This is a genomic window from Dyadobacter sp. HNCC25DJ186 (assembly GCF_056895235.1).
In genome coordinates this window covers 461371-576713 of record NZ_JBXHAS010000001.1, presented here as the reverse complement: position 1 = coordinate 576713, position 115343 = coordinate 461371, and the positions used below count along the sequence as shown (strand labels likewise).

Here is a 115343-nt window from a genome sequence, read left to right as displayed (position 1 = left end):
TCGTATTGACGATACATTTTTAGACCCGGAAGCATTTAATCTTGATTCATTGATTGGTATTCCCGGAATTTTTGAGGTTTATAAAAAAGGTCGCGTGGCTTTGGCAAATGCGCCTGGAACAGGTGTTGCGGACGACAAAGTTGTTTATGCTTACGTGCCGCGTATCATTGAATATTACCTGAAAGAGGAAGCCATCATTCCAAACGTAAAAACGTATATCTGTCGGGAGCCGGAAGATTTTGAATATGTGCTTGCAAACATTCATGAGCTTGTAGTAAAAGAAGCGAACGAGGCAGGTGGTTACGGTATGATGATCGGGCCAAAAGCAACGGAGGAAGAACACGAAATTTTTAGACAAAAAATTCGGGACAATCCTCGGAATTATGTTGCCCAGCCTACGATTTCTTTATCAAGGGTTCCTTGTATGGTTGACGGGCATGCAGAAGGACGCCATGTCGACCTTCGTCCGTATATTTTATATGGTGATGATATCAGTGTTATTCCGGGTGGTCTGACGCGCGTGGCGTTACGTAAAGGCTCACTGGTTGTCAATTCTTCGCAGGGTGGCGGTGGTAAAGATACCTGGGTTTTGTACTAACTTGAGAAATAAAAGTTTTAAGTAAAGAATTTAGGAGAAATTAATGCCAGTCTCGGTTTTCCGGGCACTGGCATTAATTTTTTAACGTTGGCAACATAACAGAACTTGTTTCTAAACACTCTATCAACTTAAACGGAAACGAAATGCAACGTGAAGTAACCAGCTGGTATAGTCCGTCTCTGAATAAACAAATGGATATTGCCGTTTATGGCCATTATGGATTTGCTTTATTGTTAATTCCCACAGCAGCGTCGGATTACCTTGAATATGAGCAGAATGGATTGATAGAAAGTATCGCCCCGTATATTGACTCAGGCAAGGTTAAGGTGTATTGCATTAACAGTATCAATGGTGAAAGCTGGTTAAATCCACACATGCACGGTTATGATAAAGCAATTCGTCATCAGCATTTTAATGACTATGTAATCAGAGAAGTTATTCCCTACATTAAAGATACCACAAGTCAGAAAAATGAGATTATTACGGCCGGAGCATCACTCGGAGCTTTTCATGCTGCCAATTTATTTTTTCGCTATCCTGATTTTATTCATGGTGTCATAGGTATGAGCGGGTGTTACGATCTGAGTTTGTATACGAGCGGTTATTATGACGACAATGTTTATTTTAATTCTCCGATTCATTATCTCTCACAGCTGAAAGCCGAATGGCAATTATCACTCTACCGTGAAAGTCGACATATTCATTTTGTGACTGGATCCGGAGCTTACGAATATCCTGAATGCTCCCGTCAGATCTCTGCTATTTTAAATTCTAAAAATGTTCCCCATGAGCTTGATGTCTGGGGTGAAGACATTCCACACGAATGGTCCACCTGGAAAAAAATGTTGCCCTATTATCTTGGGTCCCGTTTCTAAAAAATAATTCCGATTTTCGTGCTGCCCGTTTAACCGGTTTCACCACTATAAAATCGGAATTATTTGTCTGAAAAGATCTATTACAAGTATCAAGCCCCTTCAAATTGTCTTAAAAAGCGGACATCGTTCTCAGTGAATAATCTTAAATCACTGATTCCGTAACGCAACATTGTGATCCGTTCTATTCCCATACCGAAAGCAAATCCTGTAAATTCTTCACTATCAATTCCTGCATTTTCAAGAACTGCCGGATCCACCATACCAGAACCTGCGATTTCTACCCAACCGGTATGTTTACAAATATTACAGCCTACTCCTTTGCAAATAAAACAGGTTACGTCAATTTCTGCACTTGGTTCGGTGAACGGGAAGTATGATGGACGAAGACGGATCTGAGAATCCTTTCCAAACATTTCCTTTGAAAAGTGAAGAAGCGTGTCTTTAAGATCTTTAAAACTTACGTTTCTGTCAATATACAATCCCTCAACCTGATGAAATACGCAATGTGCGCGCGCAGAAATTGCTTCGTTACGAAATACGCGACCCGGCATAATGGAACGGATCGGCGGTTTTTGTCTTTCCATCAAACGAATCTGTACGTTAGATGTATGTGTTCTTAACAATACATCATCTTTCACGGCACCTTCTCCTTTCGAAATAAAGAAAGTGTCCTGCATTTCACGCGCAGGGTGATTATCTGCAAAATTCAATGCGCCGAAATTATACCAGTCTGTTTCAATTTCCGGTCCGTAGGAAACATTAAATCCCATACGTTCGAAAATTTCAATAATCCGACGACGAACAATGGTTAATGGATGGATACTTCCCTGAAGATTTGGCGCAACAGGAAGTGTCAGGTCTATCTGGCTTCCTTCGTTATTTTCAGTTGCAGCTTCTAAAGTAGCAGTAAAATCCTGAAAACGACTTTGAGCCAGATTCTTTAATATATTTAATTCCTGACCAACGGCACGGCGGTCTTCTTGTGGAATATTTTTGAGGCCATCAAACAATTCGGTAACAACACCTTTTTTGCTTATATACCGTAAACGAAATGCTTCAAGTTGTTCTTTATTTTCAACCTGGCATATTTCAATTTCTTGGAGTAATTCCTTTACCCGATCAGTAATCATAAATTTTTATTGGTTGTAAAGAAACGTAATCGGAATCCAGATTGCTGGCTGCCAACTGCCGTATTCCAGTATTTCTATTTATTCAAAACCGGCTGCCAGGCCGGTTGGTTCCTGTGTGAAATCTTCTGCAAAGATAGATAAAGTTACGAGGCGCAGCAGGACATTTTTGTGTCCAAAAAAAATTATCCATTAAAAGAGCCCGAAATAGCCCTTTCGGGTACTAAGTAAAATTACGTGTTTTGATAAGTTCAGTTACGTCATTTGATGAAGAGGTGTTTGTGTAACTACCTGTTTAACAGAAAATTACATAAAAATACCCATTTGTGGGTACTTTACTTGTCCAAATTTTCCAATTAAATTTGATTCATAAACAACGTCGAAAAACCAGCCCATCATTATGAAAACATTTGGAACTTTTACTCACCAAACATTATCGGACAATGCCTCGGCCGATAGGACAGTTAACATTTCCGTTCAGTCAATGGGAAGAACGATTTTTCTCACTCCTGACATTATCACATTTCTGGAAGGGGAGGGGAATTATACGTTTATCTACACCAATGCAGGTAAGAGATATCTGGTTTCCAAAACATTAAAATCCCTTGCTGAAATTCTGGCCAACAATTTTATCAGGGTTCACAAATCGTACCTGGTTAATTCAGATTTCGTTGTAGAGCGTTTGGAAGATGATCGCATGTTGAAGATGTCATGCGGTAAAGAGGTAATTGTTTCGAGGAGAAAAATCAAAGAGATCAGCAATATACTTAATCATGCCAACCACCGCATTAGCGCCTAATCAAATATTATATCGATAAAAAAATTTACTCTATAAATTAGTGGGTTATTCAAAAGGACAGCAGCCATCGCCTGATCGATGGCTGCATGTTTTGTTATGATGCGAATTATAACAACTTGAGGCCAAGCGTAACTTGCCACGAAGTTATTTTTTGCCGAACCGTTGCGTTACTTCCTTCAATTGGCTTGCCATCTAGTTTGAAAGTGGCAAGGTCCGTAAACGTTCCTTCCTTTCTAACATCCAGACTAAAACTTCCTAAATCAAGACCTGCACCAAACTGATATCCCACCACCGCATTGGATAAAGACTTATCCCGGTTTGAAGAATACTGTTTGAAGGCATCACTCAGTTTCTGATTGTCTCCAACGCGGAAGGAGAATAATGGACCCGCCAAAATACGGATCGGGCCGCCTTTTAAGCCAATCAGAATCGGTACATCGATATTACTGTATTTTATTTTAACATTTTGCACCGTTGCTGAGCCGTCTGGGATAATCTGGAATGATCCTCCTTTTGTAGAAACCAACACCTCGGGTTGTACAAAAAATGTTTTCCCAAAACGCATATAGACCCCGCCAACCCAGCCGGTTTTTGTATCAAAACTTTGTTTGATATTGTCCTTAACCTCGGAACCGTCATATTTCAAAAATGCATTCCCATTATCGTCGTAACGGGTTGTGAAAACATTACCCATTGTCAGCCGCGACAAATTTACTCCTCCCTTCAAACCTATAACAAATCCTTTTGACTGCGCCTGAGCAGAAACTACGGCCGCCAGGAATAAAAGGCTGGTATAAATTGTTGTCTTAATAACGTTCATATTTAAAATTTGTTGATGACTAAAACCGATTGATAACGTCAGGAAATAAAATTCGGTACGTAAACCTACTGTTTTTTGATTTAACGGAAAAAAGGTTTGCATATTTGGCAAATTTTAAGGTGATTTTGTAACCAATTATACGACAACAAACTAAGAAAGAATCCCTATGGCCAAAGCCAAAACAGCATATTTTTGTCAGGAATGCGGATATAATTCTCCTAAGTGGGTGGGCAGGTGTCCTTCCTGCGGAGAGTGGAATACGATGGTGCAGGAAGTGATTGAGAAAGAAGATAAAAAAGCTACGGTCACCTGGAAGTCGGTAAATCTTGCCAGTAAACCCAAGGCGATTGCGGAAATCGAATATGCCAATGAACCGCGAATTGTAACAGACGATGGTGAATTAAATCGGGTTCTTGGTGGAGGGATTGTAAAAGGTTCGCTGGTTTTGATCGGTGGAGAGCCCGGAATTGGCAAGTCAACATTGATGCTCCAGATCGCATTGACATTAACCAAGAAAAAGGTGTTATACGTTTCAGGGGAAGAATCAGAGCAGCAGATTAAGATGCGGGCGGAGAGAATGTCTTCTAAAAGCGATAACTGTTTCATTCTTACAGAAACACATACTGCCAATATTTTCAGGCAAATTGAAGACTTTCAACCTGAGATATTGATTATCGATTCGATTCAAACGATGCACTCGGCGTATATTGAATCTGGTGCGGGAAGTGTTTCACAGGTGCGGGAATGTACGGCTGAATTTATGAAGTATGCGAAGGAAACCGGGGTTCCCGTTTTCTTGATTGGGCATATTACCAAAGATGGTTCGCTGGCTGGTCCGAAGGTTTTGGAACACATGGTAGATACGGTCTTGCAATTTGAAGGAGACCGCCATACCACATACCGGATTTTAAGAACTGTGAAAAACCGTTTTGGAAGCACCTCTGAACTTGGTATTTATGAAATGCACGCTGCCGGTTTGAGGCAGGTAAGTAACCCTTCTGAAATCCTGATCTCCCAGCGCGACGAGCCGATCAGCGGAATTTCTATTGGTTCGATGATGGAGGGGAATCGTCCTCTTTTGATCGAAATTCAATCTTTGGTTAGTGTTTCAACTTATGGAACTCCGCAGCGAAGCGGAACAGGATTTGATGCCAAAAGATTACAAATGCTTCTGGCTGTTTTAGAAAAACGTGGAGGTTTCCGGTTAGGTGTTCAGGATGTCTTCCTCAATGTTGCCGGCGGGTTGCGCGTTGAAGATCCTGCGATCGATCTTTCAGTGGTTGCTTCTATTGTATCCTCTTATGAAGACTCATTTATAGCACCTTCTGTATGTTTTGCTGCGGAAGTTGGTTTGGGAGGGGAAGTGAGGGCTGTTAACAGAATCGAAAGCCGGATTTCGGAAGCGGCGAAGTTGGGTTTTAAGAAAATTTATATTTCAAAATATAATGGAAAGGGTTTGGATTTTAAAGATGCGAACATCGAGGTTGTAACAGTAGCGCATCTGGATCAGCTTTTTATGGAGTTGTTTTTGAATAAGTAAATAGAATTTTATCCATACCCGATTCGACCTTCAAGGGTCCTCCTGAGCATCCTGTTTATAGAAAACCAACGATAAAGCGAGTACCCTAACTCCATCGGAGTTTCCTTAAATTTTTCAGGAGCCTGTGATGGAGTTAGCGATTGTAAGGTCAGATCATAATTTATAAAAAGAGCGCTGCCAGTGAGCCAGGAATTATTGGATTCGAATTATTTTAAAACCGGACTTTCCTGCGGAAATGTAATACCGGTATCTGACTTCTTGCTAAATCTAATATTTCGCGTAATAACTCTGCAGCCTATCCGTCAACCGATCAAAAATCGGTTTACTGAATTCAACAAAAAGTTGCTGGGGGTCAGGAGGTAATAACTCCTGGCTTTTACACATCCTTAATTGTGCAGAAGAGAGTGCGCGTTCATCTCCATTAAAATTTGCCCACTCGCAAACCCAGTTATACTCTCCTCCAAATTTTTCCTGATCAATTTGCTGTTTAGTATTAAAATCTACCACGCGCATATCAAGTAGTCCACTGGAATGAACTGTTTTCCGGTTTTTTGTAAGTTTTGCTGTCACTGTATCGTAAAACTCAATCTTTTTCCTGTTCACGACTTTTTCGCCAATTTTTACACTGTCTTTACTGACCACCGTTTCCGTATTTTTTTCAATCAACGTTTGTCCCACAACAAAATCGTCGAATTGAAGGGTAATAACATGATCCGGTTTTAGTTTGTTATTTGTGGCTTCGTCAGGTGTATAAAACCGGACAAATTTGTTTAGTTTATGGTTATTTTTTAAAAAGTCATTGATGCGATCCTGAAAATATGCATTGCTTAACTGGTAAATTCTGGAAGTTACCGCAACCTGTTCCACAACCACTTTGAAAGAGGCTATGTTATATGAAGTTTCGAGCTGTTGTTCAATATCGCTGTAATTTGGATTCAGTACTTCTACTCTTTCAAAATGCTCATAAGCAATTCTGGCAGCAGCCCGATCATTCTGAGCTAAAGACTTTACCCCTTCAGAATAATGTGCATCAACAGCTTTTTGGCGGGAATTTCTTTCTTCCTCAGCATAATTTTTTGCGCTCACTAAACTGGTGCAGGTAGCACACGAATTTATTGCATCATATAATTTATTCAGCTTTTGATAGGAGGACAATAATAACTCCCATTTAGGTAATTCCGGTGCCGAAGCATTTTTCGAAATGTCATCCAAATGCTGAGCTACTGCGCTTGGAAAAGCCTGTTTAAGTATTTCCATAGAAGCGCTGTGTGCGGGATTACTTTTTAATTTATCAGCAGCCCGAAATACGGAATCGTCATAATCACCCCGTTTTAGCGACTTTTTCGCAGAATGACATCCGCTCATAACAATAAAAAAAACAAAAAGCAGACTTAGAGAGGAAAGTTTATTCATAAAAAGTTGTACAAATTGGCTATAAAATTTGCACAACAAATTTCTGCAAAAATTATCTCATTTTCGAGTGCTTTACCAAATAGGCCATCAAAACGGGATCAAATCCTTTGGCGATATCGGCTTCTATAAAATCAATTTTATACTGCCCGCATTTCAGCTTTAATTTTTGATAGAAATCACCGACAAATTTTTGGTATGATTCTCTGACCTGATCAGGTTGTACTTTTATTTTTTCCCCAGATTCCAGATCGATAAATTCATACGGGCGATTTTCGAATTCAAATGATTCTTCGGTTTTTTTATCAGTCACATGAAAAAGAAGTACCTCGTGTAGATTGTGCCTCAAATGCTGTAAGGCCGAAAATATCAAATCAGCTTCTTCAATGTTGTCAAACATATCGCTGAAAATGACGACGAGAGACCGCTTATGAATTTTTTCTGCTAATTGATGAAGGACAGTAGCGACAGAAGTTTTTTGTAATGGTCTTGTTTTTTGTAAAAGCGCATTCAATTCCTGCATGATCTTATGCACATGCGAAGGAGTTGACTTCACTGCTGTTTGTATTTCAATGGCATCTGAAAATGTACACAGGCTTACGGCGTCTTTTTGTCTTTGTAGCAGGTAGGTCAAACTAGCGGCGGCCATCAGGCTGAAAGTCATTTTGCCGTAGTTCTCTTCCGGATAATACATGGAAGAGGAAGTATCCAGCAGGATATGGCAGCGAAGATTTGTTTCTTCTTCGTAACGTTTCACATATAACCGGTCAGATTTTGCAAATACTTTCCAGTCAATATTTCTGGTTGATTCACCGGTATTATACAACTGGTGTTCAGCAAATTCCACAGAAAATCCGTGGAAGGGAGATTTGTGAAGTCCGGTAATGAAACCTTCAACCAGCTGTTTGGCCAGAAATTCCAGATTACCAAATTCTCTTATTTTTGCTAAATCCAGTTGCCTGTTGTTCATACAATAAATACCGTATTAATCTTTTGTACGCATGGAGATAATCTTACCTGCCTTGTGATCAACTTCTTCATTGGAATCAAGCATAACCATTCCTTCCATACCAACGATACGCATGGAAACACTGGCAACACCACTGGAAAGAATTCCAATTAAGCGGGCAGCTTCTTTACTGATATCAACCATCCTGTTTTTGGAATAAGGGCCGCGATCGTTTACTCGTACTATAACTTTTTTATTTGTTGCCGGATTTGTGATTTCCAACATGGTGTTAATTGGCAGTGTGCGGTGCGCAGCGGAAAGTTCGGTACTATTGTGAATCTCTCCTGATGAGGTTTTTCGCCCGTGAAAGCGTGATGAATAGAATGAAGCGCGACCAACTTCTGTTTTGCCAAGGCTTATCTGTGCTTCTGCATCAGGGAGTGCCGCCAGGGACAAAAATAATAGAATCAGAATCCGATGATAAGTCATATCTGAGCGTTTAGGTGGAACATAAACAAGGGTTTAAAAGCCTTATCTTTTACCATAATAGCGAGGCAGCATTAAGCCGCATGCCTGCATATTATTCAAATGTAACGGAATAACCGTAGAAAAGCTTGTGTTGTGTTGATAAAGTGCAACAGAAATCCCAAAAGTTTTTATTTTTCATGGCAAGGTTATTGCTAATATGTGCCCGTTTTTTTGTTCGCAGCAATAAACTTTCTATTTTAGCGTTTGCAAACCTATTAAAAACTAAACATAGTGGAAGACAGAGAGCAAATCTACTCCAAAAGGGTCAGGGCAGGAAAACGGACTTACTTCTTCGATGTTCGCTCTACGCGATCCAACGACTATTACCTAACCATTACCGAAAGTCGCCGTCATCCACAAGGAGAAGGCTTTACGTATGAGAAACATAAAATGTTTTTGTACAAAGAGGACTTTGATAAGTTTGTAGAGGCTTTGAAAGACGCGGTAGATCATGTGAAAACGGAATTGATGCCGGAAGTTGATTTTTCTCAGTATGAAGCCAAAGCGGACGAAGTTGACGCAATCGGCGAGTCAGATCTGAAGTGGGAATAAAAAACTTTACTTTTTAGAAGAGCCTTCGCAAATCATTGACGAAGGCTTTTAGTTTTTCTGTCCGGTAATTGGTAATTTTGCATGAAATTATCAGGGCTTGCTATTTAGGTACGGCCATTTACCATTTTAATATGATGAGCATAAAGGCTTAAAGGCCTTCTCATTTCATTTGTCTTAGTTTTTATGAGCCTTCAATGTGGAATTGTTGGATTACCGAACGTTGGGAAATCCACTTTATTTAATGCTATTTCTACCGGAAAAGCCGAAGCAGCCAACTATCCTTTTTGTACCATCGAACCAAATGTCGGCGTTGTAACGGTGCCGGATGAACGAATTGATGTATTGATCGGTTTGGTTAAACCTCAGAAAGTGATACCAACGATCATGGAATTTGTTGATATTGCAGGATTGGTAAAAGGCGCAAGTCAGGGAGCTGGTTTGGGAAATAAATTTCTTGCCAATATTCGTGAGGTAGATGCGATCGTTCACGTAGTTCGTTGTTTTCAGGATGAAAACGTTGTGCACGTTGAAGGAAAGGTGGATCCTGTTTTTGATAAAGAAATTATCGATATCGAATTGCAGTTGAAAGATCTTGAATCTATCGAGAAAAAAATTCAGAAAACTGAAAAAGGTGCAAGAGCGGGTGACGCAAAGGCAAAAGCAGAGCTTGAACTTTTGAAAAAATATAAAGAAACGCTGGAAGCCGGTAAAAATGCGCGCAGTCTTGTGGTTTCTGATGCAGATTTGAAAGAAGCTGCGGTTGGTGATTTAAAATTGCTTACAGACAAGCCTGTGCTTTATGTAGCAAATGTGGATGAAGATTCCATGCTTTCGGGAAATGAGTATTCCGAAAAATTGAGAGAAGCCGTTGCGCATGAAGGTGCGGATGTGATCATTCTCTGTGCTGCTATTGAATCTCAAATCTCGGAAATCGAGGACGAAGAGGAACATGAAATGTTCCTTGGAGAATATGGCCTGAAAGAATCAGGACTGAGTAAATTGATCAAAGCATCTTACGCGCTTCTAAATCTGATTACCTATTTTACCGCTGGTGTGAAAGAAGTTCGCGCCTGGACGATCGTGAAGGGCTGGAAAGCACCGCAGGCGGCCGGAGTAATTCACAGTGATTTTGAAAAAGGATTTATTCGTGCCGAGGTTATTAAACTGGCTGATTTTGAATTGTATAAATCAGAAGCCGGGGTGAAGGAAGTTGGCAAAATGGCAGTGGAAGGAAAGGAATATGTTGTTGCGGACGGTGATATTATGCACTTCCGATTCAATGTTTAATTGATGCTGTGAAATAAAAATATCGGCCAGCATTTCCATAAAATACTGGCCGATATTTTTGTAAACAAGGCTAATTTTATTCGAAAATATTTGATTCATCTTTGTGAATCATAGCGCGAAATGTATTGGACATATAAATGATATTATCAATCTGATTTTGTGCTTTGCTAAGAATGTGGATACTTAATCCGTCATTTATCAGTTTTCCAAAAAGCTGATAAAGAATGATCAAATCTTCTACGTTAACTGAAAAATCTCTCACTACATACATTTGAAAACCTTTATCTTCCTTCTCAGAAAAATAGAGAACTAAGTGGAAATCCTGGTCATTATAGAATGATATCACATGGTTTTCCTCAAATTTGGCAGGCATTTCCCGATGGTCAACCAGGCAGTCAATTATCTCAACCTCATTTTTTGTTAGAAATAGATTAGGGGTTAATGCCCAATCTGACGTAAATTCTTTCATACGTTCAGTCTTAGTTTAGTTATCTGGCTGGATTTCTGATTCAATATAAAACTATTTCTACAAAAATCGCGCCAGTTATCTTCTTCTATTCCATTCTATAGTTTTATAGCCTACCAAAAGATCTGACCGGCTTGTTGGCGGGCGGTGATAAATGAGGATATCATAGTCATTTTCGGTTGTTCCATAATTCCCTTCAACGTAGCCATCGTCGACCTTTGGGGGATTCCCTCTAACCACTGTATACTCATAGTTAACCACACCTTGTTTGATCAAAATATCTGCCTGGTATGCCTGGGTATCCTGATTGTATTCCATCCGATTCCTGTCATTGAGCTGCCATAAATTGAAAGCACCGTTGACATATATAGTGGCATCGGTATTTTCGGCGATCTTTAATGTAAAAAGTACAGGTGTATAATCCGCCTCGACACTTCCACGCCCTGACTCTTTTTGATCAACAATATACTGGCCATTTAAATCCTCGATTTGAATGTAACCGTTATCAGCCCGCGATCTGTCTGGTGTGATCGTTAAGCTGGTATTTTCACCGGAACGCTCCAAGGCATAAACGCCATAACCTCGTCCTGATAAAGTTCGGCTGTCAAAATATCGAAATTCATTTCCACCCGGAAAAGTATTTTCCAGATCGAAAAATGTGTATTCTAATATCGAATCAAATGGCCGTACATTGGTTGGTTTAAAACCTGATTTGGCCTGGTCGAAACGGAAGTTTTTACGGAGAACTACTTTAAGATCCTGCTGGGGTGCAATTAGATTGTAACCCTTATAATCTATACTGAAATCAATTTGCTGATCCGTAAATTGTTGCGTAATTCCCTGTGAAAATCGCGCTTCGGCTGTGATAGCAACCTTTGCTTCGTAAATCATAAACCTTCTGGTCAGCAACGTTTTTCGCCCTCTGTCCGTTGAAATGACTAAGACATAATTGCCGGATAGTTTTAATTTGGGTACTTCGAAACGGTAGTGTGTATAGGCAACCTTGGTACTGAATGATTGCTCATAATTCGTGAGTGGGTAATCGTTATACTCGTAAGTAAATTCTATGTCGTTGAGGTTTGATTTGGACCAATCGGCATTGCAATGAATTATTTTAGCACGAAGCCCGATCATGTTGGTGGTCATATCGTCAAATTCCAGGACCAACGGAAAGCTATTTTGGATTGGGATAATAGGAGGTGATATCAACCGGGTTGGGTTTTCTTTATCCTCAGTCCCCGGATAGAGTAATACTGTTTTAATGTCATCTGTGTAGATATAATCTTCCAGACGAACATCAGAATTCTGAGCCTGAGTTAGTAAAAATGAAAAACTGAAAAGTGCAAAAAGTATATAGCGCATAAATAGGATTGAGACAAAAATGTAACTTCTAAACAGAAACAACGTATTAAGGACAACGATGTTTTTTAACATAATTAACTATTTTTGTTGTAGAACCGAAACAATATGACAGCACAACCTCAAAAATATTATTCAGAAGAGGAATATTTGGATATAGAACGTGACGCCGATTATAAAAGTGAATATTATAAGGGCGAAATTTTTGCTATGGCCGGAGCTGGTCATAATCATAACCGGATTGTAGAAAACTTAACGGGTGAATGTTACATTGCCTTTAAAGGAAAAGAATGTCGCACTTATTCAAGCGACCAACGCATTCATATTCCTGAAACAGGGCTATACACTTATCCGGATTTGCTTATCGTTTGTGATAAAAATCAATACCTGGATGATAAAAAAGACACGATACTAAATCCCACGGTTATTATTGAAGTGCTTTCTGAAAGTACCGAAGCTTATGATCGCGGGCAGAAATTTCATTTTTATCGGAGCATAACTTCTTTGCAGGAATACGTTCTGATCAATTCCCGGTCTTTTGCAGCAGAGGTTTTCCGTAAAAATGAAGAAGGACTTTGGGTTTTGGCATCGGAAGCATATCAATTGAAGCACCAGTTGGAGTTGGCTAGCGTTGGTCTCACACTTTCGATGGAAGATATTTATGCGCAGACAGAAGATTTATTAAAGTCAGCTTAAAATTAAAAGGTCATTTTCGAGCGAAGCTGAAAATGACCTTTTAATTTTATTAAAGCGAAATTAATTATCCTAATTCTTCAACTTCCATCATGGCATTTTCCCAGGATTCGGTTGCTTCATCAAGCTTTTTCTTGACGTCAGCGTAAAACTTGTTCAATTCTGCCAGCTTAGCAGAATCGTTATAAATCGAAGGCTGAGCCAATTTTGTTTCAGTTTCAGACTTTTTAGTTTCTAGATTGCTAATCGTGGCTTCCAGCTCTTCAACCTGTTTCTTCGCCTTTTTTAGCTTTTGCACATCTTCCGGAGAAGTTGATTTATTGTTATTCGGTTTCTGGGTATTTCCATTAGCCGCCTGATTGCTCTTCACTTGTGGTGGAGCACTACTTACTACTGCTTTTTCACTTGCAGCAGATTGTAATCCACGCTCTTCAATCCATCTTTCATATTCCACATAGGTACCTGGATATTCCTTGATCTGGTGATCTTCGATATACCAGATTTTATTGGCAATCGATTCAACGAAATATCTATCGTGAGAAACTACGATGTAACTTCCTTCATATTGCTGCAAAGCCTGGATCAAAATGTTCACCGACTGCATGTCTAAGTGATTGGTAGGCTCATCGAGCAGCAGGAAATTCGCTTGTGAAAGCAAAACTTTTGCTAAGGCAACACGGGATTTTTCACCTCCGGAAAGTACCTTGATCTTTTTAAATACATCGTCTCCCGAAAAAAGGAAACAGCCTAAAACCGTACGTAATTCCGTTTCTGTTTTGGTTGAATTCGCGTATTTAAGTTCTTCTAAAAGATTGTGGTTAATGTTCAGGGATTCCAGCTGATGCTGTGCGTAGAACGTAAACATAACGTTATGCCCTAATCTTCTTTTTCCATCAATCGGCTCTGTACCTGCAACAACTCGCAAAGCCGTAGACTTACCACGTCCGTTCGCTCCGATCAAAGCAATCTTGTCACCACGTTCCATGGTAATACTGGTATGGTCCAGAATCACTTTGTCGCCATACGCTTTTGAAGCATCTTCCAGCTGGAAAACGTGACGGCCTGGTTGGGTAGTGAACTGGAAACGGAAATGAACTTTTGCATTTTCGTCAACAACCGCATCCACAACATCCATTCTGTCAAGTGCCTTAACACGGCTCTGTACCTGCTTCGACTTTGTTGCTTTGGCTTTAAAACGTTCAATGAAACGTTCTGTCTGCTTTATTTTTGCCTGCTGGTTTTCAAAAGCTCCGCGTTGAATATCATTACGTAATGCTTTTTCTTCCAGATAGTATGAATAATTTCCGGAATACAAATTCAATTTCCCTCCCGAAACCTCAACAATCGTATCAACCGTATTGTCAAGAAATGCCCGGTCGTGAGAAACCACGATCACAGCACCTTCATAACTCTGAACATATTTTTCAACCCACTGAATAGACGGTAAGTCCAAGTGGTTGGTAGGTTCATCGAGCATCAAAAGAGACGGTTTTTGCAAAAGCAATTTTGCCAGCATTACCCGCATTCTCCATCCCCCTGAGAATAATCTTAATGGTCTGTGCAGATCATCCGTTACAAAACCAAGTCCTTCAAGGATTGCTTCTGCTTTGGATTGAATTGTATAACCGTCCAACGCATCAAACTCGTCCTGAACTTTTGCAAGTTTATCCACGAGTTCGTCGCGGTAATTATGCTCCATTTCATGCAGAATTTTATCAATCTGCACCTGAAGCTGGTTTTGGCGCTCAAATGCCTGCATGGCAACAGCCAAAATTGACTCATCACTTTGGTATGAAAGCAAATCCTGGTTCAGGAAACCAATCGTGCAGTCTCCTGATTTGGAGATACGCCCTTCATCCGGCTGGTATTCCCCATCGATCATCCGAAGCAGGGTAGATTTCCCCGTTCCGTTCAAACCGATAAGGCCAATTTTCATTTTTGGCTTAATATGAAGCGACGCGCCATCGTAAAGTGCACGGTCGCCAAGAAAATAACTGAGGTTCGTAATCGCGATCATGCCGCAAAGGTACGGATAAGATAGAGATTGTAAAAATTCAACATGTTGGAATAGTTATAAAGTCAAATAGTTAATCCGAAATATGACATTAATCTTGTAAATTTGTGTTGTGGGTAACACAGAGTTTCACAGGGGTTAGGAAGAGGAGCACAGAGTTTTCATTTAACAAAAATTATTCTTTATATCAAAAGATTCTTCTGTCTTCTATTGAGCCTTGGATGTTAATTTATCAAAATATTTTTAGACATGAGCTATACATACAAGTTGAGGCTGGTGCCAGAACCTGAGGGAGGATATACGGTTTTCGTTCCGGCTCTTCCAGGATGCATTACCTATGGTGAAAGTATCGACGAAGCATTGGAAATGGCGAAGGAGGCTATTTCCTTATATGTTGAAGAGTTAACAGAGCGAGGGGAGCCAGTTCCCGATGATAGTAATACTTTAGAATACTCTCTTAGTCTTGTTGCTTGAACTTATCACCGAAATATTTGATAAAACTTTTAGAGTCTAACGGTTTTATTTTTAAAAGGTCGAAGGGATCGCATCAGGTTTTTTACAACGAGGATTCCAACAAGACGGTCATAGTGCCTTTTCATGGAGGAAAGGATCTAAAAAAGGAACATTTCTAGCTATTATTAAACAAGCTGGAATAGATATCAACAAATAATAATCCAGATTTTGAATAACTTATTCCCCATATTCCTGAAACTTGAAAATCTTCATACACTTATCGTTGGCGGTGGATATGTTGGTTTGGAAAAAATTACTGCGGTTTTGGATAACTCGCCTGAAGCGACGGTTACTTTGGTTTCTCCTGAAATAAGGCAGGAGATTCGTGAGATCGCTGTTAATAACGAAAGGATTTCTTTGATTGAAAGAAAGTTCGAAGATGGTGATTTAGCGGAAAAAGATCTGGTCATTGTGGCGACGAATGACAAGGAAGAAAATAAAAGAATTAAATCCGTCGCCCGGGCTAGACATATGCTTTGCAACGTCGCCGATACTCCTTCACTTTGTGATTTTTATCTTTCTTCCGTGGTAAGAAAAGGTAATTTGAAAGTTGCGATTTCAACCAATGGTATGTCCCCAACGCTGGCAAAAAGGCTTAAAGAAGTGTTAACTGAGGCACTACCGGATAATCTTGAAACGGCCATGGAGCAATTGAAAGCAGTCAGGGATATGTTGAAAGGTGATTTTGCTTACAAGGTTGATGAGTTGAACCGGATTACTTCAGTATTGATGGAAAAGTCTGAAGTTAAGGAGTGATACGACTTAACACATTATCCCAAACTCCCGCATCGCCCTCGGAAAATTTTTCCCTTCATGCCCGGATCTGCTTAATTTTACCAGGGCAAATCTTTGCAGGGTATCAAGTTCAATCCACTGCCTTTGTGTCAATAGTGGACACTTCCAATCCATCGCTTTCGTCTGTACTTCTTCCGAAACTTCGTTTAGAATGTTCCAGCTATCATCCACGGAAGCTAATAAGCTTGCTTCGTGATCTGTATATTTCCAAACCAGCTTAGTTACAAAATCGTGATACTGGTCAATTTCTGCATCGAGATAACAAGGCAAAAATGCGAGCTGAGTTTTTTCTTCAACACTTATCTTTACCCATTCCGGAAGTTTTAATTTAATGCCGCAGGTATCGAGTTTGTATCGGACAATCATGGGGATACAACGCAGCGATTCAACAAAATCACTTTCAAATTCAAAGAAAAGCGGAGTGATGATTTCAGTTTTCATTTTAATTTCAGATTAAATTAGTGGCTGGTAGCTCTGATTCAACGAATTCATTTTTTTCGGTGCAACATGTCGGGCAGGAATATTCCTCGGGTAAAGATTTAAAGGAGGTATATGGCAAAATCTTGTTAAGCTCGTCGCCATAAGCGGGATGATAAATCGTCAAACAATTCGGACATTGATGAACCAAAACCGTCGCCGATAATTCATCTTTTATTTCATCTTCAATATGAATTATTTCAGCATTTTCGAAGGTCCGGCGATTATTGAATTGACGGCACAATCGTTCGAGTTGCCATGGCAGGTGGATTTTGAACAATCCTTTTTGGAACAAGATATGTTTTCTACTGTTGGGATTGAAATTTTCAGTGTGATAAATATCGTAAACACTTAGTAAAGAGAGCTGTGCAAAGCTGATCACTGATCTTTTTCGTACCAGAACAGAGCCAAAAACCTCAGATTTTTTTCGTGTCTGAATTCCAAAACAAAGACCAAAAGTTCTCGTGTCATTTTTTTCAATGTAACGGATCAGATAATCTTTAAGCTTGGTTCCATCTGCGGTGTGATCTTCTGTTTGCCATGCTAATTCATTAGCCGCATGGCGGACATTGATATTATGTTTACCAAGAATATTGCTCCAGGAAGCACGGTGAGAATCCTCAATACCTTTGATAATCAACGATCTCCAAGGTGTTACGCATATTTCTCCGACACGTGTTTTCAGGCATAACAAACAAAGATCAATCAGGAACTCAACCGGAAATAGTTCATCGCGACGGTATAATCCCAGCCAGGTTCTTGACTCATACCGGTTAAATCCTTCGTAGTATGGCAGTGAAAACGATGGTAATTCCAGTTCTTGTGTCGCTGGAATGGATATGTATGTTGTTTCATTTCTTACTGTTTCATACAGACTTTCAAGAGTCAGGCATTCTTGATGGAGCATGCAGTTTTCCAGAATTTTTGAAATCCTGCCGATTTCATTGGTATATATTAATTCCGGCCAGCGGAATAGATTGTTGCTTTGTTTTAATCTGATGTATAGATACCAGTATTGTGGCTCTGGCGATGAAATAAAGTTTAGATTTCCGGTGAAAAAGGGTGTGAAGCTCTGGTTTGAGTCGGAAATATTGATTTTTAATTCAGGCTGGTAATCAAAACTATCCAGAACTGAATGATATTCATTGTTACCCAGCCATTGTCCGGTTCTGAAAACCTCTTCACCACAATAGGAGCTGATGATATTTGGGTGTTTCTCAGTATTGAGTTCGTAGCTGATATTTAATTTTTGCAGGTTCTTTTCAATAAAACGCACCACTTCGTAATGGACGGTCAATAACAATTGCTGACGCGCTCCAAATCTGACATTGCGAATGCCGGATGACCATGCGACGGTTAGAATATCTTGAAGATATCCCGGCGATACGATACCTCCGGGGAGGTTGATTTTTATGGTGTAATAATCGCGCATGGTTGTTTTGATAATGTATTGATAATCATTTGATTTTCGAATTGGGTGATGGGGCTGCGACGCGATTACCGGGCGTGGTTCCACCTCACGATAGGGCGTTGCCCCATCCTAAGATATCTCGCCCTTTCAGGGCTAGGCCATCATCACTGCCCTGAAAGGGCGCCATATTTTAGCGTTGGGCAACGCCCATCGGATTTGGGCGGTCGCCCATCGGATTTGGGCGGTCGCAACATCGGATATGGGCGGTCGCAACATCGGATATGGGCGGTCGCAACATCGGGTTTGGATTATTGCGTTATTGGATATTGGCCACTATATCACCACATTTAGTCATTAGATCGTCACCATCTCAATTCGTTCCAAGATCGCCCGAACCTCCGGCCGGCATGAGCCGCAACCCGTTCCTGCACCCGTTTTCTGGCAAAGTTTTTGGAAATCATCACATCCATCCCGAATTGCTTTTTCCAGATTTCCCTGTCCGACACTGTTACAAGAGCAAACCAATTTTCCTTCCATAGGATCCACACGCTGGCTGGCTCTTAACAATTGAAGCCGTTTTTCAGAAAGTTCTGTTCCCTTTGCGATCAAATCCCGAAATTCCAGAAATTCATTTTTGTCACCAATCAAAATAGCACCAACCAGCCTGTCCTGATGAACAATACACTTTTTATAATACCTTTTTGATTTATCTATAAAAACAATCTCTTCGTAAGTCGGGTCGTTGGGAGGTACTTCCGTCATACCAATACTGCTCATGTGCAAGCCTTCCATTTTTAGGATATTCATGGAAACGCTTCCCTGATAAGGCTTGGAAATATCACCTGCTATGAAATGAGCAGCGACTTCTGCCTGCTGTTCCGCTGCCAGCGTTATTCCCCACATTTGTCCCCGCCACTCAGCAATTTCTCCGGCCGTAAAAATGGATTCGTCCGAGGTTTGCATGTAGTCGTTGACGAGGATTCCCCGTTTATTTTCGATTCCTGCGTCCAGTGCAAGTTCAATGGCCGGTACCGTTCCAATGGCCAGCACAACCACCTGACACGCTATTTTTCTTCCTGATTTTAATAGTATTCCTTCAACTTTTGTAGTTCCGTTATAGATTGAAACTTCATCGTTAAAGAAGATTTCAATACCCCGATCCGTCAAATCCTGGTATAATAATTCACTTGCCAGAGGGTCCAGCTGCCTTTCCATCAGCCTTCCGCTTCTCTGGATAACCGTTACGCGAATATTCATTTTGCGGAAAGAAGCAGCGAGTTCCAATCCTAAAATCCCGCCACCGACAATCACTGCATGAGCGTCCGTCTGGTTTACAAAAGGTAAAAGTTTGTCTGCATCCATTCTTGAACGCATATTAAAAATGCCAGGAAGTTCGGGGACGCCCTTAGGTTTGAAAGATCTGCTTCCCATCCCCAGAATCAGTTTGTCATAGGTATGTTCATTGCCTTCACTATCGGTCAGGATTTTATTTTTCCGGTCAATGTGAACAATACTGATTCCTTTGTGAACAACAATATTGGCATCTGTAAACTCATCTTCCCGAAGCTTCACAAGCTGCTCCCAGCTTTGTTCGCCGCTGATATAATCCGGTAGCAAAACACGGTTATAAAACGGATATATTTCTTTTGAAAAGACATGGATTTCGTCGTCCTGATTGAGTGTCCGGTAGGTATTTACAAAACCCAGACCGGCAGAACCGGCGCCTATAATGACTATTTTTTCAAAAGGTTTTTTGTACAATAAAACTTCGACAGCTGAAAATTTAAAATCCGGCTCTTTCGAACGAGGATCAACCAGTGAATTTGTAAGATTATTGGCCCGCCCTAAATTACTTCCCAGAATTTTCCCCCAATGCATAGGCAAAAAACATAATCCCCGTCGTACGTCCTCGGTTAATTGTGCTTTCACGCGAACATCTCCGCGACGGCCCTTTACCACGACAAGTTTTCCTTCCGTTATATTTCTCAATTCTGCATCTTTCGGATGAATCTGCAAAAATGGTTGTGGGATATGTTGTTTAAGTTTTGTGACCCGACCGGTTTTCGTCATCGTATGCCATTGGTCGCGGATACGGCCGGTGGTTAGTACCAATGGAAAATTCTCATCTAATGGTTCGGAGGTATTTTCGTCCGTTATGGCGAAAATTTGAGCTCTTTTGTTAGGAGTGTAAAATATGTGGTCCGTAAAAAGTCGTTTCGTTCCGATTGCTGGCGAATCGGTTATTTCGGGAGTTGTTGCCGTCTTGTTATCAGTTGATTTTATTGCAGCCAAAGGCCATTGAATACTGCGTTGACTTTTCAGTAAATCATAACTTACCCCCGAAACGTCAACATTTGTATTGGCGGTAATTTTGACATATTCGTCATAAACCTCCGAGGTGTTTTTGTAGTTAAAAGCCTCCGAGAAACCCATTTTTTGTGCAAATTTCCAGATGATTTCAGCGTCTGGTAAAGCCTCTCCTGGTGCTTCAAGTGCTTTTGGCAGAAAAGTAATCCGCCTTTCCGCATTGGTCATCGTTCCTTCTTTTTCCAGCCATGCTGCCGCAGGTAAAACCACATCAGCAAAGTGAACGGTATCAGCCAGGTTTGAAACATCCTGAACAACCACAAAACGTGAATTTTTCAACGCTTTTTCTGCCATATTAAGATCCGGCATACTTACGAGCGGATTGGTGTTGATAATCCATATCGCCTTCAACCGATCGTCGGCCAAAGCTTCAAACATTTCAGTGGCAGTGAAGCCAGGTTTATGCGCAATTTTAACCGGACTATCCCAAAATGCCTCCATTTCTTCCCGGTGTATGACATTGGTCACATCACGATGTGCAGGAAGAATATTGGCCAGTCCGCCAGTTTCCCGGCCACCCATGGCGTTTGGTTGTCCGGTAAGAGAAAATGGACCGTTGCCGGGAGAACCGATTTTACCTGTTATCAAATGCAGATTGATCAGCGAAAGATTTTTGTTTACGCCAATCACTGACTGATTTAAACCCATCGTCCACAGAGAAAGAAAACCCTTCGACTCACCAATCCATTCAGCAGCCTGATAAATATCTTTTGCATCAATTCCGCAGATTTCGGCAGCTTCCTCAATTGTTCTTTCAAAAACTTTTTCCTGAAAATTTGAAAATCCGTCGGTATGATTTTCTATAAAATCCTGGTTGATATATTTTTTTTCAATCAGGATCCGTCCGATGGCATTGTTCAAAACAATATCGGTTCCCGGAATTATGCCCAAATGAAGATCTGACGAGCGGGCTGTATCTGTTTTACGCGGATCAACACAGATAATTTTTACATTCGGATTAGCTGCTTTATGTGCTTCAATTCTTCGCCATAAAATCGGATGGCACCAGGCCGGATTTGCACCCGTTACATAAAAAACATCCGCTTCTTCAATGTCGTCATAACAAACTGGCACACAATCTTCGCCGAGTGAAAGTTTGTAACCAACCACCGCAGAACTCATGCATAGCCGGGAATTGGTATCAATATTATTGGATCCAATAAATCCTTTAATCAGCTTATTAACCAGATAATATTCTTCCGTCAGACATTGTCCGGACACATAAAAAGCAACGGAATCCGGGCCGAATTTTTTGATCAGTGTTTTAAAAACAGCAGCAGTTCGGTCCAGCGCTTCGTCCCAGGTAACCCGTTGCAGAGGCATCGAACGGTTTAGCCGCATTTGTGGATACAGCAATCGGTCCGATTGATCCATCACCGTGTAATGCAAATTCATTCCTTTTGAACAAAGCATACCTTTGCTGGAGGGATGTTCTTTATCTCCCTCCAGGCTCAGTTGGCCGTTAGCTTCCTTTGTCACAACTACGCCGCAACCCACGCCGCAATAGCAACAGGTAGATTTGAAGGTATCAGAGGAATTCTTCATAACAGCCGGTTTATTTTTTTTGTAGTAATTAAGAATTCGCAGTTTCCAGAGTACTGGCTTCGGGTACGGCCATTCTTATTTTATCAAAATTGACCAAAGCGACAATCGCTGCCACGCAGGCAATCGCAACACCGATATAGACAAAAGCCTGAGAGTAAGAAATTGAGCTTGATTTGAAAAGAAAACCTGCTAATACAGCGCCCACATTTCCACCGGCTCCTACAATTCCGCTTACTGAGCCGATTGCTTTTTGATTAACAAAAGGAACAATGGCATAAGTAACGCCATTCGCCATTTTCAAAAACATGGCAAAACATAACATGCTGATTACGGCGATTGTCAGGGTAGAGCTTTGTGCGAAAAGCGCGATGCCAATTCCTTCCAAAGCGAGCAAAAGTGCTAATAAACGGCCTTTGCCAAGCATACCGTATTTCAAACCCACTTTGTCCGCTACAATTCCACCTAAAGCTCTGGCGAATAAATTCATGAAACCAAAGGTTCCGGCAAGGATTCCGGCAACTGCCAGTGTTGCGTTGAAATTTTCAAAAAAGTATAAAGCTGCGATATTATCAAACGTAATTTCAATACCAAAACAAGCCCCGTATGCAAGGAAAAGTGCCCAGGTACGAGGGTCTTTCATCGCCATCGTCATAGTACCTTTTACTTTGACTGTTGAGTTTTGTGTCGATTCAGGAAGCTCGTCAAAATTTCCCGCTGGGGTATCTTTGGTGTAGAAGTAATAAACAAAAGCAAAAATAAATAAAGCGACACCTGGTACGATCATCGCCAAACGCCATGCCGATTCAGGTAAATAACCTGCGCCGATAAACCCTGCGAAAATCAAAGGCATCACCATATTCGTAACACCGCCACCAAGATTTCCCCAGCCCCCTGCCACCGCATTGGCCGTTCCAACAATTTTCTTGTCAAACATCACCGATGTATGATATTGTGTGACTACAAACGAGGCACCGATTACTCCAATCGCTAATCTGAAAAGTAAAAATCCTTCATAGGAGTGAACCAGGCCGACAGTCATAACCGGTATGGAACAGATTCCTAAAAGTGCTGTATACGTTTTTCTTGGTCCCCAGGAATCACAAAGTTTCCCAACAGCGATGCGGGCAATGACGGTTGCGGCTACGGAAGCAATGATGATATTTCCGATCTGTCCTTTTGTTAAGCCTAAATCTGTTTTAACAACGGTCATCAACGGAGCCAATCCAAACCAGCCGAAAAAGCAAAGGAAAAAAGCCATCCAGGTCAGGTGGAAAGTGCGCATTTGTACGCCTTTCGCGCTGAAAATATTTAATTTCTCTAACGGTTTATTCGACATTTCCATAGTTCAGTACGTTTTAAACTTTTGATAATAAGCGTGATGCAGAATTTGAAATCTATATGATGAGCGATTATTTCAGGAAGTCTGGTTTGATACTGATCATCAGATATGCCCAGTTGGCCATTTTCTTTGGATCTGTTACTCCCTTTACCTGGGCCAGTGAATTTGTTGGTAAAAAGGTGCAGTATCCGCCCTGAAAACTGATCGTTTTGGTTAAATTATAGGTGGCGATAATATCCAGTTCTTCCCCAAAATTACTGCTTAGTTTTTCATCTTTGGAGTTGGTTATCTGTGCTGCACTTGAAAACTGGTGCAAATCAGCCTGGATAGAGAGCTTTGGAGATGCTTTAATTAAACTTGTTAGGTATAGGTCTGAAAGTCCGCCTTTTCCGAATCCGTTTGCGGTGTAGAAATAATCCATTTGTCCCCAAAACTTATGTGGTGTGCCGTAAAGCGGGTCGAAACTTCTGTTTTTGGTACTGCCTGAACCACTGCCGGAAGTATAATCAAATCCTGGGCCGAGGCTGATAAACTTGTTCACGTCGTAAATAGCTTTTACAGAGTACATATAAGATGATAGCCGGACGCCATCTTTATCTTTTCCTTGCTGCAAATAACCGCTGGCGGCAAAATTCCAGTTTTTCCCCAATTTCGTCTGAATAAAAGGTCCCAATGTTACCCGGCTGTTCACGCCTCTTTCAAGCGTTTTTGTGCCTGTTGCAGTCAAAGTATATTTCTGAAAATCGTCTTTTAATACCAAAAATGAGACATTCCCCTGACTTAGCTTTTTACTTAAATAAGCAAACTGCATCGATTTATACATCGAACCAATTCCATTCGTTCCGGCGGGATACCCGTTGGGTACGCCATTATACAAAGTGCCTGTTTTTAACTCACTGTTCTGGTTATACGCAAAGCCCAAATGCGCGGTAAAACCTTTGTTGTTATACTTGATTATAGCCGCATCATGACGTCTAGCTTGTTGCAACCAGTCAAGATTTCCAAGCAAACGGCTGTCGTCATAAAGTAATTCCTGGCGCCCGATTTTAATAGAAAGTTCTTTGCCCAGTTTGGTATTGTTGGTGTCCAGTAAACTGATTTCGCCCCAGGCTTCGTGCAACATAAAACCATTTAAATTTGCATTTACGACACGGTTGTTGGTAGAAGCGTCCTGTCCCCAAACTCTTACATCCTGCGCTGAAATGTAAAAATTTGTGCGGTAACCTTTGTATCCAACATTCAACCGCGTGCGCTGCGAAGTGAAAAATGCGGGTTTGTTTCCTTTGGAAAGAGGCGAACCTTGTCCATCCAAAAGTTCAGAACGTGTACGAAGCTGGCCGGAAATACTTAACTGCGCCTTTGATTGTGACGGTAGCAGAAAAGACATAAGTAGTGCAGCCCCTGTAATCAGGAGGTAGATTTTTGTTTTCATTTGAATCTGTGATAAAATGAAAAAAGTAACTGTTGCCATGATGATGGCAGAATTCGTTCATAGAGGCAACCCTTTGCGCTCCGGATACACAGGAATTTGTTTTATGTTATTTTTTCCATTTTATTTGGTGCGTTTGTGTGATACATGAACAACATCCCGAGGTTTGAATAGCCCAGTTGGGATAACACATAAGCCGATTTTGGTGTCCCCACACCGGATCGGCTTTTATTTTAAGAGGCCAGATTCGCGCTCTGCAAATACTCCATCGCATAGGATGGGTGCAATCCTACAACCTCTCCAAGCACAATGATTGCCGGTGTGCCCAGTTTATTTTCTTTCACTAATCGTGGCATTTCCCAAACCTGCCCAATCACACTTTTTTCCTCCGGTCGCGTACCATTCTGGATCACCGCCATAGGCAAATGTCCGCGGCCAAAATATTTATATAAATCACAAATTTCATCAAGTTTATTCATGCCCATCAAAACCACGATGGTTGCTTTGGATTGAGCCGCCAACCGCATATCATCCGACAGCTCCCCATTTCTGGTCGTTCCGGTAATGACCCAGAAACTTTCACTTACCCCGCGTCTGGTAACCGGAATTTCCAGGGAAGCCGGAACGGCGATACAGCTTGAAACACCAGGAATTACTTCGCAGATAATGTCATGATCACGTGCATATTCCATTTCTTCATGACCACGTCCGAATACGAAGGAGTCACCGCCTTTCAAACGAACAACATGGCCTCGTTTCCGGGCAAGCTTCACGATCAGTCCGTTGATTTCATCCTGAGAAAAAGAGGCTTCACCCACTTTTTTTCCAACATATATTTTCATAGCTGCTTCCGGTGCAAAATCAAGAATCTCGGTGCTGACCAACTCGTCGTATAAAACGACATCGGCTGTTTTTAAAACTTTGATTCCTTTTAAAGTAATCAGCTCTCCGTTTCCCGGACCTGCTCCCACGAGTGTAAGTTTCGGCTCCATCTCTTTTATATATGTTCTGGTGAATATTAGAAATGTACTATGAATAGTAAATAGTAACTATTGTTGTTTGTTGGTTCAAAATTAGCATCAATATTTTACAAAACAACACTTTTGCCAAAAATTAAGTATCTTTTTAAACTTAAATTAGAATTAAAAGTTAGGATTTATGAAAAACACACTTTAATTTTGACATGTACTATTAGATAGTTGAAATACTTAATTATATAAAAAGTACAATAAAACAACAGGGTTATTCAAAATTAATAGTTACTTATAACTATGAAAGCAAACACAAACACGCATATTGTTATCATTGGTAATGGTATGGTTGGCTACAAATTCTGCGAGAAATTGCTGGCCAAGAAAAAAAATGATCAGGAATTCATGCTGACGGTTTTTGGGGAAGAACCTCGTGTGGCTTATGATCGCGTGCATTTGAGTGAATATTTTGCTGGTAAATCTGCGGACGATCTTACAATGGCGAGTAAAGAATGGTATGATGAAAATAACATCAGACTATTTCTCTCAGATCCTGTTGTGGATATCGACAGAGAAGAAAAATTGGTAAGATCTCATCATGGACATGTAGTACATTACGACTATCTGATCATGGCAACTGGCTCAGGCGCGTTTGTTCCGTCTATTCCCGGTGTGGAAAAGGATGGTGTTTTTGTTTACCGTACTATTGAAGATCTGGAGCTTATTCAGGCCTATGCCCGCAAGGCAAAAAGAGGTGCCGTTTTGGGTGGTGGTTTGCTTGGTCTGGAAGCGGCCAAAGCGTTACTGGATTTGGGGTTGGAAGAAGCCCATGTGGTGGAATTTGCCTCCCGCTTAATGCCAAGGCAAATTGATGATGCAGGTTCGAGGATACTGCAAAGTCAGCTGGAATCGCTTGGTTTGAATATTCATCTGGCCAAAAGTACACAGGAAATCGTTGGAGACGATTGTATCAAAGGGATGCAGTTTGTCGATAATACTTTCCTGGACGTGGATATGCTGGTTATTTCTGCCGGTATTCGTCCGCGTGATGAACTGGCAAAAATAGCGGGACTGGAAACACATCCTCGCGGCGGGATCATTGTAGATAACGGATTAAGAACTTCTGATCCTTATATTTTTGCCATAGGTGAATGTGCGCTGGCGCATCACATGATCTACGGATTGATCGCTCCCGGTTATGAAATGGCTGATGTGGTAGCCAATGCTTTAACAGGTATTGATAAGGAATTTTTGCCTTACGATATGTCGACAAAACTAAAACTGATCGGAACCGATGTAGCCAGTTTCGGTGACCCGTTTATAGAGGAACCGGCTTGCAGAACAATACGATACGAGAACAAAGCAAAAGGAATTTATAAAAGAATCAATGTTTCGCCGGATGGCAAAGAATTACTGGGTGGGATTCTGGTAGGCGATGCGGAGCAATATAATATGCTTCTGCAAACCTGTAAGAATAAAACAATTTTGCCTCCTGATTCCGAGGATCTTATTTTAGGGTCAAGAGGCGGGGAAGAAGCTGGACTTGGTGTGATGAGTTTGCCAGACGATGCTCTGATTTGTTCCTGCGAAGCGATTACAAAAGGAATGCTTTGTCATGAAATTGGCGAAAAAGGCAATAATACGATGGATCTGCTTAAAAAATCCTGCAAAGCCGGTACTGGCTGCGGTGGTTGTGTGCCGCTGGTAAAAGATATTATCCAGGGTGTGATGAAGCAAAATGGGCAGTATATCAAAACGGTTATTTGTGAACATTTTAACCATTCCCGCCAGGAATTATTGGATCTGGTGAAAATGAACGGGTTGAAAACGTATGGGGAAGTGCTGAATGAATTTGGACATGGAGACGGTTGCGAAGTTTGTAAACCGCTTGTTGCGTCGGTATTGGCCAGTCTTTGGAATGAAAATGTTTTGACAAAAGACCGCGCGCCTATCCAGGATTCTAACGACCGGTATCTCGCAAACATACAAAAAGGTGGTACCTATTCAGTGGTTCCAAGAATTCCGGGCGGGGAAATTACCCCGGATAAACTGATTGTGATCGGACAGGTTGCCAAAAAATATAATCTGTATACTAAAATTACAGGCGGACAAAGGATTGATCTTTTTGGTGCGCATGTCAATGACCTGCCTTTGATCTGGGAAGAACTGATAGATGCCGGTTTTGAAAGCGGTCATGCGTATGGAAAAGCATTACGTACTGTAAAAAGCTGTGTTGGATCAACCTGGTGCCGATTTGGGGTGCAGGATTCTGTTTCTTTCGCTATTGAAATTGAAGATAGATATAAAGGAATTCGTGCCCCACATAAATTCAAATCGGCGGTTTCTGGATGTATCCGCGAATGTGCGGAGGCGCAAAGTAAGGATTTTGGTATCATTGCTACCGAAAAAGGATGGAATTTATATGTCTGCGGCAATGGTGGTTCGAAACCTCAACATGCGCATTTGCTGGCCTCTGATGTTGATAAGGAAACCTGTATAAAACTGATCGACAGATTCCTCATGTTTTATATCAAAACGGCTGATCCATTAACAAGAACCGCCACCTGGCTGAATAAAATGGAAGGCGGTATGTCATATCTGAAAGCGGTTGTTGTTGACGATTTGTTAGGATTAGCCTCCGCATTTGAAGAAGAAATGCAAACGTTGATCAACAACTACAAATGTGAATGGAAAGAAGTTGTGGACAGTCCGGAATTAAGAAAACGCTACAATCATTTCGTAAACGTCCCTGAAAAAGATCCGACCATAACATTCGAAGAAATGAGGACCCAAAAACGAGCCAAAGAATGGGTCTAGCCAAAGAGGCCTGAAAGGCCGACATATCTTAGCATCGGGCACCGCCTGATGGCTCCGGGATATCGATGTCGGATACCGCCCGATGGCACCGGGATATCGTCGTCGGGGCACCGGCCGATGGCCCCGGGATATCGTCGTCGGGATACCGCCGGATCGCTCCGGAATATCGTCGTCGGGATACCGCCCAATGGCCCCGGGATATCGACGTCGGGGCACCGGCCGATGGCCCCGGCATGTTGACAACACCAACGATTCATTCCAATAAAAAATCATCATGGAACCAACACATAACACAAAAGACAGAATAACCTGGCACCTCGCCTGCAACGTCAACGACATCCCGGAAGACGGCGGAGGCTGCGCCTTAATCGAAGGAAAACAAATCGCTATCTTTAACTTTACCCGAAGAGGCGAGTGGTATGCTACTGACAACCAGTGCCCACACCGCCAGCAAATGGCCATAGGCCGCGGAATGATCGGAAGTCAGGGAGAGGAACCTAAGGTGGCCTGCCCGTTTCACAAAAAAACTTTCTCCTTAAAAAGCGGGCAATGCCTGACCGATGACGAATATAAAATCAATACCTTTCCTGTGATCGTCAGGGAAAATCAGGTTTATATTGGTTTGTAGTAAAAATGGAAAAACTCGAAAGTCAGGTTGCGGATCGTTTGACAAGATATTATATCGTCGCGCTGACTTTGGTCGCCGTGCTGACGGTCAGCGGACTTTTCTTAATCAGAAGGACGATTAATAATCTAAATCACGACAGTCGGGTAGTAAACGTTGCCGGTCGTCAACGCATGTTAAGTCAGCGTTTGACAAAGCTTGCTATTTTACAAACTGAAAAAATTCCAACAACTGATCCGGGCAAAATCGATTCGCTGCTTCAAGTCTGGAAAGTGAGCCATGAACAGTTGCTTCGCGGCAGAATCAAGATGGAAAGTGAATTTGTGGTTTTAAAAAGTGATTCGATAAAAAACATGTACGAAGATCTGGAACCGGTTTTCCAGACAATGTATAAAAATTTTCTGATCGTCGACAGTCAGGCAGTTTCGGAAGAAGAAAAGAAAATGGCACTTCAAACGATTCTTTCAACCGAGCCTGTATTTCTCAGTCAAATGGAAGCTATTGTTTTTCAGTTTGATAAAGAAAGTTACGGAAGGATCAGGATTTTGGAGCAGATCGAATGGATTCTTGACATTCTTACATTATTAGTCCTTCTGGCAGAAGGGATTTTGATTTTCCGGCCCGTCGTAAACACCACACGACGGGTCGTTCGTTTGCTGGCAGCATCCGAAGATGCTGTGCGCGTGGCAAATAAAAAGTTGAAAGTGGTTAACAGTCAGCTTATTCGGGCGCAGGACGACCTGGTAAGAAGCGAGGAAGAAAAGTATCAGCTGCAACTGGCAGAAGACCGCGTCAGAGCAGCGGCCATTATCGAAGGGCAGGAAGAAGAGCGAAAACGTTTTGCACTGGAATTGCACGACGGTATCGGACAGATGTTAACCGGACTGAAACTTCAGGCCGAAAAACTAAAACAAATGCAGTTTGATGATGAAAAACAGCGGCTTCGTTTTGATAGGTTGGTCACGTTAATTCAGGATACTATCCAGACAACCCGCCAGGTTTCTTATAATCTTATGCCTTCCGTTCTGAGTGATTTTGGTTTAAGTGCAGCGTTAAATTTGCTTTGCGCGCAAACCTCAGAAATATCAGGAATCAAAATAAAATATGAGGGTGTAAAGGGCCGTATCGTACTGGCCCGACCTGTGGAAATCGGGCTCTACAGAATTGCGCAGGAAGCTTTGAATAATGCGGTCAAACATGCTGAATCGGATAATATAAAGATAAAATTAGAACAAACAGAGAATCAGATAGTTTTGGAGATTGAGGATGATGGGAAAGGATTTTTAATTAGTAATTTGAAAAATAAAACCGAATCTTTTTTGACACAAAACGGAATTGAAAATATTCGAACGCGTACGCAATTGCTCAACGGTAAAATGGAAATTATATCAAAAGTGGACTCTGGTACCAAACTGGTAATTAATCTTCATGTGTAAATCATAACCCTGGCGAGATGGCAATACGTATACTGGTCGTTGATGATCATTCAGTGGTAAGGCAAGGCATTATCACCTTGTTAGAGGACGAGGAAGATATCCTGATAGTCGGCGAAGCTTCCGATGGAGATGAGGTGCTGGATCGTGTGCAGGCTTTGAGTCCAGATGTCATTCTGCTGGATCTTACAATGCCCAGAATGTCAGGAATTGAAGCCATCAAAGCGCTTGTTCCAGTTTATCCGGAAGTAAAAGTCCTGGTTTTTAGCATGCATAACAATCCTGATTATATCTTGTCGGCTGTTAAAAGTGGTGCCGCTGGCTACTTATTAAAAGATACTGGCCGTGATGAAATCCTTAAAGCGGTACGCAGTGTGGCGGCCGGTGAATTGTATTACCCTCCCAATGCGTCCTCCATCATTATCCGGAATCTTATCACTTCACAAAGAGAACCGGAGGAAGAACCTGAAATTAAACCTACCACCGGCGGCCATTCGGTCTGGAACAAAATGACGCCCCGTGAACAGCAGATTTTACAATGTCTGACAGAAGGCATGAGCAGCAAAGATATCGCAGAGCATTTTGCAATCAGTTCAAACACTGTGGCGAATCAGCGCGCGAGTATTATGCGTAAAGCGAATGTTAAAAATACTGCTGAGTTAATTGGCATGGCTTTAAGAGACCGCCAAAAAGTATAAGTCACTGAAATAAATTAAGTATGGATTTATTGTGAGTATTTATTTTTTTAGTAAATTTAAACATTACCACCCCTACATATGCTGAATTTGTTTGAGTAAGTCCTTTATTTAGTACAAATTTGGTATTTTGATCGATAAGAAAAATTTTATTGGTCAAAATTATATTATCAGTTTGAAGATACTCCGCCGAAAAAAATCTCGTTTATTATTTTGTTTAGTTGTATTATTGGATTCATTAAAGTCAAGACCTATTTAATAAAGAACTTTACTTTCATTCACGTATGAGGATTTTTTATCGGATCAATGGCTTCCGGCCATTCTTTGCGTTCTTATTAAGTACCTTTTTTTGTGCAGTTTTTACCATCATCTCAACGCAGGTCTCAGCTGCAAATATTGAAGTACGTGGGGTAGTGAAGAGTAAATCCGGAGAACTCCTTATCGGTGCTACGATTCGGGTTAAGGGCGTGGCAAAAGGTACTGTAAGTAACGAACGAGGTGAATTTGTGCTGCCCGATGTCAACGAAACCGCGACGCTGGTCGTGACCATGATCGGCTTTCTTCCAGCAGAAGTACCAGCTGCCAGATCTGTCAGCATAGAACTTTCTGAGGATGCGGTAGGCCTTCAGGATGTCGTTATCACTGGTTTTCAGCAAATTGACAAAGATAAGTTTACGGGTTCTGCCGTAACTTTAAAAACGGATGATATTCGAATCGACGGACTGCCGGATGTAAGCCGTATGCTTGAAGGACGTGCTGCCGGGGTTTCTATCCAAAACGTTTCCGGAACATTCGGTGCTGCGCCGAAAATCCGTATCCGAGGTGCTACTTCTTTAAATGGTGATAATAAGCCACTCTGGGTAGTTGACGGAGTTGTTTTGGAAGATATTGTTAATATTTCCAACGATCAGCTTTCCAGTGGTGACCCCACAACCTTGCTGGGTTCTGCTGTTGCCGGACTTAACCCAAATGATATTGAATCTTTTGATATCCTGAAAGATGCCGCAGCCGCAGCGTTGTACGGAGCACGTGCAATGAACGGCGTTATCGTGATCACCACGAAAAAGGGAAAGTCGGGGAAACCGGTTATCAGTTATTCAGGCAATTTCAGTACCCAGCTGAAACCTTCTTACCGGAATTTCAATATTATGAATTCTGCTGAACAGATGTCTGTTTTAGGAGAATTGGAAAGAAAGGGATATTTGAACTCCAATGTTCTGGATAATCCCGATTATGGCGTTTATGGGAAATATTACAGTTTATTAAATGCAACCGACGACGGTTCTTTTGGAATACCCAATACTCCGCAGGCAAAAAGAGATTACCTGCTGCGTTATGCAGGGGCCAATACGGACTGGTTTGATGTATTATTCAAAAATAATTTTGTGCAGGAACATTCGCTGAGTGTATCCTTCGGAACAGATAAATCTCAATCTTATTTTTCCACAAGTTTCTTGAATGATAACGGCTGGACTGTCGTTGACAAAGTGAAACGTTACACACTGAATTTCAGAAATACCTACAATTTATCAGACAAACTCACCCTCGGATTTTCAACATTGTCGTCGGTCCGTAATCAGCGCGCCCCGGGTTCTCTGACCCGTCAGGCCAATCCGGTGGATGGGACTTATGGACGAGACTTTGATATTAATCCTTTCAGTTATGCGCTAAATACCAGCCGTACACTGACTGCGTTTGACGAAAATGGCAACCGCGAGTTTTTTAGAAGAAACTTTGCACCGTTTAATATACTTTCAGAACTTGAAAATAACTACATCGACCTGGATCTGGTTGATATCCGGTTACAGGCTGATCTGGGTTACAAAATCACGCCTCATATTTCTTATGATTTTGTGGGCGCGCTCCGTTATATCAAGACTGGTCAGGAGCATCAGATCACCGAGAATTCCAACATGGCCAACGCTTACCGCGCAGCAGGAAATTCTACGATTGCCCTTAAAAATAAATTTTTATACAGTGACCCGGACGATCCTGATGCTTATCCGGTGGTGGTTTTGCCCAGAGGTGGTTTTTATAACCGCAATGAGGATGAAATGAGTTTTTACAACGTAAGGAATAACCTGCGCTACAACAAAACTTTTTCTGAAAGACATGCCATCAGTGCGCTGGTCGGTCAGGAAATTAAATTTACCAACAGACAAAACGCAAACAATACTGGTTATGGCTATCAATATGACCAGGGCGGAACTCCATTTGTTGACTACCGGATTTTAAAACAAACCATTGAAAGTAATTTCCAATACTTTGAAATGGAAAAAAGCTTCGACCGTTTTGCGGCATTTTATGCAAGTTTGGGTTATACGCTGGATGATAAATACAACTTCACTGCCTATGCGCGTTACGATGGCTCCAATCGTTTTGGTAAATCTGCCATTGGTCGCTGGTTACCGACGTGGACAGTTGCCGGTTCCTGGAACCTTGACCGCGAAGAATTTATCAAAAATCTGACATGGGTCAGTTATGCAAAACTTCGGGGAAGTTATGGACTAACGGCCAGTACAGGCCCTGCAACCAATTCAGCCGTGTTGCTTAAAAGTTTGGTTACCAATCGTCCTTATACAGATGAAAAGGAATCTGCCATTGACCTGGCTTCTCTGGCCAATCTTGAACTTACCTGGGAAAAATTATACAGTGGAAATATAGGTCTTGATCTTGGACTTTTAAGGAATCGATTCAACATTACTGCCGACGTCTATCTGCGAAACAGTTTTGATCTGATTGACAGAATTAAAACTTCCGGGATCGGTGGGCAGACGTATAAAATTGCCAACTACGCCGACATGCAGTCAAAGGGAATTGACCTTTCACTGGAAGCTGTGATTTCTAAAACAAAGTACTGGTCGTGGCGGTCGCGTTTTACAGCGGGGTATGCGCATACAAAAATCACCAGCGTAGATAACCTGCCAACCATTTTTGATATGGTAAAAGCAGAGGGTGCCAATATTCAGGGTTATCCGGTCAGAGGTTTGTTCTCCGTAGATTATCGCGGTCTGAACCCTAAAACAGGCGTTCCAACATTTTTGAATGAAGAAGGAGAGGTTAGCTCTGATGTATATCTTCAGGATTTAAATACAGCTAATCTAAAATATGAAGGACCCGTGGATCCTCCGCTAACGGGTGGTTTGAATAATGCGTTTACTTACCGCGAGTTTACGTTGAACGTATTTTTAACAGGACAGGCAGGGAATAAAATCCGTCTTAATCCGCTATACAAAGGGACAGATAATTCACGGCCATCTTTCAGTGATCTTGATGCTTCTCCGAAAGAATTTAACGATCGGTGGCAAATGCCTGGTGACGAAAAAATTACTAATATTCCATCTATTCCTGATATTTTGCAAAATCAATATCTGGCTGGTATTTATCCTTATACAACCTACAATTATTCCAGTCAGCGTGTTGCCAGCGGAAATTTTGTTCGGTTAAAATCGGTATCACTTGCTTACCGTTTTCCTTTGACCGCAATTCAGAAATTAGGTATGACAGCGGCTTCTATCCAGATTTCGTCCATTAATCCCTGGCTTATTTATGCTGACAAAAAGCTGAAAGGGCAGGATCCGGAATTCTTTAATACCGGTGGTGTGGCGCAGCCTATTCAAAAGCAATTTACGGTAGCGCTTAAATTTACTTTATAACAGAAGAGATCAGATATGAAAACGAAATATATAAATCGAATTTTCTTATTGACACCGTTGCTTGCCCTGCTTGGGTGTAATGATTTTTTATCAACAGAACCAGATAGTACCCGAGCCACGCTTAAAACCCCTGAACAGGTTTCTCAATTGTTGACCACAGCCTATCCTCAGGGCGGTTATGTGGTTTTTAGTGAAGCCATGAGCGATAACTCTGATGATAAAGGAGTAGGAGAGGACGACCGAGTCAACCGTGGCTCTTATCTTTTTGAAGTAGTTGACGCTCCTGTAGATATTCCGGATTCCCCTGACATGTATTGGGCGAGAGCCTATAAAGCCATTGCAGCGGCGAACCTTGCGTTGCAGGTAATCAGTGAAGCACCCGACCCTTCGATTTTTTCAGCGCAAAAGGGAGAGGCGTTGGTCGCGAGAGCCTATGCGCATTTTATGCTGGTGAGCTTTTTTTCGAAATTTTATGATCCTGAAACAGCTTCAACCGATCCGGGAATACCCTATGTGACAGTTCCGGAAGACGTCGTAGTCAAACAATATGAAAGGAGAACGGTGGCTTATGTTTACGAAATGATCGAGAAGGATTTGGTGGAAGGGTTGCCCTTGATCAAGGATGTCTCCTACACAGTTCCTAAATATCATTTTAATATTGCCGCAGCTAACGCTTTTGCTTCTCGTTTTTACCTGGTTAAACGTGATTACGCCAAGACACTTTCGTATGCGAACAGCGTATTTCCATCAGGAGATATTGCTGCAAATTTAAGGCCCTGGAATACCGATTATTTATCGTTAACGCCTGATGGTTTATTCAAGAGATATACCAGAGCCAGCGAACAGGCTAATCTGCTACTTGTTGAAACAAGCTCGTTGTTTGGTCGTTTCGTTGCCCGATATCGCTATGGCCTGACTAATTCAAAGTGGAACGAGATCAGCCAAGTCTCCGGACTAACAGGCACTAATGCGAGCTGGGCATATCCTGTTTATACGCAGGGAGAGGGCAATTTATTGATTCCAAAATTTACAGAATATTTCGTTAAACAATCTGTCAACGCCGAAATCGGTGATCCCTATGTGATGGTGCCTTTGTTTACAGCCGAGGAAGTTCTATTCAATCGTGCTGAGGCTAACTTGTATCTGGGAAATGGTACAGCCGCATTGGCAGATATCAATTTATTTATGAGCAAACGTTTGAGAAATTATGATGCGGGTACTCAGACCGTAACGCTCCCAAAAATTCGTAGTTATTACGGGTTAAGTAATTCCACGCAAAACAATTCACTTGGATTATTAATATCCATTGCTGATCTGCGGCGAATTGAATTTACACAGGAAGGTATGCGTTGGTTTGATATGCTTCGTTATGGAATTGGTGTTACACATGCAACCCGCAACGGCCAGGTTATTACAGTAGACATCGATGATCCCAAAAGATTGTTGCAATTGCCACAGTCTGTGGTTCAGTCAGGTATACAGTTAAATCCAAGATAGATATTAATCAAAATGTTCAAATTCGCCAGGCTTTTGAACTTGATCTAAATTGAAGAAAAAATGAAGATAAAAATTACATTCAGACCTTTTCTTGCGGCCATGGCATTGACCTTGCTGTTTGGTTCATGCAAAGAAGACAAGCTTGAAAATGTGGAAGAAATTTCTGGCCTGGGCGGAGAGGTGATCCCGCCAACTGCCATTGATAAATACATTTCGGATAGCCTGACGACCCCGTATAACATCATCATGAAATACAGATGGGATCAGTTTGAATTCGGAGATGTCACCAAAACACTCGTCCCTCCGAAGGAGGAGCAGATTATTCCGGTTACGAGGGCTGTTTTAAGCACCTGGATCAACCCGTACATTGCCCAGGCAGGACGCGTTTTTTTTAACAAATACTCGCCAAAAACATTTATTATGTCGGGTAGCGTACAGTATCAGTCAGACGGATCGGTGATTTTAGGGCAAGCGGAAGGTGGAAGGAAAATCGTGCTGTTCGATGTTAATAATTTCCGGGTAAGAGGCATGAGCGGTTACATAGCAGCACGGGATTCTGCCAATGTAAAACAATCAACGCATACTTTACAGCACGAGTTCGCTCACATTTTACACCAAACGATCCTATACCCGGTTGAATTTAAGGAAATTGGCAGAGGACTGTACCAGGGTCAAAACTGGATCAATGTTTCTGATGCAGAGGCTCGCCGGGATGGTTTTATTACGTCCTATGCAAGTTCCGCCTTTGACGAAGATTTTGTGGAGACAGTGGCGACGATGCTTGTTGAAGGCAGGTCCGGATGGGATAAGCTGATCAATTCTATTCCGGCCGGTTTTAGTGTGAACGGAACAAGCCAGGCAGACGCTCAGGCAAAATTGCGGCGTAAGGAAGCTATTGTCGTAAATTATTACAAAACGGCGTGGAATATTGATTTTTATGCATTACAAAAGAAAACCCGCGCTGCGCTGGTTCCCTTGTTATAATCACTGTTCGTTCAAAGAAAATCACGATGAAAAATAAATATCTTTCCTATCTGTTATTGGTTTTCATTGCAGGGCTTTGGTCTTGCAGCGAAGATAATGATGTTTTTGAACAGACGGTAGACCAGCGCATTAATGAAACGGTTACGGCGTATCAGCAGGAGTTAATAGCAGCGCAATATGGCTGGAAGGCGATCATCTATCCGGCTGGCGGAGGCGTATACAGTTTTTATTTCAAATTCAATGATCAGAACCGGGTAGTGATGTACTCTGACTTCGCTTCTGAATCTGCGGTTACGTCCAAGGAAAGCAGTTACAGGCTAAAAGCGATGCAGACGCCTTCGCTGATATTTGATACCTACTCTTACCTGCATGTATTGGCCGATCCTGACGGCAGTGTAAATGGTGGATCTTATGGCGACGGATTAAGGTCCGATTATGAATTTTCGTTCAACACCGATTCCTTAAATACCGAAAATATCACTTTAACCGGAACAAAAAACCAGAGCAAACTGATTCTGATAAAAGCGACGCAGGAAGAAGCCGCTGCTTACGGAAATGGTGGACTAGCCAAGAGCCTTTTATTTTCCAATATTTCGAAGTATTTGACCTACTTCAAACGAGTTACCATTGGAGGTGTTGTTTATGAAATTGCAGTGAATCAGTCGGCAAGGACCGTTACTTTGAACTGGCTTGTCGGTACTACTGTCAATACATTCACCACCGATTATTATTACAGTTCAACCGGCGTTTCCTTCATCACCCCATTTGTGAACGGTTCACAGACTATTACCGGATTTACGGATTTGACCTGGGATGAGTCAAGGTTATCCCTCGGAATGACCGCTGCCGGGAATAAGGTAACGGTTGTTGAAGCCGCAAAACCTTTAAAAGTGGATGTTGCAGCGGCTAGGAGATGGTGGAATTTTGCTGCGGAAAAAGGTTCGTATTGGATTTCCTTGACAGGATTTACCTCGGAAGGGAAGGAGGATTTCTTTGGCGTTACATCAATACCTAATTTTGACTATTTACTCTTTTTTCCAGCCATTGCGTCATCTTCCGGCACGACGTACGACGCTTTTGCGGCTTATGACGGAAATGATTTAATGGGGCCTGCTGTTGTACCATCTTTTAAAACGGATGGAAGGGTTACCTTTTCAGTTCTAGGTCAATACGGGACAAATGAACTTATGAATACAAAAGTTGAGCCACAGGTCGAGGAAGTGAATGGTTATTATTTGATCCAAACATCAGGGATAACTTACGATATGGTAAGTGCAAAAGATGGCAGAACCTGGATTACATGGTTATATCCGTGGGAATAACATATACTTATAGTTTTTGAAATAGTATAACAGCTGCCAGACCTTGATTATCAAGATACGATAATTTCAAATTTTTAATTAAAACAGGAAAGATCTTTTGGGCTTCAAGAGATCTTTCCTGTTTTATGTGACTTTTTGACGAATTGGGCGTATACGAGGTAATTCACATAAAATAAATCTCGCTACATGACAATACGAAATAAGCTTGTCTTTTATGGATTGATCTTTCTCCCACTTGCTGCAATAATCTCAGCTGCAAAATTCGGCTTTGTCACTTCTGATATCTTCGTTGTGTCTCTCGCTGTTTACGTATTTCTTTATCATCCTTGTATAAGCGGACTGCGACTTATTTACTTGGATAAACTGACGAGGAAGAATTTTTGGAAGATGTTTATTCCATTTTGGGGAACAAGGTATTTTAAAGCCTCATTTCTGGATTCAAAAAAATAGCATATAAGTTGAAAATTCGATCGATAAAATAAACTATAAAACTAAGGCGGCCAGCTCGTTTTAAGCTTAATACTTGGAGCTAATAACGATTCATATGAAATCTGTAAACAAGTTCTTTCAGTATTTAATTTTTATTTCAATTATCGTTAAAACGGTGATAGGCTTTTGCGATATTGATCAGGACATAAGTAATTTGATAAATTTCTATTACCGTTTTTGGCTTATCGGGCTCGGGATATCTTTTATAATATGGAATATCTATTTGTGGAAGGTTAAAAAGTAAACAATTTGAATATTATCATTTCCTACCAATATTTTCCATTCTTCCTTGCAAACCAAAATCCACGCCAGAAAATAATTCCATGATTCCAAAGTGAAGGAATCAGGCCAAAATGCTTTTTCAAAACATTATACCGATCTAATAAAGACCGACGGTGATTTTGTATTGACAGCCCGCCCATTAAATATCTACAAAGAATAAAATCCAGATACTGTATCTTTTTTGAGTTTTTTAAACAGGAGATTTCCCAGTCAATATCAGCACTTAGATTGGTGTGATCGTAAGCTGGGGCAATTGCTTTTTTTGCAATAAAAGATTGATGACAAACTTTCATCCCCAGCGCAAAATCTTTCCAGGTAAGATTTTTGGGTAAATCGTGAGGGGTAAATTTGCTTCTCAATCCAACTTCGGTGCCGTCTTCACGTACGAGTAACGCATCGCTGTAATAGACATCAGCGTTACTTTTAAAAGCAGAAATTAATTGACTTAAAATATGCTCATCCTGAACTTCATCCCCGGCATTTAAAAACCATAAATATTTACCTGTAGCGAGATTTAAACCTTTATTCATCGCATCATACAGTCCGCGATCCGGTTCAGAAACTAATTTTGAAATAAAATCGAATTGACTGGCAATGTGTAAGGTCTCGTCTTTAGAGCCGCCGTCAATAATCAAATATTCAGCTACGGTTTTATCCGCCAGTTTTGCCAATGCTTTCTCAACACTTTTCAGCGTTCTGGGCAGGTAGCGTTCCGCGTTGTAGGTAATGGTGACGATTGTTAGTAAAGGCATCCGCTTATGTTTTTGAATGAGTCCGAATCATTCGTCTTTTATGATTTCCCAGTAACCACCTTTATCTGGCCTGATCCGGTTTATTATTTTTTGTTCTTTTAGCTTTTGTATCTGCCATTCAATACCTCGTCTGCTTAATCCGGTAATTTGTTGAATCGCTTTTGCGGTGATGCGGGAATCGGATTTAATCAAATTAAGAATGATTTTATCGGTTTTCTCCACAGTCTTCTCCACAGTTTCCTCCACAGTTTTCTCCACAGTTTTCTCCACAGTTTTCAGCACAGTTTGTGTAGAAACAATAACTCTAAAACCGTGCTGAAAATTTTCAAAAACGGGAGCTTCCAAACCATAACTCAGAAAGGCATTTTGAATTCTTTTAATACCTGAACCATATTTTTCAATAACACCAGCTTCTTTGAAAATCGAAGATACCTTTTTATTTCTTGCCTGCGAAGTGTAATCGCCATTGAGTAATTGTTCAATGGAAATAGATTGTGGCAATGCGCCTGGATTAAAAAATTCGATATGATGATCAAAAACTTTAACAGAGGAATCACCATAATGCATGTAGTCGCGGTGGACGATCATGTTAATAATGATCTCCCGAATTGCATTCAGAGGATATTCCCAACGTTCCTCGCGTTGAGGATTACCGGTTATGATATACTCTTTGTTTATATGTTTTTTGACGAAAGTTAATACATCTTCGATTTGAGAAAATAAATCGCTGCGTAGCGTTAAGCCATCTTTTATTAAGGTTTGAGCAGAGAATCTTCCCAATTCAATCGTGGCCAGAAACACATCATTTTTCGCAAATAAGAGATGACAGGCGTTGGCTATTTTTGACTCTTTGATCAGTTCAAATTTGTTCAAAACCGTTAACGGATCATCCTGCAACGGACTTTCTTTAAGTATGTTAGACTTTTCTATAAACGAACTTACTTTTTCCAGCGAAATATCGTCGAGTTTGTAGTCGTTCGTTGCATAGCTATCCCAACTTGTGTTGAAAGTTTTAAGATGCATATCCGAAATCTCGCTCAAATTTAATTGATGATTTGAGTTTTGGACGCGTTTGAAATAACGTCCGCGAAAGGCTACCGGTTTGATTGGGAATTCTTTAATCGAGAGTGAAATAATTTCTTTTCCTTCGACTTCAATTAGTTCAGAATCCGGAATAACCGAAGGCTGTGTTTTGTGTTTAATTTCATTAAGCCATTGCTGAACAGTTTCTTCCCGGATGACGAAATTTTTGACGGGTTCACCGTCATCATTCAAACCAATAAAAATTTGTCCGCCCTTGGTGTTGGCAAAGGCTACCAACGTTTCAATCACAGCGTCACTGAAACTGCTTTTATATTCGGTATTTGAGTTTTCAGACATAGGTAAAAGATATGAAAACTGCCTTGTCATTTGTTTTTTAACAATGATTTGTACAGTGTTTCATATTGAGACGCGACAATATTTTCCGCGTAACTTCCCAAAACTTTTCCCCGTGCTTTTTTAGAAATTTCTCCGTCCTTATTGTTTTCCAAAACCCACTGAATTCCTGTCGCAAGCGACTCAACAGATTTGTATTCTGAAAGATATCCGTTCTGCTGATGATCAATCATTTCCGGAATTCCACCTATGCTGAACCCAACAGCCGGCGTTCCGCAAGCGAAGGATTCCATAATGGTATTCGGTAAATTTTCTTCCAGCGAAGGCGTTACAAAAACCGAGGCAGCATTGTAAGCCAAACCGATTTGTTTTATATCGGACAAATGTCCGAGTTTGTGTGTCTTAAATGATAATTGATTTAACACTTCGTCTTCCGCCTGACCGAAAACCAGGAGCTCAATATTTTCGGAAAGCTCTGTGGATTGATTTTTAAGTTGAGATAATGCCTCCTGAAAATAGGAAAATCCTTTCATCAGCGCGTTAATACGCATGGCTGCGAAAAGGATTAAATGTTTGTCTGTTGGTAAATTTAATTGCTGTCTCGCTTCCGTTTTTGAGATCGGCGAAAATACGCTGATGTCAATTGGATTAGGAATCGATTCAATCTTAAATCCATTAAGCAGACTACTGTTTCGGGCTCTTTTTGTCAACCATTGACTGCAACCAACCGCTGTAAAATGATTGGGTTGATAAGCTGAGTTTTTGGAAAACCAGTCTTTTCTGGAAATGTCATTTCCACCCGGATTTTTCAAAAACTTACAGTTTCCGCATTCAATCTGGTAGTTTTCGCATTCGCCACTATGATGACAGCCACCTGTAAAAGGCCACATGTCATGGAAAGTCCAGACGACAGGTTTTCCTAACGCCAATAATTTTTTTATCGAATCAGTTGATAAAAAACCAAAGTTAACCCAATGTAAATGAATGATATCTGCATTTTGAACCAGCGGATGTTTGCTTATATCCACACCAACAATCCCACGATTAAACAGAAAACGAATTTCTTTTGACCGTTCATAGGGTAGAAACAAAAGTCGTTCCGCGATAAATCTCGCCCAGACAAATTGTTTTTTTAACGAAGTATTTGCGATTGTTGTAACAGCCGGATTATCCGTTTTTTTTTCCTGAACCAGTATATCGCCTTTAATGGACGAATGTTTTTCCAAAGCCTTTTGCAGTCGGGAGCAAGCGATGGCCGCGCCGCCGCTACTGTCGCTGGTATTGATAAAAACTACGTTCATGCACGGGCAGTTATGACGATGTAAGGCGACAATGCCTTTGTTTCAAACGGAAAAAACTTGGAGAAAACCTTCAATGTAAACCAGGTAGATTTGCGGAAAGCCTGCACCCAGGCAGGCTGTTTATTTTCATTTTCCAGCCAAAGCATAAAGCGGCCGGAATAATAAACTTCAATATCTTTCAATCCGAGATTTTGGCAAATGTTACGCAGATAGACCAGATCCATACTTTCAATATAATGCTTGTCGTAATTGTCGCGGTCAAATGTCTTTTGAAACCAACCGTTTAATCCCTGGAAATTTGGCAGGGAAATAAAAAGGATTCCATTTTCAGAAAGAAACTGAGTATGTTTTTGGATAATTTCTGTGGTGTTTTGGAAATGTTCGATCAAGCCGTTTGACATGACGAGGTCATATTTTCCAACGGGAGTATAATTGAATAAATCCGCTTCAATCGTCCCGACCGAACCTTCGGCAACTTGATTCGCTTTTTCAAGATCATGCAGAATCTTCGGATGAATGACGAAATCCAGCAGATCGGTTTTAATCTTTAAATTCTTAAACGCCCAAACGGAATAGTAACCGGGAAATCCACCGATTTCAAGCAGATTCTTTACCTGATTTGTCGTAACCAGTTTTTTTAAAAGAGACAAGAACGGATAATTATCAGGGATGCTAAAAACGAGTCCGGTCTTACTTTCCCAATAATTCAACCAAAATTCTTTATCCGTCAGGCCATTCATAGATTTAAAAACAGATTATGCTTATTCGAAACTTTGCAGAAACACCAAAGTTACAATTTCAGAATTAAGATGTCTTTAAAAAATATGCATGTTGGGGAATTTAATTGGTATTTCCATCCATCTTGAGGTCACAGTTTGTGATCTCAAGATTTGAATATTATTCGTGGCTATTTTTAAACCCTATCGCTTTGCGTTCAGGATTAGGCGGATTTAATAGAAAATTCAACGCTTCATAAATGTCTTTAAATTTCACCTGCATCTCATTTTCCAGGCTTTCAATACGCTGTTTCAATTCCGTTGAATCCGAATAATATTGCCTGATCATGACAAAGGCGCGCATAATGGTGATGTTTACTTGAAGTGCTTTCTTACTTTTCAGTATGGTTGAAAGCATTGCAACACCTTGCTCTGTAAATGCAAAAGGTAAATATTTGCTGTGTTCTCCTTTGCCATTCTCTAAGGTCACAATTTGTGACCTTAGAGAATTATATTCCGCTCTGGTAACTTCAAACATAAAGTCGTCGGGAAATCTATCTCTATTTCTACGGACAGCTTGTTTTAAAACTTTCGTTTCAACTTCATACATTTCTGCCAAATCGAAATCCAGCATAACTTTCTGTCCACGAAGCGTGAACACTTTGTTTTGTATAGCGATCAGTTCCATAGATTCAGTGTTTAAATTATATTGAATACTGAAAATTGGTAATTAAGTCACAGCTAATCCCCCATTCTCTAAGATCACAATTTGTGATCTTAGAGAATTTAAAAACCGCCAATTTCATAAACTCCATCTCCACAGATTCCCCCAAAATTTTCTGATCATAATTAATATGGCTAGTTTTATGTCCTCGTTTTAAATTTTACCAAAATGTTGTCAGAAATTGCTGCAAGTAAAATTGCAATTATTGGTCTTGGTTATGTTGGTCTGCCGCTGGCGGTGGAATTCAGCCGGAAATATTCAGTACTTGGTTTTGATATTAATAAGGAGCGCGTCGCTGAATTGAAGCGTGGCTACGACCGAACGCAGGAAATTTCTTCGGAGGATTTACAACGTGTTCAGGATCTGCAATTTTCAGATGAATTGTCAGCATTGGCGACCTGCAACATTTTTATCGTAACGGTTCCGACGCCGATCGATAACTATAAAAAACCGGATCTTGGCCCACTTTTGAAAGCGAGTGATACCGTTGGTAAAGTTTTAAAAAAAGGAGATATCGTCATTTATGAATCCACAGTTTATCCGGGTTGCACCGAGGAAGATTGTGTTCCGGTTCTGGAAAGAGTAAGTGGTTTAAAATTCAATATTGATTTTTTCTGCGGTTATTCTCCGGAGCGTATAAATCCGGGTGATAAGGTCAATACGTTGACCAAAATCAAAAAAGTTACCAGCGGTTCAACACCGGAAATCGGTGAATTTGTCAATACTTTATACGGAACCATTATCACAGCCGGGACGCATTTGGCATCGAGTATCAAAGTTGCCGAAGCTTCAAAAGCAATTGAAAATGCCCAGCGCGATGTCAATATTTCCTTTGTTAATGAACTTGCGTTGATCTTTGACCGGATGGGAATTGATACGACGGAAGTTTTGGAAGCTGCCGGAACAAAATGGAATTTCCTGAAATATAAACCCGGTTTGGTAGGCGGACATTGCATTGGTGTCGATCCGTATTATCTGGCCTACAAAGCCGAGTCTCTGGGTTATTATCCCCAAGTAATCCTTTCTGGTCGCCGTGTAAATGATACCATGGGTGTTTTTGTTGCTAACAAACTGGTTAAACTTTTGATCAAAAAAGGACATAAAATTGAAGGCAGCCGTGTGTTAATTTTGGGTATCACGTTCAAAGAAAACTGCCCGGATATTCGCAATACGCGTGTTGTCGATGTTTATAAAGAATTGAAAGATTTCGGTATGGAGGTTGATGTGTGTGATTCCTGGGCTTCGGCGGACGAGGTTAAACATGAGTATGCCATCGCCCTGGCAGATAAACCAAACGGGAAATATGAAGCCGTTGTATTAGCCGTTGCGCATGATACTTTTAAAGAGTTGAAGCTGACAGATTTTACAAATACAAATTCTGTTCTTTTTGATCTGAAATCCACTTTACCAAAAGATTCAGTCGATTCACGACTATAAAAAATACCTGCAACCGGAATCAATTCAAAAATGATTCCGGTTAATTTTCTTCTCTAATACTTTTTAAATTTTCGCCTTCGATATTATCTCAATTGCATTAAAGTAAGCGAAACATTTCTTCCCTTCTTAAAATTGTCTGCGAATGTGTACTTTTGCAGGAATTACCACAAGATTTTTGACGCATGCGTGTTTGTTTTGTTATGGCGGGGTTGCCGCATTATTTTGCCTTGATATTGAATAAAATGGTTTCCGACTACGGAATCGAAGTTATTCTCGTCAAACCTACCCAACAAAGCAAAGCGCTGGGCGCTGGCGTGAAGGAAGATAAATCGGCGGCGAACTTCCGGTTGGTTGAACTTCCTGAGTTTACAACCTGGTACGGAAAGTCTTTTTTTGAAAATCTTATCCCGACTTTGCAGGAAATAAAACCGGACATAATTGTAATGTCTTCCTGGCCTTATTTTCTTCAACTGGTACTAAATCCTCCTTTCTATTTCAAACTGAAAAAAATCGGTGCAAAATTAATTTGCCGGGATATACCTTTTAACACTGCGTATTGGGGGAAAAGTCAGGAGTACTATTATTCGGGACAAAACATTACAGAAGATCTTGATGCCAATAAAAAAAACTGGAAAGGTGCACTTTATTTCCGTGCAATAACCTGGCTTCGGAAATTATATCTTCCATTGGCCGATGCGCATATCAATTATTACGATGAAGGCCGCGATATCATTGGAAGTTATGGTGTGCCCAAAGAAAAAATATTTATCGCCGCAAATTCTCCGGATACCGACGAATTGTTGGCTGCTTACGAAGAAGTTTTAAAACAACCCGAAATTTTGCCTGCGAATCCACACCGTGTTATTCATGTGGGAAGACTGGTGAAATGGAAACGCGTGGATATGCTTATTCAATCGGTTAAAGATTTGAAACGGTTTTTTCCTGATATAGAATTGGTGGTTGTAGGTTTTGGTCCGGAAGAAGAGAATCTTAAAAAGTTGGCTGGAAAACTTGGTGTTTCTGACAATGTAATATTTGTCGGCGGAGTTTATGATGCATTAACGCTGGGTAAATATCTGCATGTTTCGTCAATTTATTTGTTAGGTGGAATGGGTGGGTTATCCATTAATGATGCCATGTGTTTTGCCAAGCCGGTTATTTGTTCGGTTGCGGATGGAACGGAAAGACGTTTGGTAAGGGAAGGATACAATGGTTTTTATTTTGAAAACGGGAATCAGGAAAGTCTGAACCTAAAAATGAAAACGTTGCTTCAGGATCCCGAAAAAATCAGCACCTTTGGTGCAAATTCGTTGCGCATAATAAAAGAAGAAATCAATATACACAGTGTGCTGAAAGAATACATGGTTGCCTTCCATTATGTTTTGGCGCATTGATCTGTTTAAATTCTGGTTGATTAAAAAATGAAAATTCTGAGTATTGTTGGTGCCCGTCCAAACTTCATGAAAGTGGCTCCGTTGCACCGCGCTTTTTTACAACATCCTGAAATCGATTCTAAAATCATTCATACCGGTCAGCATTACGATGCCCGTATGTCGGATGTGTTTTTTAATCAGCTGGAATTACCGAAACCGGATTATTTTCTCGGTATCGGCGGCGGCTCGCATACGCAGCAAACGGCCAAGATCATGATCGAATTTGAACAGGTAATGCTGGCTGAAAAACCGGATGTCGTGCTGGTCGTTGGGGATGTGAATTCAACAATTGCCTGTGCGATGGTCGCTGTGAAAGAACATATCCCTGTCGTTCACGTGGAAGCAGGTTTGAGAAGTGGTGACCGTGGAATGCCGGAGGAAATCAACCGGATCATGACGGATTGTATCGCTGACGATCTTTTTGTTACAGAACAAGCAGGTATTGACAATTTGAAAAGAGAAAGCATTCCGGATGAAAAAGTACATTTTGTCGGAAATGTGATGATCGATTCGTTGGTATACTATCGTCAGAAAGCCTCGACGTTAACGCTGGTACGCGATCTTGGATTAGAGCCAAAATCCTATGTTTTGATGACGATGCACCGTCCAAGCAATGTGGATTTTCAAGAAGGATTGACCAATATTTTGAAAATCATCAAAGAAACTTCAAAAAATAAAACCGTACTTTTTCCTGTTCATCCAAGAACACTGAAAAATATGGAAACCTGGGGTTTGCTGGATGAACTGCAAAGTCTTCAAAATGTGATTTTAATGGAACCGCAAGGGTATCTTGAATTTTTACATTTGATGGAAAATGCTGCTTTGATCATCACCGATTCAGGTGGGATTCAGGAAGAAACGACGTATCTGCAAGTGCCTTGTCTAACCTTCCGTGCGAGCACAGAACGCCCGGTTACTGTGGAATTAGGAACTAACATTTTATTAAGTGACCTGGATCCGGTTTCTGTTGCTGAAAAGGTACAGGATATCCTGGCCGGAAGAGTAAAAGAAGGCATTATTCCTCCATTTTGGGATGGACATGCCGCTGAACGTATCGCAGCAATATTGATACAGAAATACGCTAAATAGACTTTCAGAGTGGGAATCGTTGTTCGTCAGAGTCTTAAAGCTGGTCTTGGATCGTATATTGGGGTAGGGATTGGTATCATCAATCAGATGTATGTTTCTACGAAATTTCTATCTGTAGAACAGCTAGGACTTTCGCGTTTGCTGTTTGAAAACAGTTTGCTTTTTGCAGCATTTGCACATTTAGGAACTCCATTTATAGCGGACAAATTTTTCAGTCTTTTTCGAAATGACGAGGAGGAACATCATGGAATTCTAGCGTTTCTCCTTTTTCTTCCTTTCGTAGGTGCTGCGATTTTTGGGATTATTTATCTCGTATTCACACCAGCAATCCACGCGTATTTTGCTGAGAATTCTCCGATGCTGCTGAAATATCATTATCTGGTTATTCCTCTAACTATATTCTGGATTTATATTTTTGTCCTGGAAGCTTATTGTCGGAATAATTCCCGAATTGCCGTTCCCAACTTTATCAGAGAAGTGTACCTCAAATTAGCAAACGTCTTGCTGATTTTAATGTTTGGTTTTGGCTGGCTGAGTTTTGAAGTGTATCTCTTTCTGTATGTCGCTTCGTATGGTTTGGCAATTGTTATTTTGTTGGGTTATATCAAACAGCTCGGTAGATTATACTTCCGGCTTCCCGATAAAAAAATCCTGACGCGCTCGTTGATTTTACAAATGCTTGGATATGGAGGATTCACATTGCTTGGGGGCATAGGAGTAAACCTCATGCTTTTCATTGACCGAACGATGGTGGCTGGCGAAAAAGGACTAATCAGTGCCGGGATATTTATTATTGCATCTTATATTGCCGGTGTAATTGAAATTCCAAGAAAAGCAATTGCCCAAATTTCCATTCCCTTATTGGCAGCTTCTTTGGTAAAGGGTGATTATGACCATGTTCGAATGATGAATCAAAAATCAGCATTAAATCAGCTTATTGCGGGTGGTGTTGTATTTCTTTTAATCTGGGCTAGCATTGATGATATCTTCTTTTTGATACCCAAAGGAAGTACTTATGGTGAAGGAAAATATGTGGTGCTTTTTCTGGCGCTGGTGAAAGTGTTTGACATCGCAACTGGTCTGAACACGGAAATTATTTTGTATTCAAAGTTCTTTAGATTCGGTACTTTATTTATTATCGCTTCTGCTTTTATAGGATTTTTATTAAATCTGTGGTTAATACCAATTCATGGTTTTTTAGGTGCAGCAATCGCCACGGCATTCACAACTTTGATTTACTCAATCGCCAGAATGACCTTCGTATGGTGGAAATTTGGAGTTCTTCCTTTCACAAATAAAACTTTTCAGGTTGCACTAATTCTTGGCGTTTTATACACGCTCACCTTTCTTTCTCCTGATTACGACAGAACCATACTATCTGCTATGTTGATGATGGCTATCCGATCATCAATCATCATTATTTTCTTCATACTTCTGGTAGTGAAATTCAGAATCTCTGAAGAAATCAATGATCTAGTAGGTGGTTTACAGAAAAGATTTTTGAAATAATTTCTATATCAAATCACTACCCAATCTAATTTTTCTTGACGTTTTGATACGGTTTTCCACAAAAGCCAGATCCCGGATGTATATTGTGTTTTCAGGATTTGTAGCCGTTATTTTAGTTAGTTTTCTTTCAGCAGGAAAGTAATTGTAAGGAACGAAACCCAGGCTCAATAACTTATCATGGATATAGTTCTGGCCGAATTCATATTGGTCCGAAAGACCATTGGTTTCCATAATAATAATCCTCAACTCCGGTCTTTCCAACGTTTCTGAAGCACCATTGATGACATTGGCCTCAAAACCTTCTACATCAATTTTTAGTAAACTTACGTTTTTATCAACCAGTAAGTTGTCCAGAGAATTTACAGGAACTTCAGTAACAGGACCACTGAAAGTGTTGTCATTAATTACATGATTGATCGCATCCAGCGCATTTGAAAAAATCAGCGTTTCTTCCTTATCCCCAACCCCTAGATTATAGAGCTCAGATCTATCCTGTAAATTATTGTAATTGATATTACGTTTCAGATTTGCAAATGTAGAGGGAATTGGTTCAAACGATAATGATTTTGCGCCCGTTATCCCTGACGCCAGAACTGAATAAACACCAATATTGGCGCCCACGTCTACAAATGTATCTTCCGGACGCAGATAGTGCATCACAAAAAGCATTTCATTGGTATCGTATAAGCCAGTATAAATTTGCAGTTCCGCACTCGACATACCCTTATCAACAACCAGCGAAACATGCTCGACAAAAGGGTAAATCATGGGATGTTTGTGCAGGCGAATAACCAGTCCTCTTTTGAAGAGTGTCAACAATGCTTTTACCTTCCTGTCCTTGTTTAAGGGATGGCCCAGAACCGTCTTTATCGTTTTTAATTTCATTCTAAAATTGGGGGATTTTGAAATTATTCCCGCTATCAATGCAAATATTAAAATAGAGTGCTAATGTAGTATATTTGTGGCCCCTGTGCAAAATTGCAGTGTCGAAGTAGTACCTTAAATCCTGGCGTTTCAGTGTCAGCAAATACAAGGGTTGGTTTTAGGCGATCCGTTCAGCTATATTTAAGATGCTGCTTTTTGATGTGCAATATTCTAAATCGTTTAGCAATCTAATCGGTAAGAATCTTTTGATAAGTAATTTTCAACGATTCCTTTCCACCCACATTTTTCTTGAATCGGATTAAATCCGGCTTTTCATTTCCATGATTATCCACAGAAATTCCCTGATCCAGTATTGTTATCTGCTGGTTCTGGCAAAAATGATAAAGTTCATCGTAAAGCATCACAACCGGACTGAAACTTCTGTATGAAATTAGATCAGCGATTAGGAAATTATATAATACCCCGGGATTAATCCGAATGGCAACACTTACGGCAATTAGCTGGCGTTGATGTCTTACAGTAAATAGTAAAACTTCATTTGGGAATTGTGTAAACAAATTAAGTAACTGATTCTCGGAGATCGATAAAGGATATTCTTTCTCATTAAATGAGTTTCTGATAAAATTATACAAGGTCGTGTCAGGATGAGTTTCTTCCTTCCCTGCCAGAAATCCTTCCTTTAAGCACTTATTCAGTCTCCTTGATTCTTGCCTGGAAATCGTTTCGGAAAAAGGATATGGGCTAACTTCAATGTGTAAATTTCGCTGTACTTTGTAATTTCGGAAGCCAGCTTTCAAATAAATTTTATTCAAACGTTTGTGAAGCGTCAGGTTGTAACATGATGGTCGGGTGGTAATGGTCAGGAATTTCTGGTTCTGATCAATTGCTGTTTTTATGACACATGATAGTAAAAAAATCAGTGCTTCGTCAGTACAATCTTCATGACAATTTATCCCCCCAAAAGATGCACGGATCGGCGAGTGAAATTCTGGCCTATCAGTACTTTTGAAAAAATGAATAGAAGCAAGAATATGTGGATAATCGTTTCGGTAAAGAAGAAAGGAGAATATTTTGTCCCCTTGCGTTTTCAAATGCCGGGAAGTGTTAAACAGATCTGGTTGGAAAGCATAAAGTTCATCTCCCGGTAAATTCGGTACAAAGAGTCGTACTTGAAACGAATCTTCTATCCAGACACTATTCAGGTTTTCCAAAATTTCCAGTTGTGTGTAATTAATTGCAATAATTGAATATCAGAGATAAAGACTTTCTCATACCGTTGGATAATATTCCCCGATTCCAGTGGGGATAAAAATATCATTTAAGCGACCAAATAATTGGTGGTTTTTGGTTTTTATGCGTAAAACTACTAACAAAAAAATCATTAAGTACTTGCTTTATAGCTATTTAAAAGAAGTTCTTGTGATTGGATGCATTCTTTCTATCTATTTGTAGATTGAAATTCAAAATTATGTAGGACTAGCATGATTTTTTTTATCGAATTATCTTTGTAATTTAAAAGTTGAAAATTTTTTTATGCAAAAAACGAATAACGCTACTTTTAATAAGCTGTTTTTTAACTAAAATATCTAACTTGTACCTCTAATATAAAATGGCGCGGGTTTAATCGTTAGAAAAGGATATATTTTGCCAGATTGTGGCACACTGAATCTTGAATTCAAGGGTATTTTATTATAATTTAATTATCTTTTCACCATCTATTAGGAAGTTATTACATCTATTTACCAAGTATTTAGAATTATGGCGACAATTTCGTGTTTTGGTTCATAATTAATTCTAACTTTGGAGTAATACTATTTCTAGTGTCATCTAGTATATAAATTTTTCATGAAGCACATACTTATTGCCGAGGATCACGCAGTTGTACGAATCGGAACAAAACACCTCCTAAAATCTCTGATACCGGAATCTCAAATTACGGGTGTCGATACATTTCAGAAAGTGCTTCTGGAATTAAGTAGTCAAAGTTTTGATCTGCTTATTTTGGATATTAACATTCCCGGCGGGAATAACACAAAAATGATAGAGACTATCAGGATTAAGCGTCCTGAAATTCGCATACTTATGTTTTCAAGTTATGACGAACAATTGTATGGCTTACTATATCTACAGGCTGGCGCAGATGGATACCTATCCAAAGACGCTGCGGAAGATGAGTTCAAAACTGCTGTCTTGAGCGTACTGGATAATAAAAAGTACATGAGTGCAGATATGCAGCAGATTAACATCAACAGACTTATCAATCCAAAGGAGTTTCTTCCAGATCCAATCGTAAGTCTTTCTCCAAGGGAGAAAGATGTCATGAACCTTTTGAAAGAAGGGTTTGGGACGGCAAAAATCGCAGAGAAGCTGAGTCTGCAATTGTCTACCGTGAGTACTTATAAAGCTCGTATCTTTGAAAAGATGGGGGTTAAAAATATCGTGGAATTGATTACAAAAATCAAACTTATTGATAGTTGATATTGGTATTAACCGGATCAAGAGTCAGATGCCAGGAATTTCCTGGCATCTGTTTTTTTTTACAAATACCTGGTCAAATACCTGAAAAATTAAGTAGATTTAATTCTACAAATAAGTAGAAAATTTTTCAAGGTTAGAGTTGCTATAATTCAGTAATTTTGTTTTCTTCTTCGTTCAGTAGCAGATATTATAAATGAAAAGAATTTTAATTGTCGAAGATCATGCAATCGTTAGAATGGGCATTGATTTCTTAATAACGGATATGTTTGCCCGAGTTGAAGTTAAGCAAGCCTCAACTTTTAGTGCCACGCTCGATATCCTTTCGAAAATAAACTTCGATATGGTGATGCTGGATATAAATATTCCGGGCGGTGAAAATAACCGGATGATTCAGATTATTCGTAAAATTCAGCCTGAGATAAAAATCTTAATTTTTTCCGGACTGGAAGAGGAGATTTATGCATTACATTATCTGAATGCAGGAGCGAACGGCTATTTATCAAAAGGAGCTTTGGAAGATGAATACAAAGTGGCTATTGCGTCTGTACTGAATGATGGAAAGTATATTAGCAGCAAGGTTCAGAGGTTAATGGTAAAGAATATTCTTGATCACAAATACGGCAGTTATAATCCACTTGAGGATCTCTCCAAACGTGAGCTTGAAGTTATGTATCTATTAGCGCAAGGAAAATGGACAAAGGAAATTGCAGCCGTTTTGAATCTGAAAGAAACGACTATCAGTACCTATAAATCGCGTATTTTTGAGAAAATGGAAGTAAGCAACGTCATAGAAATGTTTAGAAAGCTCGAATTATACAAGACGGAAGCGCAGGACAATTAAGGATCATTTATCTTCCTTAAATATGAGATGAATACGGGTCCCATCAATTTTCTCAACAAATATTTTTATTTTCAGTGTCATAGAAATCTCTTTGACAATCGTTAAGCCAAGTCCGCCATACGATTTAGCCAGCACTTTCGACTTTTCGTAAGAATCTGATTTTGATTCATTATTAAGCCATTGCAAAATTTCATCTGGCATCCCCGGTCCCGTATCTGAAATGATAAGGTGCGTATAAGGAGGCCGTTTTTCGGTATGCATTTTTATGAAACCTCCCTGGCAGACTTTATTGGCGTTATCCACCAGGTTATGAACTATGATACCCAGGAGCTGCGGATTGGTATTAACGGTGACACTGCCGTCCACTTCGTTGATGAAAGTATTAGAATGTTCATTGAAAACCCCCTTAAATATCTCCAGGTTTTCACTGAGCGATTGCTTTAGATTTGTCTCTTCCAACTGAATATTGCTGCCATAGACCTGTGTCTTGACATAACCGATCAGGTTTTCCAGTAAATGGTGCATATGATCAGCCGTAAATTCTATTGTTTTTCCAAGCTCAGAAACGGACTCAAATTTTTCGTTTCTTACCATCAGATCAATACGTCCCGCAGACTTGGAAACGAATTTTAGAGGCGTTTTGATGTCATGTGACATCGAAGCAATGAGCCTGGTTTGTATGTGCATTTGTCGTTGCAGCTCTTGCTCTGACTTTTCCAGCGCACCCAGCGTATGCTCCAATTTCCTTGTACGCCTTGCAATTCTCAATTCAAGCAGTTGATTCTCTTTTTTAATGATTTTGAGCCTTACTTTTAAAAATAAATATACCGCTAAAATTACAAGGATCAGACAGGCAAGCTTAAACCATATTGTTTCATACCATGCCGGAGGGACAATGATCGTAATTTTCCTTATCGTATAATTACCGACTCCAAAACCGTTGATATTCCTGACGTACAGGGAATAATTGCCAGTGCCTAATGCACCCAGGGAAATCGTTGTTTCTCTCCCGTCCAGATCCAGCCAATCTGGTCCCATCGGACTTTTATCCGTATTCCTGAGGATGGCATAAGAAATATCAAGATTAGACAGATCGCCGAAGTAGGCCATAGCCAAATGAATTTTGATTTGTTGCGGATCGACCGGGAAATTTAATGTGTCGTTTGAAATGAAGTTATGGGCGCCGCGAAGTTCGTAGCGGTCCAGCAGGATTTTGTTTGTCGGTAATTCCTGACGCGTTTCCTCAGGAATAAACCACACCAGACCGTCCAACGATGGGAGTGATACATATTTATTACCTAATCTTATCGCGCAGGGTTGACACCCGCCGTTGAATTCGTTCGTGTAAAAGCCTTGCTCCTTGGTATACCGAAGGTAAAAAACGTCCGAAGTGCCACCCGTTTTAGATAAGGAAGCATAATTGAGCAGATCTTTTCTAGCTACTTTAAAAAGCCCCTTGTTCGTCGTAATCCAGAAGAAATCATTCTTGTCAGCGAAAATACAGTGAGCTCCTGTCAGAAACTCATTTTTATCAAGCGGGAACTTAGTTAAACCATTTTCACCGAATAAAAATAAACCGTCTTCATAGGTCGTAATCCAGATATTACCCCGGTTTTTCTTACCAGTTGACTGATCAATATGCATGCTTCTGACATAAAGTTTGGTCGTCCCTTCTATTACATCCGTTTTTTTTGATAACAAGTTGAGCAGAAAAACCCCATGGTCTGTCCCTACGACCAACGTGTCAGAATTTTTCTCTAAAATAAATGAGATTCTTCTCAGGTCACCTTTTTTAAAGAGCTTGGGTTCTGGTTTAGGGTCGGAAAGGTTAATCCTGAATAAACCTGATTCGCGGGTGCCGATCCAGATTGTACCATCGTTTCCCTCATATATGTGATTAATCTCAGCGTTGATCTTCCAGGATCCTATCAATTTATTTTCTTTGATCTGGTAGCAATAAATGACGCCCCCGGATTTTCGCCAGACTTTTCCCTGTTTGTCAGTCAATATTCCATAACTATCCGCAGCGTTTTTTTCAGAACTGATAACAGATAATTCTTTATTGATCGTGGCTGTGCCTTGCCTGTTCCTGCTTAATACAAATCCTCGTGGGGTTAAAACGCTGTTAGAGTCGTACGCAGTTTGTCCGTAGAAAACGTTATCAAGATTGCTTCCCGTGGTTCGCAGTGTGATAAACTCTTTACGCTTTAAAATATATAATCCGTTGGTGACGCTTCCTAAAAAAAAACGTTGGTTTTGACCGTCAAAATGAATTGAAGAGATGTTCCTTTCTCCAAAATCGAAGTTTTTAAGAACAAGGGTAGTGTTTAGGTTATTCCCCGACGTCTCCTTTATTTGATAAAGATTTTTGTTGAAATAAACGAAGACCTGATCCGAAATGTTATTCCAGTAAATCTCCGATCGGTTTTTTTGATCGTTATAGGCTTTGTCCTTCAGAATGTCTCCAGTGAGTTCAAACCTTATCAACCCGGTACCTGTTATTTTGGTAAGGCTGGCATCTTTTGTAAAACGATAAAGATTTTTATCAATCGTAAAGCAGTCCCAATATTTTAAATCAGCGAAAGGCAGTTCGAATTTTTTTTTCCAGTTCGAGTAATATTCAATTTTTTCATGATGGCATATGTAAAAGTTGCCTTTTCCGGAACCTATCGGGATGATGTAATTTGGAGGATCGGCCCACTCCCGCATATAGTTAGGGGCTCCATTTGCTAAAATGGAAGTTTTTCGTGGATTCCGCATAAAGGGAATTCTTAAAATACAGTTGTTGTAATACTCAGAATCCAAAAGAGCTTTGCCGGATTCAATCCTTATAAATTCGTAATTTTCAGCGACAGCATAAAATCTCTTTACGTTTCGGCTTTCGGAAACATCAGGCTGTAGCATCGAAAACCTATTGTTTGAAATAGGTAGGTTGGATTTTGTAAAAAGATAAAAATTACGCCCATCAAACCGTACCAATCCAGTTTCAGAGACTATCCATATAAAACCCTCCGAATCTGCACTTATGTTTTTTACAGTGTTTTGCGGCAAGCCGTTTTCCTCGGTGTAGTGCGAAACTGAAAAGTTTGGATCATTTTCAGGCTGCTGCCCAACGACCAGCACGGGACATGCCAAAAGAAAGTAAGTAACACCAAAAAGGATTAAGTTTTTCACGACGCAGGGCTAAGAATTTATAACTGTCAAGTATACTATCCCTAGACGATGGAATGTTAATTAGGTAACAGGATATGTTAAAAAAATTCTATTTTTATAAACTAAATTCTATTTTAAATGTAGTAAAAATTTTGATTAAAATTTGAAACTAATTTTATTGTTGTGGATTAGGGGCTTGAATGAGTGTTTATGGTGCTAGATTCAAGCAAATTACCGTTGCAAATAGTTTTCGATGTTCTCTTAAATCATCGTAGGTTTGTCGACAAACATATAAAGTAAAGAGACAAAATTTATGCGAAAACTCCTTATTGAGGAAATGAACCGGTTGTCAATAGACGAGTTCAAAGAGTCAGACAAATTTCCTTTTGTTATCGTGTTGGACAATATCAGAAGTCTGAACAATGTTGGGTCATTTTTTAGAACTGCTGATGCGTTCCGGGCCAGAAAATTGATCCTATGCGGATATACGCAAAATCCACCGCATCGGGATATTACAAAAAGTGCGCTGGGTGCAGAAAATTCAGTAGTCTGGGAGAAGGAAGAAAGTGCTTTGTCTGCTGTAGAGAAACTCAGGAAAGAGGGATATAAAATTTTGTCGGTCGAGCAGGCAGAAGGGAGTACGTTGCTGCAGAATTTCGAACCTGAACTAAATATCCCGTATGCTTTTGTATTTGGGAACGAAGTTGAAGGAGTATCGGATGACGTAATTGCTGTATCAGACGGATGCATTGAGATTCCTCAATTTGGTACCAAACATTCTTTCAATGTATCTGTTTCAGCTGGGATTGTATTATGGGCATTTGTAAGTAAAAATTTAACATAAAAATAACACCATTTATTTGTTCATGTCAAATTAATAGACGGTATTTGTAGGTTAAAAGATAAGGACGTATTTCGCTTAATAAAGTGCTGAAATTAAGAAAATTAGCAGCGTTATTCGTCTTTTCTTATTTATCTAAATAATTTTTGTCTTATGAAATCCGCAACAAAAAAACTTAGTTCTGAAATCGCAGAAACATTGGTTGTAAAACTAGACTCAGTATCGGCTGATTCTAAAAAAATAAAGAAATCGATTGAAAAGGCAGCCGCCAAGCTGGCTAAGAAAGTTTCTAAATTCGTAAAGGATGAAGAAAAGAGAAAAATAAAAGAAGCTAAGAGTGCGGAGAAAAAGGCAAAATCACCTAAAAAGGAATCAAAAAAAGAAAAAAAACAAGCTGACAAAAGCGCGAAACTCGCTAATCTTGTAGCTTCGGCGGCTTCTAAACCTGCTGCAACTCCTCCTGTGAAATCAGCTGCGCCAAAGGCTGCTCCATCGGTAAAAACATCAGCGAAACCGGCCGTGGCTGCACCAAAAGCAAATGTTGAAGCTCCTGCCGCATCAGAAGAAAGCAAATAATAGAATATTCGGGACATCAATTGTCAGGAAATCAATTCAACTCTTACCGGGGTTGAATTTTTTGTTTTTATACTTCATCAAAAGCAAACTGAATCCGGTTACTCAAATCAGCTTTTTTCGTATCACTATTATCAATGATTTAAAAATGATATGGTGATGGATTTTCTCAGGGTTTTATTTTTTTGTATCCTGGCAGCTCTTCAAACAATATGTCACGGACAGAATTATAGCAACATCGTGATCAGCGAAATTATGGCTGATCCGAGTCCGGCGGTTGGCTTGCCGGAGGTAGAGTATATTGAAATTTACAACCGTTCGCAGGAGCCGATCAATCTTGAAAACTGGACTTTAATAATCGGGACCAGATCTGTACCATTTCCTGATTCAATCATTCTGCCGGGAATATTTTACATTGTTTGTGGTCAGGCAGGTTATAACATGATAAAAAATTACGACCATGTAATCCCGGTAGGTTCTCTTATACTGCCAAATGAAACCGCGACGCTTTCTCTATTTAACCGGACCAAGACATTAATTTTTTCTATCACTTATAACCTGAAATGGTGGGACGAAAATAAGAGAAATGGAGGCTATGCGATCGAAATGATTGACTTACTGAATCCTTGTGGAGAAGATGAAAATTGGAAAACTTCAATAGATATCAGTGGCGGCACGCCAGGAAAACCAAATAGTGTGAGAGGTAATGCCATTGATAACTCCCCTCCCGAAATTGAAAGAATTGATATTATTTCGACACAAGAGTTACGGATGATCTTCAATGACAAATTAGACAGCCTGAATGCGGTCTCCGGTGCACAGATTGAGGTCGAAGGAAGACAAATATTGGCTAGAAAACTTGAATCGCCAATATTTAAAAATCTGGTTTTAACACTAAGTTCACCACTTATTGCCGGCGCTGGGTATGCTGTCTCAATCAGTAATCTGGCGGATTGTTCCGGGAATATTTTACGAAAAACCGAACTCACCATTGGCCTTCCCGGTAAAGCAGATTCTGGTGACGTGGTGTTAAATGAAATTCTGTTTAATCCACCAGACAACGGAGTCGATTTTGTTGAAATTTATAATACATCGAGCAAATTTATCAGTTTAAAAAACTGGTCAATTGGTAACATAAAGGCCGGACTGCCGGACGTTTTCAGAACTATAACTCACGAAAATTTTATTCTGGCACCTCATACCTATCTCGCAATAAGCACAGATACGCGCCGGACGAAGGATGCATATCCATCGGGTAAAACCGGAAAATTTTTCCAAATTGATGCGTTACCCCCTTTTTCAAACACCGCTGGCGGAGTGATGCTGCGTGATAGTTCAAATGCAATTTTTGATCGTTTTGATTATTCAGAAACGATGCACGATCCGCTGATCACTGACCCAAAAGGCGTTTCGCTGGAAAAAAAGGATGTGCTCGTTTCTTCCCAACTTACGGATAATTGGCATTCGGCGGCTTCGACGTCAGGAAACGCAACTCCCGGTTATATGAATTCGCAGATGAAACCGGAAACAAATGAAAGTACGTTTCTTGTGGAGCCCGAAGCATTCATCCCCGGAAACAATGGTATGGATGATTTTGCCAGAATAATTTACAAGTTGTCCACAGCGGGTGAAACAGCTACCATAAGAATTTACAATATCGCCGGTCGTTTGATTAAAAATCTGGTCAGAAATCAGCTCATTGGTACCTCTGGTGAAATCAGTTGGGATGGTACCAATGAAAATGGTAACCTTGTGGATACCGGGTATTACCTGATTCTGATCGATACTTTTAACACAAGCGGACAAGCCCGTCAATTTAAACTGAAAGTTGTCGTTCTGAAAAAATAAATTTTTAAGATTGAGAAGACATACCAATGGTAGCCAACAAACGTCCTGTTAATCCTTTTTCCTTTCTGTAAGAAAAATAATCTTCATTGTTCAATACGGTTGAATAAGGTGAAATCTCAATATTTTCCTTTTTCATCCCGGCTTCAATAAGCTGATCACGATTTGCAGATTTTAAATCCACAAAGAACTTATTTTTCTGGTCATCCCGGCGTTTGTAGACTGACTGAAAATTACCTGCTACGTCTTCATCAACTTCAAAGGAACATTCATCAATACAGGTACCGACAAAAGCCAGACAATCGGACGGATTCGTACCGTATTCTTTTTTAAGTAATTCAACCGTATTAGAAACAATTTGCGAAACAGTACCTTTCCACCCGGCATGTATGGCTGCAACGGCCTTTTTTACCGGATCATAAATTAAAACGGGCGTGCAATCCGCAATGGTCACAGACAGCTGAATATCAGGAATATTTGTAATTAATGCATCAAAACCCTCGAATCGCCCAGGTTCGGTAACGATGAGAATCTCGGCCCCATGAACCTGATGAGATTTGGCGACCTGACTAGGTTCTATGCCGAGTGCCTCAAAAAAACGCTTATTATTTTCCGCGACATTTTCAGGGTTATCCGTTGTCGAGCCGCCGAGATTCAGTGAATTATAGGGAGAAAGACTGACGCCGCCATGACGCGTGCTTTCTCCGGAAATGAGATTTGATACACTTGAAAAAATATCGGGAATACGATACAACGGCTTTTTGCCTGAATTTGGCTGGTCTTTCACACTAAAACTTTTAAAAATTACGCTTACTTGTTATGCGCAAAAATAAAACAACTCCACCATGAATGAACACAGCGGAGTTGTTTTTATTGTCCTTGAGTTGTCTAGAACAACATTTCCTGTGGTGGTTTTACGCCTTTCATCCGGATGTAAACCGTTGTCTGTCCGCGGTGATGTGTCTGATGTTCAAAAGCTTTTTCGAATGCAGTACCTATTTTAGCAGGCTGGCCAAATACTTTGATATCCTTTCCAAGGTCTGCGTCGTTTGTAGCTTTTAACGAGTTGATGACAAAATCATAACTTTCTAAGGTCGCTTTCTCAATAGCTGCCTTGGATTGATCCGCCATTTTTTCAACCGAACCGGTAAATGGACTGGTTTTGCTCGTTGCAGCTGCTGCGAAAGCAAAGTTTGCGTCTGCAATATGACCCATTTGTTGAGCAAAAGAGCGAATTTCAGGGTTTGGCTTGTAAGCATACCCATCCTCTGGCATTGCATCAAGATAAGCCTTGGTATAGATTTTTGCTCTTTCCCAGTCAGTAATCATTTTTGCAGTAGTAACCTGAGCGAACAACGCCTGTGTTGTCAACAACATCATGGCGGAAAGTAATAGTTTTTTCATCTTGGGCTGATTTTAAATTAGTTATCTGATTGGAAATTACGGTATACTTAATTTGATTTCAAAATTATGATTACCTATTTATCCAACGGACAAGAAATAATGAGGCAGTCCGGCGTATATTGGTGTGATTATTGTGTGATAATTTTATTTAAAGGGCAAGAAGATTAGTATAAATGAAGGAATCAGCCGAAGAGCGAGCAAAAAAATATTTAACACTAGGGCATAGCGAAGCAGAAAATCATGCAAAAACGCAGCTTGAACTTTACGAAAAACATGTTCAGGACAAGTCATCTGTTACGCGTGTCATTTCTGAGTTTTTTAAAAGAAACCTGATCGGTTTTGCCTGGCATTATCTGAAAAGCCGATTCGGTAAAAGGCATCCTTATCAGGCCTATCCAAGAAATGGAGACAGCGGAGTTTATCCTTTGCAATCTTCCGTTCCGAGCAGAGAGGAGATCACTGTTGCTTTGCTTTCAGACTGGGCCAGCGATACGGAAGAATCTGACAGGGTCGCGCATTTGACTGCCCGATATGCTCCTGATTATACCATTCACATGGGTGATATCTACTTTGTAGGTACGCCAAAAGAAATTGAAGAAAACTTCACCGCCCCTTATTCGTCCTGGTATTATGGCGCATCCGGGAGTCTGGCTTTGTCTGGCAATCATGAAATGTATTCAAATGGCAATGCTTATTTTCAACATCTGTTGCCGGCGATGTATGCGCAGGTAGGGGAAACCAGGAAAACGCAGCAGGCGGGGTTTTTCTGTCTTGAAAATGAACATTGGAGAATAATTGGTATTGATACCGGCTATACATCCGTTAGCCGTCCGTTTTTAGAAATTATTTCACCACCCGATTGTCACCTGAGAAAAGAGCAGGTTGACTGGCTGCGTGATGTGGTCAAGCTTGGTGACCTTGCGGACAAAAGAGGGTTGGTTTTCGTCAGCCATCATCCATACATTTCTGCTTTTCGCGAAGAATATAACAGGCCAGGAGAACAGATTCGTGAAATTCTGGGTCAGTCTGATCGACCGGTTATCTGGTTTTGGGGCCATGACCACCGTCTGGTTGTTTACAATAAAGCAGTAAATGGTAAAGGACCCGAAGTTTATGGCCGTTGCCTTGGACATGGCGGTCTGCCGGTAGAATTAAAAATGCCGGACAAAGTTGAGGATCTTGAAAAAATTCATTTGTATGACAGGAGAGTCAGAACGGAATTGGCTGGTCACCAACTGGGATATAACGGTTTTGTGCTATTGAAACTCAATGACGATAAACTTGTCGCTGAGTATCGGGACCTGGAAGATACCTGTGTCTTAGAAGAGGCGTGGAGCGTAAACAAGCAAAACGGCCAACTAGACTGGAACATTGTGAATGTTCTGCCCGAATTGGCCGTTCGTTGATGTTATATTTTTATTCTCAGTTCGAACCAGGAATAAAGGAAAAAATCAATGTCCGTCTGCGGAATGATCGGTATAAAATGCAGCAAATGTTACTACAAGACCTATAAGCCCAAGAATAAATACGAAAAGGTCTCCAAATACCGCAAGGATAATTACCAACAATAAAAATATGGTGATGGATACTGCAAGAGAAGCTCCTTCTGGTTTGTTATGTACGTGTCCGTCGTTAGTCATGGTTCAATGGAAATTTGAATAGTATTATTTTACTGGTGCGAAAATAATAAAAAATAATGAATGGTAGTAAACATTGTCCGAAGAAGCACCTGATTTTTCGGAACATTTAATTACTTATACTGTTTGAAAAGAGTATATTGATCATTGTAATGAATATTTTTAGTGCGTAAGTCATTATATGATACATTTGTCAGTTAATAAAGTTCAATCCATGCCCCTTCGAAATGTCTTTTATAATCGGATGTGATATAGGTACTACCAATGTTAAAGTCACTGCTTTTGACTCAGATTCAGCAGGGATTCTTACTTCTCATAGTGAAGGTTATGAAATGATTCATCCACAGCCAGGTTGGAGTGAGCAGGACCCGGACGAGATTTACAGAGCAGTGTGTAACGCTATCAGAGAAGTTAGTAAGTCTTGCGAATTGCAGGGACAACCTCTTGGAATTTGCTTCAGCTCTGCGATGCATAGTATTTTATGTATTGATAAAAACGGAAAAAACCGTTCTAATCTGATTATCTGGGCCGATAACAGAAGTGCTGATATTGCTGAAAAATTGAAGTCATCTGCAGCCGGGAAGAAGATGTATCAGCATAATGGAACACCGATCCATGCGATGACGCCATCATGCAAATTGATCTGGCTGAAAGAAAACCAGAAAGATGTTTTTGAAAACACAGACAAATTTATCGGTATCAAGGAGTATATAATTTTCAAATTAACGGGTCAGTTTGTTATTGATTATTCCATCGCTTCCGCTACCGGATTGTTTAATATCACGGATAAAAAGTGGGACGAGTGGACCTTGAAGAAAATTGGACTTGATGAAAATAAACTGTCAAAGGCAGTTTCCCCATACCATATAGAAAAGCTGCCTGAAAAAAATGATTTTAAACTGCCAGCTGGAACTCCATTAATTATGGGCGCCAGTGACGGCTGTTTGGCGAATTTAGGGAGCGGCGCAATCTCAAAAGGCACAATGGCAATAACCATCGGAACCAGCGGAGCGGCAAGAACCTGCTCGGACGTGCCTTTTTTAGAAGAGAAGATGCGAACTTTTTGTTACATTCTCGACGAGGATACTTATGTAGTAGGAGGGCCTTCCAATAGTGGAGCCGTAGTGTTTGAATGGATGAAAGATAATTTTTATCCCGAAAGTGATTACAATGAAATATTTGATGCTGCTTCAAAAATAGACCCCGGATCAGATGGACTTTTGTTTTTTCCCTATCTTTTAGGAGAACGTGCGCCGCTTTGGAGTTCTGCCGTTCGCGGTGGATTTCTGGGTTTGGATATTCAACATACCAAGTCACATTTCGCCAGAGCAGTGATGGAAGGTATCCATCTCAATCTTTATAGTATCGGGAAAATACTGCTGGAAAAACAAAAGATTAAAAGGATATTTGCAAACGGAGGTTTTGCGCAGAGTCAGGTTTGGGTTCAGATGCTGGCAGATATTTTCGGAATAGAAGTCGCGCTAAACGATACGGTTGATACGGGAACCGTTGGTGCTGCCATGATGGGATTAAAAGCTTTGGGATTCGCAAAGGAATTATCCGACCTGAATTATTTCACCCCTGTCAGTACTGTTTTTGAACCGAAAAAAGAGGTTCATAACCAATATATTGAGGTTTATAACAAGTTTTATACATCGGTAGAGGGGATTTTAATTCACGCAGAAAAATAGCGCGCGACCATCGCGCACTATTTTCTGCGTGCCTGATAAAATCTCTTGATTAGATTTAACTGGATAAGTACCTCAGAATCTTTGTTTGGATGAAATGGAGGCATCAACACTGAATTTTCCAGGTCCTACTAGAAGGATAACGATGTATACCAATAAGTAAGAAAATCCTCCGTAACCTTTACCAAACACATCTCCGTCATGGGCAAGGAAGGTGATCACAATCGCAGTAACGATAAGTGGAATGGTTGCAGCGCGCGTGAAAAGACCAAGAACCAGCAAGGCGGAGCAAATCAACTCTGCAAAAATTGCCAATACCAGTGAAGTTGCCGGGCCAAGTCCCATGAAATCCATGAAGTCATTCTGTTTTTCATCGAAGGAAACAAACTTCGCATATCCATGTGGAATCATCAAAATCCCAAATCCAAGACGAAGTATAAGCATTGAAATATCGAAGGAGCTTTTTTTGTAAGAAATGTCGAATAGTGACTGATAACGCATACGATCGGGTTTGTTTTAAAATTTGTAAGAAACGCTGAGACGGTAATTCCTTGGCGCCTCTGTCTGCCAGTTGTAAGCATTAAGATAGGTATAATAACCGCCGCTATATAAATATTTATCAAGTATATTGAATACGTTAAGCGTAAATTTAATTTTGTCTTTTTCCCAGAAAACTCCACCGTCCAGTTTAAAGTAATTTGGCAGATTCATTTCAGTATTTGTCGAACTCCAATTGGACATAGCTCTGTCAACCAGGTAGGTGAAGCCGCCTGAGATACCGGCTCCCTGTAAGACACCTTTCTGAACTTTGTAGCTAAGCCAGCTATTCACTGTATGCTTTGCAAAACCAGGTACCACGTCTCCTTTGGTAATTGAAGTGACGCCTTCGGTAACTTTTGTTATTTCTGAATCCGTATAGGCATAATTTGCTGTCAGGTTCAGTCCTCTTACAATTGTTCCTCTCAAATCGAATTCAATTCCCTGTGCTCTTTTTTGACCGAGAACGATGCTCAATCCTGAATTCACAGGTGCATTTGGATCCGGGGTCAACTCGTTGTTTTTTAATATCCGGTAGAAGGATACTGTAGTATTCCACGCGCCTTCAGCCCAATCTTTTTTAATTCCGAATTCTGTATTATTCCCGGTTATTGGTTTAACACTTCCGAAGGCTAATCTGCCTGATTGCGGAAGAAAGGCCTGGTCGTAAAGTGCATAGACAGAAGTCTGTTTATCAATGGAAACGCTCAATCCAATACGGGGCGTGAAGTGTTTTGCTGTCTGCGGCGTGCCACCCCATGACGACTGACTTACATAGGTGTAACGACCGGCAAGTGTCAATCTGATTTTGTTTTCCAGAAAAGACAGTTCATCCTGTGCATAAATCCCGGTATATTTCTGGTCCATCATACCACCAGCCTGCACTGCTCTGGCTTCAAGACCGGTCGTGCGGTCAAAAGAAGGAAATCCATTTACCGGAATTCCGTAGTTTGGACTGACAGGATTGAACTCCTTACCCGTCGAATCAAGTGCATGAGATTGTCCCCAATCTGCCAGGTAATCTTTGGTGCCGATATCAAGCCCGCCTAAAATTCGGTGTGTTATACCACCGGTTGTTACCTTGCCATTGACAAACGCCTGAGCCAACGTCATTTCACTTTTTGCATCCCAGATGCTAACCGATCGAATCATGGTTCCATCCGGATTAACCCTGGATGGCCACATACTGGAACCTCTCTGCTGATAATTAAAATAGGCAGCCTGGACTGTTACTTTCCAATCGTCATTTAGTTGGTGCTGTAAATTCAGGAATAAACTTTGGTCCTTAATTTTAGTAGGTTCCAGTCCCGGAGGCATAGTCGTAAAATCTACCGGCAAAGTGGCATACCCCTTTGGTGAGAAAATATAATATGATCCAACATTAGTCATTTTGGCATACTGCATGGTATACTCAGCAGTCAATTTAGTTTTGTCGTCGATCTGATAGGAGATAACTGGAGCAACGCTGTAACGGTCGTTATACTCATAGGGCCTATGCGAATTTTTATTCTGGCCAGCCAGGTTCAAACGGTACAAAAGTTTTCCGCTCTTGTTTAGTTTTCCGTCAAGGTCCAGTGTTGTGCGATACAGTCCATAACTTCCCATGGTAAACGAAGCTTCTCCTTTGGTGTCTCCAGTAGGTTTTTTTGTAACCACATTGTAGAGACCGCTTGGGTCTCCATTTGCGAGCATAAACCCGGCTGGCCCTTTTACAAATTCTATGTGATCGACAAAACTCATATCTTCTGTCAGCGGCCCCCAGAAAGAGCTTACCACGTTAAAACCATTTCTAAATGCCTGGATTTGTGAGCCGCGCATGGTAATATTCGCATAGAGATCTCCCCAGTGCTCCAATCTAGCTGCACCGCTGACGTTTCGGATCAAGCCATCACTCATACTGATCACCTGCTGGTCAGCCAATATTTTTGACGTTACAACCTGAATATTCTGCGGTGTTTCCTGAATAGGTGTCATAAGGCGGAGACTCGACGAAACCTCGTTTGTCTTATATTGACTTGCGTCTTTAATAACAACTTCAGAAAGCTGATTCGCTGTTTCGCTTAGTATGAAATTGATTTCAGAAGTCTGTCCTTCAATGACTTCAACTTCTTTTTGCAATGTTTCCAGTCCGACATAACTCGCCAGAACAGTATAGGTGCCAGCCTTCACTTTATTTATTGAAAAATCGCCGTTCTCATTGGAAATAGCACCAATTTTAGTGTCTTTTATCCCAACGGATACATGTTGCGCTGGTTTTCCGTCAGAGGAGGTAATCTGCCCCTTAATATTTCCTGTTTGTGCTTGTGAAATACTTGCTGCCATAAGCACAGAGCATACGATCAGATAAATTTTTTTCATTTTATTCAGTAACTATTTTGCGTGTAAAAATCTTTTATCCAAACAATTCCCATTCAATTGCTGATCACAGGTGAAACGCATCTGATAACAGTTATTCTGAATATTACTATTTAGACTTATTTCAAGTAGCGGCAAAAGTAGACATGGATTCTATACGGCGCAAGTATTTATTTAGAATGTTTAAAAATAAATATTCTAACCTAAATTTATACCACAAATAGAAGGTGGCTTCGTACTTTACGTTAAATAAAATGCAGTGTTATGATGTACAGAAGGGGTTTTGTAAAGATGAAGGAGAAGAATTGAAAGGGGTAAATCCGGATCGATTATCTTGTATGTTACCAACGAGATTGTTGTAAGGTTTTGGAGTCAATTTTTTTTGAATAGAAGATAAGTTCTAGTTCGGAATAGGTAATTAAATCTTTTATGAAAAACAGAAAGTCCAGGTAATGACCCGGACTTTCTGCTTTTTTATTTTACATATTTCTTACTTTTCCTTAATCGCCTCCACCATCTTTTTCGTTACCATTTTCTTATCAGAAGAATTGCCCCATGCATTTAAAATGTAGTTCATCACATCTGCAACTTCCTCATTGTCGAGGCCGGGCGCTGGCATTTGATTATCAAACTCGGCGCCATTCACTATAATTTTTCCTTGTAAACCATACTTGATCGCGTGAATTGCCTTTTCGGGTGTTTTGGTCAAATAGTCGGCTTTTGCCAGGGGCGGAAAAGTTTCCGGAACACCTTCTCCCGCACCCATGTGACAGGTAATACAGTTTTCAGCGTAAATTCCTTTTCCTCGTGCGATGCTTTTTTCCAGCTCGTCGTCTTGCTGTGGGAAAACGGCTGAACAAAAAATAACGCCTGAAAGGAGCAGTATTAATGATTTCATGATGAATAATTGCCTTGATAATAATGAATAAAGGCCTTACTAATCGGATTGGTAAACCTTTACAATGATTTAATTATGCCTTTGGACTGATGCGGACGATCTTGCCAGAGTTTTCCAGAACTACATAAATATTTCCGTCCGGTCCCTGACGAACATCACGAACGCGGCCCAGTTTTTCAAAAATAATCTCTCTGCTTAATACTTTATTACCTTTTACCTTTAAATGTTGGAGGTAAGCAAATTTCAAAGAACCAACGATTAAGTCGCCGTTCCAGTCTTTAAACTTCGGATTTGTCACGAAAGTAATTCCACATGGAGCGATTGACGGACGCCAGTAAAGGACTGGCTGTTCCAGTCCTGCGCGTGCAGTATCTTTTGAAATGATACTGTTATCATAATCGATACCAAAAGTGATTAACGGCCAACCGTAATTTTTTCCTTTTTCAACGATATTCAATTCATCGCCGCCTTGCGGGCCATGCTCGTGTTCCCAGATAACGCCGGTTGTTGGATGAATGACCATTCCCTGCGGATTGCGGTGTCCGTATGTCCAGATTTCAGGTCTGGCGCCTTCGGTTTTTACAAATGGATTGTCGGTAGGGATTTTTCCATCTTCATGCAAACGAACCACTTTCCCCTGGTCTTTGCTCAGGTTTTGTGAATTTTCCTTTTGTCCACGTTCGCCAAGAGAAAGGAATACATATCCTTTTTTATCAAAAACAATACGTCCACCGAAGTGAACATTGGCTTTCACATTGGGTATCGCCTTAAACAATGGCTGAATATCAGTTAATGCGTGATCTTTAAGTTTTGCGCGGAAAAGTGCTGTGTTGGCACCACCTTCATCACCTTCTTCGCCAGCTTGTTTCGGAGAGGAATAACTGATATAAATCCAGCCGTTTTTCGCGTAATCAGGATGAAGTACTACGTCAAGCAAACCGCCCTGGCCTTTATACATTACTTCCGGAACACCGGAAATTGGAGTTGGATCTAAAACGCCATTTTTTACCAGGCGCAATTTTCCGCTGCGCTCGGTAACCAAAAGCTCACCGGTTGGCAAAAATGCGGTAGCCCAAGGCATTGTCAGACCGGTGGCGACCGTATCAACTTTTAAATCTGATTCAGCAAAGCCGGCTTTTTTCTCTTCGCCAGACCCCGAGAAATTATAACTGGAAAGTCCGAGAGAAGTTAGTAAAATCATACTTACCAGTAGCAGCGGAACATTCTTTTTAAATGATAAAAAATTCGTTTTCATAAGTTCAGGATGAGAGACAATTTATTTGATGGGATAATGATCAAAGATAAGCATAACAATGCTGATTTTTATTTTACCAGTTCAAGTGCATCCAGTGCAGTTGAAATGAATTTTAATTCCTCCGTCGTCAAATTAATATCCATTGCCTTGGCATTCTGAACAGCCTGTTCTGCATCACGCGCACCAACAAGGGCAATTGTAATTCCCGGTTGCTCAACCGTCCAGCGGATGACGAGCTGTCCCAATGTTGCATTCTTCTCGTCTGCCAGCGGTTTTATTTTATCAAGAAATTCATTGACACGTTTCAGGTTTTCATCCTTATAGAAATAGATATCAGCGCGGTGATCGTCTGCCCCGAATTTATAACCTGGTTTCATTTTACCTGTCAACAAACCGCGCTCCAACGGGCTATATGCCAGAATTGACTTATTATGTTCGAGGCAATAAGGAACTGCGTCTCTCTCAATATCACGCTTCACCATACTATAAGGAACCTGGTCAGAAACCAGATTGATATGGTTGGAAGCTTCGCGCATCAGGTTTGCATCATAATTACAAACGCCGGCATGACGAACTTTCCCTTGTTTAATCAACTGAGAAACGGCTTCCATCGTTTCCGCTATCGGCGTTGTTTTGTCATGCCAGTGAATTTGGTATAGGTCAATATAGTCTGTACCAAGTCGTTTCAGGCTGTCCTCACATTCTTTGACGATACTGTCTTTGGCAGCGTATTTGTAAATGTCAATATCCTTTCCGTTGTTGTCTTTGCTGTGCATGGCCAGGTCACCTTTCGCCAGATCCCAGCGCATACCATATTTGGTCAGGATTTGCACCTTATCGCGCGGAATATCTTTGATTGCTTCGCCAACAATTTCCTCACTTAATCCCTGTCCGTATACCGGCGCAGTATCGATCGAAGTTACACCCACATCATACGAAGAGCGAATCGCTTTAACTGCCTCGCTGCGTTCTGTGCCGCCCCACATCCATCCACCAGCTGCCCAGGCGCCAAAAGTCACGACCGAAATTTGAAGATCTGAATGTCCTAGTTTTCTATAAAGCATAAAATTAAGTTTTCGTTTGATTAACGTGCTAAAACAACTATTCCACAGTTAGGGTAACACAGAGAACCCCAGAGCAAGAAAGAGGTACACAGAGTTTATTTAGAACAATCTCTGTGTACCTCTTCATTTTCTCTGTGGTTCTCTGTGTCACCTGTCTAACCTAAAACTACTTAGTTAGTGAGAACGGGACAACTTCCGGTTTCACTCCCCAGGCTTTCGACGGTTTGTCGGTCATATCGAATTGAAGTGTTCCTCCGTTTTGAATATCCTTGTGTTCGAGATAAACGTTCTGGTAAGACTTGCCATTCATCGTTGCGCCGTCCACATACATGTTCGCAGCGCTTGTTTTTGGCGATTCGATTGTGAATTTTTTCCCATCTTCCATCGTAATGGTTGCCTTTTTGAAAAGCGGAGATCCAATCACATACTGCGTCGTTCCGGGTGTAACAGGATAGAAACCAAGGGAAGAAAATACATACCAGGCCGAAGTTTGTCCGTTGTCTTCGTCACCGCAGTATCCGTCCGGTGTTGGCTGATATAATTTTTTCATCACCTGACGCAGCCAATATTGCGCTTTTGAAGGTGCGCCAGCATAGTTGTACAGGTAAATCATGTGCTGGATCGGCTGGTTGCCGTGCGCATAATTACCCATATTCATGATCTGCATTTCACGGATTTCATGGATCGGGAAACCATAATAGCTGTCGTCAAAAATCGGAGGCATTGTGAAAACTGAATCCAGTTTTTGAACAAAAGCTTCTCTGCCGCCCATCAAACCAACCAGGCCTTTTACGTCCTGAAAAACAGACCAGGTATAGTGAATGCTATTTCCCTCTGTAAACGCGTCTCCCCATTTGAACGGATTAAAAGGTGTCTGGAATTTTCCGTCCTCATTTTTACCACGCATCCATTTTGTTTTCGGATCAAAAAGATTTCGGTAATTCTGGCTCCTTTTCAGATATAGATCAATTTCAGTCTGAGGTTTTTTTAATTCTTTTGCCAATTGAGAAATACAGAAATCAGCATACGCATATTCCAAAGTACGGGCTGCGTTTTCGTTGATTTTAACATCGTAAGGAACATAACCTAATTTGTTGTAATAATCATGTCCAAAACGACCAACTGAACTTACAGGGCCGGCATTTTCTGTATTTTTAATAATCGCGGAATATAATTTCTCAATATCATAACCACGGATACCTTTCACGTAAGAATCGGTAATCAGGGATGCTGAATTGGACCCGATCATACAGTCGCGGTGGCCAGGACTTGCCCATTCAGGTAAAAATCCGCTTTCGTCATACGCATTTGCCAAACCTTCCATAATGTGGGCATTCAACGTCGGATACATTAATGTGAAATATGGGAAAACCGCACGGAATGTATCCCAGAACCCATTATCCGTAAACATATACCCCGGGCGAACCTCGCCATTGTAAGGACTGTAATGAACAACTTTTCCTTTTGCATCATATTCGTAGAACTTTCTCGGGAACAACAAAACGCGGTAGAGGCAGGAATAAAAAGTACGGATTTCGTCGATGTTATCGCCTTCAACCGTAATTCTTGAAAGCTCCTGGTTCCAGACCTTACGGCCTTTTTCCTGCGTTTCATCAAATGTGTCTTTGCCGAGTTCAGTAGTCAGGTTTCTTTCTGCCTGTTCATAACTTATGAAAGAAGAGGCTACTTTCAACCCGATTTTTTCACCCATTTTTGTTTCAAAACGAACCACAGCGCCTACGTGGTTTGCATTGATTTCAAGCGTATCTTTTGTGATCTTATACTTGCTCCATGCCGAAGAGAATTTGAAAGCCTTGTCAAAAACAAGCACGAAATAGTTCTTGAAATTGGCAGGCACGCCGCCGCTGTTTTTGGTCGTGTAACCAATGATTTTACGTTCCGAAGGAATGACTTTTACATAAGAACCTCTGTCGAAAGCATCCAGCAACACGTAAGAACTGTCTGATTTGGGGAATGTAAATCGGAACTGTGCGGCACGTTCAGTCGGCGCGATTTCTGTCGTTACATCGTAGTCAGCCAGGTATACTTTGTAATAATTTGGCTTAACAACTTCTGCTTTGTGTGAAAACCAGCTCGCACGGGCATTTTCTTCAATCTTCAAACTGGTCATGGGCATGATCGAAAACTGACCGTAATCGTTGATCCATGGACTTGGCTGGTGGGTTTGTTTGAAACCGCGGATTTTTTCGGCATCATACATATAACTCCATCCGTCTCCCATTTTTCCGGTTTGCGGCATCCAGAAATTCATGCCCCAGGGCAAGGCGATCGCAGGGTAGGTGTTGCCCGATGATAAACTGAACTTGGATTGTGTTCCCATCAGCGGATTAACATAATCAATCAGATTGGTTGTTGTCGGTACCATTTGGGCGAACAAATTCGCATGTGTCAGCAGGGTAAAAAAAGCGATACAGGAGATAATTTTTTTCATGTCAAGGGAAAATCCTTTTGAGTTTATGGTAAAAGAGAAGCAGTAATTGTGAACAGAGGCTAAATCCTTTTAGTGTTGTTTAAAGGAAGAACCTGCCGGACTATTTTAACGTTAACTGCTTTTTTCGGATGGCAATTTACTAAAAAGATTTACGCGCGATCATCGTCATGCGTTATTTCCTGTTGGTATCATTTTTTTAATCTTAGGATTGAAGGAAATGAAATTCAGGAAAGAATTTTATAATCAAAGTTTTAAACTGAAATGTTTAAGCTAATATGGAATATATTAGCAAGAAAATGCTTTTTCCTTCGTTCCAAGCAGATGTTTTGAAATTTATAGTTTAAAGTACCTTGATAATTCCATTATGACCGAACACTTAAATCGCCTTACTCCACGACAAATTGTCTTTGAACTGGACCAGTATATAATCGGACAAAATGACGCAAAACGTAATGTTGCCATTGCTTTGCGGAACAGGTGGAGGCGGATGAATAGTCCTGAGGATATCCAAAAAGAAATTATTCCAAACAATATTCTGATGATCGGGGCAACCGGGGTGGGTAAAACTGAAATTGCCCGTCGACTTGCAAAAATTGCAGATGCTCCATTTGTAAAAGTAGAAGCTTCAAAATTTACTGAAGTTGGATATGTAGGCCGCGATGTTGAAAGCATGGTGCGCGACCTCGTTGAGCAGGCCGTTGGGATGGTTCGTACCCAGAAAAAAGAAGAAGTAAAAATCAAGGCTGAACAGGCTGTTGAAGATATAATTCTGGATGCGCTTATACCACCGATCCACGGAAATAGTGTTGTAAAACCGCGCCCTGAAAATGCTGAATCAAATGGCGCCATTCCGGAAGATGATAACGAGCTGAACCAGCGTACGCGTGAACGTTTTCGTGATAAAATTCGCAACGGCGATCTGGATGACAGGAAAATTGAAATTGAGGTTCAACAAAACCAGTCCCCGAGTGTGGGCATGATTGGTGGTGCTATGGACGATATTTCGATGATGAACATTCAGGAAATGATCGGCAACATGGTTCCGCGACGTGGTAAGAAGCGGAAGGTAACCGTGGGAGAAGCCAAAAAACTTTTGCTTGATGAAGAGGCAGGAAAGCTGATCGATATGGATGAAGTGAAGTTGGAAGCCATTCAGAAAGCTGAAAATCTTGGTATCATCTTCATTGATGAAATTGATAAAGTCGCTTCGAGTCGTTCGGGTGGGAGTGGGCCTGATGTGAGCCGTGAAGGTGTTCAGCGCGATTTGCTTCCGATTGTGGAAGGCAGTGCGGTGAACACGAAACATGGTGTCATCAACACAGATCATATCTTATTTATCGCTGCCGGGGCATTTCACGTAGCGAAGCCATCCGATTTGATACCTGAATTACAGGGACGTTTTCCAATCCGTGTTGAGCTGAACAGTCTGACGGAAAGTGATTTTTACCAGATTTTGAAAACACCAAAAAACGCTTTGACAAAACAGTATGAAGCGATGATGGAAGCAGAAGGTGTTGACCTCCAGTTTGAGGATGGTGCGCTTCGTGAAATGGCGCGTATTGCTTTTGAGGTGAATAGCGAAGTTGAAAATATCGGTGCTCGTCGTTTGCAAACGGTGATGAGTTTGTTACTCAACGATTTTATGTTTGATATCCCGGACGTAATCGGACCGGATTCCAATATTGTCGTAACTGCTGATATGGTGAATGAAAAATTAGCGCATTTGATCAAAAACAGGGATTTAAGCCAGTTTATTCTGTAAAAAATCATTGTTAAATAAGAAAATCCCAAACACGACGGCTGGCGTTATGTTTGGGATTTTTTGTATCAGGGGATTAAATTATTCTCCCGAGTATAACCATTCCAAAGCTTTTGGAAATTCTTTGCCCCAGCATTCTTCGGAATGTTTTCCTGCCGGATTCAAAGATGCTTTTATTTTAACACGACTATATCCGAATCCCTGATTTTTTAAAGTTTCCTGCAATTTTTCAATATTAGGAATCATTTCAGCACCTTCCTGTCCGCCGCCGTACAAATAAATTCGTGTCTCGAAGGGCTCAAAAAAGTGGATTGCATCAAAATATATTTTGCGGGATATCCATAAGGAAGGTGAAAAGATCATCAGACGTCCAAAGATATCCGGATACATCAACGCTGCGTACATACTCAGCAAACCGCCAACTGAACTGCCGCCCATACCTGTATTCAAACGATCAGGAAGCGTTCGGTATGTTAAATCAATATGTTTTTTAAGCGTTTCAGTAACAAATTTCAAAAATAAATTACCGAAGCCTTTTCCCAGATTTGGATTGTCATAAGGCGAGAATTCCTGAACCCGTTCATCACCACCATGGTCTATCGCCACGATAATGACATTCGCTTTGTCCTCGCCCGCCAACGCAGCCAGGTTTCTGTCAATTTCCCAACTTCCATATCGCGAACCTTCGCCAAAAAGATTTTGCGCATCGGTCATGTACAAAACCGGGTAATGGCGATCTGGCTGGGCATAATAATCATGCGGCAAAAGAACGTGCACACGACGCTCTTTTTTCAATTGCGGTATTTCGAAAGTCTCTGATAAAATCTCGATGATTGGCATTAAATCCAACTTGGTCGATTTATGAAGCTGCCAGCGCGTTACGAAATCTGCGATATTCCCGCTGTTCTTGTCAATATATCGATTGCCGTAAGGCCTTCCATGTCGGTCAAGTTCTACCTGATCCCATCCTCCACGGGTATACTTATATTCCAAAGGAAAGGGAAATCCAAAATCTGATGGAAACTGGAAAGTGTATTGTCCGGGACCAACCTTTTTCATTTGGTAATGAGGAAGGTCTGGAAGCCATTTGCAAAAATTTCCGGTTAAAAATATAGGACGGTTGTCTGAGTCTGATGTTGTTAACGTTATTGTAAGTATTTCTTGTAACGTATCTATTTCTTTGAGCATTCTAAAAATAACACTGGGGTCGTTATGAGGGGTAAATTTACGATAAATTTGTAACGAGTAGTAACAGAATGAATAGTTTAACGATCATTTGCCATCGATTCTTGACGAAGTGATATTGAATGGTGAAAACATGCCATGAATGTTAAAAATAAGGAAAATTTTTCGGCTAGATAATTGAATATCTGAGGGTTTGGAACAAATTTAAATAACTCGTTTCCGTTTTTATGACTAATAACTGCTCTCAGAATTTGACTTTTTAGACATATCTACAAAGTCAAAGGAGAAGTTATGTTTTTCGTCTGCTTCATGGTGTGTCCGCTCGGATTCCTGCCATAATTCCGGATTTTCTATCTGAAAAAAAGTATCTCCGTTCGTTTGGGTATGTACTTCCGTGATATACAATTTATCACAAATATCCTGAACCTGCCGATAGATATCTCCTCCGCCAATAACAAATGCTTCCTCGGAACCGATTTTCTTTGCTTCTTCAATGGCTTCTTCTAAACTATGAACGACGATTGTTCCTTCAAAAGAAAAATTTTTGTCACGGGTAATGATAATGGATTGTCTTCCCGGCAGTGGCTTTCCAATGGATTCAAAGGTTTTCCGGCCCATGATGATTGGATGGCCAAGGGTAAGTTGTTTGAAGCGTTTCAGGTCGTCAGGTAAACGCCAGATGAGCTGATTATTTAAACCTATAACACCGTTTTCAGAAACAGCGACAATGATAGAAAGAAGCATTTATTGGTATCGTTATAAAAATAATTCGTTAGATGTGGTAAATATTTCGGTGCTCTGCACCTTGTATTCGGGATTGGTTCGAACTGGTTTCTACAAATATTGCGGTGCTCTGCACCTTGTATTTGGGAATAATTCGAATTGGTTTTCATAAATATTCCGGTCTTCTGCACCTTGGGATTTTGGATTGGTTCGAACTGGTTTCTACAAATAATTCGGTGCTTTGCACCTTGTATATGGGATTAATTCGAATTGGTTTTCATAAATATTCCGGTCTTCTGCACCTTGGGATTTTGGATTGGTTCGAACTGGTTTCTACAAATAATTCGGTGCTCTGCACCTTGTATTTGGGATTAATTCGAATTGGTTTTCATAAATATTCCGGTCTTCTGCACCGTGGGATTTTGGATTGGTTCGAACTGGTTTCTACAAATATTTCGGTGCTCTGCACCTTGTATATGGGATTAAATCGAATTGGTTTTCATAAATATTCCGGTCTTCTGCACCTTGGGATTTTGGATTGGTTCGAACTGGTTTCTACAAATATTGCGGTGCTCTGCACCTTGTATACGGGATTAATTTGAGTTGATTTTCATAAATATTCCGGTGCTCTACACCTTGGGATTTGCGTTTTTGTTTCAAATTGGTTTCCATAAATGTTCGGAGGTTATACACTTAAAGACTAATGGTGCAGAGCACCTAAATATTTGTAGAAACCGGAAATATCACAATTCTTAAAGGTGCAGCGCACCGTAATAATTTCAATCCCACAAACTGCATATCCTCATACCGCGACTACAATTTCGCCCCCCGCAAAAAATCTCCAACCGCCATTTTCTTTTTCCCTTCCAATTGTAAAACTTCTACGGCAAGCCAAAAATCTCCGGCCCTGAAATGTAAAAATGTTTTATTATCCGTCCTGAACTCTCCGGGATTTCCCGCGCCCGAATCATCCGTAATACTTGTTTTAAAAATTTTACATGAAAGCCCGTTCAGCGTTGTCCATGCGGCTGGGTATGGCGAAAGTCCCCTCACAAAATTATGAATTTTTTCAGCTGGCTGTGTCCAATTGATCTCGCAGGTTTCCCGGAAAATTTTGGGGGCCAGTTTGATTTCTTTTGACTCGTCCTGCGCTTCCTGCGGATAATTTCCGTCCTCAATCGCCTGAACGGTTTTAAGCACGAGCTTTCTGCCAATCTCCATTAACCTATCATAAACCGAGCCCGCATCGTCTTCCGGAGAAATTGAATCTTTCTCCTGGAAAATAATTTTTCCGGTATCAATTTCTTTTTCAATAAAAAAAGTGGTGACCCCTGACTCCGTTTCACCGTTGATCACAGCCCAGTTAATAGGTGCTGCACCTCTGTATTGAGGCAACAACGAACCGTGTAGATTGAAAGTGCCATATTTCGGCATGCTCCAGACAATTTCCGGTAACATTCTAAATGCAACAACGACTTGCAAATCTGCATTTAAAGCTTTTAATTGAGCAATAAACTCAGGATTTTTAAGTTTTTCTGGTTGAAGAACCGGGATCCCCTGTTCTTCTGCATATATTTTTACAGGAGAGGACATTTGCTTTTGACCACGTCCGGCAGGTTTATCTGGCACGGTAATTACGGCAATTACATTAGAATTGCTCTCTACCAGACTTCTTAAACTGGGAACAGCAAATTCTGGTGTTCCCATGAAAATGATTCGTAACTTTTCAGGCATGGATTGTGTTGTCTTTTGACTATTTGGCTTGTAACCATTTACAAATATTGCTATTTTTGTCGTTCATATTTAAAACAATGGAAAAGATAAAAAGATATCGCTGTCGAAAAACTCAGGTTTTCTAGTCTTCTACTACGGGTTGATACGAACTCTTGTAGAACGGTCTTGGAACCGTTCTTTTTTTTTTGCCCAGGCACCAATTTTAATAATCAAAAATATTTAAACATAACTAAGCAATGGCTAAAATTTCATACTATACCGAGGAAGGATTAAATAAGCTGAAACAAGAATTGAACGACATGAAAACCAAAGGCCGTACTGCCATTGCTGCGCAAATTGCAGAGGCTCGCGACAAAGGTGATCTAAGTGAAAATGCTGAATATGATGCTGCAAAAGATGCGCAGGGAATGCATGAAATGAAGATTGCCAAGTTGGAGGAAATCATGTCTACGGCTCGTGTTATTGACGAATCATCCATCGATAATTCTCAGGTAGCTATCCTGTCCAAGGTGAAGATCAAAAACCGTAAAAACGGTATGGAAGTGACATATACGCTTGTTTCAGAAGAAGAAGCGGATTTGAAAACCGGAAAAATTTCCATTGGCTCACCCATAGGAAAAGGGCTTTTAGGTAAGAAATTGGGAGAAACTGCGGAAATTAAAGTGCCGGCAGGAATGATGGAATTTGAAGTTTTGGATATCAGCCGTTTCAGTGAATAGGCTTTAAAACAGACTGAGCTTATTCCTGAAAATAGGAATGAGCTCGGATAAGAAAATGTTGAATTGCTGTATGATTTTTCATATCGCATTTCAACATTTTTTGTTTAACATTGGGTTGGTTTAAGATATGCACAAATGAAATTCAGGGGATATTTAATGACATTTTCATTCCTGTGGGTGGAAGGTATGGCGATTTTTCCTTTTGTTTTTTCAAAAACGAAATCACCTGGAAAAGTTCTTATTCACCATGAAATGATTCATTTGCGTCAGCAGTTGGAACTTGGTTTGTTACCTTTTTATATCTGGTATCTTATCGAATACCTGATCAGGTTGATCCAGTACAGAAAACATTATCAGGCATATTTAAATATTTCTTTTGAACGTGAAGCTTATGCAAATGAGCGCGATTTTGAATATCTTGAGAATCGAAAATTCTGGGGATTTATAAAATATATATAGTAACAAATTTCCATTGACAAAGTAATTACGCAATTCAATTAAAAAAGTATGACCGAAGAAAGTAAATCGTTTTTATACAAGTATTTAAACAACGCTTCCCCGACAGGTTTTGAAGTGTCAGGACAGCAGATCTGGCTGGACTATATCAAACCTTATATCGACGAAGAAATTATTGATGTATACGGAACAGCTGTCGGTGTGATCGGCGGGGGGCAGGATTACAAAGTAGTTATTGAAGCGCATTCAGACGAGATTTCGTGGTTTGTAAATTATATTTCGGATGACGGATTTATTCACGTGCGTCGCAACGGAGGTTCTGATGCGGCCATTGCACCGTCTATGCGTGTCAATTTACATACTGCAAAAGGTATTGTAAAAGGCGTTTTTGGCTGGCCTGCCATTCACGTTCGTGATACCGCAAAGGACCAGGTTCCAAAGGTTCATGAACTTTTTATCGATGTTGGTGCTGCAAAAAAAGAGGAAGTTCTCGAAATGGGAATCCATGTGGGTACCGTGGCAACGTTTGTTGACGGACTGGACGAGTTGAACGAAAAATTTTACGTCGGACGTGCACTGGATAACCGAATGGGCGGTTTTATGATCGCTGAAGTTGCCAGAATGCTGCATGAGAATAATGTTAATCTGCCGTTTACACTTTACATTGTAAACGCCGTTCAAGAAGAAATAGGTCTGCGCGGCGCAGAAATGATTTCCCGCAGGTTGAAGCCGGACCTTGCGATTTGTACAGATGTGACGCATGATACGCAGTCGCCGATGTATAACAAAAAAGAGCAGGGTGATTTGAAATGTGGAAGCGGACCTGTGATCTGTTACGGGCCGGCGGTGCAAAACAATGTGCGCGATTTACTGATCAATGTCGCTGAAGAAAAGAATATTCCTTTCCAGCGTCAGGCGGTGAGCCGCTCAACTGGTACAGACACGGATGCTTTTGCTTACTCCACAGAAGGAATTGCTTCTGCACTGATATCTTTGCCTTTGAAATACATGCATACAACGGTTGAAATGGTACATAAAGATGACGTTCAAAACGTGATCCAGCTGATGTACGACGTGCTTCTTTCTCTGAAAGGAAATGAAGATTTCAGGTATATAAAGTAATATAGAGGGACTGACAAGGGCATGGGATCGTCTTACCATGCCCTTTCATTTGCCCTGAAAAACAAAAAAACACTTCATCAAATGGACAACAGGGCGAGAGGCAGAGGAGCGGGAATCAATACAGATAACAAATTTCGAAAGCAGGAAATTGAATATACTTCGGAAGATTGGATGCAGTGGGAAGAGCCTGCAACCCATCCTAAAACGCTGTTTATAGAGGAGATTTCTAAATCAATTCTGAGCAAATCTGATAGTCCTGATTTGCGGCACTTCAATTCCATAAATCCTTATCGTGGCTGTGAGCATGGCTGCATTTACTGTTATGCAAGAAATTCTCATGAATATTGGGGTTTTTCGGCTGGCCTTGATTTTGAGACAAAAATTGTTGTCAAGAAAAATGCGCCGCAACTTCTGAAAAAACTCTTAAATTCAAAAAGCTGGGAACCACAGACCATTTTCTTTTCAGGAAACACAGATTGTTATCAGCCGGCAGAAAAGATATATCAATTGACGAGGCAAATGCTGGAAATCTGTTTGAAGTATAGAAATCCCGTCAGCATACTTACCAAAAATGCACTTATACTGCGTGATCTTGATATCCTTGAAAAGCTGGCAAAGCTAAATCTAGTGCATGGCGCAGTGTCTATTACTTCGTTAAACGAGGATTTACGGGGAAAATTGGAACCAAGGACGGTTACAGGAATGCGCCGTTTACAGGTTATAAAAACACTGCACGAGACTGGTGTGGAAATGGGCGTGATGACCGCGCCTATTATTCCGGGATTGAATGATCATGAAATTCCTTCCATTATTCAGGCAGCATCAGAGGCGGGGGCAATTTGGGCAGGGTATACGGTTGTCAGATTAAACGGGGCGATCGGGGAGATATTTGATGAATGGATCAACCATCATTTTCCCGATAAGGCATCAAAGGTTTTAAATCAGATCAAAGAGTGTCATGGCGGGCAGGTGAGTGATTCCCGTTTTGGACTTCGTATGAGTGGCGAAGGCAAATATGCTGAGCATATCAAACAGCTTCATGCACTTGCATGCAGGAAATATTTTGGTGATAAGGAACGGAAGGAACTGGATACGTCACTATTTATCAAAGGGGGACAAATGAAATTATTCTGAAAAAAGATTTATTTGCCGAACCATCACATTTTCTAAACCTATTAATCTATGAAAAAAACAATGCTTGCCCTGAGCTTCTTCATCTGCGTTGGTATAGTTACCAGTAGTTGCGCAAGTTCTTCTGGAAATAAAAGTCCCTTTCTGGCGACTTCTGATTCGTTAGAAAAAAATATAAATCCGGTGGCTAAAACAGTGATTACCGGTGCTGACCAGACTTCGGAATACCTGAAATATTTGAAAGGTAAGAGAGTCGCCATGGTTGTGAACCAGACTTCGATTATTGGAAAGACGCCGAGTGTCGACAGCTTGCTGGCTTTGGGAGTCAACATTGTAAAAATATTTGGCCCTGAACATGGTTTCCGAGGAAATGCCAGCAACGGGGCAAAAGTGAGCGACGAAAAAGATCCTAAAACCGGAATTTCTGTCATATCGTTATATGGAAAATTGAAAAAACCAAGTAAGGAACATTTGGCTGATGTTGATCTGGTTATATTTGATATTCAGGATGTTGGGTGTCGTTTTTATACCTATATCAATACGTTGGACCATGTGATGGAGTCATGCGCGGAGCATAATAAGGAGCTTATGATTCTAGATCGTCCCAATCCGAATGGTTATGTTGTTGACGGGCCGATCCTGGAAGATCATCTTCATTCAGGTATAGGTATGCACAAGATTCCGATTACGCACGGGATGACGATGGGGGAGTTTGCACAAATGCTGAATGGTGAAAAATGGCTGCCGGGACAATTGCAATGTAAGCTGAAAATCATTAAAGTGGCTAACTATACACATGATACGCCTTATGAATTACCTGTTTTTCCTTCACCGAACCTGAATAGCCAGCAATCGATTTTATTATATCCAAGCATCTGCCCTTTTGAAGGAACAATCGTTAGTCAGGGAAGGGGCACCTATATGCCTTTCGCGGTTTTGGGTGCTCCATTGTTAAAGGGAAAATATGATTTTTCATTTATGCCCAAAAGTATTCAGGGTATGAGCGAAACCCCGCTGCATCAAAACCAGGATTGTTATGGTCTTGATCTGCGGAAATATGATGTTTCGTCTTTAAGAAAAAGCAAACAGATCAATTTGAAATGGCTTATCGAAATGTATAAGGCCTATCCGGATAAAGCGCGATTCTTTGATATGTCTCAAAGTAAACAAATGGGGAATTTCGACAAACTGGCAGGAACTGAGAATTTGAAGAAACAGATTATTGCGGGAGTTTCAGAAGAGGAAATCAGAAAGAGCTGGGAACCCGGTTTGACTGACTACAAAAACATGCGCAAGAAATATCTTTTGTATCAGTAAAAGGCTGACATTTCTTAAAAAACAAAACACCCCTGAGGCACTGTCCCAGGGGTGTTTAACTTTTACTCAACGTGATAATATATTTTTTTATGCGATTTCGGACTGAAAGTTAATTCTCCATATACGTCTAAGGCGGATTGATTGGATCGATCCGCCTTAAAAAAATAGTAAAAAGATTTTTTAATTTAATGAATGTACTGATTATCAGCTGTATATAATTTGGTTGTGGGATATTCGTTGTTGGTAGCGTTTAAAATTTTGCAGTCAGAACTCTGGGATCGCAACCTACCGCGGCATTATTCACGAAGCCTACGCTGACATTTGTTATTTTTGTTGACTTCCCTGGTGGCAAATCTTTTTTAATGGTGATGGTCTTTGTGGTTAGTGCTTCCTGCGTGTCTGAAAGATACTTAAACTCTACATCTACACTTTTCGCAGCACGATTGGTTTTATTCTCAATCTCCATGTTATGGATTGCAATCCCACCAACAAGGTGCCATTCGTTTTCGATGATCTTAAATTCTTCCTGAAATTTCGGTTTTTCGGTTACCTGAGCCAGTTTTGCTGAATCTTTTTCGTCTAATACCGTCGTTACAGAACTAACTTCTTTGTCCTTTTTTAAAAAATCAAGCTGATTATAATAGTAGAGGATATAAATAAATACCAGGATAGGAACAATCGCACTAATCCATTTAAGCCACTCGATTGCTATTTTTCTGAACTTCGAATTTTTACGTTTTCTTGACGGCATTTGTTTGAAATTACGTTGAGAATTGCAAATAAAAGCATCCTTCATAGTAACAATACTATAAATCCCGAAATTTTACTCAAAAATTTTTACAGACCCGTCCTGATTCAGCAAGGAAGCTCTTGCTGGGGCTTATCAGAAAGTGAAATAATTAATTTCCAATCTGTAAAGTATCGTAAATAATCGACGAGGATTAGCAATTCAAACCATCAACCTGCTACGGACTACCACCATACATATTCCAACAGGTTATATAGTATGATGAGCAGTACCAATAGTCCAAATAAAGAAACAACAAATCCTTTTTTTTTATTGAACACAGACTCGTTTTGCTGTGATTCCTTCATCATTAATAAATGTTGTAGAGGTAATGCTCCAAAGCTATTTTTTAGAGACTTATAACTGGTAATCCAAATCAAAAATTGCATGCTGTAAATCGGTAATGTGTGTATAGATGTTATCTAATGGTGACACAACATTAAGTTTTTCTACACAAGGTTACAAACCGTTAACTAAGTAGTATAAAAATTGTCAGATTATTGAATTGTTTCGAACCTGTTGTAGCAATGTTTGTGAAATATATTGTAGTGATATTTTTATTGAAAACGCTGCTGGTTCTTTTTATGGTAATTCTTTATTCAATTCACGGTTTTGGATTCTTTCTGGCAGTATCAGGATATACAACTCCTCCTGTGGTGATCGTTCTTTTCCTTTTTCGGACATAACTTGCTGTGGTATCAATACCAGGCCTTCCTGTACTGCTTCTGCTACCGTCCACGGACCCATTAGAATTAACATTTCCGTTGTCATTAAGAACCGGAGCATTTTCCTTTACTACCGGATCTTTTCGCAGATCAACACGTTTAGAGGTATCCATAACCGTAGTTCTTTTTGAGGTTCTTTTTTTATAAGAATCGCTTTTTTGAGCAAAGGTTAACATCGGGGCGAGGAAAAACGCAAGTGTCAAGATCAACTGTGACTTTTTCATAATTGTTTGTTTTTTTGAAATGCAGGACTAGATGAACTGTTTATTGAATATGAAACACTAAAAATATTATTCCATGATTACGGCATGGGGTGAGAAGTAAGGCAAACAACTCAGTAACCGAATTCTCAACTTCGGCTAAAAAAAAATAAGTTTCGGTAAGGCCGGATTGATCCCTATCAGCGTAGTCTTCAAATTTGATCATAATCTAAACAGAAGATCAGAATGAAAACGCTGTTCGTTTCGCTAACGCTACTCTTAATCCATTGCTCCGTTCTAGGTCAAACTATGGTTTCCGGGAAAATTTCTGACCAAAAAGGCGGAGGTATCCCGGGAGCAAATGTTCTGATAAAAGGGACTTACGACGGAGTGTCTGCGGATGAAAACGGGAAATTTAACTTTGAAACTACCGCTTCCGGTAAGCAGATCGTATCGTTTCAGGCGTTGGGCTTCAAGACACAGGAGATAGAAATTATTTGTTCGAAGCAGCCATTAATTCTTCAAATTTCCCTTTCTGAAAGCATAAATTTGCTAACGGCCGTAACAATCAGTGCAGGCGCCATGGAGGCCAGCGATGTGAAGAAATCGGTGGTATTGAAGCCACTTGATATCGTGACAACATCCGGAGCGATGGGTGATATCACGGCTGCTTTACTGACACTCCCGGGAACTTCCACCGTTGGAAATGACGGCAGGCTGTTTGTCAGAGGAGGCGACGCTTCCGAAACCAGCATTTTTATCGATGGGTTACAAGTTGGAAATGCCTACGGCAGCACTGCCGCAAACGTGCCCACGCGAAATCGTTTTAGTCCTAATTTATTCAAAGGCTCTTTTTTCAGTACGGGCGGCTATTCCGCAGAATATGGGCAAGCACTTTCGTCGGCGCTGTCGTTAAATACATTGGATATGCCGTTGAGAAGTCAGGGCGATCTCAGTATTATGTCACTGGGCGGAGGTTTCACTCAAACTCTTGTCGGAAAGGAAAATGCGGTTACTGCCTCAGCCAATTACTATAATCTTGGACCATACCAATCCCTGGTCAGCCAGAAATTTGACTGGGAGAAAAGCCCGGCCAGCTGGGATACCGAAATTTCTTTAAAACAAAAATGGGGTAAATCAGGATTTGTAAAGGCGTATGCGCACACCGAGGGAAGCTCAATGACGATTTGGCAACCGGTACCCGGCGAGCCAGGCAGGGGAGATCGCGTTCGTATCAACAATCGTTATTCTTACGGAAATGTTTCATTTCGTCAGACTGGAAAAAATGATTGGTCATTTTACGGGGGACTGGCATATTCTCATAATCGGGATCTGATCAATTTTAACTATCAACCGATGCGCCAGATTAACGAAGTTGGCCATGCGAAAGTAGTGGCGACAAAAGATATTAATCCACAGTTTTCTCTGAAAAATGGCGTTGAGTGGTATCTGAAATCTTATTCAGAAGAATTAATTGATGACAAGCGGACGCGCGATTTGCATGATCATCAGTTCAATCATTTTCTCGAAGCAGATTATTATTTCAGCAACAGGCTGGTTTTCAGAGGAGGTTTGCGCAGCGGATTTAGTTCTGTCGCGAAACAATACTGGCTTGATCCTCGAGTTTCTCTTGCATATAAGCTGGATAACCAGGGGCAATTTTCAATTGCCGCCGGTAAGTTCCACCAGCTTCCTGATGAAAAATTGAGAGTGTTGCAAAATAATCTGCAGAATGCAGAGGCAAGTCATTTTATAGTTAATTACTTCATTGTCAATAATAACAGGACTTTACGTGCGGAGGCTTTTTATAAAACCTACGAAAATCTGGCTACTTACAGCGGCACTGACCAAGCCCCTCTCAGAATCGCACAGGCTGGTTCAGGTTATGCAAGAGGTGCTGATATTTTTTACCGGGACAAAAAAACGATCAGGAATACAGACTTTTGGGTGACTTACAGTTTCGTCGACAGCAAGCGAAAATATTCTGTTTACGAATCGAAGGTGCAACCATCTTTCGCGCCAAAACATAACGGATCAGTTGTTTTAAAACATTTCGTAAGCAGCCTGAAATCACAGCTTGGAACTTCATGGTCGTGGAACAGCGGTTATACTTTCAGCGACCCCAATCTTCCTGGGGAAATGCAAAGCAAAACAAAGGCGTATAGCGATCTGAGTATCAGCTGGAGTTATTTGCCAAAGCCTAATATGATCCTGCATTTGGCATGTTCCAATGTGCTGGGAAGAAACAATGTGTTTGGTTATAGATATGCCAGTCAGCCAGATGAAACAGGCTTTTATGACAGAATTGCAACAGGGCAGGGGGCAACGAGAATGATCTTCGCAGGGCTCTTTATCACACTTTCAAAGGATAAAACTGCAAATCAGCTGAACAATCTTTAATGTCAATTTTTTCTTATTACTAACTTTTACATCCGGAAATCATGAAAAAATCATTGTTTACAATCATCTTAATCTTTGCCATTATTGATTCTGTTTTTGCGCAGGAAACCCCTTACCAAAAGGTTATGAAAACTGAAATTGCCAGACTGAATCGCGCTGATTCGCTCAATAAATTCCAGCAATCCGCTAATGCATTTTCTAGAATAAGTCAGTTGAATCCGACGGAATGGTTGCCATTTTACTACGGTGCTCTGGCATACATTTACCAGGGACTTGATAATTCCATGTCGTTGGAGAAAAAGGACGAAGCGTTGACTAAGGCAGAAGAATTAATCAAAAAAGCAGAGGTGATTTCTCCGGATAATGCTGAGATAATCGCGCTGGAAGGCTTCAAAGTAATGGCGGAAGTGAGTGCTGATCCGGCAAGCAGAGGTCAAAGTTTGTCAGGAAAGGTGATGTACAATTTTGGTAAAGCCATGAAAATTGACCCTAAAAATCCAAGAGCCGCCGTACTAATGGCGCAAATGGAATTTGGTATGGCGAAATTTTTCAATTCCGGTACAGAAAAAGCCTGCGATTTGGTTAAAGTAAGTCAGCGTTCATTTGAAGCTCAAAATGAAGAAACATTAAAAGCTGCATTGATGCCAACCTGGGGGAAATATCTTGCTGATCAATTGTCAAAAGTATGTCAGTGATTCCAGGGATTTGCAGTATCAGGATATGCCTGAATTGGAATTAATCTCCAAAATTACATTCTTTAAGAAAAATACGCACTGTATGTCACCTACTTCAAAAGGCACAAAAAAATTCTGGAATTTTTCTTCTTCTTTTTTTGGGGTGAATCTCATTATTGCCGCCGCAATTACCTTTAGTTTCTGTCCCTCTTGTCTTTTGAGTAAGGAAGGTTTGATCCGTTCGATTGATAATCTGATCAGCTCTTTTTTGGTATCATGCGCTTTAAGTTACGGTGGTTTTCTTTTTGAATACTATTTTGACCGAAAAATGCCGTGGATAAAATATCCTGTTCAGAGATTAATTCTGGAGACTTCCGGATACATTTTATATGTTTTTATCACCAGCATAATTTTATCTTTTCTCTTCGGAACCTTCGTATATCACTCAATAGATATGCAAAATATTCCGTGGGACGAGCTTATTTCTGACACAATCATACCTTTGAAAATCTCAATTGTAATTTCGGTCATATTGATCAGCCGATCATTTTTGCTGGAATGGCGGAAATCGGCGATTGAAGCTGAACAATTGAAAACGGAGCAATATGCCCGGCAATATCAAACATTAAAGGACCAGTTGAATCCACATTTCCTGTTTAATTCTCTAAATGTTCTGAGTAATCTGGTGTATGAAAATCCGGATACAGCTGTTAAATTTATTCGCCAGCTGTCTAAGATTTATCGATATGTTTTAGAAGTTCAGCAGGAAAAACTAGTCAAACTTTCCGGCGAACTGGAATTTGCTGAAAACTTTCTTTCACTTCAAAAAATACGCTTTGAGGAAGGTTTGTTATATCGTATTGATCTTGGCGAACAATTGGACTTTTTCCTGCCGCCGCTTTCTTTACAAATGCTTTTAGAGAACGCGATAAAACATAATATTGCGTCGCAGGCAAATCCTCTGGTAATCGACATATTGATCGAGGGAAATAAATTGGTTGTGAAAAACAATCTTCAATTGAAGAGCAGTTTATCGGAAGAGTCAACGGGAATCGGCCTTTCGAATATTAGAAAAAGATATGAATTGATGAGTAGTGAGCCAATTGATATAGAAGAATCGCTCACTTCATTTGTTGTAAAATTACCTTTGCTAACTGCGAAGGAATTATAAAAACTGATTTCAAAATGACAAAAATACTGATCATCGAAGACGAAAACCTTGCGGCGAAGCGGCTGGTGCAATTGATAAAAGAAATTTTACCGGAATGTGAAATTTTCGGGAATTTCGATACAATCACTTCCGCTGTTGAATGGCTGAATAATAATGGACAACCTGACTTGATATTTCTGGATATTCAACTGGCCGACGGGATAAGTTTTGAGATTTTTGAACATGTCAGGGTTACATCTCCAATCATTTTCTGCACCGCATACGATCAATATGCGATCAAAGCCTTTAAGCTAAACAGCATAGATTATTTATTAAAACCTGTTGATCCGGAAGAATTAAAAAATGCCTTGAACAAATTTCAATCAGGGAGAAAGGCTCCGGAGATAACGCTTGATCAAATTAAAACTTTGCTTCAACCGGTTCAGAAAGTATATAAAAACCGTTTCCTTGTAAAAATCGGTGAGCGAATCCAAACCATTGCTATCGAAGAAATTTGCTATTTTTATAGCGAAGACAAAGTCACTTTTCTGATGACAAAACACGGGAAAAAGTTTATTGTCGATTACACACTGGACGAGGTTGAGACGCTGCTGAATCCGGAAAGTTTTTTTAGGTTAAACAGAAAATACATCAGCGCCGTCGACGCGATCAAAGCAGTTTTTACTTATTCGAACAGCCGGTTGAAAATTCATTTGGACCAGTGTGCTGATAATGATATTCTGATAAGCCGCGAAAAAATGCAGCCTTTCAAAAATTGGCTGGGACAATGATCTTTTTTCATTGCGGCGAGTATCTGACAATATCAATGTCAATTCCGTTTGGATCTTCAGTGGCAAAATGCCGGTCGCCCCGCGGCTCATCGCGCAAATCGATCTTTATTTCAATACCCTTCTTTTTTATGTCCGCATAAATCTTGTCCACGTCATCTACTTCGATCGTGAGATACATGCCTTTCCCCTGAAATAATGTGTTCGTTTTAAACACTATACCCTGACAATATACATTGACTTTGAGGAAAACTTTTATGTAGATTGCGAAGTAAGCATCTGAGACCGGTAACCTGCAATGGTATAGTTATTGAGTCAATTAATATTTTGCAAAAACTAAACTTTTTTCACCATGCGTCAGGATTTTCTGGATATAAAAAGATCACTCAATTTAAAGGATAAGTGCCTCAATTTTTACAGTTTGAAAGCTTTGGAGCAGAAGGGGACAAATGTGTCGGCTTTGCCTTTTTGTATACGCGTCTTGCTCGAAAATGTTCTGAGAAATTTTGACGGAAAAGTTATTACAAAGGAACATGTTGAAACGCTGATCAACTGGACGCCAGAGCCGAATGATAAGGAAGTCCCGTTTATGCCTGCCAGAGTTTTGATGCAGGATTTTACAGGCGTTCCGGCCATTGTCGACATAGCATCATTAAGAGCAGAAATGGAAAGGCAGGGGAAGGATTCATCGAGAATTAATCCGCTGATTCCGGTCGATCTGGTGATTGACCATTCAGTTCAGGTCGATTATTTCGGAAATAAGGATGCTTATGAGAAGAATGTTGAAAAAGAATATGAGCGGAACAGCGAACGTTACCGGTTTCTTAAATGGGCGCAAAAAGCTTTTGATAATTTTTCAGTAGTGCCGCCTGGAATGGGAATTTGCCATCAGGTAAATCTTGAATATCTCTCGCAATGTGTGGTTGAGCGGGACGGTGTTGCTTTTCCGGATTCGCTCGTCGGAACGGATTCGCACACGCCTATGGTCAACGGTCTGGGTATTGTGGCCTATGGTGTCGGTGGGATCGAGGCCGAAGCAGCGATGCTTGGACAGCCCCAGTTTTTTGCCGTCCCGGAAGTGATTGGTTTGAAATTGTCCGGTAAACTTCCCGTTGGAACAACTGCTACGGATATGGTTTTAACGATAACCGAATTGCTCCGAAGAACCAAAGTCGTCGGCAAATTCGTTGAGGTTTTTGGGGATGGATTAAGCTCACTATCGGTTCCTGATCGGGCAACGATTGGAAATATGTCGCCGGAATTTGGCTGTACAATCACATTTTTCCCAATTGATGAAAAGACGATCCAGTACCTGGAAAAAAGCAATCGTCCGCGGGAGGTAATCGAGTTGACAGAACTGTACGCGAAGGAAAATTTGCTTTGGCGGGAAAATGAAGATGCCATAAATTACAGTCAGGTTGTCGAACTTGATTTAAATACAATTGCTCCTACGATTTCCGGACCGAGCCGGCCGCAGGATAAAATTTTGCTTTCACAGGCAAAGGATATGATCTCTGGTATATTAGAACAGAAATATTCCAGAAAGTACATACGCTTTGAAGACAGGCCATTAAGTACCTGGGCAGACGAAGGTGGCAACGTGGAGCCAGCTCAGGTCATAGAAAATGATCAAGCGGAAATGCGTTTTGCGGAGGTAAATTACAATGGAGAAAGATTTTATCTTAACGACGGTCATGTTGTCGTAGCCGCCATTACCAGTTGTACCAATACATCAAATCCTGATGTCATGATCGGCGCTGGTTTGCTGGCGAAAAAGGCATTGGCGCGAGGTCTGAATGTGAAGCCCTGGGTTAAAACGAGTCTGGCTCCGGGTTCGAAAGTGGTGACTGATTATCTTAAAGAATCAGGATTGCTGGAAAGTCTGGAAGCGATGAAATTCAATGTGGTTGGTTATGGCTGCACATCCTGCATCGGCAATTCGGGTCCGTTGCCAGATCCTATATCCGATGCCATTGTAGACAAAGACCTGATCGTGGCGGCGGCACTTTCCGGCAACAGAAATTTTGAAGCGCGGATACATCCGCAGATTAAAATGAATTTTCTGATGTCGCCATTGCTGGTAATCGCTTATGCAATAACCGGCAGGATGGATATAGACATGGAGGAAGAACCTCTGGGATTTGACCAAAGCGGAGCGCCAGTGTATTTGAAAGATGTCTGGCCGTCGCAGGAAGAAATTGCCGGGGTTGTTGATCATGTTGTCAAAAGGGAATTTTATCAAAAAAGTTATAGCGAAATTTTTGATGGAAATGACCTTTGGAAGAATTTGGCAGTGCCTCAGGATAAGGCATATCAGTGGGACCCGAACTCAACTTATGTGAAGGAAGCTCCGTTTTTTGTTGATATTTCTGCTGAACCGGATATGATTCAGCCCATTGCTGATGCCCGCGTATTGCTTATGCTGGGCGATTCTGTAACAACGGACCATATTTCCCCGGCAGGGTCATTCAGTACAATTTCTCCCGCGGGTAGGTATTTGCTTAGCCGCGATATTCCCTACGAAGCGTTTAATTCTTATGGATCGAGAAGAGGGAATGATGAGGTGATGGTACGTGGTACGTTTGCCAATGTCCGAATAAAAAATAAGCTGGCTTCGAAGGAAGGCGGATTTACTACCTATTTCCCAACTGGTGAGGAAACGACGGTTTATGACGCTTCTCTTGAATATAAAGCAAATGGAACGCCGCTGATTGTCATTTCGGGTAAGGAATATGGGAGTGGTTCATCCCGCGACTGGGCAGCAAAAGGCACCTATCTGCTTGGTATAAAAGCTGTAATTGCAGAAAGTTTCGAGCGTATTCACAGAAGTAACCTGGTTGGTATGGGCGTTGTACCATTGCAGTTTTTTGATGGAGAAACCGCAGAGACTATCGGTCTGGACGGAACCGAAAAATTTACGATCAAAGGTTTTAACGATTCCATCAAACCGAATCAGCATCTGGTCGTTTCTGCGCTGGATATGGATGGAAACTACAAAACTTTCAGTGTTCGATGCAGGCTGGAAAGCAAGATGGAAATTGACTATTACCGCAACGGAGGAATTCTTCAATATATGCTAAGACAATTCATAGATAGTGAAGTATAGCAAATTTTTTTCATATTGCGTATATACCAAATAGTTCATTTTGTGGGACAAAGTTACTTACAGTGAATTTTTGTAAAATGTCAGACTGGCGATGTCTGGAAGATGAAACTATTATGTACAATTCTGTACAATAGTTTCATCTTCATTTTTTAATTGCAATATTTACAAGCCTCATTTTATATGAAATTTGAAGATGAAAGATTTAAATAACGAAAAGAAACTGGCAGCAAAAGAAGCTGTCAGATATCTTAAAGATAATCAGATTATTGGCTTGGGATCTGGCTCTTCCGCGGTATATGCCATACTGGAAATTGGAGAGCTTGTAAAAAATGGTTTGAAAATAACCGGTGTATCAACATCCTCAAAATCAGAAGAACTGGCCAGGTCGCTTGGCATTCCAACGGTTGATATTTCCTCAGTAAGTTATATTGACGTAACGATTGATGGTGCTGATGAATTTACTTCCGATCTTTATTTGATAAAAGGCGGAGGAGCTGCGCTGCTGAAAGAGAAGGTTGTAGCTTCTTTAACGAAAGAGGAAATCATTATAACAGATTCGTCGAAAAAAGTTGAGCTTCTTGGAAAATTTACAATTCCAATTGAAGTCATTAAGTATGCTGCGAAATATGTTATGAGCCAAATTACTCAACTTGGAGGAAAAGGAGAGCTTCGGCTGTTAGAGAATGAACCGCTTCTGACCGAAGAGGGTAATTATATTATTGATGCAGATTTTGGATTGATCGCTGACCCTGCTTATCTGGCGACCAGGCTTAGCGAAATTGCCGGCGTTGTCGAACATGGATTATTTATAAACCTGGCTGCCATAGTCATTATGGGAAATAATGATTCTACTATAACTTTTTCGAAAACTGACATCTGAACCGGAAAAGCTGCATTTTTAAATTTTCGGGTAATAAATCTTCGTTAAATTTATGTTAAGAAAGTAAAAAAAAGAGAAAAATTACTTAATCTGAAAACCGATGGTCAGCGATAATATTGACCGAACTTTGCGAAAAAAGTATAATAAATAATAGGACTCAGGAATTAAGGTTATGGCAACAGTAAATTTTACCTATTCCGACGAACAAATTCTTACACGCATTCAGGAGCATAACGATGAGTCAGCTTTCACCATGCTGTACGATCGTTATTTCCGTATTTTGTTTAATTATACGTACAGTAAAGTCAACGACCAGTTTGTTGCCCAGGAAATCGTCCAGGAATTATTTGTCAGTATCTGGCAACAAGGTAACAGAAGTAAGGTCAATTCCTGCCGCTCCTATTTATTTTCCTCGGTTAAAAATCTTATTATATCCTATTACAGAAAGGAATATACCCGAAAATTTCATTATGATCGCTGGCAACTGCATAGCGAAGATTCTGTAAATCTGACCGATCAGGGTGTCCTTACTTCTGATCTGCAAATCCGTTATGAAGAAGGGCTTCATCTTTTGCCTCCAAAATGCAGAGAAGTTTTTATGCTTAGCAGAAAGGGGAATTCCAATAAAGAAATTGCGCTTCAATTAGCAATTTCCGAAAAAACAGTTGAGCAGCATATCACAAAGGCAATCAGGGTTTTAAAGGAATATCTTAAAGAGCATTTCGCATACGCGCTCATTCTCGTCAGTTTTTATTAAATTATTTTTTGATACCGACTAAGGGTTGACCCTTTGGCGCGCGACTTAGGAATTGTAACATTCGCTAAGCCATGATGCCTGATCATATCTCACCCAAACTTCTTGACAAATATCTTAACAATCAGTGTACGGACGACGAGCGCGAACTGGTCGAAAAATGGTTTGCTTCCCTGCGCGGAGAATCTGATTTCCTCGGTTCTTTGCCAGCGCATGAACAGCTTAAATTGCAGAACGAGACCTTCTCCAAGATACAAACTCAATTAAACTTTGGTAGTGCGCCGGAGGTCAGGAAATTTCCGTTGGGCTGGATCACCTGGCTTGCCGCATCCGTTTTACTGGTTTTTGGTATTTATTTTACCTACAATTTTAATAGTAAACAGGAAATTTCTATTGCAAAACAGATTGAGCGGAAGGGAGCGGAGCATGTTATTAAATTTATAAATCAAGAACCCCGGGTCGTCAAACACCAGCTTCCTGACGGGAGTTCTGTCTGGATGCATACAAAATCTTCCATTCAATATCCAAAAGAATTTGATCATGACAAACGGCTTGTGACATTCACCGGCGAAGGTTTTTTTGATATAATAAAAGATAAATCCCGTCCTTTTTCCATTCAAAGCGGAGAAATGGTGATCAAGGTTCTGGGTACCAGTTTTAATGTGAAAGCTCCCACAGAACAAAAGATTTTCCAGATTTCCGTAGTCACCGGCAAGGTTGAAGTATCAGCTCCTGATAAGGATCAAAAACAGCAGCTGGTCGTATTAACGCCAAAACAGGAGGCATTTTTTGAAACCGCAACCAAGCGGTTGGTTTCTGCCGCCATGGCTCCACAGATGAAAAAGGAGATTTATGAGCCAGTTACCGTTGTTTTCAAACAAACTCCTTTAAATCAGGTTATTGAACAGCTTGAAAAACGTTTTGATATCAAAATTAAGTTAGCGAATCCTGGACTGTCATCCTGTCGGGTCAGCGGAGATTTTGAAAAACAACCCTTGCCGGGTATCATGGAAATGCTTTGTACCACCCTTGAAGCAAATTACACGATGTCAGGGAAGATAATCATGATCGATGGATTACCGTGCAACGAGTGATAAACAAAAAAGTTAACCAAACTTAAACCATGAAAGACAACTACCTGATCCCGCCGTGAAATAACAAAAAACCGGGAGTGTACCACCACCCCCGGATCAATCTTATGGCCTTTGTTGAATCGTACCACCGAAACAAAAGGCTCATGTATCCCAACAGTGCTTTAACTATTAAGACAAATCAAAATTATGCAAAATTCAGTACGTAACAAGCCTCTTAACTGGCAAAAGATAATGCGCATCGGATTGCTACAATGGATATTGGCCGTTTTACTTGCAGGTATAAGTTATGCAAGTGAACTTTCGGCGCAGTCGGTATTAAGTAAAGACGTGACGCTTCGGATCAGCAATGTCAGGCTGAATGAGGCGCTGGAACAGATTCAGGCAAAAACAAACACGAAATTTGTTTACAGCAGCCGCGTTTCTCTGAAAGAGATTGTAACCATCGATGTAAAAAATCAGAAACTCTCCAAAGTTCTGGATCAGCTGTTAACGCCGCGGGGGATTAATTATAAGGTGATCAACGAACAAATTGTGCTGGCGAGGGAACGGGTCCAAAAGGAAGAAACGGTCATTGAATCGCTCGAAAATAAGTTGCATGTTTATATGGCAAACCGGGAGATCCGGATCAAAGGAACAGTGAAAGCCGGAGATGATAACGGAACTTTGCCGGGCGTGAGTGTCATTGTCAAAGGTGGCACCAGCGGGACGACTACAGATAACGACGGCGGTTTCGAACTGACGGTTCCAACGACCGAGAGTATCCTGGTTTTCAGCTTTGTCGGGTACATATCTCAGGAAGTAACCGTCGGAGGCAGATCGGTCGTAAATGTTACGCTGGCTCCGGATACCAAAGCTCTAAACGAACTTGTTGTAGTAGGTTACGGTGTCCAGAAAAAGGTTAACCTTACTGGTGCCGTGACTCAGGTTCAGGCGAAAGATCTGGAAAACCGTCCGTTGAATAATATGTCACAGATACTTCAGGGCATGGTACCAAATTTAAATATAACGTTTTCGACTGGTCGTCCCGGGGAGGGCGGGAATTTGAATGTCCGTGGAGAAACTTCTATTAATGGCGGCGGGCCGTTGGTGTTAATCGATGGTATTCCTGGCGATATCAACCGTATTAATCCGGGAGATGTGGAATCAGTTTCTGTCCTGAAAGATGCGGCTGCTTCTGCAATTTATGGCGCACGTGGAGCCTTTGGCGTAATTCTCGTGACCACAAAAACGGCAAAAAGTGGTAAGACAAATATTTCATACAGCAATAATTTCGGCTGGTCAACACCGACGGTAAGTACAGATTTCCTGACCAATGGTTACGAGCATACGATGTTGAACGATGAAGCTTTTAAAAGGGCAACTGGAAATACGTACACGCGTTATTCGGATGAAGATTATAAGGAACTGGAAGCACGGCGCTATGACAAAACCGAAAATCCGGCACGCCCCTGGACGGTGGTGAAAAATGTAAATGGAAAAGACATTTACAACTATTATGGAAGTTATGATTGGTGGGATACGATGTTCACGACGACTGAACCGTCTCAACAACATAATTTAAACTTGTCGGGAGGTACTGAGAAAATCAATTATTTCCTTTCGGGATCTGCCTTTTCGAAAGACGGGATTATGAAGATCAATACGGATAAGTTCAATTCGTATACGTTACGCACAAAGGTGAATGCCCAGCTGACTCCATGGTTAAAAGTAAGTAACAATACTCAGTATTTCGATTCAAGATATAAGTACCCGGGTTTGGAAGGCGGGGCAAATCAGAACTTTGTCGGCATAACGGTCCATGCACTTCCTATCTACGCACCGCGAAATCCGGATGGAACGGCGACTTACAATACGCTGAAAAATAATTATTCTATCGGAGATGGATTATTTGCCAATCTCCTGAAAGGCGTAGCAGGCGGAGAGAAAAAAGTGCATGAGCTGACAACGATCAACTCATTAACCATTGATTTTACAAAAACATGGAATCTTGTTGCCAATCATTCCTATTCATTTTATATCGCCGACGACTGGTACCGTTCTGCGGTTGCGCAATACTCAATTCAGCCTGGAATTTTAGCGCCTGTCCCAAACTTTAATACAGATCAGCTCAGAAAAACTTTCTGGTTTGATCCGACCAATGTTGTCAATGTATTTTCTACCTTTAATCACAGTTTGGGAAAACATTATATCGGAGTTACTGCCGGTATCAATTATGAAACGAAAAAACATCAGCGGCTTTTTGGCGCGAGAAAAAATCTGCTCTCTGAAAGCCTGAATGACCTGGATCTTGGAACAGGCGAACAGCTGGCGACGGGAGATTCTTACCAATATGAATTATTTGGTGCATTCTTCCGCCTCAATTACGATTATTTAGGGAAATATCTTTTGGAAGTAAATGGTCGTTACGACGGAACTTCCAGATTCGGAGCTGGCAGACGCTATGGATTCTTTCCGTCGATCTCCGCCGGTTGGCGCGTTAGTGAAGAGAAATTTTTCGAGCCGATCCATGATGTTGTGAATAATTTCAAAATCCGAGCTTCTTACGGAACGCTTGGAAATCAGCTTCCATCCAACTCGAACTCTGCCAGTTTTTATCCTTACATATCGATTATGCCGACGGCTCAGTCGAACTGGATTAGTAATGGACAGAAGCTTTCTTATGTAAACAATCCCAATCCGATTTCGCCTAATCTGACTTGGGAAAAGGCGACTACATCAAATATCGGCCTGGATATTGATTTATTAAAAAGCAGATTGAATGTAGTATTTGACGCATATATCCGTAACACTACCGATATGCTGATCCCTGGAAAAGTTTTCCCAGCTGTTTACGGAGCGCCGGTTCCCACCCAAAATGCAGGTGATCTGCAAACAAAAGGTTTTGAGCTTTCAATCGCCTGGCATGACCAGGTGAAAGTTGGAAGAAAAGTGTTGGCCTACAATGCATCGTTCATTGTTTCTGATACTAAATCAAAAATTACGAAATATGATAACCCAAACAAGATTTTGTCAAGTTATTATGAAGGGCAGACGATTGGAGATATATGGGGGTATTCTTTGGACGGGTTTTTCAAAACAAACGATGAAGCACAGGCCTATACAGTAGACCAGTCGCTTGTGAACAAACAACGCCTGAGCGCGCCCGGAGAGTGGAACAAATTACAGGCGGGTGATATCAAATTTGTGGATACCGATGGAAACGGGAAAATCGACCAGGGAGCAAATACGCTTTCTAATCATGGTGATTTAAAAATCATTGGTAATAACAGGGCACGTTTCCGTTATGGATTAAATCTGGGAGCTTCCTGGAATGGCTTCGACCTTTCAACCCTGACTCAGGGAATTCTTCGCAAAAACTGGTATCCGGGGAATAATGCAGATAAATTTTGGGGACCATATTCCCGTCCTTATTATTCTTTTATACCAAAAGATTTCCAGAAAGATGTCTGGACGCCCGAAAATCCAAACGCATATTTCCCAGTGTTGAGAGGATATACCGCGCTTAACGGCGGTGGCGATTTGAATGCTCCTAACGATAAATACATTCAAAACGTAGGTTACCTGCGTCTGAAAAATGTTGTTATCGGTTATACTTTCCCCGAAGTATGGACAAGAAAAATAAAAATTCCGAAAGCCAGAATTTATGTAAGCGGCGAAAATTTGCTGACTTACACGCCGCTTAGGTCGAAATACATAGATCCTGAACAGTTTGACGGAGACGGTACCAACGGCAGAACCTATCCATTATCCAAAACCTTCTCCGTCGGTCTGAATCTCAATTTCTAAACCCGGACTTAATAAGATATCATTATGAAAAAAATAATATTAATGATCGCCGTTACCTTCAGTTTGGTAGCGTGTGACCTCGATCAGCTTCCGATGGATGCTATTTCGCCAGAGACATTTTTTAATACCGAAAATGACTTGCTGCTTTATACCAATTCTTTTTACAATGCACTTCCATCGGCAGAAGATGTGTATAATGAAGATGTTGATAATGTCGTAAAAAATAGTCTTCGTGATGAGTTGCAGGGAACCCGGGTGGTCCCGACAAGCGGGGGAGGATGGAGCTGGTCTACTTTACGGAATATTAACTATTTTCTGGCCAATTCCGGAAAATGTCCGGATCCAAAAGCGGTAGCAAAATACAATGGTCTTGCCCGTTTCTTTCGTGCCTACTTTTATTTCGGTATGGTGAAACGTTATGGCGACGTTCCCTGGTATTCACAGCCTATTGAAGAAAAGGACGGAGAATCGCTCACCAAAGCGCGTGATCCGCGTGTGATGGTGATGGATTCGGTAATGGCTGATCTGGAGTATGCGATTGCTAACCTTGATGCAGCCCGTCAGGTAAGCACGATCACAAAATATACGGCACTCGCTTTGAAATCCCGGATTGGGCTGTATGAAGGAACATTCCGGAAATATCATCCTGAATTTAAACTTTCAGGATCAGATAAATTTTTGGATGCAGCCATTTCTGCTTCCGAAGATCTGATGAAAAACAGTGGATATACCATTTACAAAGCCACACCATCAACCGCATATCTGAAATTCTTTTCTTCTGATAATGCGATTGCCGATGAAGTAATATTGGCCAGGGATTTCAGCGATGAATTGCAGGTTTATCATAACCTGAATTATTACACGATGACTGCTTCTTACGGAAAACCAGGATTGGAAAAGAAACTGGTGAACAGTTATCTGATGGCGGACGGCTCCCGGTTTACTGATGTGAAGGGTTATGAAACCATGCAGTTTTTTGACGAGGTACAGAACCGTGATCCTCGCTTATCTCAAACAATCCGGACGCCAGGTTACACCCGAATCGGTGAAACGGCCCAGCTTGTTCCGGAGTTCGGGGCGACAGTCACTGGTTATCAACTGATCAAATTTGTTTCAACTTCCAAGTGGGACACATTTGGCAAGGACATCACGGACATGCCGATTTTCCGATATGCAGAAGTGTTATTGAATTATGCAGAAGCGAAAGCAGAAAAGGGCACTTTGACGCAGGATGATCTGGACAAATCTATAAAACTAATCCGCGACCGGGTTGGTATGCCGAATATCAATTTATCCGAGGCAAATAAAAATCCTGATCCTTACCAGGCGCAACAATATTCGCAGCTGAGCGGAAGTAACGTTGGCGTTATCCTCGAAATCCGCCGCGAGAGAAGGGTAGAACTGGTGATGGAAAACTTCTTCCGCTGGGACGATATTATTCGTTGGAAAGAAGGACAACTATTGACCAAGACCTATAAAGGTATGTATTTTCCAGGCGCAGGAAGTTACGATCTGGACAGAAACGGCAAGGTCGATCTGATCATTTATGAAGGTGAAAAACCATCAGCCGCCGGCGCGCAGATCCTGAAACTGGGCAGTGAGATTTTACTGGAAAATGGAAATAAGGGAGGGAATATTGTTGTCAACGGCCACATAAATAAAAAGTTTAACGAGGCCCGGGATTATCTGTATCCGATAGCAACGCAGGAGCTTTTACTAAATCCAAAACTGGTCCAGAATCCTAACTGGTAACCTCGATAAAGTGAATACCTGGATTTTAGTAATTTGAAATTTAGGTATTCACTTTAAAGAAATTTGATACATGCCGCTTTTAAGTTATAATGAACAGCTATTCCTAAACCCAAATATATAATGCTTTCAGACAGACGATCATTTTTAGAAAAAATGTCTCAGATCGGGGCGCTTAGTATCCTGCCGGGAGCTTCTGCCTCGGCTGCGAATGAAGAAGATAAAAATCATTTTATGGCTGGTCCGTATCTTCAGAATATGGGTTCGGATGAGGTTACGATCATGTGGGTTACGAGTAAAAATTGTTTTAGTTGGGTAGAATATGGAGAGGGGAGTTATGCGATCAACAAAGCTTTTGCCTACAATAACGGTTTAATTGAAGCTAACAACCGCATCCATAAAATCACGCTTTCCAATTTAAAACCGGGCGTTGGCCATAAGTACAAAATTGTTTCCACGGAGATAACCGGCTTTAAGGGCTCCAAAGTTGAATTTGGAGAAACCATAACCAGCGCGATGCTAGGTTTCAAAACGCCTGCGGCTGATGAGGAGGAAGTGAAATTTGTAGTATTCAATGATATTCACGATCGTCCGCAGATTATTCCGCAATTATTGTATAGACACGGTTACACAGGGAATGTTCGCGACTATGATTTTGTAGTCTTCAACGGAGACTGTTTCGACTGGGTTACGGAAGAGCAGCAATTGATTGATCACCTGATCAAACCGACCACTGATATTTTTTCGAATGAATTACCTTTTATTCTTACGCAGGGGAATCATGAATGTCGGGGAAGTTTTTCGCGGCATATACCAGCCTATTTTGCCTATCCTGACAATAAATTTTATTATGCTTTTTCGCGTGGCCCTGTTAGATTTGTAGTTCTGGATTCTGGTGAGGACAAAAAGGACGACAGTGTTGAATATGGAGGACTTGCCGCTTTTGACCGTTACAGGGAAATTCAGGCCAAATGGCTTGAAAAGGAAATTGCAAACGACGAATTCAAAAAGGCAGATTTTCGGGTTGTGATTATTCATATTTCGCCATACCATTCCGGCGACTGGCATGGTACGTTGCACTGCCAGAAAGTTTTTGGTCCGATGCTGAATAAGGCCAAAATTGATATTCAAATTTCCGGCCATACGCACCGTTACATGACCCACGAACCCGATGCGACACACAATTATCCGATCGTTATTGGCGGAGGTCCTATCGAGGGGAACCGGACTTTAATTAAGGTTCGTGCTACAAAAAAGGAGCTCAATCTTAAAATGATCCGAGATGATGGGGAAGTTGTTGGTAAATTTCAACTGGCGAAAAAGACAAGAAATTAAGTAAAAGAGGATAAATCTGAGATCATGAAAATAGTAATTCAAATTGTATTTTTTTGTTGGTGCGCGGCCGCTTTCGCGAAAAGGTCTGATAAAATTGTGGATCGTAAAGTCAAAACTCTGAAAGTAATGACATACAACATTCATCATTGTAATCCACCTTCGGCGGGAGATAAAATTGACGTTGCGGCTATTGCGAAGGTGATCAAAAACGAAAAACCTGATTTTGTAGCGTTGCAGGAAGTGGATGTGAATACGGAACGTTCCGGTAAAGGAATAAATCAGGCCAAAGAATTGGCAAAGCTGACAGGTATGAACTATTTTTTTTCAAAGGCAATCGATCACCAGGGCGGCGATTATGGCGTTGCGGTACTTTCACGTTTTCCTATTCTGGATTCAACGAAGTTTATTTTACCAATCGATCTGGTTATTAAAGGTGAAACCAGAACGATTGCCGCCGTCACAGTGGAAATTTCCAAAGGGAAAAAGATTATTTTTGCCAGCACGCACCTGGATTTAAAAGAACAAAACCGTTTAACTCAGGCGGAGCTTATCGTAAAACATTTTGAAAAATCGAATTTGCCTGTCATTTTGGGAGGTGATTTCAACGCACTTCCGGACAGTAAGGTAATTCAGTATTTTGATAAATCTTTCACAAGAAGTTGCCAGGAATGTGCATTTACGATCCCTGTTGAAGTACCAGACCGCGCAATTGATTTTATTATGTATAAATCCGATGGAACATTTGAAAGTGTATCAACAAGGGTTATTGATGAAAAATATGCCTCGGATCATCTTCCGGTGGTAGCAGAATTGAAGTTGAAATAAATAAACTAAGGCATTATGGAAGGGTTGCAGGAGATTTCCTGACAACCCTTTTTTATTTGCCCAATGCGAATCTCATTTACAGCTTCAAAGCAATTTACATTGGTTTAGGCACAGAGATCATATTACACCAAAAGTGACAAAGTTTTTTCAAATAGGACATTGAACCATTATAATCCCTGGATTTAGTAAGATATGCGTTGGCATTGTGCTCGTAACATACTTTGATATCCTCAGAATGATCGGAACTGCTGAGAATGATGATGGGTACAGCCGGGAGGTTGTGGAACAAGAAAAAATATCGGATAGAATCAAGCAGCCCAAGGCCTTCCTGGCGCGTGGGCAGGTAGATATCGAAAATGATAAGTGCAGGTGGTTTTGCAAGATTAAACCATTCATCTGTCAGAAAATTTAAAGTATCATTTCTGGTGCACGTTCTGATTATTTTAAGATCCTGTAGGTATGTGTTAAAGGCCTGGTTCATGGACTTCCACCTGTCATCATTACATTCGACCACCAATATACTTTTATTCTTAAAGTTGTCGGAAACCGGGGCGTCATCCTGATCAGAAAAGCTGTTCAGAAAGCAAACGTCAATGGCTTCTGCCATGGTTTTGTACTCTGGGTGTGACAAAGGTTTCGTAATAAAAGCACTTACACCCTCGTCATACGCGCCACGAATCAGGTGATTGTCGTTGGAGGTTGAAACCATCACAACAGGAATATTATGTGTTTTAGGATTTGACTTCAATCTGGAAACAGCTTCGATGCCGCCCATACGATGCATATTCATATCCAGTAAAATCAGCGAGGGGTTCAGCCTTTCATCCTGATTTTCTATTACGTCAAGTAACGTCTTGCAGTCGGTAATTTCCGTAATGTTGATACCCGGAACGGCACTTTCCAATGCCTGTTTTAAAAGGAAAAGATCATCCTGGTCATCATCTACGAGATAAATGGTTTTCTCTGTTCCCATGTCAATGTCAGGTTAGGTATTATGTCCCCGATTAAATTCGAAATTTGTAGTATGAATATTACAACTATAATACACATAGTTGTCTGGATATAAATCGATATAATCGGAATTTTTATAAAAATATATTTAATATACTGATTGTTAAGTGATTTAGACTTCGTGTTGACTGTCGGACTTGAAGTTGGTTTAGGAATGCAGCTTTTTCAGGATCGAATTAAGCATGAGAGGTCCCGTGCGCGCGGCGTCGATCTAGTATCCGCGCTATGGAATCAGAAGAAGTAGTTATTGCCAGACAATGTCAGTTGATCATTATAATTGAATTATAATATTCTTAACCCAAACGCTTATGTTTCCCAGTCAAAACAAATATGCCGGCCAACACCAAAAGCCCCGCGAAGAACCAAAGGCTAAGCACGAGATTATACCATACGATTGCAACAAGACAGACAACGGATAATATTAAAGCGACCAGCGGAAAATAAGGATAGGCAGGAACGATGAATGGGCGTTCGAGATTGGGTTCTTTTTTACGTAACACAAAAAGAGCTGCCATACTGATGATGTACATCACAACTGCTCCAAGAGCCGCCAAAATGATAACCTGATCTGTCGTTCCCAAACTTAAAGCAACGCAGCCAATAAATCCGCCTGTCAGTAAAGCCCAGTGCGGCGTTTGAAAACGGGAATTTACCTGTCCTAAAAATGCTGGAAGATAGCCACTTCTCGAAAGAGCAAAAATTTGTCTCGAATACCCGATGATCGTCCCGTGAAAAGAAGCAATCAAACCAAATAAACCAAGGCTGGCGAATAACTGAGTCCAGCTGTTATCCCGTCCCAAAACAATTCCCAGCGCTGCCGGAAGTGGATAATCAATGGTACTTAAAACTTTCCAATGAGCGATACCACCCGTGAAAATCATTACTGCCAGGGCAAGAACTACTAATGTTAAAATTCCAAGAATATAACCTTTGGAAATCGTACGTTCGGGATCTTCCACTTCTTCGGCCACCATCGCAACACCTTCTATTGCCAGATAAAACCAGATTGCAAATGGAAGTGCAGCAAAAACGCCGGACCAACCGAAGGGCATAGGGTCTGTTACGAAAGTGTCATAGGAAAAGCTTGGCGCTATAATTCCAACATATATCAGTAATTCTCCGACCGCAAGCAAGGTCACAACCAGCGAGAAAGTGGCGGATTCCTTTATCCCCAGCATATTAATGCCGATGAAAATCACATAACATGCAAAGGCAGTTTGAAGTACCGTAATGGATGGATAAAGAAAATGCGTATAACTTCCCAACGCAAAAGCGATGGCGGGAGGTGCTATCAGAAATTCGACAAGCGTTGCATAACCGGCGATCAACCCTCCCCACCAGCCGAATGCGCGATGTGCATAAGCAAAAGGGCCGCCTGCTTGCGGAATGGATGTTGTTAATTCTGTAAAGCTGAAAATAAAAGTCACATACATGACGGTCACGAGCAGCGTGGCGATCAAAAATCCTATGGTTCCGGATACGCCCCAGCCGTAGTTCCAGCCAAAATATTCACCGGAAATAACCAGTCCTACTGCAATTGCCCAAAGATGGATGGGCTTCAAAACTTTTTTAAGGGCAACAACCTGGTCTGTCGACATGCAAGAATGAGTTGGGTAGAATTTTGAAAAATTAGGGCAAAATCTTAATCAGTCTATTGCGGCAGGATTTAATTATCAGCGTGGTGCGGTGCGCAGATAATCTCCCATTTGAATTACTTTCCCTGTGTCCAGATAATCCACCCGAAGGGCCATCATCGTTTTCCAGGTATTGATATTGTCAGGAGCGTCGCGGAAGCGAATCTTTTTTCCAAGTTCATGTGCTTTCTGAACAACTCTTAAAATCGATTTTCTGTCGTTTTTTGGTAAGGGACCCTCACCATTCCAGCCGGTATATTTTTGCAAGGATTGACCGATGAGTGCTACACGTTCCAGCTGTGCTGGCGTGTAAGCAACATCCGGGCTTCCTTCAAACCGGATATAATCCGGATACTTATCAAATAATTCCGGAGCAGGAATATTTCCGGTAATCACAATTTTAACCGTACAATTTGATTCAGTGAGATTTTTATACTTCTCCAATAATTTAACCAAAGCGGGCAGTGTCTCGGAGGCTGGTGTGATCAGGTCAAAAACCAATTGTAGATATACGTCATTCTCAACGTAGATCAGACCACTATTTTTTTCTACTTGTTCAGAAATTGGTTTCAAATAAAGGTTCTCCAGAGATCTGTTTTCGGAAGCATCAATTTCGTGGTTGACGGCATAAAGCTTTCCATCATTTAACAACACATCTGTTTCAATGGATCCAAATTGTTGATCAAAAGCTTCGGTGAAAGGACGCAGCTGCCTGCTGTCATTATGCGAATGTGCCTGAGCGGTAGAATAGGATTCAGTCGTTTGCGCCAGCGAATTGTGGAGAAACATGGAAAATACAATGGGCGAAATCAGAGCGCATTTCATAACGAATATATCTTCATGGCCAGAAAGTAGTATGCGTAAATATAAAGTAAATTGTGATTAAGAGAACAAGGTTACAATCGGATTTATGGTATTAATAGAGAATTCGATCGAATTATGCCGATTTTGATTAAGGAATATGTAAAAAACAGCAATTATTCCTGAAAATAGGATGATTAAATCAACAAATTTTGGGGATTTAACCTGATGATATGGGAATATCCTTATTTTCGCTCCTACGAACCAAAAAACTCGAAATAATCTCAATAACCGAATGAAAAAAAACGCTTCGCTATTTCGTAAAAAAACAGTTGATCAGATCATGAGGGATGCGCATGCGAACGAAAGTGGCGGTTTGGCCAAAATATTAGGCGTTCGCGACTTGGTTTCCTTAGGAATTGCGGCGATTGTCGGAGCCGGAATTTTCAGTACAATCGGTCTGGCAAGTTTTAATGGCGGACCGGCAGTATCACTTTTATTTGTCTTTACAGCTATCGCCTGCGTTTTTACAGCACTTTCCTATGCACAATTTGCAAGTACTGTTCCTGTTTCCGGCAGTGCTTATACCTATGCCTATGTAGCTTTCGGCGAGTTGTTTGCCTGGATTATTGGCTGGGCATTGATTCTGGAATATGCCGTTTCTAATATGGTTGTGGCCATTTCCTGGTCAAAATATTTTGTCAGCATGCTGGAAGGTTTCGGGATTGTCATCCCGGGTTATCTCACGATTGATCCAGGGTCCGCTGCGGATGCTTTCGCGAAACTGCAAACAAGCGGAATCGCTTCTTTAAGTTCCGCGGAAAAACTGGCTGCCCATGCCTATGAAATAGCGCCTGTTGTCGGTGGCTTTCATCTCATTCTTGATCTTCCTGCCGGGCTCATTACCGCGCTGGTAACCAGTCTGGTATACATCGGGATCCGCGAATCCAGAACGGCTAGTAATATTATGGTGGTACTAAAAATCGGCGTGGTATTGCTCGTCATTTTTGCTGGCGCGTTTTATGTGAAACCGGAAAACTGGACACCGTTTGCCCCAAATGGTGTAAAAGGTGTTTTGAGTGGAGTCGCTGCTGTGTTTTTCGCTTTTATTGGATTTGACTCGATTTCTACAACGGCGGAAGAGTGTAAAGATCCGCAGCGCGATATGCCAAAAGCGATGATTTATTGCCTGATGATCTGTACCGTTTTGTATGTATTGATTACGCTTGTGTTAACAGGTATGGTTAACTACAAAGAACTAAACGTGAGTGATCCGCTGGCTTTTGTGTTCCAAAGAATCGGTCTGGACTTTATGGCGGGTTTAATTTCTGTAAGTTCTGTTATTGCCATCACCAGTGCATTGCTGGTATACCAGTTAGGCCAGCCGAGAATATGGATGACTATGAGCCGTGATGGTTTACTTTGGAAACGTTTTTCGAAAATTCACCCTAAATATCAGACGCCTTCCTTTGCAACCATAGTGACGGGTTTGGTTGTAGGGATTCCTGCTTTGTTTTTCAAGATGGATTTCTTTGTTGACTTGACCAGCGTTGGTACTTTTTTTGCATTTATTCTGGTTTGCGGTGGCGTACTTTATCTTGATCATTCCGGGATTTCTGCGAGGTCCAAGTTTAAAGTGCCTTATCTCAATGGTAAGTTTTTGGTAGGATTTGGGCTTCTGGCCGCAATTTTGGGTCTGACTTTTTACGGCCAAGGCGTTATTGACGAGTGGAAAGCACTAACGCTTGCTGAGATTTTTGAACACAAACTTTTAACGGTAATTTTCTGGATTTCCTGGATTGTGCTTTCGTTTATGAGTTTTAAATACAATTTTTCCGTTCTTCCCGTTGCGGGAATTCTGACTAATTTATACCTTATGACTGAACTGGGAGCGTCCAACTGGTTCATCTTCGTAATCTGGCTGGCAATCGGGCTTGTGATATATTTTAGTTACGGATACAGAAAAAGTAAGTTGGCTGGAAATGAAGATTGACCGGAAAGGTTGAAATAAGAATAAAAGTATTAATTAGCAATCTGGCGTTATTGGTGTTCATGAACATCGATAACGCCATTTTTTCTATGAATTGTTCTGAAATGCATGTCCGTTGTATATAGATTCGGAATACAAAATGGTTGAGTCTTTAATACCTAATTATTCTTGATTTCAAGCACCACAGCATAATCCGCTTTTACTTGTCCAACATCTTTTTTTGGAACGGGTGTTACAGACTTCAAAATGAACTGATACTCATTACCTGCAAATTTTTCATTGACTGTATCAGCCAAAAAAGCAGAACAATCGCCCAGGCACATTTTTACTTTTTTTTGATATCCGCCCCTCCGTTGATACGCCTTCCAATAAAAGATCTACCGTCGCATTCCCTGCCACAATACATTGAACTCCCTCCGGACAACGGCTATCAGACACATCGAAAAAGGTGAGTGTTGACCTTGGCACATTATTAATCGTTATGGTTTCTTTATAACGGATAATCCCTTCCTCTTTTTTGTCAACAGCCGACTTTTGACAGGCAAACGATACTGTACCTGCAAAGAACATGTAGTAAATTTTTTTCATAATGTTCCATTTTTTATTCAAGACTCAGAAGGCATAGGTTGGGTTGTAAAATGGGCTAAAAAAATTTCGACCCATGATATCAAACTCATCTTTTAACGATATTTTTTATTGAAATATTATTGCCAATATGCTTAGACATCAATTCAGAATGATTTGATACCGGATTTTGAAAGAAATTTCTTATCAGTTCGTTTCCATTAAACTTTCGTAAGATCTTCAAGTCAAATAAGAAAATTCTTTTGCTATGAAAGACGCCGTCATCAATAACAGCTTGTTACATCTTTATCGAAGGGCTGGATTAGGAAGTATTCCTGAAAAAGACATTTCAATAAAGAAGGCTGTTTCAAAACTTTTTCAGGAAAGCGAAACATTTGCACCAATCAAAATTGTGCGTTCCGAATTAGAAAAACCTGCAATGTCAGATGTTATGTCACCGGAGAGCATTGTGGATATGAGAAAAGACAGGATGAGAAAGAATCGTGAAGAAATTCGTGATCTTAATGCGGCATGGATGTCTGAAATGGCCAAAGGGGGAAATGTTTTAAGAGAACAGATGTCTCTTTTCTGGCATGGCCATTTCGCCTGCCGGTCCGCGGATTCAGTAGCTGTCGAAGGTTATCTAAATACGATCCGGAAGAATGCGCTTGGCAATTTTGGAACATTATTGCTGGAAGTTTCCAAAGAGCCTGCCATGCTTCAATTTCTGAATAATCAACAAAACAGAAAAAATAAACCGAATGAAAATTTTGCCCGGGAGGTGATGGAATTATTTACTTTGGGGAGAGGGAATTATACTGAAATGGATGTGAAAGAAGGAGCCAGAGCTTTCACTGGTTGGGGTTTCGATGGTAAGGGAGAATTTCAGTTCAGAGAAAACCTCCATGATAGTAAGACCAAGAAGTTTCTGGGCGAAGATGGAAATTTCAAAGGGGAAGATATTATAAAAATCTTACTGGAACAGAAACAGACAGCGCGGTTTGTTACGGCAAAAATTTACAGGAGTTTTGTCAGTGAAGTTCCCGATAATCAGCGGATCAATGCACTGGCCGAAAGTTTCTTTAAATCCAATTATGATATCAGCCAACTGATGCGTACCATTTTCAGTGCTGATTGGTATTATGAAAATGTATCAAAAGCGATGCTCATTAAGTCACCGGTTGAGCTGGTTGTCGGGATTCAGAGAACTTTGGGAGGCGCTGAATTCGCGGATAAGGAGCACGTGTTATATATTCAAAAAGTACTTGGCCAGGTATTATTTTATCCGCCAAACGTTGCAGGGTGGCCGGGAGGACGCAACTGGATTGACAGTTCCAGTCTACTTTTCAGGATGCAGCTGCCATATATTATGGCCGGCGTGGCTACGCCAAAAGTTAAGGCGAAGGAGAGTGGTGATGTCAATGACCAGACGGTAAAGAAGAAAGGCGAAAATGCAAAAATAAAAGTGGACTGGGATAAATGGGCCAGCCGGTTTGGTAAAATCTCAGATGAAAAATTGGTTACTTTTTTATCAGCAGAATTGCTTGCTGTCCAACCAAAGCCGTCTGTAATGACATTAATAAGCGACAAAAATAAAGGTATTCCGGATAGAACGGAACGTATCAGAAGGCTCACGCTCTCCATCATGAGCTTACCAGAATATCAAATCAGTTAATCACTTTTAAGATACTCAACGACATGAAAAGACGTGATTTTATTAAAACATCGGTTTTTGCTACGGCAGGAACCATGTTGATCCCACAATTTTTAAAAGCCCATGAATCTGGAATTGCCAAAAATGCAAGCGGGAAAATTCTCGTTGTGATTCAGTTGTCGGGTGGAAACGACGGTTTAAACACTGTGATTCCATATCGAAATGATATCTACTACAAGGAGCGCCCACAGATAGCAATTGAAAAGCAGAAAATCTTGACACTGAATGATGAGATTGGATTAAATCCTGCCCTGGAATCTTTGCGTAGGTTGTATGACGACGGGAGAGTCAGGATTTTGAATAATGTCGGATATCCAAATCCGGACCGTTCACATTTTAGATCAATGGATATCTGGCAAACGGCAAGTAATGCTGACGAGTATTTAAGTACTGGCTGGTTAGGGCGTTACCTCGACGCCTCTTGTGCCGGATGCGATATCAAACCCCATCACATGCTGGAAATTGATGATACGCTGAGTCTGGCCATGAAAGGTGAAATGGCAAACGGTTTGGCCATGCTGGATCCTCGAAAACTTTACCAGCAAACCAGAAATGGAGTTGCAGGCAGTCTCGCAAAAACCTTTAAGGATCATGCAGATGAACATGATCAAATAAGTTATTTATATAAAACATTGGCTGATACAGAATCAAGTGCTGATTATTTATTTGAAAAAGGAAATTTAAAAGGCAGTCAGACCGAATATCCGAATACGGAATTGGGGAAAGGTTTGAAAACAATCGCGGGACTTATTACTTCCGGTGTTGATACGCAGGTTTATTATGTATCACTTTCAGGATTTGATACGCACATAGGGCAAAGAAACCAGCAAGATCGTTTATTAAAACACTATGCAGATGCAGTTGGTGTTTTTGTTGAAGATATGAAAAAACAAGGGCAGCTGGACAGGACAATGGTGCTGACTTTCAGTGAATTTGGCCGGCGTGTGAAACAAAATGGAAGTAACGGTACAGATCACGGAACTGCGAATAACGTGTTTTTAATCGGTGGCCCACCCAGAAGCTCTGTTGTTTATAACGAAGCTCCAAATCTGACGGATCTTGATGGCGGCGATCTTAAGTATTCTCTGGACTTCCGTGACTTATATTCTTCCTTATTGAAAGACTGGCTCGGCGCAGATGATAAGGTTATTTTAGGGAAATCATTTACGGGTTTGAAAGGTATCGTATAGATAAATTTCAAACAGCGATTCATCAAAACTATATAACCAAAGAGAAAACAGTCCCCTTTCCCACATCAGAACGGACATTCAATTGTCCGCCGTGCTGTTGGAGGATTTGACGGGAAAGGCTCAACCCGATACCTGAGCCTGTTTTTTTTGTAGTATAAAAAGGGATGAAAATATTGTCAAGTGCCTCTGGCTCAATGCCATCGCCATTGTCTTCCACCTCAATAATCGTGAGGCTATCAGTAACATAAGCATTAATAGAAATCATTCTGCTCGCCTGCATCGAGAAAGATTCTGAGGCGTTTTTGATAAGATTGATTAAGACCTGCTGGATTTGGCCGCTGTCTGCTTTTATGGTTAAAGTTTCGGGTTTCACATTTACCTGCCACAAAACACCAACGGCAGTCAGGTCTGTTTGCATCAGCTGAATTACCTCATGCAATAACTCCTTTACATTTAAACTGGCAAAATTAGGTTTGGGCAATGTAGTGAAGTCTCGGTATGCATTCACGAACTGCATCATACCTTTACTTCTTTTTTCCAATGTTTGCAGGGCTTCCTTCAAATCCCCGACAGCTTCCTGATTGGTTGTGCTTTTTTCTATATCTTCGTTGACAATCAGACGCATAGTCCCGACTAAGGAGACGATCGGTGTCATGGAATTCATGATCTCATGCCGCAGCACACGCGTCAGATTTTGCCAGGATTCAACTTCCTGCTGTTGAAGTTCTGTTTGAATATTTTGTAAAACCACAATACGAACCCATTTTCCATGCATCTGAATGGCAGCACCTTGCAGCGCAAGCGGCTGGTCAGATGGTGTGCGGTATAATTCGCGGACTCCGGAATTCAGATCTGATAAAAGTTCGTATAATCTCGGATGTTTTTCTTCCAGTTCGCTCAAATTATGAAGACGATAAATCCCCAGCATCCTCAGCGCTGCGCTGTTGATGATGTTAACCTGGCCTGTCCCATCGAAAGTGATAAGACCGGTCCCGATATGCTGGACAATCGTATTCAGATATTGCAGACTCGCTTCTTTCTCTGCCCGTGCCTGTCGGAAAGCCTGTAAAACTTCGTTGAACTGCTGGTTAAGTTCCCGAAAAGTAGCGCCCATGGTATTGTCTGCACGAAAATTAATCGTGAAATCAGAATAGCGTACAGATTCCAGAAAATAGATAAGTTTTCTGTTAACCTTGGTAACATAATTATATAGCGATGCTGCCTGGGCGAAGACAATAATGGATCCGAGAATACATATCAAACCTACATTGGTATGGTAGTTCGTAAGCCAGAACAGACCGATAATCGTGAGGATAATAACGGTAATCCTCACGGCGATCATGATGCTGAAATGGCGTAAACCGGTCATTTTGGAGGGTTTTAGGGAAAGTTAATTTAGCTAAGATCGCTTTTATGATCAAACATCAAACACCAACAGAAAGAATATTAAATTCCTCGAGTGACCTGATTTTGTAATGTGCCAGATCAAATTTCGGATCATCGTAAACCTCGGCATTTGGAACGCAGATGGTGATCATTTTAGCCGCATGTGCAGAACGCAAACCTGTGAAAGAATCTTCAAAAGCCATACATTCATGCGGTGGAATTCCAAGTTTGGCAGCTGTGGTTATATAAACGGCCGGATGGGGCTTGGTATGCTGTTCAAGCTCGCCAGAATGCCAGGTTTCAAAACAATCTACAATTTCTAGACGTCTTAGAACCGCTTCTATCAGCTCCATAGGTGATGCGGAAGCAACTGCAAGTTTCAATTTTTGATCATGCAGGCTTTTTACCAGTGCCAGTGCACCTGGCATCGGCTGAGCGTGCGCGATAATATTTCTTGTCGCAATCGTTAAAATTTCATGCTCTAGTTCATCCCTGCTGGGTGTGTTCCAGGGTTGGATACGGTAACAGAATTCAAGAAATAATTTTATGGATAAGCCTGTGGTTTGAAGTTTCAGATCATGGGTCAGCTGGAAGTTTACCTTTTGCATCACTTCTGTGGCTGCCTCTGTCCAGATCGGTTCTGAATCAATAAGCAATCCGTCCATGTCAAATATCGCCGCTTTAATCATTTTAAAGAAATAGAAATTGTAAATATGAGTTAGTAAGATCGAAGAAAGTAGCTAATA

93 protein-coding genes (1 of these 93 running past the window's edge) are annotated in these 115343 nt (G+C 40.8%); 49 read left to right on the top strand and 44 right to left on the bottom strand.

Annotated features, from left to right (window positions below; translation table 11 throughout):
* Positions 1-598, top strand: partial view of a circularly permuted type 2 ATP-grasp protein gene (locus AC1XUO_RS02405; protein ID WP_483328157.1) — the 3' end only. The gene continues 833 nt to the left of window position 1, outside the view; 598 of the gene's 1431 nt are visible here — the last part of the coding sequence; the start codon falls outside the window, past its left edge; the stop codon is at positions 596-598.
* 143 nt (positions 599-741) lie between these two features.
* Positions 742-1473: an esterase family protein gene (locus tag AC1XUO_RS02400; RefSeq protein ID WP_483328156.1), complete on the top strand. Its 732-nt coding sequence runs from the start codon at positions 742-744 to the stop codon at positions 1471-1473.
* An 89-nt stretch (positions 1474-1562) separates the two neighbouring features.
* Here AC1XUO_RS02400 and pheS read toward each other — a convergent pair whose 3' ends face one another.
* On the bottom strand, positions 1563-2603 hold the full coding sequence (gene pheS / locus AC1XUO_RS02395) for a phenylalanine--tRNA ligase subunit alpha (protein WP_483328155.1): 1041 nt from the start codon (positions 2601-2603) through the stop codon (positions 1563-1565).
* Between the two features lie 397 nt (positions 2604-3000).
* Here pheS and AC1XUO_RS02390 point away from each other — a divergent pair, with 397 nt between their 5' ends.
* A complete protein-coding gene (locus AC1XUO_RS02390) occupies positions 3001-3399 on the top strand; it encodes a LytR/AlgR family response regulator transcription factor (protein ID WP_483328154.1) in 399 nt (132 codons plus the stop codon).
* Positions 3400-3505: 106 nt separating this feature from the next.
* Here the strand turns inward: AC1XUO_RS02390 and AC1XUO_RS02385 are convergent, their stop codons facing one another.
* Positions 3506-4219: a porin family protein gene (locus AC1XUO_RS02385; protein WP_483328153.1), complete on the bottom strand. Its 714-nt coding sequence runs from the start codon at positions 4217-4219 to the stop codon at positions 3506-3508.
* 166 nt (positions 4220-4385) lie between these two features.
* Between AC1XUO_RS02385 and radA the strand changes: the two genes are divergently transcribed.
* Positions 4386-5759, top strand: a complete 1374-nt coding sequence (gene radA / locus AC1XUO_RS02380; RefSeq protein WP_235150419.1) for a DNA repair protein RadA — start codon at positions 4386-4388, stop codon at positions 5757-5759.
* A 267-nt stretch (positions 5760-6026) separates the two neighbouring features.
* Here the strand turns inward: radA and AC1XUO_RS02375 are convergent, their stop codons facing one another.
* From AC1XUO_RS02375 to AC1XUO_RS02365, 3 genes are read right to left on the bottom strand one after another with little or no spacing between them, the layout of a single operon-like run.
* Positions 6027-7172, bottom strand: coding sequence for a hypothetical protein (locus AC1XUO_RS02375; protein WP_483328152.1), 1146 nt, complete (start codon positions 7170-7172; stop codon positions 6027-6029).
* A gap of 52 nt (positions 7173-7224) precedes the next feature.
* On the bottom strand, positions 7225-8139 hold the full coding sequence (locus AC1XUO_RS02370) for a DUF58 domain-containing protein (protein ID WP_483328151.1): 915 nt from the start codon (positions 8137-8139) through the stop codon (positions 7225-7227).
* A 15-nt stretch (positions 8140-8154) separates the two neighbouring features.
* Positions 8155-8607, bottom strand: coding sequence for a septal ring lytic transglycosylase RlpA family protein (locus AC1XUO_RS02365; RefSeq protein ID WP_483328150.1), 453 nt, complete (start codon positions 8605-8607; stop codon positions 8155-8157).
* A gap of 270 nt (positions 8608-8877) precedes the next feature.
* Here AC1XUO_RS02365 and AC1XUO_RS02360 point away from each other — a divergent pair, with 270 nt between their 5' ends.
* Positions 8878-9198 carry a DUF3276 family protein gene (locus AC1XUO_RS02360; protein ID WP_090335433.1) on the top strand — a complete coding sequence of 107 codons (321 nt, stop codon included), beginning with the start codon at positions 8878-8880 and terminating at the stop codon, positions 9196-9198.
* Positions 9199-9381: 183 nt separating this feature from the next.
* Positions 9382-10485 carry a redox-regulated ATPase YchF gene (ychF, locus tag AC1XUO_RS02355; RefSeq protein ID WP_483328149.1) on the top strand — a complete coding sequence of 368 codons (1104 nt, stop codon included), beginning with the start codon at positions 9382-9384 and terminating at the stop codon, positions 10483-10485.
* Positions 10486-10561: 76 nt separating this feature from the next.
* Here ychF and AC1XUO_RS02350 read toward each other — a convergent pair whose 3' ends face one another.
* Together AC1XUO_RS02350 and AC1XUO_RS02345 are read right to left on the bottom strand one after the other, a co-directional pair.
* Positions 10562-10954, bottom strand: a complete 393-nt coding sequence (locus AC1XUO_RS02350) for a hypothetical protein (protein WP_483328148.1) — start codon at positions 10952-10954, stop codon at positions 10562-10564.
* A 75-nt stretch (positions 10955-11029) separates the two neighbouring features.
* Positions 11030-12313, bottom strand: a complete 1284-nt coding sequence (locus tag AC1XUO_RS02345; protein WP_483328147.1) for a type IX secretion system plug protein — start codon at positions 12311-12313, stop codon at positions 11030-11032.
* A gap of 105 nt (positions 12314-12418) precedes the next feature.
* On the opposite strand from AC1XUO_RS02345, the gene AC1XUO_RS02340 reads away from it, so the two are divergent.
* Positions 12419-13006, top strand: a complete 588-nt coding sequence (locus AC1XUO_RS02340) for a Uma2 family endonuclease (RefSeq protein WP_483328146.1) — start codon at positions 12419-12421, stop codon at positions 13004-13006.
* 64 nt (positions 13007-13070) lie between these two features.
* Here the strand turns inward: AC1XUO_RS02340 and AC1XUO_RS02335 are convergent, their stop codons facing one another.
* Positions 13071-15020 carry an ABC-F family ATP-binding cassette domain-containing protein gene (locus tag AC1XUO_RS02335; protein ID WP_483328145.1) on the bottom strand — a complete coding sequence of 650 codons (1950 nt, stop codon included), beginning with the start codon at positions 15018-15020 and terminating at the stop codon, positions 13071-13073.
* A 273-nt stretch (positions 15021-15293) separates the two neighbouring features.
* Between AC1XUO_RS02335 and AC1XUO_RS02330 the strand changes: the two genes are divergently transcribed.
* Genes AC1XUO_RS02330 through AC1XUO_RS02320 form a run of 3 tightly spaced genes read left to right on the top strand, consistent with a single transcriptional unit; the run spans position 15294 to position 16286 of the window.
* Positions 15294-15491: a type II toxin-antitoxin system HicB family antitoxin gene (locus AC1XUO_RS02330; protein ID WP_483328144.1), complete on the top strand. Its 198-nt coding sequence runs from the start codon at positions 15294-15296 to the stop codon at positions 15489-15491.
* On the top strand, positions 15488-15649 hold the full coding sequence (locus AC1XUO_RS02325; RefSeq protein WP_483328143.1) for a type II toxin-antitoxin system HicA family toxin: 162 nt from the start codon (positions 15488-15490) through the stop codon (positions 15647-15649). Before AC1XUO_RS02330 ends, AC1XUO_RS02325 begins: the two co-directional genes overlap by 4 nt.
* A 49-nt stretch (positions 15650-15698) precedes the next feature.
* Positions 15699-16286: a precorrin-2 dehydrogenase/sirohydrochlorin ferrochelatase family protein gene (locus AC1XUO_RS02320; RefSeq protein WP_483328142.1), complete on the top strand. Its 588-nt coding sequence runs from the start codon at positions 15699-15701 to the stop codon at positions 16284-16286.
* A 6-nt stretch (positions 16287-16292) separates the two neighbouring features.
* Here AC1XUO_RS02320 and AC1XUO_RS02315 read toward each other — a convergent pair whose 3' ends face one another.
* From AC1XUO_RS02315 to cobA, 6 genes are all read right to left on the bottom strand, one after another.
* Positions 16293-16766 carry a nitrate reductase associated protein gene (locus tag AC1XUO_RS02315; protein WP_483328141.1) on the bottom strand — a complete coding sequence of 158 codons (474 nt, stop codon included), beginning with the start codon at positions 16764-16766 and terminating at the stop codon, positions 16293-16295.
* Positions 16767-16773: 7 nt separating this feature from the next.
* Positions 16774-18234 carry a rubredoxin gene (locus tag AC1XUO_RS02310; protein WP_483328657.1) on the bottom strand — a complete coding sequence of 487 codons (1461 nt, stop codon included), beginning with the start codon at positions 18232-18234 and terminating at the stop codon, positions 16774-16776.
* A 333-nt stretch (positions 18235-18567) separates the two neighbouring features.
* A complete protein-coding gene (locus AC1XUO_RS02305; protein WP_483328140.1) occupies positions 18568-22125 on the bottom strand; it encodes a molybdopterin-dependent oxidoreductase in 3558 nt (1185 codons plus the stop codon).
* Between the two features lie 28 nt (positions 22126-22153).
* The gene (locus AC1XUO_RS02300) at positions 22154-23467 is read right to left on the bottom strand and encodes an MFS transporter (protein ID WP_483328139.1); all 1314 of its coding nucleotides are present in this window, start codon (positions 23465-23467) and stop codon (positions 22154-22156) included.
* A 67-nt stretch (positions 23468-23534) separates the two neighbouring features.
* The gene (locus tag AC1XUO_RS02295; protein WP_483328138.1) at positions 23535-24896 is read right to left on the bottom strand and encodes an alginate export family protein; all 1362 of its coding nucleotides are present in this window, start codon (positions 24894-24896) and stop codon (positions 23535-23537) included.
* Between the two features lie 230 nt (positions 24897-25126).
* On the bottom strand, positions 25127-25885 hold the full coding sequence (gene cobA / locus AC1XUO_RS02290; RefSeq protein WP_483328137.1) for a uroporphyrinogen-III C-methyltransferase: 759 nt from the start codon (positions 25883-25885) through the stop codon (positions 25127-25129).
* Between the two features lie 279 nt (positions 25886-26164).
* Here cobA and nirB point away from each other — a divergent pair, with 279 nt between their 5' ends.
* The 8 genes from nirB to AC1XUO_RS02250 all read left to right on the top strand — a co-directional run bounded on the left by nirB (position 26165) and on the right by AC1XUO_RS02250 (position 38893).
* Positions 26165-28681 (top strand): nitrite reductase large subunit NirB, encoded by a 2517-nt coding sequence (gene nirB / locus AC1XUO_RS02285; protein ID WP_483328136.1) that lies wholly within the window; start codon positions 26165-26167, stop codon positions 28679-28681.
* 274 nt (positions 28682-28955) lie between these two features.
* Positions 28956-29309 carry a nitrite reductase small subunit NirD gene (gene nirD, locus AC1XUO_RS02280; protein ID WP_483328135.1) on the top strand — a complete coding sequence of 118 codons (354 nt, stop codon included), beginning with the start codon at positions 28956-28958 and terminating at the stop codon, positions 29307-29309.
* Between the two features lie 5 nt (positions 29310-29314).
* The gene (locus AC1XUO_RS02275; RefSeq protein ID WP_483328134.1) at positions 29315-30742 is read left to right on the top strand and encodes an ATP-binding protein; all 1428 of its coding nucleotides are present in this window, start codon (positions 29315-29317) and stop codon (positions 30740-30742) included.
* A 17-nt stretch (positions 30743-30759) separates the two neighbouring features.
* Complete coding sequence (locus AC1XUO_RS02270) at positions 30760-31437, top strand: response regulator transcription factor (RefSeq protein WP_483328133.1); 678 nt, start codon at positions 30760-30762, stop codon at positions 31435-31437.
* A 281-nt stretch (positions 31438-31718) separates the two neighbouring features.
* The gene (locus tag AC1XUO_RS02265) at positions 31719-35090 is read left to right on the top strand and encodes a SusC/RagA family TonB-linked outer membrane protein (RefSeq protein WP_483328132.1); all 3372 of its coding nucleotides are present in this window, start codon (positions 31719-31721) and stop codon (positions 35088-35090) included.
* A 15-nt stretch (positions 35091-35105) separates the two neighbouring features.
* Positions 35106-36587, top strand: coding sequence for a RagB/SusD family nutrient uptake outer membrane protein (locus tag AC1XUO_RS02260; protein WP_483328131.1), 1482 nt, complete (start codon positions 35106-35108; stop codon positions 36585-36587).
* Between the two features lie 60 nt (positions 36588-36647).
* A complete protein-coding gene (locus AC1XUO_RS02255; RefSeq protein WP_483328130.1) occupies positions 36648-37571 on the top strand; it encodes a zinc-binding metallopeptidase in 924 nt (307 codons plus the stop codon).
* A 26-nt stretch (positions 37572-37597) separates the two neighbouring features.
* On the top strand, positions 37598-38893 hold the full coding sequence (locus AC1XUO_RS02250) for a DUF4302 domain-containing protein (RefSeq protein ID WP_483328129.1): 1296 nt from the start codon (positions 37598-37600) through the stop codon (positions 38891-38893).
* A gap of 755 nt (positions 38894-39648) precedes the next feature.
* Here AC1XUO_RS02250 and AC1XUO_RS02245 read toward each other — a convergent pair.
* The 5 genes from AC1XUO_RS02245 to AC1XUO_RS02225 form a co-directional block, all read right to left on the bottom strand.
* Positions 39649-40416, bottom strand: a complete 768-nt coding sequence (locus AC1XUO_RS02245; protein WP_483328128.1) for a glycosyltransferase — start codon at positions 40414-40416, stop codon at positions 39649-39651.
* A 27-nt stretch (positions 40417-40443) separates the two neighbouring features.
* On the bottom strand, positions 40444-41796 hold the full coding sequence (locus AC1XUO_RS02240; protein ID WP_483328127.1) for an RNA-binding domain-containing protein: 1353 nt from the start codon (positions 41794-41796) through the stop codon (positions 40444-40446).
* Between the two features lie 26 nt (positions 41797-41822).
* The gene (locus AC1XUO_RS02235; RefSeq protein WP_483328126.1) at positions 41823-43094 is read right to left on the bottom strand and encodes a glycosyltransferase family 4 protein; all 1272 of its coding nucleotides are present in this window, start codon (positions 43092-43094) and stop codon (positions 41823-41825) included.
* The gene (locus tag AC1XUO_RS02230) at positions 43091-43834 is read right to left on the bottom strand and encodes a class I SAM-dependent methyltransferase (RefSeq protein ID WP_483328125.1); all 744 of its coding nucleotides are present in this window, start codon (positions 43832-43834) and stop codon (positions 43091-43093) included. Before AC1XUO_RS02230 ends, AC1XUO_RS02235 begins: the two co-directional genes overlap by 4 nt.
* A gap of 157 nt (positions 43835-43991) precedes the next feature.
* Positions 43992-44498, bottom strand: coding sequence for an ORF6N domain-containing protein (locus AC1XUO_RS02225; protein ID WP_483328124.1), 507 nt, complete (start codon positions 44496-44498; stop codon positions 43992-43994).
* Between the two features lie 204 nt (positions 44499-44702).
* Here AC1XUO_RS02225 and AC1XUO_RS02220 point away from each other — a divergent pair, with 204 nt between their 5' ends.
* From AC1XUO_RS02220 to AC1XUO_RS02205, 4 genes are all read left to right on the top strand, one after another.
* Positions 44703-45971 carry a nucleotide sugar dehydrogenase gene (locus AC1XUO_RS02220; RefSeq protein WP_483328123.1) on the top strand — a complete coding sequence of 423 codons (1269 nt, stop codon included), beginning with the start codon at positions 44703-44705 and terminating at the stop codon, positions 45969-45971.
* Between the two features lie 182 nt (positions 45972-46153).
* Complete coding sequence (locus AC1XUO_RS02215) at positions 46154-47365, top strand: glycosyltransferase family 4 protein (protein WP_483328122.1); 1212 nt, start codon at positions 46154-46156, stop codon at positions 47363-47365.
* 27 nt (positions 47366-47392) lie between these two features.
* Entirely contained in the window at positions 47393-48493 is a 1101-nt protein-coding gene (gene wecB / locus AC1XUO_RS02210; RefSeq protein ID WP_483328121.1) for a non-hydrolyzing UDP-N-acetylglucosamine 2-epimerase, read from the top strand.
* Between the two features lie 9 nt (positions 48494-48502).
* Positions 48503-50002, top strand: coding sequence for a lipopolysaccharide biosynthesis protein (locus tag AC1XUO_RS02205; protein WP_483328120.1), 1500 nt, complete (start codon positions 48503-48505; stop codon positions 50000-50002).
* A gap of 3 nt (positions 50003-50005) precedes the next feature.
* Here AC1XUO_RS02205 and AC1XUO_RS02200 read toward each other — a convergent pair whose 3' ends face one another.
* Positions 50006-50887, bottom strand: coding sequence for an FkbM family methyltransferase (locus AC1XUO_RS02200; RefSeq protein WP_483328119.1), 882 nt, complete (start codon positions 50885-50887; stop codon positions 50006-50008).
* 227 nt (positions 50888-51114) lie between these two features.
* Positions 51115-52098, bottom strand: a complete 984-nt coding sequence (locus AC1XUO_RS02195) for a hypothetical protein (RefSeq protein WP_483328118.1) — start codon at positions 52096-52098, stop codon at positions 51115-51117.
* 634 nt (positions 52099-52732) lie between these two features.
* Between AC1XUO_RS02195 and AC1XUO_RS02190 the strand changes: the two genes are divergently transcribed.
* Positions 52733-53365 (top strand): response regulator, encoded by a 633-nt coding sequence (locus AC1XUO_RS02190; protein WP_483328117.1) that lies wholly within the window; start codon positions 52733-52735, stop codon positions 53363-53365.
* Between the two features lie 193 nt (positions 53366-53558).
* Complete coding sequence (locus tag AC1XUO_RS02185; protein WP_483328116.1) at positions 53559-54206, top strand: response regulator; 648 nt, start codon at positions 53559-53561, stop codon at positions 54204-54206.
* Positions 54207-54209: 3 nt separating this feature from the next.
* Here the strand turns inward: AC1XUO_RS02185 and AC1XUO_RS02180 are convergent, their stop codons facing one another.
* Positions 54210-57380 (bottom strand): sensor histidine kinase, encoded by a 3171-nt coding sequence (locus AC1XUO_RS02180; RefSeq protein WP_483328115.1) that lies wholly within the window; start codon positions 57378-57380, stop codon positions 54210-54212.
* Between the two features lie 292 nt (positions 57381-57672).
* Between AC1XUO_RS02180 and AC1XUO_RS02175 the strand changes: the two genes are divergently transcribed.
* The gene (locus AC1XUO_RS02175; protein WP_483328114.1) at positions 57673-58203 is read left to right on the top strand and encodes an RNA methyltransferase; all 531 of its coding nucleotides are present in this window, start codon (positions 57673-57675) and stop codon (positions 58201-58203) included.
* A gap of 128 nt (positions 58204-58331) precedes the next feature.
* Here the strand turns inward: AC1XUO_RS02175 and AC1XUO_RS02170 are convergent, their stop codons facing one another.
* Positions 58332-58793: a hypothetical protein gene (locus tag AC1XUO_RS02170; protein ID WP_483328113.1), complete on the bottom strand. Its 462-nt coding sequence runs from the start codon at positions 58791-58793 to the stop codon at positions 58332-58334.
* A gap of 139 nt (positions 58794-58932) precedes the next feature.
* Between AC1XUO_RS02170 and AC1XUO_RS02165 the strand changes: the two genes are divergently transcribed.
* Positions 58933-60621 (top strand): lamin tail domain-containing protein, encoded by a 1689-nt coding sequence (locus AC1XUO_RS02165; RefSeq protein ID WP_483328112.1) that lies wholly within the window; start codon positions 58933-58935, stop codon positions 60619-60621.
* Positions 60622-60625: 4 nt separating this feature from the next.
* Here AC1XUO_RS02165 and pgeF read toward each other — a convergent pair whose 3' ends face one another.
* Together pgeF and AC1XUO_RS02155 are read right to left on the bottom strand one after the other, a co-directional pair.
* A complete protein-coding gene (pgeF, locus tag AC1XUO_RS02160) occupies positions 60626-61405 on the bottom strand; it encodes a peptidoglycan editing factor PgeF (protein ID WP_483328111.1) in 780 nt (259 codons plus the stop codon).
* Between the two features lie 101 nt (positions 61406-61506).
* Positions 61507-62022 carry a DinB family protein gene (locus AC1XUO_RS02155; RefSeq protein ID WP_483328110.1) on the bottom strand — a complete coding sequence of 172 codons (516 nt, stop codon included), beginning with the start codon at positions 62020-62022 and terminating at the stop codon, positions 61507-61509.
* A 173-nt stretch (positions 62023-62195) separates the two neighbouring features.
* Between AC1XUO_RS02155 and AC1XUO_RS02150 the strand changes: the two genes are divergently transcribed.
* Complete coding sequence (locus AC1XUO_RS02150) at positions 62196-63428, top strand: metallophosphoesterase family protein (protein WP_483328109.1); 1233 nt, start codon at positions 62196-62198, stop codon at positions 63426-63428.
* A gap of 45 nt (positions 63429-63473) precedes the next feature.
* Here AC1XUO_RS02150 and AC1XUO_RS02145 read toward each other — a convergent pair whose 3' ends face one another.
* The gene (locus AC1XUO_RS02145; RefSeq protein ID WP_483328108.1) at positions 63474-63662 is read right to left on the bottom strand and encodes a hypothetical protein; all 189 of its coding nucleotides are present in this window, start codon (positions 63660-63662) and stop codon (positions 63474-63476) included.
* A 224-nt stretch (positions 63663-63886) separates the two neighbouring features.
* On the opposite strand from AC1XUO_RS02145, the gene AC1XUO_RS02140 reads away from it, so the two are divergent.
* Positions 63887-65350, top strand: coding sequence for a gluconokinase (locus AC1XUO_RS02140; protein ID WP_483328107.1), 1464 nt, complete (start codon positions 63887-63889; stop codon positions 65348-65350).
* A 72-nt stretch (positions 65351-65422) separates the two neighbouring features.
* Here AC1XUO_RS02140 and AC1XUO_RS02135 read toward each other — a convergent pair whose 3' ends face one another.
* From AC1XUO_RS02135 to AC1XUO_RS02110, 6 genes are all read right to left on the bottom strand, one after another.
* Positions 65423-65848 (bottom strand): DoxX family protein, encoded by a 426-nt coding sequence (locus AC1XUO_RS02135; protein WP_483328106.1) that lies wholly within the window; start codon positions 65846-65848, stop codon positions 65423-65425.
* A 15-nt stretch (positions 65849-65863) separates the two neighbouring features.
* The gene (locus AC1XUO_RS02130; RefSeq protein WP_483328105.1) at positions 65864-68242 is read right to left on the bottom strand and encodes a TonB-dependent siderophore receptor; all 2379 of its coding nucleotides are present in this window, start codon (positions 68240-68242) and stop codon (positions 65864-65866) included.
* 487 nt (positions 68243-68729) lie between these two features.
* Entirely contained in the window at positions 68730-69137 is a 408-nt protein-coding gene (locus AC1XUO_RS02125; protein ID WP_483328104.1) for a c-type cytochrome, read from the bottom strand.
* A 73-nt stretch (positions 69138-69210) separates the two neighbouring features.
* Positions 69211-70392, bottom strand: coding sequence for a PQQ-dependent sugar dehydrogenase (locus tag AC1XUO_RS02120; protein ID WP_483328103.1), 1182 nt, complete (start codon positions 70390-70392; stop codon positions 69211-69213).
* 68 nt (positions 70393-70460) lie between these two features.
* Positions 70461-71456, bottom strand: a complete 996-nt coding sequence (locus AC1XUO_RS02115) for an aldo/keto reductase (RefSeq protein ID WP_483328102.1) — start codon at positions 71454-71456, stop codon at positions 70461-70463.
* 166 nt (positions 71457-71622) lie between these two features.
* A complete protein-coding gene (locus tag AC1XUO_RS02110; protein WP_483328101.1) occupies positions 71623-73908 on the bottom strand; it encodes a GH92 family glycosyl hydrolase in 2286 nt (761 codons plus the stop codon).
* Positions 73909-74272: 364 nt separating this feature from the next.
* On the opposite strand from AC1XUO_RS02110, the gene hslU reads away from it, so the two are divergent.
* On the top strand, positions 74273-75670 hold the full coding sequence (gene hslU, locus AC1XUO_RS02105; protein WP_483328100.1) for an ATP-dependent protease ATPase subunit HslU: 1398 nt from the start codon (positions 74273-74275) through the stop codon (positions 75668-75670).
* Between the two features lie 78 nt (positions 75671-75748).
* Here hslU and AC1XUO_RS02100 read toward each other — a convergent pair whose 3' ends face one another.
* From AC1XUO_RS02100 to fmt, 3 genes are all read right to left on the bottom strand, one after another.
* Positions 75749-76726, bottom strand: coding sequence for an alpha/beta hydrolase (locus tag AC1XUO_RS02100; protein WP_483328099.1), 978 nt, complete (start codon positions 76724-76726; stop codon positions 75749-75751).
* 357 nt (positions 76727-77083) lie between these two features.
* Complete coding sequence (locus tag AC1XUO_RS02095) at positions 77084-77596, bottom strand: dihydrofolate reductase (protein WP_483328098.1); 513 nt, start codon at positions 77594-77596, stop codon at positions 77084-77086.
* Positions 77597-78388: 792 nt separating this feature from the next.
* Positions 78389-79309, bottom strand: a complete 921-nt coding sequence (gene fmt / locus AC1XUO_RS02090; protein WP_483328097.1) for a methionyl-tRNA formyltransferase — start codon at positions 79307-79309, stop codon at positions 78389-78391.
* 236 nt (positions 79310-79545) lie between these two features.
* On the opposite strand from fmt, the gene greA reads away from it, so the two are divergent.
* The 5 genes from greA to AC1XUO_RS02065 all read left to right on the top strand — a co-directional run bounded on the left by greA (position 79546) and on the right by AC1XUO_RS02065 (position 84054).
* Positions 79546-80028 (top strand): transcription elongation factor GreA, encoded by a 483-nt coding sequence (greA, locus tag AC1XUO_RS02085; RefSeq protein WP_483328096.1) that lies wholly within the window; start codon positions 79546-79548, stop codon positions 80026-80028.
* Between the two features lie 156 nt (positions 80029-80184).
* The gene (locus tag AC1XUO_RS02080) at positions 80185-80487 is read left to right on the top strand and encodes a hypothetical protein (RefSeq protein WP_483328095.1); all 303 of its coding nucleotides are present in this window, start codon (positions 80185-80187) and stop codon (positions 80485-80487) included.
* A gap of 48 nt (positions 80488-80535) precedes the next feature.
* Positions 80536-81606: a M42 family metallopeptidase gene (locus AC1XUO_RS02075; RefSeq protein WP_483328094.1), complete on the top strand. Its 1071-nt coding sequence runs from the start codon at positions 80536-80538 to the stop codon at positions 81604-81606.
* An 81-nt stretch (positions 81607-81687) separates the two neighbouring features.
* Positions 81688-82740, top strand: coding sequence for a PA0069 family radical SAM protein (locus AC1XUO_RS02070; protein ID WP_483328656.1), 1053 nt, complete (start codon positions 81688-81690; stop codon positions 82738-82740).
* 48 nt (positions 82741-82788) lie between these two features.
* Positions 82789-84054 carry an exo-beta-N-acetylmuramidase NamZ family protein gene (locus tag AC1XUO_RS02065; protein ID WP_483328093.1) on the top strand — a complete coding sequence of 422 codons (1266 nt, stop codon included), beginning with the start codon at positions 82789-82791 and terminating at the stop codon, positions 84052-84054.
* Between the two features lie 250 nt (positions 84055-84304).
* Here AC1XUO_RS02065 and AC1XUO_RS02060 read toward each other — a convergent pair whose 3' ends face one another.
* Both AC1XUO_RS02060 and AC1XUO_RS02055 read right to left on the bottom strand, forming a co-directional pair.
* Positions 84305-84805, bottom strand: a complete 501-nt coding sequence (locus tag AC1XUO_RS02060; RefSeq protein ID WP_483328092.1) for a hypothetical protein — start codon at positions 84803-84805, stop codon at positions 84305-84307.
* Between the two features lie 640 nt (positions 84806-85445).
* On the bottom strand, positions 85446-85790 hold the full coding sequence (locus tag AC1XUO_RS02055) for a hypothetical protein (RefSeq protein ID WP_483328091.1): 345 nt from the start codon (positions 85788-85790) through the stop codon (positions 85446-85448).
* A 222-nt stretch (positions 85791-86012) separates the two neighbouring features.
* Between AC1XUO_RS02055 and AC1XUO_RS02050 the strand changes: the two genes are divergently transcribed.
* The 4 genes from AC1XUO_RS02050 to AC1XUO_RS02035 all read left to right on the top strand — a co-directional run bounded on the left by AC1XUO_RS02050 (position 86013) and on the right by AC1XUO_RS02035 (position 90781).
* The gene (locus tag AC1XUO_RS02050; protein WP_483328090.1) at positions 86013-88166 is read left to right on the top strand and encodes a TonB-dependent receptor; all 2154 of its coding nucleotides are present in this window, start codon (positions 86013-86015) and stop codon (positions 88164-88166) included.
* A 41-nt stretch (positions 88167-88207) separates the two neighbouring features.
* A complete protein-coding gene (locus tag AC1XUO_RS02045) occupies positions 88208-88861 on the top strand; it encodes a hypothetical protein (RefSeq protein WP_483328089.1) in 654 nt (217 codons plus the stop codon).
* 82 nt (positions 88862-88943) lie between these two features.
* A complete protein-coding gene (locus tag AC1XUO_RS02040; protein WP_483328088.1) occupies positions 88944-90011 on the top strand; it encodes a sensor histidine kinase in 1068 nt (355 codons plus the stop codon).
* A gap of 14 nt (positions 90012-90025) precedes the next feature.
* Entirely contained in the window at positions 90026-90781 is a 756-nt protein-coding gene (locus AC1XUO_RS02035; protein WP_483328087.1) for a LytR/AlgR family response regulator transcription factor, read from the top strand.
* Positions 90782-90788: 7 nt separating this feature from the next.
* Here the strand turns inward: AC1XUO_RS02035 and AC1XUO_RS02030 are convergent, their stop codons facing one another.
* On the bottom strand, positions 90789-90995 hold the full coding sequence (locus AC1XUO_RS02030) for a VOC family protein (RefSeq protein WP_483328086.1): 207 nt from the start codon (positions 90993-90995) through the stop codon (positions 90789-90791).
* Positions 90996-91130: 135 nt separating this feature from the next.
* Here AC1XUO_RS02030 and acnA point away from each other — a divergent pair, with 135 nt between their 5' ends.
* From acnA to AC1XUO_RS01990, 8 genes are all read left to right on the top strand, one after another.
* Positions 91131-93884, top strand: a complete 2754-nt coding sequence (acnA, locus tag AC1XUO_RS02025) for an aconitate hydratase AcnA (protein ID WP_483328085.1) — start codon at positions 91131-91133, stop codon at positions 93882-93884.
* Between the two features lie 193 nt (positions 93885-94077).
* Complete coding sequence (rpiA, locus tag AC1XUO_RS02020; protein WP_483328084.1) at positions 94078-94764, top strand: ribose-5-phosphate isomerase RpiA; 687 nt, start codon at positions 94078-94080, stop codon at positions 94762-94764.
* A gap of 172 nt (positions 94765-94936) precedes the next feature.
* Positions 94937-95521 (top strand): RNA polymerase sigma factor, encoded by a 585-nt coding sequence (locus AC1XUO_RS02015; protein WP_483328083.1) that lies wholly within the window; start codon positions 94937-94939, stop codon positions 95519-95521.
* Positions 95522-95592: 71 nt separating this feature from the next.
* Positions 95593-96612 (top strand): FecR family protein, encoded by a 1020-nt coding sequence (locus AC1XUO_RS02010; protein ID WP_483328082.1) that lies wholly within the window; start codon positions 95593-95595, stop codon positions 96610-96612.
* A 186-nt stretch (positions 96613-96798) separates the two neighbouring features.
* Positions 96799-100398 carry a TonB-dependent receptor gene (locus AC1XUO_RS02005; RefSeq protein ID WP_483328081.1) on the top strand — a complete coding sequence of 1200 codons (3600 nt, stop codon included), beginning with the start codon at positions 96799-96801 and terminating at the stop codon, positions 100396-100398.
* A 24-nt stretch (positions 100399-100422) separates the two neighbouring features.
* Entirely contained in the window at positions 100423-102150 is a 1728-nt protein-coding gene (locus tag AC1XUO_RS02000) for a RagB/SusD family nutrient uptake outer membrane protein (RefSeq protein WP_483328080.1), read from the top strand.
* Positions 102151-102270: 120 nt separating this feature from the next.
* On the top strand, positions 102271-103482 hold the full coding sequence (locus tag AC1XUO_RS01995) for a metallophosphoesterase family protein (RefSeq protein ID WP_483328079.1): 1212 nt from the start codon (positions 102271-102273) through the stop codon (positions 103480-103482).
* Between the two features lie 126 nt (positions 103483-103608).
* The gene (locus AC1XUO_RS01990) at positions 103609-104307 is read left to right on the top strand and encodes an endonuclease/exonuclease/phosphatase family protein (protein ID WP_483328078.1); all 699 of its coding nucleotides are present in this window, start codon (positions 103609-103611) and stop codon (positions 104305-104307) included.
* Positions 104308-104401: 94 nt separating this feature from the next.
* Here the strand turns inward: AC1XUO_RS01990 and AC1XUO_RS01985 are convergent, their stop codons facing one another.
* From AC1XUO_RS01985 to AC1XUO_RS01975, 3 genes are all read right to left on the bottom strand, one after another.
* Positions 104402-105280: a response regulator gene (locus tag AC1XUO_RS01985; RefSeq protein ID WP_483328077.1), complete on the bottom strand. Its 879-nt coding sequence runs from the start codon at positions 105278-105280 to the stop codon at positions 104402-104404.
* A gap of 331 nt (positions 105281-105611) precedes the next feature.
* The gene (gene eat, locus AC1XUO_RS01980) at positions 105612-106916 is read right to left on the bottom strand and encodes an ethanolamine permease (RefSeq protein WP_483328076.1); all 1305 of its coding nucleotides are present in this window, start codon (positions 106914-106916) and stop codon (positions 105612-105614) included.
* A gap of 75 nt (positions 106917-106991) precedes the next feature.
* Complete coding sequence (locus AC1XUO_RS01975; protein WP_483328075.1) at positions 106992-107777, bottom strand: PI-PLC domain-containing protein; 786 nt, start codon at positions 107775-107777, stop codon at positions 106992-106994.
* 271 nt (positions 107778-108048) lie between these two features.
* Here AC1XUO_RS01975 and AC1XUO_RS01970 point away from each other — a divergent pair, with 271 nt between their 5' ends.
* Positions 108049-109746, top strand: a complete 1698-nt coding sequence (locus AC1XUO_RS01970) for an amino acid permease (RefSeq protein WP_483328074.1) — start codon at positions 108049-108051, stop codon at positions 109744-109746.
* Between the two features lie 285 nt (positions 109747-110031).
* Here the strand turns inward: AC1XUO_RS01970 and AC1XUO_RS01965 are convergent, their stop codons facing one another.
* Positions 110032-110331 carry a hypothetical protein gene (locus tag AC1XUO_RS01965; RefSeq protein WP_483328073.1) on the bottom strand — a complete coding sequence of 100 codons (300 nt, stop codon included), beginning with the start codon at positions 110329-110331 and terminating at the stop codon, positions 110032-110034.
* A gap of 244 nt (positions 110332-110575) precedes the next feature.
* Here AC1XUO_RS01965 and AC1XUO_RS01960 point away from each other — a divergent pair, with 244 nt between their 5' ends.
* Complete coding sequence (locus tag AC1XUO_RS01960; protein ID WP_483328072.1) at positions 110576-111982, top strand: DUF1800 domain-containing protein; 1407 nt, start codon at positions 110576-110578, stop codon at positions 111980-111982.
* Between the two features lie 23 nt (positions 111983-112005).
* Positions 112006-113211 (top strand): DUF1501 domain-containing protein, encoded by a 1206-nt coding sequence (locus tag AC1XUO_RS01955; protein WP_483328071.1) that lies wholly within the window; start codon positions 112006-112008, stop codon positions 113209-113211.
* Positions 113212-113239: 28 nt separating this feature from the next.
* Here the strand turns inward: AC1XUO_RS01955 and AC1XUO_RS01950 are convergent, their stop codons facing one another.
* Positions 113240-114580, bottom strand: a complete 1341-nt coding sequence (locus AC1XUO_RS01950; protein ID WP_483328070.1) for a sensor histidine kinase — start codon at positions 114578-114580, stop codon at positions 113240-113242.
* Positions 114581-114635: 55 nt separating this feature from the next.
* Positions 114636-115286, bottom strand: a complete 651-nt coding sequence (hxpB, locus tag AC1XUO_RS01945; protein ID WP_483328069.1) for a hexitol phosphatase HxpB — start codon at positions 115284-115286, stop codon at positions 114636-114638.
* Positions 115287-115343: the final 57 nt, after the last annotated feature.

What these genes read in the sequence shown, in the direction of transcription:
- AC1XUO_RS02400 (WP_483328156.1), top strand. Translation starts at nt 742, where the DNA reads ATGCAACGTGAAGTAACCAGCTGGTATAGTCCGTCTCTGAATAAACAA.
- pheS (WP_483328155.1), bottom strand. Translation starts at nt 2,603, where the DNA reads ATGATTACTGATCGGGTAAAGGAATTACTCCAAGAAATTGAAATATGC.
- AC1XUO_RS02390 (WP_483328154.1), top strand. Translation starts at nt 3,001, where the DNA reads ATGAAAACATTTGGAACTTTTACTCACCAAACATTATCGGACAATGCC.
- AC1XUO_RS02385 (WP_483328153.1), bottom strand. Translation starts at nt 4,219, where the DNA reads ATGAACGTTATTAAGACAACAATTTATACCAGCCTTTTATTCCTGGCG.
- radA (WP_235150419.1), top strand. Translation starts at nt 4,386, where the DNA reads ATGGCCAAAGCCAAAACAGCATATTTTTGTCAGGAATGCGGATATAAT.
- AC1XUO_RS02375 (WP_483328152.1), bottom strand. Translation starts at nt 7,172, where the DNA reads ATGAATAAACTTTCCTCTCTAAGTCTGCTTTTTGTTTTTTTTATTGTT.
- AC1XUO_RS02370 (WP_483328151.1), bottom strand. Translation starts at nt 8,139, where the DNA reads ATGAACAACAGGCAACTGGATTTAGCAAAAATAAGAGAATTTGGTAAT.
- AC1XUO_RS02365 (WP_483328150.1), bottom strand. Translation starts at nt 8,607, where the DNA reads ATGACTTATCATCGGATTCTGATTCTATTATTTTTGTCCCTGGCGGCA.
- ychF (WP_483328149.1), top strand. Translation starts at nt 9,382, where the DNA reads ATGAGCCTTCAATGTGGAATTGTTGGATTACCGAACGTTGGGAAATCC.
- AC1XUO_RS02350 (WP_483328148.1), bottom strand. Translation starts at nt 10,954, where the DNA reads ATGAAAGAATTTACGTCAGATTGGGCATTAACCCCTAATCTATTTCTA.
- AC1XUO_RS02345 (WP_483328147.1), bottom strand. Translation starts at nt 12,313, where the DNA reads ATGCGCTATATACTTTTTGCACTTTTCAGTTTTTCATTTTTACTAACT.
- AC1XUO_RS02340 (WP_483328146.1), top strand. Translation starts at nt 12,419, where the DNA reads ATGACAGCACAACCTCAAAAATATTATTCAGAAGAGGAATATTTGGAT.
- AC1XUO_RS02335 (WP_483328145.1), bottom strand. Translation starts at nt 15,020, where the DNA reads ATGATCGCGATTACGAACCTCAGTTATTTTCTTGGCGACCGTGCACTT.
- AC1XUO_RS02315 (WP_483328141.1), bottom strand. Translation starts at nt 16,766, where the DNA reads ATGAAAACTGAAATCATCACTCCGCTTTTCTTTGAATTTGAAAGTGAT.
- AC1XUO_RS02310 (WP_483328657.1), bottom strand. Translation starts at nt 18,234, where the DNA reads ATGCGCGATTATTACACCATAAAAATCAACCTCCCCGGAGGTATCGTA.
- AC1XUO_RS02305 (WP_483328140.1), bottom strand. Translation starts at nt 22,125, where the DNA reads ATGAAGAATTCCTCTGATACCTTCAAATCTACCTGTTGCTATTGCGGC.
- AC1XUO_RS02300 (WP_483328139.1), bottom strand. Translation starts at nt 23,467, where the DNA reads ATGGAAATGTCGAATAAACCGTTAGAGAAATTAAATATTTTCAGCGCG.
- AC1XUO_RS02295 (WP_483328138.1), bottom strand. Translation starts at nt 24,896, where the DNA reads ATGAAAACAAAAATCTACCTCCTGATTACAGGGGCTGCACTACTTATG.
- cobA (WP_483328137.1), bottom strand. Translation starts at nt 25,885, where the DNA reads ATGGAGCCGAAACTTACACTCGTGGGAGCAGGTCCGGGAAACGGAGAG.
- nirB (WP_483328136.1), top strand. Translation starts at nt 26,165, where the DNA reads ATGAAAGCAAACACAAACACGCATATTGTTATCATTGGTAATGGTATG.
- nirD (WP_483328135.1), top strand. Translation starts at nt 28,956, where the DNA reads ATGGAACCAACACATAACACAAAAGACAGAATAACCTGGCACCTCGCC.
- AC1XUO_RS02275 (WP_483328134.1), top strand. Translation starts at nt 29,315, where the DNA reads ATGGAAAAACTCGAAAGTCAGGTTGCGGATCGTTTGACAAGATATTAT.
- AC1XUO_RS02270 (WP_483328133.1), top strand. Translation starts at nt 30,760, where the DNA reads ATGGCAATACGTATACTGGTCGTTGATGATCATTCAGTGGTAAGGCAA.
- AC1XUO_RS02265 (WP_483328132.1), top strand. Translation starts at nt 31,719, where the DNA reads ATGAGGATTTTTTATCGGATCAATGGCTTCCGGCCATTCTTTGCGTTC.
- AC1XUO_RS02260 (WP_483328131.1), top strand. Translation starts at nt 35,106, where the DNA reads ATGAAAACGAAATATATAAATCGAATTTTCTTATTGACACCGTTGCTT.
- AC1XUO_RS02255 (WP_483328130.1), top strand. Translation starts at nt 36,648, where the DNA reads ATGAAGATAAAAATTACATTCAGACCTTTTCTTGCGGCCATGGCATTG.
- AC1XUO_RS02250 (WP_483328129.1), top strand. Translation starts at nt 37,598, where the DNA reads ATGAAAAATAAATATCTTTCCTATCTGTTATTGGTTTTCATTGCAGGG.
- AC1XUO_RS02245 (WP_483328128.1), bottom strand. Translation starts at nt 40,416, where the DNA reads ATGCCTTTACTAACAATCGTCACCATTACCTACAACGCGGAACGCTAC.
- AC1XUO_RS02240 (WP_483328127.1), bottom strand. Translation starts at nt 41,796, where the DNA reads ATGTCTGAAAACTCAAATACCGAATATAAAAGCAGTTTCAGTGACGCT.
- AC1XUO_RS02235 (WP_483328126.1), bottom strand. Translation starts at nt 43,094, where the DNA reads ATGAACGTAGTTTTTATCAATACCAGCGACAGTAGCGGCGGCGCGGCC.
- AC1XUO_RS02230 (WP_483328125.1), bottom strand. Translation starts at nt 43,834, where the DNA reads ATGAATGGCCTGACGGATAAAGAATTTTGGTTGAATTATTGGGAAAGT.
- AC1XUO_RS02225 (WP_483328124.1), bottom strand. Translation starts at nt 44,498, where the DNA reads ATGGAACTGATCGCTATACAAAACAAAGTGTTCACGCTTCGTGGACAG.
- AC1XUO_RS02220 (WP_483328123.1), top strand. Translation starts at nt 44,703, where the DNA reads ATGTTGTCAGAAATTGCTGCAAGTAAAATTGCAATTATTGGTCTTGGT.
- AC1XUO_RS02215 (WP_483328122.1), top strand. Translation starts at nt 46,154, where the DNA reads ATGCGTGTTTGTTTTGTTATGGCGGGGTTGCCGCATTATTTTGCCTTG.
- wecB (WP_483328121.1), top strand. Translation starts at nt 47,393, where the DNA reads ATGAAAATTCTGAGTATTGTTGGTGCCCGTCCAAACTTCATGAAAGTG.
- AC1XUO_RS02200 (WP_483328119.1), bottom strand. Translation starts at nt 50,887, where the DNA reads ATGAAATTAAAAACGATAAAGACGGTTCTGGGCCATCCCTTAAACAAG.
- AC1XUO_RS02190 (WP_483328117.1), top strand. Translation starts at nt 52,733, where the DNA reads ATGAAGCACATACTTATTGCCGAGGATCACGCAGTTGTACGAATCGGA.
- AC1XUO_RS02185 (WP_483328116.1), top strand. Translation starts at nt 53,559, where the DNA reads ATGAAAAGAATTTTAATTGTCGAAGATCATGCAATCGTTAGAATGGGC.
- AC1XUO_RS02175 (WP_483328114.1), top strand. Translation starts at nt 57,673, where the DNA reads ATGCGAAAACTCCTTATTGAGGAAATGAACCGGTTGTCAATAGACGAG.
- AC1XUO_RS02170 (WP_483328113.1), bottom strand. Translation starts at nt 58,793, where the DNA reads ATGTCCCGAATATTCTATTATTTGCTTTCTTCTGATGCGGCAGGAGCT.
- AC1XUO_RS02165 (WP_483328112.1), top strand. Translation starts at nt 58,933, where the DNA reads ATGGATTTTCTCAGGGTTTTATTTTTTTGTATCCTGGCAGCTCTTCAA.
- AC1XUO_RS02155 (WP_483328110.1), bottom strand. Translation starts at nt 62,022, where the DNA reads ATGAAAAAACTATTACTTTCCGCCATGATGTTGTTGACAACACAGGCG.
- AC1XUO_RS02150 (WP_483328109.1), top strand. Translation starts at nt 62,196, where the DNA reads ATGAAGGAATCAGCCGAAGAGCGAGCAAAAAAATATTTAACACTAGGG.
- AC1XUO_RS02145 (WP_483328108.1), bottom strand. Translation starts at nt 63,662, where the DNA reads ATGACTAACGACGGACACGTACATAACAAACCAGAAGGAGCTTCTCTT.
- AC1XUO_RS02140 (WP_483328107.1), top strand. Translation starts at nt 63,887, where the DNA reads ATGTCTTTTATAATCGGATGTGATATAGGTACTACCAATGTTAAAGTC.
- AC1XUO_RS02135 (WP_483328106.1), bottom strand. Translation starts at nt 65,848, where the DNA reads ATGCGTTATCAGTCACTATTCGACATTTCTTACAAAAAAAGCTCCTTC.
- AC1XUO_RS02130 (WP_483328105.1), bottom strand. Translation starts at nt 68,242, where the DNA reads ATGAAAAAAATTTATCTGATCGTATGCTCTGTGCTTATGGCAGCAAGT.
- AC1XUO_RS02125 (WP_483328104.1), bottom strand. Translation starts at nt 69,137, where the DNA reads ATGAAATCATTAATACTGCTCCTTTCAGGCGTTATTTTTTGTTCAGCC.
- AC1XUO_RS02120 (WP_483328103.1), bottom strand. Translation starts at nt 70,392, where the DNA reads ATGAAAACGAATTTTTTATCATTTAAAAAGAATGTTCCGCTGCTACTG.
- AC1XUO_RS02115 (WP_483328102.1), bottom strand. Translation starts at nt 71,456, where the DNA reads ATGCTTTATAGAAAACTAGGACATTCAGATCTTCAAATTTCGGTCGTG.
- AC1XUO_RS02110 (WP_483328101.1), bottom strand. Translation starts at nt 73,908, where the DNA reads ATGAAAAAAATTATCTCCTGTATCGCTTTTTTTACCCTGCTGACACAT.
- hslU (WP_483328100.1), top strand. Translation starts at nt 74,273, where the DNA reads ATGACCGAACACTTAAATCGCCTTACTCCACGACAAATTGTCTTTGAA.
- AC1XUO_RS02100 (WP_483328099.1), bottom strand. Translation starts at nt 76,726, where the DNA reads ATGAAAAAGGTTGGTCCCGGACAATACACTTTCCAGTTTCCATCAGAT.
- AC1XUO_RS02095 (WP_483328098.1), bottom strand. Translation starts at nt 77,596, where the DNA reads ATGCTTCTTTCTATCATTGTCGCTGTTTCTGAAAACGGTGTTATAGGT.
- fmt (WP_483328097.1), bottom strand. Translation starts at nt 79,309, where the DNA reads ATGCCTGAAAAGTTACGAATCATTTTCATGGGAACACCAGAATTTGCT.
- greA (WP_483328096.1), top strand. Translation starts at nt 79,546, where the DNA reads ATGGCTAAAATTTCATACTATACCGAGGAAGGATTAAATAAGCTGAAA.
- AC1XUO_RS02080 (WP_483328095.1), top strand. Translation starts at nt 80,185, where the DNA reads ATGACATTTTCATTCCTGTGGGTGGAAGGTATGGCGATTTTTCCTTTT.
- AC1XUO_RS02075 (WP_483328094.1), top strand. Translation starts at nt 80,536, where the DNA reads ATGACCGAAGAAAGTAAATCGTTTTTATACAAGTATTTAAACAACGCT.
- AC1XUO_RS02070 (WP_483328656.1), top strand. Translation starts at nt 81,688, where the DNA reads ATGGACAACAGGGCGAGAGGCAGAGGAGCGGGAATCAATACAGATAAC.
- AC1XUO_RS02065 (WP_483328093.1), top strand. Translation starts at nt 82,789, where the DNA reads ATGAAAAAAACAATGCTTGCCCTGAGCTTCTTCATCTGCGTTGGTATA.
- AC1XUO_RS02060 (WP_483328092.1), bottom strand. Translation starts at nt 84,805, where the DNA reads ATGCCGTCAAGAAAACGTAAAAATTCGAAGTTCAGAAAAATAGCAATC.
- AC1XUO_RS02055 (WP_483328091.1), bottom strand. Translation starts at nt 85,790, where the DNA reads ATGAAAAAGTCACAGTTGATCTTGACACTTGCGTTTTTCCTCGCCCCG.
- AC1XUO_RS02050 (WP_483328090.1), top strand. Translation starts at nt 86,013, where the DNA reads ATGAAAACGCTGTTCGTTTCGCTAACGCTACTCTTAATCCATTGCTCC.
- AC1XUO_RS02045 (WP_483328089.1), top strand. Translation starts at nt 88,208, where the DNA reads ATGAAAAAATCATTGTTTACAATCATCTTAATCTTTGCCATTATTGAT.
- AC1XUO_RS02040 (WP_483328088.1), top strand. Translation starts at nt 88,944, where the DNA reads ATGTCACCTACTTCAAAAGGCACAAAAAAATTCTGGAATTTTTCTTCT.
- AC1XUO_RS02035 (WP_483328087.1), top strand. Translation starts at nt 90,026, where the DNA reads ATGACAAAAATACTGATCATCGAAGACGAAAACCTTGCGGCGAAGCGG.
- acnA (WP_483328085.1), top strand. Translation starts at nt 91,131, where the DNA reads ATGCGTCAGGATTTTCTGGATATAAAAAGATCACTCAATTTAAAGGAT.
- rpiA (WP_483328084.1), top strand. Translation starts at nt 94,078, where the DNA reads ATGAAAGATTTAAATAACGAAAAGAAACTGGCAGCAAAAGAAGCTGTC.
- AC1XUO_RS02015 (WP_483328083.1), top strand. Translation starts at nt 94,937, where the DNA reads ATGGCAACAGTAAATTTTACCTATTCCGACGAACAAATTCTTACACGC.
- AC1XUO_RS02010 (WP_483328082.1), top strand. Translation starts at nt 95,593, where the DNA reads ATGATGCCTGATCATATCTCACCCAAACTTCTTGACAAATATCTTAAC.
- AC1XUO_RS02005 (WP_483328081.1), top strand. Translation starts at nt 96,799, where the DNA reads ATGCAAAATTCAGTACGTAACAAGCCTCTTAACTGGCAAAAGATAATG.
- AC1XUO_RS02000 (WP_483328080.1), top strand. Translation starts at nt 100,423, where the DNA reads ATGAAAAAAATAATATTAATGATCGCCGTTACCTTCAGTTTGGTAGCG.
- AC1XUO_RS01995 (WP_483328079.1), top strand. Translation starts at nt 102,271, where the DNA reads ATGCTTTCAGACAGACGATCATTTTTAGAAAAAATGTCTCAGATCGGG.
- AC1XUO_RS01990 (WP_483328078.1), top strand. Translation starts at nt 103,609, where the DNA reads ATGACATACAACATTCATCATTGTAATCCACCTTCGGCGGGAGATAAA.
- AC1XUO_RS01985 (WP_483328077.1), bottom strand. Translation starts at nt 105,280, where the DNA reads ATGGGAACAGAGAAAACCATTTATCTCGTAGATGATGACCAGGATGAT.
- eat (WP_483328076.1), bottom strand. Translation starts at nt 106,916, where the DNA reads ATGTCGACAGACCAGGTTGTTGCCCTTAAAAAAGTTTTGAAGCCCATC.
- AC1XUO_RS01975 (WP_483328075.1), bottom strand. Translation starts at nt 107,777, where the DNA reads ATGAAATGCGCTCTGATTTCGCCCATTGTATTTTCCATGTTTCTCCAC.
- AC1XUO_RS01970 (WP_483328074.1), top strand. Translation starts at nt 108,049, where the DNA reads ATGAAAAAAAACGCTTCGCTATTTCGTAAAAAAACAGTTGATCAGATC.
- AC1XUO_RS01965 (WP_483328073.1), bottom strand. Translation starts at nt 110,331, where the DNA reads ATGAAAAAAATTTACTACATGTTCTTTGCAGGTACAGTATCGTTTGCC.
- AC1XUO_RS01960 (WP_483328072.1), top strand. Translation starts at nt 110,576, where the DNA reads ATGAAAGACGCCGTCATCAATAACAGCTTGTTACATCTTTATCGAAGG.
- AC1XUO_RS01955 (WP_483328071.1), top strand. Translation starts at nt 112,006, where the DNA reads ATGAAAAGACGTGATTTTATTAAAACATCGGTTTTTGCTACGGCAGGA.
- AC1XUO_RS01950 (WP_483328070.1), bottom strand. Translation starts at nt 114,580, where the DNA reads ATGACCGGTTTACGCCATTTCAGCATCATGATCGCCGTGAGGATTACC.
- hxpB (WP_483328069.1), bottom strand. Translation starts at nt 115,286, where the DNA reads ATGATTAAAGCGGCGATATTTGACATGGACGGATTGCTTATTGATTCA.